A 115,343-nucleotide genomic window follows, 5' to 3' on the forward strand; every position below is an offset into this window, starting at 1 on the left:
TTCAAGCATTTGTTGTGCCAATCGTTGAATTTATTAGGTGTTAGACATGTTATAAATGCTTGTTTTTAGTCACTTTGGTTTGTTTTTTTGGTTATAGATTTCAATGGTTTGCTTGGTTGTATGGGCTTGGTTTTTTGTGCCGGATATCCAGGTGATATGTATTCGTATCACTTTTCTATTTATGTAAAAACAGCCACCTAGAATCATATTCTTGTCAATATGACAGTCAGAATGCTAAAAACATCAGCAAAAAGAGAAAATCAGATGAAATAGAATGAAAGAGGCGTACACTTATTCTCTCATTCGTCGTCAGCCTTTTATCTTGTCTCGTCGTAATGCATACGCAACTGTAGACAACGTTTCTATCGAACGAACACCAATTACTTGAAGGAATACCAAACATGGATTGCTCTTTTTCCGCAGATATTCAAACGCGCATTGATAACAAAACCAAACCCTTAGGTGCTCTAGGGTTGCTAGAAAAAGTCGCATTGCAGTTAGCGTTGATTCAAAGCCAAGATCAAGCACAAGCCGTTGAAGAGATTGTTATTCGCAAGCCAACGATGTTGGTGTTTGCTGGCGACCATGGTGTTGCGAAAGAAGGCATTAGCATCGCACCGAGTGAAGTTACCCAGCAAATGGTTGCAAACTTCCTTGCTGGAGGTGCGGCAATTAACTGCTTTTGCGATGTAAACCAAATCGAATTCAAAGTGATTGACTGCGGTATGCTTGCGCCAATCGAAGTCATGGTTCCTGAGTTTAAATCTCATCCGAATTTAATTGAGCAGCGTTTAGGAAATGGCACTGCCAATTTTTCAAAGCAAGCGGCGATGTCTTCTGAACAAGTAGCGCTTGGTTTGGAATATGGTGCAAGAGTGGCGCAAAGCACCATCTATTCAGGATCTAACTTACTGATGTTTGGCGAGATGGGCATTGGAAATACCAGCTCGGCTTCCGCATTATTGGCGGCACTCAGCCCGCTTGAGGTAAACCACTGTGTTGGTCTTGGTACGGGCATCAACTCAGAGCAGTTGAGCCGAAAGTTAAAGTTGGTTGCTCAAGGGGTAAGTCGTTGTCGAGGTCTAGACGCCAAAGCTGTATTATCGCAAGTTGGTGGATTTGAAATCGTACAGATGGTTGGGGCGTTCCTTGAGGCGAAGCGTTTGAAAACGCCAGTGCTTGTCGATGGTTTTATTGTCTCTGTCGCGGCGTATGTTGCCACGTTACTAGATGAAGAAACACGTGACTACATGCTGTTTGCACATCGTTCAGAAGAAAACGGACACAAGTTTGTGTTGGAGTCATTAAAAGCCGAACCTTTGCTGGATTTAGGGCTCCGCCTCGGTGAAGGAACAGGTGCTGCGTTGGCAATGCCGCTATTGAAGGCCGCTGCGCAGTTCTATAATAAAATGGCCAGTTTTGAGAGTGCAGGAGTAACGGTTTAGTGTCTGAGTCAAAAAGTTCAAGACAAGCAACGCTACGCTATCAAATGGAGCTATTCCTCTTGGCTGTGAGCTTTTTTAGCCGCTTGCCTGTACCGAGTGACTTACCTTACAGCGAAGAGCGTATGAATCAAGCCGGGCGATATTTTGCCTTGGTTGGTGTGATTCTTGGTGTGCTTTGCGCGCTTGTGTTCTACTTCACTCAACTTATTTTCCCTGATTCTGTTGCTATTGTATTAACCATGGCGTTCAGCCTGTTGCTCACCGGTGCTTTTCACGAAGATGGTTTGACTGATATGGCGGATGGCATTGGCGGCGGTATGACGGTTGAACGTCGTCTTTCTATCATGAAGGACAGCCGCATCGGGACTTATGGCGCCGCAACATTAGTGATGGCGTTGTTGGCTAAGTTTGTCCTTTGGAGCGAGTTGGTGCATTTGCCTGATTTTTGGCTCGTTATTGTTGTGGCCTACACCACGAGTCGTGCCCTCGCTGCAACGCTAATTTACGACATGCCTTATGTGAGTGACAGTGACACCTCGAAAAGCAAGCCGCTTGCGAGCAAACAGTCCTCGTCTGAAGTTGCCATTTTGCTGTTTACTGCGGGCGTGGCTTCGCTCTTTCTCGGGGTAATACAGGCATCATTTATCGTCATCGTTTTGTTTGCATTTCGATTTGCATTCAAACGTTGGCTGACTAAGCGCATTGGCGGTTTTACTGGCGATTGCTTAGGTGCAGCGCAGCAGCTTTCTGAACTCTTGGTTTACCTTACTCTAATCGCGTTTTATCAAAATATATGAAGCAGTTAATTCTCGGTGGTGCTCGTTCAGGAAAATCGAAACTTGCTGAACAAACCGCAAGACAGTTATCCGAAAAGCAGAACAAGTCATTACATTATGTCGCTACTGCGTTGCCATTTGATGATGAGATGCGAGAGCGGATTAAGCATCATCAAGCTCAACGTGGGGAAGGGTGGCATGAACACGAATGCCACCTTCGACTTCCTGATTTACTTGCTCATTTTGATGCTAATGACGTTGTATTGGTTGATTGCTTAACGTTGTGGCTGAACAACTGGATTTTTGAGCTAGGTGAAACCTGCAGTAACGAGTTATTAGAACAAGAGATAGAAAAGCTCACTCAAGCGGTTGAAAATTCTCGCGCGACACTGATTTTTGTCTCTAACGAGGTGGGAATGGGCATCGTGCCGCTGGGTGCTGTGAGCCGCTATTTTGTTGATAATGCAGGGCGCATGAATCAACAACTTGCTCAAGTATGCTCTCGAGTAACGTTTGTTGCGGCAGGGCTGCCATTGGTTCTTAAAGAATAGGATACGAAGGTAATGAAAACGCTCAATATCTATCTTATGCGTCATGGAAAAGTAGACGCCGCGCCTGGCTTACATGGTCAGACTGATCTCAAAGTGAAAGAGGCCGAGCAGCAGCGAATCGCCATGGCTTGGAAAACCAAAGGATACGACGTAGCGGGGATAATATCGTCGCCGCTTTCTCGTTGTCACGATTTGGCGCAAATATTAGCTGAGCAACAATTGTTGCCAATGACCACCGAAGACGATCTGCAAGAAATGGACTTTGGTGACTTCGACGGCATGCCATTTGATTTGCTTACTGAACATTGGAAAAAACTCGATGCCTTTTGGCAATCACCCGCTCACCATTCGTTGCCTAATGCCGAGAGCTTAAGCACATTTTCTCAGCGCGTTAGTCGCGCTTGGTCTCAAATCATTAACGATATCAATGACAACTTGTTAATTGTCACGCATGGTGGCGTAATTCGAATAATTCTCGCTCATGTTTTGGGCGTGGATTGGCGCAATCCTCAATGGTATTCGACATTGGCGATAGGAAATGCCTCAGTCACTCATATAACAATTACTATTGATGACCAAATTTACGCCTCAGTTCGTTCAATAGGCGTGCCTCTTGTAGAAGATTAAAATCAGGCGCTGTTGGCCTTCAACGTGAAACAAATCAAGGAAGAAAAGCAGCCCTAGTCATGGAAGAAATCGGCTTCCTAAATCCTATCTTGTTAGGAGGAAGAGGAAAGACCGATTCGATTACATCAAAAGGAACTCTAAAAAATGACCACTCCTAGTTGGGACTTATCCATCGTTTACAACGACCTTGCCGACCCTCGAATTCAAGACGATATCGCACTTGTTGAGCAATGTATTGACCTGCTGAATAAGCAATCGCAAGATTGTGAAAATGTTGAAGTGATGCAAAATGCCATTCTGACTAACGAAGCAGCAAGTCGCTTGGCGGGCACGGTCTACAACTTCGCAAATTGCTACTCATCAGTGAACGCTACTAACGCCGAAGCGAAAGCGCTTTCTGGTCGTATGATGCGTATTTTCTCTGAATTGTCTCAAGCGTTTAGTGCTTTCGAACTTACCTTAACGCATGCAGATGATGAGTTCATTGCTCGCGTTCTCGATCACGAAAATCCAGACATCAGCGGTCAAGCTTTCTCTATTATGGAGTCGAGAAAACTGGCAGATACACGCTTGAGTATGGAAGAAGAGAAGCTTTTAGCTGCGATGAGTGTCGATGGCAAATCTGCGTGGGGCAATTTGTACGACAACTTGACGGGCTCGTTAAAGGTTACGTTAGACCATGCTGATGGCACTACTGAAGAGCTCGGTTTCTCCCAAGCTGCAAGTATCCTTTACGGTTCAGAGTTTGACCGCCAAGAAGCGGCATGGCGTGGCGTCCAAAAAGCAATGGAAACGCACCAAGAGTCTTTCGCCGCGATTTTAAATGCACTTGCAGGCTGGCGTTTAACTGAAAACAAAAAGCGCTCGACTAAGCGAGAGGTACACTTTTTAGAACCAAGTTTGTACGGTAGCCGCATTCAATCTGAAACCTTGGCTGCCATGATGAAAGTGGCGAAGGACAGTCGTGATATTGGCCAAAAAGCCGGTAAACTGATGGCGCAAGTGCACGGTTTGGATGAGATGAAGCCGTGGAACCACCTTGCTGCAATGCCTGCATTAAGTGGTGATGCTAAAGTCTACGATTTCAATGAAGCAATCGATGTGATTTGCGAAGCGTTTGAAACCGTCAACCCAGAGATGTCTGAGTTTGTGCGTTTAATGGTTCAAAACGGTTGGATTGATGCCGCGCCAAATGCCAATAAACGTTTGGGGGCGTACTGCACTAAACTACCAGCTACGCGCACACCGTTGGTATTCATGACGTGGAGTGGTAGCCGTTCTGATTTGATGACATTGGCTCACGAACTTGGTCATGCCTTCCATAACTGGGTTATTCGAGATCTGCCGCTTTGCCAAACTTACTACCCAATGACACTTGCAGAAACCGCTTCTATTTTTGCAGAGAATATCGTACGCGATCATTTGATCTCGAAAGCAGAAAGTGTGGACGACAAACTCGAAATGCTGTGGGAAGAGTTGTCTTCTGCGCTGGCGTTAATGATCAATATTCCTGTTCGATACGAGTTTGAAAAAGCATTCTACGAACGTCGTCAGGAGGGAGAATTAACCGCTCAGGATTTCTGTAATCTGATGTCAGAAACGTGGGAAGATTGGTACGGAGACGTGATGAGTGAAGCTGACCCCTATTTTTGGGCAAGCAAGCTGCACTTCTCGATTGCCGATGTGAGTTTCTATAACTATCCGTATCTATTCGGCTTCTTGTTCAGTAAAGGCATTTATGCGCAACGTGAAGCTAAAGGTGAAAACTTCTACATTGATTACGTTAATTTACTGCGTGATACTGGCAACATGATGGCAGAAGAGGTGGTTGACAAACATCTATCGATGGACTTAACCAAACCAGACTTCTGGCAACAAAGCGTGGAGCTCGTGCGCGACAAAGTCGATGAGTTTGAACTCCTACTTGCGCAGCGTAGCCAATAAAACGTTGAGTTCTGTTGCCCCTAGTTGATGAATCTTGCTCGGATAGGGCTTCAGTTCGAACTATTTGGTGGTACTGGCGGTTTCTTTGGTTCGCATAGCCGCTTGCTCATAGAAGCAGTGACAAAGCAAATGACCATGTGTTGTATAAAGAACCCGCACACCGCCGAAAAAATCGGCTCAAAAGGTTAACAGACACTCAAACTTGATCAAATCATAATGATCTTACAGAAGGCTGTGGTAAAGTTCACAGCCCTAACACTTTGTAATTGTTTAAAAAATAAACGCCTCAATGCTTGATTTGAGTGCATGGCGCAAATGGGTATCGGATTTTTGATAAATTTAGCGGTTTCTACTCATAAGTGAGATCGCAGCAACAAAAATCCTTTGTACAATTTATTAACATACCCGCCGTGCTATTAAGGAGTAACGCATGACGAAGTCTCTCTTTCGCCAATCGTTTTTAACTGACACGTTAGATGTTCATATTGATGTAGCGCCAGCGGAGCAGGTGCTATCAAACGGCGTACAACTCAAACTCTATCAGCGTGGTGTGCTAGAAGTCATTCCTGAAAACCCGACTCAGGAAACGAAGAACATCATCATCTCTTGTGGTATTCACGGGGATGAAACCGCACCGATGGAGCTGGTGGATTCGATCATCAAAGACATCGAATCTGGATTCCAGAAAGTCGATGCACGTTGCCTATTCATTATTGCTCACCCTGAGTCAACTCTGGCGCATACACGATTCCTAGAAGAAAACCTCAATCGTCTATTCGATGAAAAAGAGCACGAACCAACGAAAGAACTGGCGATTGCTGATACGCTGAAACTGTTGGTGCGAGATTTCTATCAAGATACAGAACCAAAAACGCGTTGGCACCTGGATTTGCATTGTGCTATTCGTGGTTCGAAACATTACACGTTTGCGGTAAGCCCAAAAACGCGCCACCCAGTTCGCAGCAAAGCGTTGGTAGATTTTCTCGATAGTGCGCATATTGAAGCTGTGTTGTTATCCAATTCACCATCAAGTACGTTCAGTTGGTACAGTGCAGAGAATTACAGTGCACAAGCGCTAACGATGGAGCTTGGCCGCGTCGCTAGAATTGGTGAAAACGCTCTGGACAGATTAACGGCATTTGACTTGGCTCTGCGTAATTTGATTGCAGAAGCTCAGCCAGAGCACTTATCGAAACCGTGTATTAAATATCGCGTAAGTCGCACTATCGTCCGCTTGCATGATGATTTCGATTTCATGTTTGACGACAATGTGGAGAATTTTACTTCGTTTGTTCATGGTGAAGTCTTTGGTCATGATGGCGACAAGCCTCTGATGGCTAAAAATGACAACGAAGCGATTGTCTTCCCAAATCGTCATGTCGCTATTGGTCAACGTGCTGCGCTGATGGTTTGTGAAGTAAAAACACGTTTTGAAGAGGGTGAGTTGGTTTACGATTAATCCAACATTACTCTTAGAAGTTAATTGCAATCTACCGAGGCTTAACTGTAAGGTTAAGCCTCGTTTGTTTTTATCGGCCACTATGGATTTTCAACAACTTATCTTGAACAAGGAGCGACGCTGGCAGCGTAATCTCGTGATTATGTCAGTCGTACTCGTTTTACTCTCTACTATTCATTTGATGGTCGGGGAGGTTTTCCTTTCTCCTTTTCAATCCCTCTCTGTATTTGAGCAAAAGCTATTACTGGATTTGCGTCTGCCAAGATTGGTCGCAGCAGCAATGATAGGAGCTGCATTGGCCGTATCTGGTGCCACACTACAAGTTTTGTTGGGGAATGTGCTGGCAGAGCCGGGCGTGCTTGGCATTTCTGGGGGCGCAAGTTTGGCGATGGTTTTGGTGATGTTTGCATTGCCTGTGCTGCCAACGCCTATGATCTTTATGCTGGCGGCGATAGCTGGCTCGATGTTGTTCACGCTGATATTGGTTGGTATTGCTCGGGCGATGCATCTCACGACAGCGCGTTTACTGTTAGTCGGTGTCGCGTTGGGTATTTTATCCAGTGCCATCGTTACATGGGCTTTTTACTTCAGTGACGATTTAAGTCTACGCCAGCTAATGTACTGGCTTATGGGGAGCATTGGTGGCGCGAGTTGGTATCAGCACACGGTAACATTAGTCATGTTACCTGTTCTAGTTTGGCTATGTTGCCAAGGTAAACCACTCGATAAGTTAATGCTGGGAGAGATTCATGCCACTCAACTCGGTGTCGATGTCCATCAGATGCGCTGGAAGTTGATTTTAGCTATCTCAGTGTTGGTTGGTTGCTCCGTCGCATTAGGTGGCATCATTAGCTTTGTTGGTTTGGTGGTTCCGCATTTGCTGCGATTAGCGTTTGGCACAGAAAACCGTTACTTGTTGCCACTGTCGGCGATATCTGGCGCAGCTTTACTTGTTTTTGCGGATATTGGTGCGCGACTATTGCTGGATTCCGCAGAACTGCCTTTAGGTGTGATGACGACTTCTATCGGTGCGCCTATTTTCATTTGGATGTTGGTGAAGAGTCATGATGCGCGTTAAGCATATAGCGGTTGGAAGTCGTTTACTGCCACTTTCATTTGAATGCAAAGATGGCGAAGTCGTCCACGTTGTCGGACCAAACGGCTCTGGTAAGAGTACGTTACTCGCAGCGATTTCTGGCACATTAACTGGCAGGGATGGAGCGAGCGGTGAAGTTCATGTGGACGACAAAAACTTGCTAACGTTATCTCTGTCGGAACAAGCTCATGTTCGCGGTTACTTATGTCAGCAATCTAGACCTGCATTTAACGTCGATGTTTTTCAATATCTTGCGTTGTCGTTGCCAAGTGGCACTGCGATCACTGATGGTAAAGTTCGTGATGCCGTTAATATGGTGGTCGAGCTCGTCCAACTGCAAGATAAGTTGCACCGCAGTATTCAAACGCTATCAGGCGGCGAGTGGCAACGCGTACGCTTAGCGGGTGTATGCCTACAAGTGTGGAGAACGATAAATCCATACTCGCAGTTGTTGATTTTAGATGAGCCAGCCGCTCCGCTCGACATCGCTCAAGAAGGTTTGTTGTATCAGTTAATCAATGCTATCGCAGCGCAAGGTATTAGCGTGCTCGTGGCGAATCATGATTTGAATCGCACCCTTAAACATGCCGATAAAGTGTTATTGCTCAGTAATGGTGTGTTGCATGCGTCGGGCAGGGCGGATGAGGTGCTCTCCGAGACTGGTCTCGCTGAAGTGTTCAAAACTCAGGTCAGAAAAGTGATGATAGACGAGAGACCGTATTTGATCTTCGATTAGAGCCTAGGTTTGTGCTGATAAAATAAAAACGACCCGTATAAGGTCGTTTTTTGTTTCTTGAATACTTAACCAAGTATTTATTGAGTTAGTGGTTTTAAGTCCGCTGGACGGTAGTAAACCGACTTGAGCACTTTGCCTTTACGTACGGTTTTGCCTTCTGACACGAAGTCTTGTGCACATTTTGCGATGATGTATTCGCCTTTTTGTACAGCCATCAACTTGATACCTTGCTCTGCGTAGAAGGCTTCGGTCTCAGTATACTCTTGCTCGCTGCGGCATACTTTGCTCATGTTGCTTGAATGAACTTCGTCCCAGCAAGGAATAAAGTCGATTCCGCGGTTTACTGCAACGTTCAGTAAAAGATCAATAAGGTAGCTGATCGCTAGGTTATCTTCTACTTTGCTGTGACCAAGGTGAACTAGGCGACCCATTAGAACGTAAACGCTGTCTACAATCGCATCAGCTTGTTCAGTTTTACAATCTGCTTCTGCTAGCTCTGTTAGCTCTTCGATCGCCAAAGAGGTGTGTAGTGTGTCTGCTTGTGCATCTAGGCTTGCAGCGTCTGCGACTGGTAGGTCGAACGTACTACGGAACTCGGTGATGTCACGGTATAAGTGATCAAAAATCTCTTGGGTTAGCTTTGACAGTTGCATTCTAATGTCCATTGAATCGATTGAAGGGGCAATGATACCAAACCGCACTTTAATCCCCAAGAGATCAGAATCTAACTGATTAGAAATCGTCTCTTGAGGTTCTAAACTGTGGCTTAACGAAATAGATAAGGGAAGAGCTTTTTACGTTCTTCTTCTGAAAGAGCAGAAACTCGCGCGATGTTTGTGTCGGGAATAGATTCAGGGTCAGGGTAGTGCTTCAACACCTTTTCCATACTCTCTTCTCGAATAAGATGGAAGATTGGGTATGGTGATCGATTGGTTAAGTTCTCGTCATCTTCTGGCGCTGCACCACCGAAGCAATAGTCGGGATGGAAAGTCGCCACTTGGAATATTCCTTCCCAATCCTGTTGTTTTATAAGTCCTTCAACCCAATCGATGCAGAAGTTGTAGTCCCAGAAATCTTGCAGCATGTTAGGTACGACGACCAATGTTGTTTCCAGCTTTTCTGGTTCGGTGGTGCTGAGTTCAATAAGTTGCAGCAGAATATCCTCAAGCAGCGCTTCTTCTTGTGTTGCTTCGCTGACAAAAATCTTAATTTGTTTGTTACGCTGCGGCTTTGCAGCGAAAGGACACAAATTCAGACCAATCACGACATCATTAAGCCATTGTTCGACTTGTTGCGTGATCGCATTAATATCTGTATTCGGTGTTTCTTGTGTTGAGCTCGTTGGCATACGACTTTCTTGCTTTTATGAATTTGGCGCAAGCATAGCAGAGAAGTCGATTAACTTCTTCCCAAGCTTGCTACATCAGTGTTGCTGTCGGTATCTACGCTTTCACAAATGTGTTTTAAATAGGCAATGGCAGCAAACATCACGGCATACAAAACGCTTCCGCCAAGCAGTACGGTTGACCAACCGCCATGTTGCCAACAGTAGAGCAATAAAAAACCACCTAAACTTCCGCCAACATAGTAGTGCACCAAGTACAAAGCTGTTGCGGTTGCTTTTGCTTGTGTTGCGTTTTGGCCTACCCAGCCGTAAGCCAAAGTATGGGTAAAAAACGCGCCAAAACTAATCAGCAGAAGACCGATAAGCATAGCGGCGAGGCTCTCAAAAGCCGCAATCCACATGCCTGCCATGCTAACCACAGCGCCTATGAACATACCTAGAATAGAAGAGTAACGTTTGCTCCAATGCCCTGCGCATCGAGAAGAAAAAGTTCCTCCCAGATAACAGATGAATATCAACGATGCCAGACCGACCGGAACGTTGTGCGGCGCGCTAACCAAACGAAAGCCCATCACTGAGTAAAGATTGACGAACAACGCAAAGTTAAGCCCGCCGATGAGCATTGCAAACCAAACCCGCTGATTTCGGAAGTGGCCAATAATGGCACGATTTTGGTGTCTTAAGCTGCTGGATGACAGTGTGAAGTTGCGTTGTTTTGGCAACAAGTAGTGAACGCAGATTACGCCAATCAATGTTACAACCATCATGACTTCGATGGCGACATCGACACTAAAGTTATCCGCTAACAAACCGCCGCTAATACGTCCTGCGATACCACCTAATGAGTTTGCTGCAATGTAAGTACCAATGGCCATTGAAAATGCGTGCTTATCAAGTTCTTCTGCCATGTATGCGACGGCAACAGCGGCAAATGCGGCTAAAGCGATTCCGATTAGTGCTCGGCATGCCACCAAAAATATAAATGAGTCTCCGAGTAGCATCAACGCAGAAATGGCAGGAATAGAGAACAAGCCAACCATCATCACTGGCTTACGACCGATGGATTCGGACAAGACCGCCATTGGCACCAAACTGAATGAAAGCGCTAACGTTGAGGCGGCAAACAACCAGTTAACCTGCGTTTCTGAAATGGAAAACAGCGTTGCGAAGGTCGGCAGCATAGGTTGTAAAAGGTATAGGTTAGAAAAAACCAAAAAAGAGCCAAGCGCCAGAGATAGCGTAATGCGTTTGTATTCCGGAGTACCAAAGCTGACCATGTTTCCTGCCTGATAGGAGCAATAAAGGAGATTGTGATCAATCTATCAGTTGGATATGGATTAAAAAAATATATTAAAAATATGGATACGATATATTTTTGATCTTATGGAATCGAAACAACTGAAACATTTTCTGGCTGTCGCTGAGCATGGCAATATCACCCACGCAGCTAAGGCACTTCATATCGCGCAACCAGCGTTAAGCATTTCGATAAAAAAATTCGAACAGTCACTCGGCGTGACGTTGTTTCGTCGTGAAGATAAGAAAATCAGCCTAACGAAAGAGGGGGAAACCTTACTCATTCACGCGCAGCGAGTGATTCAACAACTGCACGACGCGCAATTAGCGATTGATGAACTAAAAGGTTTAGCAAAAGGAGAAGTGCGCCTTGGCACGCCTTCTATGATGGGGAGTTACTTCTTCCCGAGAATCGTGATGGCGTTTAAGAGCCAGTTTCCTGATCTGAAATTGACGCTCGTTGAGGCTGGCACGCAATCTATTCGTCGAATGTTGCTCAATGGACAACTCGATATCGGCGTGATCAGCTGTGACGATGTACCTGAAGATCTAGAAACGGACCATTTGTTCAGCAGCCAAATGGTGGCCGTTGTTGCTCCCGAGCATGAGCTAGCGCAGCGCGAAGCCATAACGTTTGATGAATTTTTCGAGCATGAATTGGTGATGTTTCAGCACGGATATTTTCATAGAGAATTCTTAGACCATGTCAGTGAAGAGCACGGTTTCAGCATGAAATCTTCCTTTGAAACCAACTTGCTGCCTCTGATATTGAGCATCGTCAGGCAGGAGTTTGCCATTACGGCCCTGCTTGAGCTTGTTACTCAAAACGAGAAGGAGGTTGTTGGCATTCCGTTTCATCCTCCAGTAACGCTCGATTTGGCACTAGCTTGGCGGAAAGAAGGGTATTTATCTATCGCAGATCGGACGTTTATTGATTTTGTGAAACGTTACGTCTGATACAAAAAGAGCTTCTTATTTCAGAAGCTCTTGTCACTATCCATTTATAGGCGATTAACTGCCACTGTACATCTTTTCGAAGTTCTTCGGATTCCAACCGATCATTACTCGGTCACCAATCTTCAATACAGGCACAGAGCGAGCACCAAGTGCATCAAGCTCTTTACGACCACGTTGCATTTTCGCGTTACAAAGGCGGTAATTAATGTTTTTCGAATCAAGATAACGTTGAGCATCTTTGCAGTGAGGGCATTTGTCTTTGACGTAAAGAACGACACGTTTCATTGAATTTCTCTCCATTATCATTGGGAGGCGAAGTCTACTATATGCTTCTTCAACTCTCCAGAACTTGATTTGTTGAGTAAAAGAATGAGGTTTGGAAAGTGAAAGTCATAAAAATGTAATGCCAATAAAGAACGTAAGGTTGGGAAAAAGTACCAAACGCTTTGATTGGTATCTGTAGCAATAGAACTTAAATATCCTTTTATCTACTATCTGAATGCTAATTGTTGCATTGATATGATGTTTTTATGAATTGTTGTAACTAATTCACTTAAACGTCGAGTTTTACTTTAAGTTCGGAAGAGAAAATGTCAGGGAAGCGGGTCGCGAAAAATACTCTTTTTCAGATCGTCAAAATGCTAATTACGACCGTAGTTAACCTGTATATGGTACGTGTTTTACTCCATCAACTTGGTGTTGAAGGCTATGGTATTTTCAATCTTATTGCCGGCATTTTGGCGTTAATGCTGTTTTTAAATGGAGCAATGACAACATCAAGTCAGCGTTATTTGTCTTTTTACAGTACCCAACAGTTAGAAAAAAGAACTAGCGTCTTTGCTACCACAAAATCGCTACATATTGTTGTTGCTATGATTATTTTTTTACTGTTATTTTCACTGCAAACTTTTATTTTTGAAGATTTAATTAACATACCAGTATCAGTTGTTTCTTCCGCTCAATCGTTATACCAGATTATGGCTGTCGGCGTATTAGCATCTGTAGTAACCGTGCCATTTAATGCGCAAATTAATGCCAATGAAGATTTAGGTATTGATGCTGTGTTTAGTGTTTTTGAATCACTGCTTAAGTTGATTTCGGCATTTTTGATTATCCTCTTTGAAAATCAACTAGTCGCTCTGGGAACGTTGTTTGTCTCAGTCTCTTGGATAATGCTTATTATGAAGGTGGCTTACTGTCGGATTAAATATAAAGAATGTAACCTTCTAAACTTCAAATTAGATATTGCCTTATTTAAAGAAATGATTGGCTTCACGAGTTGGAACTCATTTGGTGCCATTTGTGGCGTTGCTAGAGTTCAAGGCTTAGCTGTTGTGCTTAATAATTTCTTTGGCGTTTATATCAATGCTGTTTATGCCATTGCTGTTCAAGTAAATGGAAAGCTAAAGGAATTTAGCATTAACATTATGAAAGCATTCAATCCACGAATCGTAAAGGCAGAAAGCAAGGGTAATAGGGAGGAAATGCTCCACTTATCCATGTTAGCAAGCCGTTTTAGTTTGTTGCTTTACTCAGTCATCGCGCTGCCGATATTTTTTGAAACAGACTTTATGTTGTCGATATGGTTGGGTGACTATCCTGATGGTGTACTGACTTTTATCAAACTATTTTTAGTACTTGCGTTTGTAAACCTTACGACGGTTGGTCTTCAAACTGCTATACAAGCAACCGGAGACGTAAAGGCTTACCAGTCAACTATTGGGTCAGTGCTGCTGCTAACTGTGCCATTGGCCTATATTTTCCTATCGTTAGGTTATCCCCCTTACACCGTTATTGTTGTTTCCATTTTTATGGAGGTAGTTTCTTGTGGAATGAGGCTCGCTTTTCTCAAGCTCAAAGCCGGGTTATCCATTAAGAAATATATATTATTTGTCATCAACAAAGCGCTTCAAGTACTAATACCAACGATAGTCGTATTGTTTTCATTAACGATAAGTTTCGAGCAAAGTATTTTAAGGTTTATTTCTACCACTTTGGTTTCATTCGGGATGATTAGCTTTTTAACGTATTGGCTGGTTTTAGGTGTAGAAGAAAAGAAAATGATAAGACTAAAGGTATAAGAGCATGACAGCGAAAAAGTTGGTGATGGTTGGCTATACACATGACACAAACCTTGGTGATCAAGTGATAGCAGATAGTGCAGAATATCTTATAAAGAAGAATATTATAGATAATGAATTCTCTGTTGAAAGGTTTAACCTAAATTATTCAAATGAATTTAATAGTTTTAAAAGATTAAAAAGAAAAGTAATAAATAAAATTTTAAGCAGACTATCTTCTAGCTCATCGTTTGATTATAAAGTCGGCTGTTATAAACGAGATTACAAAAATAAATTTAATGATGCGTCTGCAATTGTATTTGCAGGCGGAGGAATGATTAAGTTTAAGTACCAAGATTGTTGGGCGCATATTTCTGCTTTAGTTGACACGGTTGCGGATAAGCCATGCCCGATTTTTTTCAACGCTGTGGGCGTCGAAGGTTATGACCAAAGCAACTACAAATGTCGATTGTTAAAAGAAAGTCTGAATCATAGTGCTATAAAAATGGTTACGACACGTGATGATTTGAGCTTACTCAATGATGGCTACATAGAAAACGGGTACATCAAAACCGCTCAAGTAGCAGATTCAGCAGTTTTCAGCTCAGAAGTTTATGGGGTACAGAAAAAATCGCGAGATGTTGTCGGGCTTGGATTGGTGCGTGCAAGGATCTTCAAAGATAACGGTATTGATCTGGATAGAACGCAAGTTATCGAACTATATGCCTCGCTTATTTCAGAACTGGAAGCTAGAGGGCAATCTTATCAGCTGTTTACTAATGGCTTGAAAAGCGACGTAGATATTCTCGAAGATCTGGAGACCTATCTAGGGAAGCAACTAAACGTTATTGAGCCACAAACGCCAAGAGAGCTGGTTGAGCTTATTTCAACATTTAAATGCACAATCGCCGCTCGACTTCATGCCTGCATTATTTCTTATTCGTTGACTGTTCCTGTTGTAGGGCTTGTTTGGAACAACAAAGTCAAAATGTTCGGTGAGTGTATAGGTTATCCAGAACGTTTCTTTTCTCATCAAGATTTTGATGCAAATGAGATCATTGATCGCTTAACCCTGTCTGTCGCGGAAGGTTACGAACCTAATCACTATGAGCGATATAGAGAGACTGTGAACACTAGCATTAACAAAATGATATCTATGATTTAGGAGTGAATTATGAATGTTGCCTTGATTTTTGCTGGTGGTGTCGGAACCCGAATGCAAAACAGCACTAAACCGAAGCAGTTTTTAGAGCTATATAACAAGCCAGTAATTATATACACACTTGAGAAGTTTGAAGAGAACAAAAACATTGATGCCATTGTTGTGGTTTGCGTTGAACCGTGGATCGATTATTTACGCAAACTGTTGTTCAAATTTGATATTCAGAAAGTGAAGTTTGTTATTCCCGGTGGTGAAACTGGCCAGGAGTCTATATTTAACGGCTTATGTAAGATAGAAGAAGAATTTGATCATAACTCTGTTGTTTTGATTCATGATGGCGTTCGACCTTTAATCAATGACGAAATTATCAACCGAAATATCGAAGCGGTCAAAAGTCACGGTAGTGCGATCACTACTTGTCCTCCAGTAGAGACCTTTGTCCTTGTCGACAATGAAGACGTCGTGAAAGACGTTCACGATCGTTCGTTATCTCGATTAGCGAAAGCGCCACAAAGCTTTTATTTGCGCGATATTCTTAAAGTACATCGTCAAGCGCGTGAGGACTGTTACACCGAAGCGATCGATTCATGTTCGTTGATGACAAAGTACGGATACGATGTTCGCCTAGTCTCTGGCATTTCTGAAAACATTAAAATCACGTCACCCATCGATTTCTTTATTTTTAAGGCAATAATCGATACGCAGGAAAATCTACAGGTTTTTGGTTAATTATATGAAAAATAATCGGATTAATATCATCAGTGATGATAACGAGCAATTGTACTTGAGCCAGAAGTCATGGGATTTGTTGCGAAATAAAACTGTACTTGTTACGGGTGCGACAGGAATGCTTGCAGCTTGTATGGTTCGCTTTTTTGTTTATCTCAATAGAAAAGATCAACTGAACATCAGAGTTTTGCTGTTAGCCCGTAGTGAACAGAAAGTTCAAAACTTATTTGGTGAGCTGACCGGTGAATTTGAATGTTTTTACCAAGATGTTTGCCAGCCGATTGAGTTTGATGACGAAGTCGATTTCGTTATTCATGCGGCGAGTAATGCAAGCCCACATCACATCAAACATGATCCTGTTGGGATTATTCAGGCCAACGTTGTTGGAACCATGAATTTGCTTGAGCTCGTTAAAAACAAACGAGTAAAAAACTTTTTGTTCATGTCCACTCGTGAAGTGTATGGAAACTTAGAGAGTCAAGAGCTGATCCGCGAAAGGGACTTTGGCAGCTTTGACCCATTGGACTCAAGATCTTGCTACCCAGAGAGTAAAAGAATGGCTGAGACATTGTTACAAAGCTACGCCATTCAGCATGACGTTCCTTTCACTGCAGTGAGAATCGCTCATTCTTACGGGCCAGGTATGTTCCTAAATGATGGACGCGTGATGTCAGATTTAGTTGGTTGCGTGATAGATAATCAACCAATAGTGCTGAAAAGCGATGGAAGTGCGCTGCGCTCATTTTGCTATGTCACAGATGCTGTATCAGCAATGCTTTTGGTGTTGTTAAAAGGTGAGGTAAATACTGCGTACAACATTGCCAATGAAACGGAAGAAGTTTCGATATTGCAACTGGCAAACCTTCTTTCGGACCTAGGTGGTGGCATTTCTTCTGTTAAGCATGAAATATCTAACGACAATGCGTATTGTCAATATAAAAGAACCAAGTTGTGTACGGAGAAAATTGAAGCTCTGAGCTGGAAGCCAAGGGTTGATCTGAAATCTGGTCTAGAGAAAACCATCGAGTTTATTAGGTAAGTTAAATTGAAAAAACTAACATTTGAGCAGCTCAGAAGCGTACAGATGTCTATTTTAGATAGAGTGCATCTGTTTTGTGAGCGTCACGATTTGGAGTACTCGCTGGCGGGTGGAACGCTGTTAGGGGCGATACGCCACAAAGGTTATATTCCTTGGGATGATGACATCGATATTATGATGCCAAGGGAAGATTACGAATACCTGTTGCAAAATTTTGCCAAAGAGTATCCTGATTTCACGTTTTTCAATTTGGACACCAAGCACAATCCTTATCCGTTTTTGTTCAGCAAGCTATCTCTGAATGATTCTGTTATTTCGAACGGGCGAATTAAAGGCGTCGGGATCAATATTGATATATTTCCTATTGATAGCCTTGGTAAAGAGAAGGGGGCAGCAAAGTTACGCTTCTCATTAATGAAAGCGATCAACTTTTTCGCTCGTATTCAACGTTCGAGACATGATAGGGCAAACCCAATAGTAAATATCGCATTCCGGTTGTTTCAAAAGTGTTTAAAGCTTTTGCCTAAAAAATGGTTTCTATCAGCAATCAAAGGGTTGTGTTCAACATGCTCAGTTAATGATGATGGTTATGCCGTGAGCATTGGCAGCAGTTACCTTGCTAAAGAGTTTACGGAGTCATCGCTTTATCATGATTATACTTCGTGCCCATTTGAAGATCGTCAATATAAATGCATCGCTAGATACGATGATTACCTATCCATGATTTATGGTGACTACATGCAGTTGCCAAAAGAACAGGATAGAGAAAACCACGATAACGTAGGTTTTATCAAAGAGCACTTGCTTCCTATGTAGTCTCGTTATGCCTAGCTTCTCTACAAGGTTAGGCAATAACACAACAATTTATCCTTGTTAAAGTTGCGTACGGTCGACTGTTATTGGTATTACAGATTGATAAAAGCTAGAATTGGCGCCTTTATTTTGTCATAGCAGACTTAACACTCATGCATCCGTCACTTCGATACATTCAAGGCTATCCTCAGAACATCGTTGAGCAGGTGAGCTCATTGGTCGACAATGGAAAACTGATCCCTTGGTTCGAAAAGCGCTATCCAGATAGACACCAAATCAAAAGCGAGAAGGCTCTCTACGAGTATGCAATAGCGATTAAAAACCGCTATATGAAGAAAGCCTCACCAATCAGTAAAGTAGTCTACGATAAGAAAATTCATGCGGTGAACAACGCGCTGGGGCTTCATAGTGTGATCAGCCGAAATCATGGCGGGAAGCTTAAGTCAAAAAACGAAATTCGCATTGCAAACGTTTTCAAAGACGCGCCGGAGGCATTATTGCGAATGTTAGTGGTGCATGAGCTGGCTCATACTCGCGAGAAGAATCACGATAAAGCGTTTTACCAACTGTGTTGTTACATGGAACCTGAGTATCACCAACTCGAATTTGATGCTCGTCTGTTTATGATTTACCTCGATTTAAAAGCGAACTCGAATGAAGAAAAATAGCCACAACGCGAAACAGGCTCCGTTTAAAACAGCTAAGCCAAAGCATGATAACGACGTTAACAAGGCCAAGCCGAAGCGTGTAAAAAAGAAAGCAGCAGTGAAAGCGAAACTATCGGCAGAAAAGATCGATGTGGATTTCGTCAAGATTGCTAAAAGTGGCTTGCATGAAAGTAATGCGCATCGTGGTCGTTATGATTTCAAAAAGCTAATCGCCAGTGAGCCAGCACTGGAGTCGTTTGTTATCAAGAATCCTAAAGGCGATGATTCAATCAACTTCTCTGACCCGAATGCAGTGAAAATACTTAACAAAGCACTTCTCACGGCGTATTACGACATTGATTTTTGGGATATTCCTGAGCACTATTTATGTCCACCAATTCCTGGTCGAGCGGACTACATTCACCGGCTGGCAGAACTGCTTGATGGTGAAGTCAAAGGAAAGTACCGCCATCAGAATGTACGCGCGCTGGATGTGGGTGTTGGAGCAAACTGTATTTATCCGATCGTCGGTGTTACTCAATACGGCTGGCACTATACGGGCAGCGATGTTGATCCGAAATCCATAGACTCCGCAGCCAATATCGTTGAGCGCAACGTCGCGTTAAACGGAAAAATTGAACTCGTACAACAAATGAGCGAGTCACACATCTATCGCGGTGTAATTCAGCCAAATGATCGCTTTGATGTGACGACCTGTAACCCGCCGTTTCATCGTTCAGCAGAAGATGCTGCGATGGGCAGTCAGCGTAAACTAGACAACCTAAAAGCAAACCAGCGAAAAAAAGGGGTCAAGTTGCAAAATAGCCCAGTGAAGCAGGGCAAGCCAACGTTGAACTTTGGTGGTCAAAACGCCGAGCTTTGGTGTGAAGGTGGAGAAGCGGCGTTTATTCGTCGAATGGCCAATGAAAGCCAAGCATTCAGCTCTCAAGTGCTGTGGTTTACGACGTTGATTTCGAAAAAAGACAACGTGCGTCCGATGCGTAAGCAGCTAGAAAAGCTGGGAGTTAAAGCGATTCGTGTGGTGGAAATGAGCCAAGGCCAAAAGATCAGCCGTTTTATGGCTTGGTCATTCATGGACAAGCAGCAAAGAAAGACTTGGATTGAGCTGAAATAATTTTATCTAGTTGTATTTGTTCAGCAGAATTGATAAGAAAAGCCCGCAGTTTTTAGCGGGCTTTTTGATCAACGTTTGGTGACTGGTTCACAATTCAGTGCTGTTAGTCGCACAAACTGGTCTGTTTTCGCGTGGAACAGCCCGCAGGTTGTACCGCGAATCTGCAATGTGTACTGGTCAGGAAAATCGGTATAGCTACCGTCTAGTAGCACGTTATCCTTGCCTTTAACTCTGCCTTTCTCAATCAACAAGTGCGGAGACGATTCAAATACGTTGCTTGCGATTCTTGGTGCTGGCGTACCTTGAATTTGTGCAATCGCAGCTTGTACTTCCTTTACGGCCTCCGGCGTGGTTTTAGTGCTTAAGGCTTCAACAGGTTCTCGTGACATTGCTTCACACCCCAAAATCGGTAGTGTTAGTCCAAGACAAGCACAAAGTCTTATAGCTGTTGCGCGCCTTGATCTAGTTGATCTCAACATGAATAGCCTCTGTTCTTAGTGGTGAACGGTGATCCTTAAGTGCTGGAGAGTCGCTGTTAAGTGGCATTGTGTTGAAACTCGCAGGCGACACTTGTGGACAAGTTCCTGTATCCATGTAGTTGAGTGCGGCAGATAGCATGCGCTCGGATGTATCGCCTAGTGGCTTCGTTAAGTCGTCATCTACCCAACAACCTTCAACTTGATTATCTAAACCAAGGTTGCTGCTAATTTGGCTCTTAGGTGTTGGAACAAAACCGTCGGCAAAGTCGCCAAATTGTTTTTCGTTCGCAGATTTAAACTGAATGGTGTAGTACATGGTGCCACAGTTCTGCTCGGGTGCGAATCCATAAGGTTTACCCATTGTGGTTGAGCCAATTTGGATAACATTAACATCAATACCGCGCAGTGCATTCATCAGTAATTCACTTGAAGAGGCAGTACCGCCAGAGGTCAGCACATAAACTTGCTGCTTGCCTAGAGTAGGCAACACTTGGTCTGAGAACTTGCCTGCTGCCCAGTCGATGGCTACGTTAGTAAATGGGTATATATTGTCGCCATTAGGTATGGTTTTCATGATCTTATCGTTGTGAATAAGCTCACTAAAGACACGATTTTTATTCGCGCCGCTGAGCATGTATCCCACTTGAGAAGATTGCAGCACTAAACCGCCGCCGTTGTATCGTAAATCGATAACAATTTCATCAACCTGAGTTTCTGCCAATTTATTAAAGGCGTTAATGAGCGGTGTTTGTGCACTTGGCTCGAACGAGTTGTATTGCAGGTAACCGACTTTTTTACCGTTGTGCTCAATGACTTTCGCATTACGAACCGGAGAAGTCGCAACATCTGCGGCTTTCAGTATTACTGACTTTCTGTATCCATCTACGGTTTCAAATGTAAACGAATACTCTTTATTTATTTCTGGACTAAATAGCGTGGTATTAATCGTGTTAATTTCTGCGTTGTTTGAAGTATTAACCACATCGATTGAGCCAATCTTTATTAACTTATCTCCACGAACAATACCGTTTAATGCGGCTGGAGAGTTGTCTTCCGTATAAGAAATACGAACGTCTCGAGGCTCTGTCGTTTGAATGAACGACCAATTAAATCCAAACCCAGCAACCAATCCCGATTGTGAGGATTTCATTTCATCTTCATAAGGAATAGCGAAGTGAAAGCGATCTTTCGTTTTTCCAGTTGCAGTTGTTTCAGAAGTCACGAGTGAGTGGAAATAAGCAATGACACTGCTGTAAAAGCTTGGGTTTCTATCCGGTACTTCATCGTACCAAAGGTAGGTTTCATTGGTAAAAGCACGCAAAAAGAGTTTTTCTTGCAACGCTGAACCTGCTTTGTCTGGGTATGGTTGGTAACCCGCGTACGGATCTAAGCCCGTTCTTGGCGTTTCACATCGGTTGGCAAATTCGTTAGAGGTTTTACTGTAATCGCCTTGCGTCCATGCCGAATTGGTTGACGTATTAATGGATGGAGAAGCGCCGTCGCCACCACCACAGCCTTGTAATAACGCTAGAGTAACTGCCGTTGCAATAGAATACTGAAATTTCATATTTGTATGTCCCTACAAGTGATGATTTTATAATTATTTAATCTGCTTATTTTTATTTCCTTAGCATTGATGAATGTATAAATTTCAACTGTTTATGCGCAAATTTATATTTAAATATTGTGATAGGTTTAACGGAAGGTAGGTTAGTGTTTTAGCAGTATATTTATATGTGGATATTTAAATGACGTGTTTTAACAGAATTTAATGTCAATTAAATGGGTTGGTTTGACCAAGTATACTGACTTGTTCAATTTATTTTAAGTCTGGAATTAATATTGGTATGTGCGATTTAATTTAAACACGTTGATTTAGCTGAGAAACATACTTTAATAAATCCCCATCAATATTGGGTAATCCGTCAGAGAAAAATATTTGTGTTCCTGGAGTGCAACGCATTAAAACGTTAGTCAACTCGCCATCTTGGTTGGAGGTATTGAGCGCATTGAATTTGACCAGCTTATTGTAAATATCATCTTCTAACTGCAATCGCTGTGCTTCGGTCAGACGAATACGACCAATACAAATACCGGGGCTGACTTCATGCGAAAGCGATTCTTTCTGAAAACGTTCACGAAATAGAGAGTCGAGATCTGAGCCTTCTTCCATCAAAAATCGGCGGCCGGAGCGATAAAACAAACCATCACCGAAATCTTCCACATAACCGAGAATCTCTGCAATGCGGAGATAAAAACGCAGGCTTGTCTCTGTTAGGTTGTACATTTCAGCAATCTTTTTCGGCTCAATATTTCGAGATGTCACCATATAGATGAAGTCGAGGAGGTAGGGGTGTTTGAGAAAGAGTGCACTTTGTTCATCCGTCAGCATTTGTTCGTTTTCATGCTGGAGTTGATTGGCTAAATTGGCTAGCTCGATGAGGTCAGTATTTAGGTAGTTTAGGTAGAGGAGAATTTTATCCAATCCGAGAGAGGGATTGTGAAGGTGTCGTTTAATACTCGAGAGAGGAATGCCACTTTTCTCTGATAAAGAGCTGTAACACAGCCCTTCATCTTTTATTTTTTGTCGCAGCGCCGCCAACAGAAATTTAGGTCCAACATTCATCCGTGATTCCCCTAAGTTATCTGTTTAGTTATTTGGGCTCTGTCTTTCTAACAGCAAGTTACGAATAGCTGTACCTGCTTCTAGAATGTGTTTTTTCAGCAGATATTTTGCGCCATCAATATCTCTGTTCTGGCACATTTCAAACAAGGTCAAATGTTCTTGTTCCGCTTTTTAATGCCTGTGGTGAATAACAACTGCATACGAATGTAGCGATCGCATTTGGTATTTAAGCTGTAAATCACATCCATGGTTTCTGGCATGTTGGCAGGTGCGTATAACGCTTTGTGGAATTCGTAGTTATAGTTACTCCATTCTTCCACTTCGTCGCCACTATTTACCACCGCTTCGAAGCGTTCACGAACTTCACGAGCGCGTTCTAGATCTTCATCCGTCATGTTTTGAATCGCACGTTCCAGAATGTGGCATTCCACAACCGCACGCAGTTCAAATAGCTCATCGATTTTATCTGGAGACAGTTCAGTCACTGTCGCGCCTTTATGTGGCTCGAAACTGACTAAACCCTGCGCTTCCAATTGTACTAGCGCTTCACGCACAGGAATTCGGCTGACATTGAACTCTTTTGCTAACGCATCCTGACGTAAAGGCTGACCAGTTTTTAACTCGCCCTTCAGGATCTGAGTTCGAATTGCTTCTTCAACGAGCTGAGTACGCGTCTTAAAAACAGGTTTTTGTGACATTGAAGGCTCCCCTCAAAAATAAATATTGTATCCAATCCATTTAACTCTAGTAGTTTATTGTTTTTCCGGCTTAAGCCAACTACGAAATAAGGTTTTGAGAAGTAGAGTGAATTTAAAGGCACCAACTGGTGCCTTTTTGAACCATTTGGCTAAGTGTATGTTGCCTGTTATGACGTTTTACCGTCGATAGTGCGTTGGATATTTAACGGGTTAGATGTTTTTAATGAATCGGGCAACAAGCTTTCTGGCAACGCTTGGTAAGCGACCGGGCGTAACCAACGGTGAATGGCCTCTGCTCCGACAGAGGTTGATGCCGCATGGGTCGACGCAGGATATGGCCCACCATGAACCATCGCATAACCAACCTCTACGCCAGTTGGCCAGCCATTGAACACCAGGCGTCCGGCAATTTCTTCCAGGCATGGAATCAACTGCTCAGCGAGTGATGAATCTTCTTCAGTCGCGTGGATGGTAGCGGTGAGGGTGCCGCTCAGTGTTTCACTTAGATCGAGTAAATCCTCGAAGTCCTTACAGATAACAATCACTGATTGAGGGCCGAAAATCTCTTCTTCCCATTCTGGGTTTGTGCGCCAGTTTTGGCTGTCGGTGACAAACAGCGCAGAGGCGACATTTGGAGAGTCAGCCTGAGAGTAAGTCACGTTAATACCCTGATCAGCGGCCCGCTTGACGACTTCGTTCTCATAGGTTTCTCGGATACCTTGAGTGAGAAGCGTAGAAGGGGACTGTTGACGAATCAAAGCCTGAGCGGTTTCGATAAAGGCTTGTGTTTCTGGAGTATTCAACGCGAACACTACTCCCGGTTTTGTACAAAACTGGCCGCAGCCCATGGTCATTGATGCGACAAACTGCTCTGCAAGTGAAGCGTTGTTCTTCATTGCTTCTGGGAGAATAAAGGTTGGGTTAATGGCGCCGAGTTCTCCATAAAAAGGGATCGGCTCAGGTCTCTGTTGAGCAAGGTTGAATAAGGCACGCCCTCCACTAACTGAGCCTGTGAACCCAACGGCTTTAATCTTTGGATGTGTCACTAACGCTTGGCCAAGTTCACGTTTGTTACCTTGAAGCAAAGTAAAAATAGCTGAAGGCAGGTCTTCTTTATTCAGTGCGTTTTCAATACATTCGGCGACGATTTGGCTCGTTCCCGGGTGCGCGGTATGACCTTTAACAATAACCGGACATCCAGCCGCAAGTGCAGATGCGGTATCGCCACCCGCGGCTGAGAATGCCAACGGAAAGTTCGAAGCGCCAAAGACGGCGACAGGGCCAATGGCAATTTGTTGGCGACGAATGTCAGGCTTTGGTAGAGGTTGGCGTTCAGGATTTGGCGTATCGAAGATGGCTTGATGATAACTGCCAGATTTTACAACATCTGCGAACAATCGTAGCTGGTTCGCCGTTCTACCGACTTCTCCCTCTAAACGTGCCTGTGGAAGCGCTGTTTCTAAATGCGCACACGCGACAATATCTTCACGTCTTGCTTCCAACTCTGACGCAATAGAGCAGAGTAGGTTGGCGCGCTTTTCGTTGCTGAGTCGGCGAAAACTGCGTGCAATTTTGGCTGCTGCTTCCGCTGCTTGGTTAACTTCCATCTCTCCATGAACGGGGAACGCCGTCGTTAATCGTTCACCGGTAAAGGCGTTGGTGGCGTAAAACACCTGTGAGTTTTGCGAATTCATTGTTCTTCCTTACTGTCCTATTTCACTTCAAATCCGTACGCGTACGGGTCTTCGTCATCGACCCAAATGGTGTTGTGGCCATACACTTGTGCCCAACCTTCAATGCTCGGCAAAATCGCCGTTTGCCCGTTTACTTCGGTGATACCCTCAATACGGCCGTTAAATAGGCTACCGATGATGCTTTCATGCACGAAATCTTCGCCTGATTTGAGTTTTCCTTTCGCGTGCCATTGCGCCATACGTGCGCTCGTGCCGGTTCCACATGGCGATCGGTCGAGCGCTTTATCGCCATAAAAAACGGCATTGCGAGCCGTTGCGCCGTCTTGCGTTGGTTTCCCTGTCCAAAGTACATGGGAAACGCCGCAAACCGTGGGATCATTTGGATGGATGCATTCCACTGCATTAGAAACGGCGGTGCGCACTTTGGGGGAGAGCATTAAAATCTCATCAGGGGAGTAGTTCTCGAGTCCCGCATAATTTTCTTGTGGATCAACAATGACGTAGTAGTTGCCGCCATAAGCGACATCTACCGTGATTTCTCCTAAACCTTCGATTTCAACCGTGACATCTTGATGCGCAAGATAAGCTGGAACATTAAAAATCTTTACTGACGTGACCTTGTCACCTTTGGTTTGGTAGTGGACTTCTATTTGGCCGGCTGGCACGTCGAGGATCAAACGTCCTTCCTCTTTCGGCGTAATCAAACGATTTTCGATGGCGGTGGTCACGGTACCAATGGTGCCGTGTCCACACATAGGCAGGCAGCCGCTGGTTTCAATAAAAAGGATGGAAGCATCTGCATTGTCGCTGCAAGGCGGTAAAACAACGGAGCCCGACATCATTGAATGGCCACGCGGTTCAAACATCAGTGCTTGTCGAATCCAATCATAATGCTCTAAGAAATACTGACGCTTTTCACTCATCGTGTTGCCCTCAAGTGGTGGAACACCACCAGCCACCAATCTCACTGGGTTTCCACAGGTATGGGCATCGATACAGAAAAAGGTTCCTTGTCTCATTTTTCTCTCCTTGCTGAAGAAATGGGTTGAATCGAACGAGCTTGATGTTATCGTAATGTAAAATATATTGTATACAATCTGCTTTTTCAAATGTGACTTGGAGCATATTCATGTTGGGTAAGGAAGAACTCAGAAATCAAAGCATCGCGGTTATAGGGGCGGGAATCATCGGTTTGTCGATTGGCTTAAAACTGCAACAGCAGGGGTATCGCGTCACCATTTTTGATCCGAATGGAGTGGGCAATGGGTGCTCGAAAGGTAATGCCGGGCACATCGCGACCGAGCAAGTTTTTCCTCTTGCCACGCCGGCCTTGATCCCTCAATTACCCAAGATGTTATTGAGTTCGACAAGTCCAGTTTCTATTCGTTGGCAAGACTTGCCCAATACCGTCGGTTGGATGATGCGCTTTTTATTGAAAGCCAAACCTTCAGCGGCAAAAGCTTCCACGCAGGCGATAACAAGCCTTAACACGCGAGCCGTTCAGAGTTGGAATCTGTTATTAGATTCGATCGGAAAAAGTGGGCTGATTAAGATGGATGGTTCACTGCTGACGTTTGAAAGCGAAAGCTTGTTTGAAGGTTATCAAAGTACGCTTGATGAGTTAGCGGAACAAGGTGTTCGGTACGAGCTTTGGACGCAAAACGAAATCCGACGTCGGCTTCCTGAACTCAGCAGAAAGGTACGGTTTGGCGTCTTTTTTCCAGAAACAGGACATACAATAAACCCTTATGCACTCTGCGTTGAGCTAAGTAATGCATTTGAAAAACTCGCAGGTTCACTTGTCCATGAAGAAGTAGACGCAGTAAGTAAAAACGGCGATGTCTTGGTCAATACTCAGCGAATGTCTTTTGACAAAATTGTGGTCGCAGCGGGTGTTCATTCTAAAGCTTTGGTTCGCCAGTTAACCGGTGTGAATGTCCCGATACAAGCTGAGCGAGGCTACCATCTCATGATGAATGACAAGCGTGAGTCATTGCCGTTTCCTATCAGTTCTGCCGACAGAAAGTTCATTATGACGCCCATGTCTGAAGGCTTACGTTTGGCGGGAACGGTCGAGTATGCCGATGTGAAATCGCCACCAAACATGAAGCGCGCAGAGATGTTGTATCAGCAGGGGAGCGCGATGTTTGAGTCCGGTTTAAATCCGTTAAAACAGCAGGAACAGTGGATGGGAAATCGACCTTCAACAATCGACTCGTTGCCGGTAATCGACCAGTGTTTTAATGGCAAGATATTGCTGGCATTTGGTCATCAGCACTTGGGATTGACTCAAGCGGCGATCACTGCAGACCTAATCTCTGAGCTCGTTGCAGACAAGCCAACATCGGTGAATATTGCGCCGTTCACACTACAGCGATTTGCCTAAAAAATTTTAAAATTAAATATTGTATAAAATATATTTAATGCTAATGTTAACGAAAATTTAACAAGTGTGGTATCCAACAGCAGTAACGGATACCTCCAGAAAAACAACCAAAGGAGTAAACCATGTCACGAATGACGAAAACACCACTGGTGATGTTGATTTCAGGAATGCTGTTGGGTACCTCGGCATACGCTGAAGATAAACTAACGGTCGTCTCATGGGGTGGCGCTTTCACCAAAAGCCAAGTAGAGGCTTACCACAAACCATTCATCCAAAAGACTGGTGTTGAGATCGTATCGGAGGATTTCAGTGGCGGTTTGGCGGAGATTAAAGCGCAAGTAGAAGCAAACAACGTGCGTTGGGATTTGGTCTCGCTGGATAAACCAGACATTGTTCGAGGCTGCGCGGAAGGGCTTTTGGAACCCGTCAACCCGAGTATTCTGCCTCCCGGCGCTGACGGGACACCAGCAAAAGAGGATTTCATCGATGGGGCGATCCACGAGTGTGCGATTAACACCATTGTCGTATCGACCGTCTTAGCGGTGAACGAGGATGCTTTCAAAGGTAAAGCGGCACCAACCAAGTTGACGGACCTTTTTGATTTAACAAACTTTCCCGGTCGACGAGCGCTACAAAAGCAACCTCAAGGTAACCTTGAATGGGCATTATTGGCCGATGGCGTTAAACCTGACGAAGTTTACCGCCTACTAGAAACTGAAGAGGGGCGAGCACGCGCCTTTGCCAAACTCGACACCATCAAACCGCAAGTGCTTTGGTGGACGACAGGTGCGCAGCCACCACAAATGTTGGCAGATAAAGAAGTGGTAATCGCGTCTGCTTTCAATGGCCGGATACACAACGCGCGTAAAGATGAAGGCCAACCATTTCGCATCATTTGGGATCATCAAATGGGTTATATGAACGGCTGGGCTATTCCTAAAGGAAGCGCGAATACCAAACTTGCCCTCGATTTCATTGCTTTTTCTTCGGGTACTAAGCCTTTGGCAGATCAAGCTAAATACGTCGCGTATGGCCCGACTCGTAAGTCTTCCTCCGCGGAAGTAAGCCCAGAGATTCTGGCGAACCTGCCGACCGCGCCTCAGAACTTTAAAACGGCGTTTTTGATTAACGACGAATGGTGGTCTGATTATGCCGATGAGTTGAATGAAGAGTTCAATACTTGGCTGCTTAATTAGGCGTTAACTGTAGGGGTTTATTTCTCGATTGATGAGTTAAACCCCACATTGGAACTCAACGTATCTATTTTGGAGAAGTGATGAAAGTCATCGATGCACAGCAAGTCGCGCAAAGTTTGAGTATGCACTCTTTGATTGAAACCATGCGAGACATCTATGCACAGCCTGCCACGATTCCGCAGCGCAGAGTGATGTCATTAGAAGAGGGGAAGTATGAAGCTTTTGCTTTACTGCCCGCATGGAACCAAGAACTGATTGCCGTTAAGGCATTTACTTACTTTCCTGAGAATCCTCTGCAAGGCAAAGATACTTTGGCATCTAAGTTGTTGGTCTTCAAACGCGGAGATGGTGAACCTATCGCGCTGGTGGACGGTAAAGTCTTAACTTTTTGGCGCACAGCTGCCGCATCTGCTTTAGCCGCCGATTACTTAGCGCGCAAAAACGCCTCCCGCTTGTTGATTTGTGGTACTGGCAACTTAGCCCCTTATTTTGCGTGGGCTTACGCAGCGATTCGACCACTCAAACAAGTTTATGTTTGGGGACGAAACCCAGAAAAGGCTGCCTCAACGGTGGATCAGATTCTGTCTTCCTCTGAATATCAATCACTGCCAGAAGCGCGCCAGTTCTCTGTGTCTGTGGTCGAAAACGTTGAGCAAGTGATTGATCAAGTCGACATCATAAGTTGCATTACTGCGTCTGCTCAGCCTTTGTTTAATGGCTCTGATGTGCAGCCGGGAACACACATTGATCTGGTCGGTAATCACGACTTAGACAAGCGTGAATGTGATTCTGTCTCGGTACAACGAGCGAATGTGTATGTCGACAGCCGCATTAATGTGTTGGCGGAAGCGGGAGATTTGCTGATCCCAATACAAGAGGGGGTATTCACACCTGAAGACATTTATGGGGAGTTGCCTGAGCTTTGCGCTCAGCAAGTGCAAGGGCGTCAAAGTGACGAGGTGATTACCTTATATAAATCGGTTGGCAGTGCCTTGGCTGATTTAGCCGCAGTAAAAGCGGTGTTGTTAAAACATGGCGTTGAAAGCCAAATTTGAGCATTTTCGCTCGTCTTTATAAATTGCATACAATATACATAAAGGAAAGGGAGTTAATGAAAGTAGATTGGAAAGGTGTTTATCCGGCGGTCAGTACGCAGTTTCGTCAAGATCAGTCCATTGACCTAGACGCAACACAAACCGTTATCGATAACCAAATTAAAGATGGTGTGAACGGCATTATTTGCCTTGGTACGGTAGGTGAGAACTGCGCGCTATATCCGGAAGAAAAGCGTCAGGTGCTACAAGCTGCCAAAGAAGTGGTTAATGGTCGTGTTCCTCTTATTGCTGGTACGGCAGAGTCAATTACCACAGCGGCTATCGATTACATGCAAGACGCGCACAAAATTGGTATCGACGGGTGTATGGTGATGCCTGCGATGGTCTACCGCACGTCTGAAAGCGAAACATATGATTACTACCGCACGCTGGCAGAAGCGACACCAGAGATGCCTATCATGATTTACAACAACCCTGTTGCGTACGGCGTCGATGTAAATCTCGATATCATGGCGAAGCTGGCTGAGTTTGACAGCATTGTTGCAATCAAAGAGTCGACTACCGACACGCGTCGTATCACTGAGCTTTACAACAAGTTCGATGATCGTTTTACCGTGTTCAGCGGTGTTGATGATATTGCGCTTGAGTCGCTGATGTTAGGAGCGACAGGCTGGATTTCTGGCTTAACCAATGCGTTCCCAGAAGAATCAGTTGCAATTTACAAGCTGGCGAGCCAAGGCCGTTATGCAGAAGCGTTAGAAATTTACCGTTGGTTCTTACCGCTGCTGCGTCTCGACACCATTCCTACGCTGGTTCAGTGCATTAAGCTTGCTGAACAAGTGTGTGGCCGTGGTTCAGAGCAAGTTCGTGCACCGCGCCAACTGCTTAAAGGTGAGGAGCGTCAACAAGTGATCCAGATGGTGGAGCACGCACTTGCTACCCGCTTAGACCTATCAAAATACAATCTGTAATTGAGCTAGTGAGTAGGGCGCTTTGTGGCGCTCTACTTATTTTCGCTATACAAAAATGAACGGAGGGATGCCATGAGCACAGCAAACAAGGATTATGTGAGCTTTCAACATGTTAAGAAAACCTACGACGGTGCAAACTTGGTGGTTAAAGACTTCAACTTAGACATAGCACCCGGAGAGTTTGTCACCATGTTGGGGCCTTCTGGATCAGGCAAAACAACGTGTCTGATGATGCTGGCGGGTTTTGAAACGGCAACAGGCGGAGAGATTTACATTGATGGCGTTCCGGTAAACAATCTCGCGCCACATAAACGCGACATCGGAATGGTATTTCAAAACTACGCGCTGTTTCCTCACATGACGATTGCGGAGAACCTCGCTTTTCCTCTAAAAGTGCGCAAGCTCGATAATCAAACCATTCAAAATAAAGTACAGAGCGCACTGGACATGGTCGAGTTGGGGCACGTTGCCAGCCGTTATCCAAAGCAGTTATCTGGCGGGCAGCAACAACGTGTCGCGTTGGCGAGAGCGCTTGTGTTTGAACCAAAACTCGTCCTGATGGATGAGCCTTTGGGCGCGTTGGACAAGCAACTTCGTGAGCAAATGCAGATGGAGATTAAACACCTGCACGAAAAGCTCGGCATTACGATTTTGTATGTCACGCATGACCAAGATGAAGCGCTCACTATGTCTGACCGAATCGCAGTTTTTAATCAAGGCGAAGTGCAGCAACTTGCCCCGCCAACGGAACTGTATGAATCTCCGAGTAACGCGTTCGTCGCTCAGTTTATTGGTGAAAATAATCAGCTTTCTGGTGTGGTAAAAGAGTGGCAATCAGAGCGATGCCAAGTCCAGGTCGGCCCCGCTCACTTCGTTGCCAAACCGGTTCGAGTGACCCAAAACGGCGAGCACACCACCTTGTCTATTCGACCAGAGAAAATTTCCATCCAACCTGATGACGAATCGTGTGATAACCAAATTGAAGGCGTGCTGCGTGAGCTAATTTATCACGGAGATCATTATCGTCTAGTGGTCGACGTTGAACTGGTTGGTCAGTTTGTTGTGAAAGTGCCGAACGACAACCGAACGCATCTGAACCTTATTCCGGGAACGGTTTGTCGAATTGGGTGGCAAAGTACAGATTGCCATGCGCTAGATGCGATTCAACCAGAAACCGAAGAGGTGGCGGCATGAGTCGAGAGCTAACCTCGTTAGATTCGGTGCTGGAAATCGAACGACATGTGAATCACCAAAAGAGCGATCTCAGAGCCCAACTACAAAAAGCGGAGCGCAATAAAAACCTACGCTCAATCATGCTGACGTTGCCGTTGGTATGCTTTATTTTGCTCACATTTGCGTTTCCTATTTTAGAAATGCTTTATCGCAGTGTCGACAACCGAGATATTCCGCAGGCCATGCCGAAAACAATCCAAGCGTTAGCGCATTGGGATTATCAAGGATTGCCAGATTCCGAAGTGGTAGAAGCATTTTCGGTTGAGCTGCTGGCACTGTATGAGACCAAAGCCCTGCCTAAAATCGCCAATCGCATGAACATAGAAGTCTCTGGCATGCGCAGTTTGATGATGAAAACGGGACGAAAATTGTCTCGTTTAGAAGTGCTTCCTACGTCAATAAAAGAACTGAGTAGGCTTGATAAACGCTGGGCGGATGCAAAACACTGGGTTGCTTTTAAGAACCTGAGCGGTGCGATAACCGTCAACCATTACCTTGCGGCATTGGATATGCAGGTGAACGAAATGGGCGAGATTGAAGCGCAACCAGAAAAACGGCAGATCTACGTTGACCTTTTCTTTAAAACCTTTTGGATGTCGATCTTAATTACCGTGATTTGTTTGTTGATGGCTTATCCCGTGGCGTATCTGTTAGCAAACTTGCCAGACAAACGCGCCAACTTGCTGTTGATTGTGGTGCTACTGCCTTTTTGGACATCACTATTGGTTCGTACGACCTCTTGGATTGTGTTGTTGCAAAATCAGGGGGTGATTAATGATTTACTGATGTGGTCTGGTTTAACGTCTGAGCGAATTCAGATGATACACAATACCTTTGGTACGGTTGTTTCTATGGTACACATCTTATTGCCTTTTATGATTCTGCCGCTCTACAGTGTAATGAAAGGCATCAGTCCAACGTATTTCCGCGCCGCTCGTTCCTTAGGGGCGTCCCCTCTTGTTGCATTCGTCAAAGTCTACATGCCGCTTACTTTACCGGGTATTGGCGCTGGAGCGTTGCTCACGTTCATTCTTTCGATTGGTTTTTACATTACGCCGGCACTCGTGGGAGGAAGGAGTGGGCAAATGATCTCCAATATGATTGCGTACCACATGCAAACCTCGCTCAACTGGGGAATGGCGGGGGCGTTAGGTGGGCTGCTTTTGTTTGTCGTGCTCGCGCTGTTTTATGTGTTTAACCGTGTGGTTGGCATAAATAACATTAAGGTAGGAGGATAACCATGGCACTACCAAACTACGCTTCAAAAAGTGAGAGAATGGCTTACGCAGGCTACTTGGTATTTTGTGGACTGGTGCTGTTCTTTCTCATTGCGCCTATTCTGACAATCATCCCCTTGTCGTTTAATGCCACCCCTTATTTTACGTTTACAGAAGGTATGCTGAACTTGGACGCAGACGCCTATTCTGTACGCTGGTATCAAGAAATGTTCACCAATGAGCAGTGGTTATTAGCACTCAAAAACAGCACGTTTATTGCGCTCATGGCTACTTTGCTCGCGACGGGTCTGGGTACGTTAGCCGCATTGGGACTAGCCAACAGCAATTTGCCGTTTAGAAATGCCATTATGGCGTTGCTGATCTCTCCAATGATTGTGCCTGTGATTATTTCTGCCGCTGCGATGTATTTTTTCTACACTCGGTTGGGTTTATCTCAGACTTATTTTGGCATTATCTTAGCGCATGCCGCGCTAGGTACGCCTTTTGTCGTGATCACAGTGAGCGCGACGCTGAGTGGTTTTGATCAAAGCCTCGTCAAAGCGGCGGCCAGTTTGGGCGCAAATCCGGTTTATACCTTTAGGCATGTGACTTTTCCGTTGATCCGTCCCGGCATGATTTCCGGTGGATTGTTTGCGTTTGGCACGTCGTTTGATGAAGTGGTCGTGGCGTTGTTTTTAACGGGCGCAGAACAAAAAACCGTCCCAAGGCAGATGTGGTCAGGGATCCGAGAACAAATCAGCCCGACAATTTTGGCTGTTGCGACCTTGCTGATTTTTATGTCCGTGTGTTTGCTCGTGACGTTGGAGATCTTACGCAGACGCAATGTCCGTATTCGTGGGATTCAAGAATAAATAAGCCTTTTTCGGTTGCTCAGAGCTTTTTCGTCCAGGAATTACTCACCCTTTGACCGAACGCGCCTCCTTGTGGGCGCTTTTTTACGTCTGCGGCTCGATAGGGGGGCTATTTGATTTGTTGAATTTCTATTCCCGCTTGCTCAAAACGGGCGAATACAGGCCTGTGATGCTGCTGATACCAGCTCGCTGGCATGTTAGGTTTAAGCTGTAGCTTCTCCTGTTTGCTGATCACCACATAGTGCAAAAACGCGTTAAGCGTAGCCGTCATTACATCACACGTCATCTCTCCATCTTTACTGATGGCTTTGAGCAAACCAACCACGGTTTCTTCAGGAACTAAAGGCTCAATAACCGCCTGTTTACGAGTTTTAAGGCTGATAGAGGCTGGCAATGCATCACGGGCTGTTTCCCAACAAACCTTGTTGTTTTTATTTACTAAATTGTTTTTATAGCAGTAGTAACTGAATAAAAAACGGGACACGTTTTGCCAGCGTTGCGTTTGGATTTCTAACCACAGGTGCTGAAGTTCGATATCGGCATCGGTCATAGATTTCATTCTAAATATGTTGGGAGAGCGATAGTGTAGCTTGGTTTTTTCATAACGCCAAAATCCTTCGTTGTGGCGTCTTTAAGTGCTAGTTCATCAAAGTCTATTGAGCAAATCGATTTTAATAAAGTTCGTAGTGTGGCGAATTGGGTACTAAAAAGTGATACCGCTAAATTTGTTTGTTAATGAATTGTTTATTTTAAAGCTCAATCAGATTTATATGAGGATGCTCTTTGTTGTGAAAAGAGCACGAAGTGATGTCACGTGGTATCGGCATTTAAGGAACACATTATATAGAAGAACAAAGATGGAACTGAAAACCCTCAGCGTCGCGATTGCGGCAACCTTGAGCAGCACTGCTGCGTTCGCAATGAGCGAGCCAGTAGCGCAAGTCACAGAGAAAGTTGAACATCATCAGCACGAACACGGTGTAGAAACGGCGCAGCCTGAGTATGCACCGACAGAATTGTTACCACAGCTACCGAAACAGACGTTACGTACCCGGGCTACCCAATCGGTTGAAGCGGCAAGCGTGGTTTGTGACGTAGAATCGTTCACAACCACCAACAGCAACGACTTGATCAGCGCGATAAAAACTCAAGGTGCAAGTTGCATCAACGAGCTGTTCTCTGCTCAAAGCCGAGTGCAAGAAGCGGCGTTTGATTCTGACCACATGTACAACGTGGCAAAGCATACGGTGACTTTGGCGAAGGCCTATACTGGCGGCGGTAGTGATGAGCTTGAAGCCTTGTACTTGTATTTGCGCGCTGGCTATTACGCCGAGTTTTACAACAACAATATCTCGTTTGTTTCTTGGGTCACGCCCGCAGTACAAGAGGCGGTAGACGCGTTTGTAAACAACGCTAATTTTTACGAAAACAGCGACCCGCACGGCAAGGTATTAAGTGAAGTGATCATCACGATGGACAGTGCGGGGCTGCAACACGCTTATTTACCGCAAGTGACGGAGTGGCTGACGCGCTGGAATGATCAATACGCTCAAAACTGGTACATGCGCAACGCGGTGAATGGGGTGTTTACCATCTTATTCGGCGGTCAGTGGAACGACCAATATTTGCAAACCATCGGTAACCAAACCGAACTTGCAAAAGCATTGGGTGACTTTGCGTTGAGAGAGTCCTCGATAGGAGCGAGTGACGAGTTCATGGTGGCAAATGCGGGTCGCGAATTGGGGCGTCTGACCAAATATTCGGGCAGTGCCGCCACAACGGTGAGTAACAAGTTAAAAGATATTTTTGCTCGCTACGAGATGTACGGAAAAGGCGATGCCGTTTGGCTTGCTGCTGCGGATACGGTCTCGTACTACGCCGAATGCAGCGAGTACGGAATTTGTGATTTCGAAACCAAGCTCAAAGGTTTGGTGTTATCGCAAACCTACACTTGTAGCTCAACCATCCGTATTCTGTCGCAAAACATGACGCAAGAGCAGCATGTGGCCGCTTGTAGCAAAATGGGTTACGAAGAAGGGTATTTTCATCAATCTTTGGAAACTGGCGAGCAGCCAGTCGCTGATGATCATAATACACAGCTTCAAGTGAATATTTTTGATTCCAGCGATGACTACGGCAAATATGCGGGACCAATCTTTGATATCAGTACCAACAACGGCGGCATGTACCTTGAGGGTGACCCGTCCAAGCCGGGCAATATTCCTAACTTTGTCGCTTATGAAGCGTCTTATGCGAACCCTGACCATTTTGTTTGGAACTTAGAACATGAATACGTGCATTACCTAGATGGCCGATTCGACCTTTATGGCGGTTTTGGTCATCCAACTGAAAAGGTAGTGTGGTGGAGTGAAGGCATTGCAGAATACATCGCAAACGAAAAAGACAATCAAGCGGCGTTAGATACGATTCGAGACGGCTCAACTTACACCTTGAGCGAGGTTTTTGAAACCACATACGATGGCTTTGATGTTGACCGAATTTATCGCTGGGGCTATCTGGCCGTTCGATTTATGTTCGAGCGACATAAAGATGATGTAAACCAAATGCTGGTGGAAACACGCCAAGGTAATTGGAGCAATTACAAGGCGACCATCAATCAATGGGCAAACCTATACCAGAGCGAGTTTGAACAGTGGCAACAGTCATTGGTTTCAGGTGGCGCTCCTAATGCAGTAATAACCGCAAACAATGAGGGAAAAGTCGGTGAAAGCATTACATTCAGCAGTGAAAACAGTACGGATACAGACGGGCAAATCGTCAGTGTGTTGTGGGACTTCGGTGATGGCACGACCAGCACACAAACCCAGCCGACGCACCAATATGGGAGTGAAGGTCAGTACACGGTCAGTTTAACAGTGACAGATAATGACGGTTTGACAGCTACCGCGACCCACAATGTGACGATTTCGGCGACTGGCGGCAGTAGTACGCTTCCGCAAGATTGCGCGGTACAAAGCAAAGCGAGTGGTGGTCGTTTAAATGTTGGCGAGCCTGTCTGTTTGTCAAATCAGCAAACCATTTGGCTGAGTGTGCCGGCAGTTAATGAACATGCGAACATTGCTATCTCAACTGGCAATGGCACGGGTGACCTCAAAATTGAATACAGCAACCTAGGCTGGCCAGATGGTTCAAACCTACATGGTTGGTCAGACAATGCTGGTAACAAAGAGTGCATAACCGTTTCAAACCAAGCCAATTATTGGGGCTATATCAAAGTCTCTGGCAGTTTTGAAAATGCTGCGATTGTGGTGGACTTTGATACCTCTGGCTGTCGTCAGTAAACGTTATTTCTGTTAATTAAGAACAACAAATCCGAGTAACGACAGAAAATGAAACGCCCAGCACGAGTTTACATTGTGCTGGGCGTTTTTTATTTATATTGAATATCGGTTAAGACTTAGAAGTGCCCCAAGTACTGCCAATCAGCGTTGTTTGGGTTCGAGCCCTGTGTTGGCCAAGGGAAGTACCCGTATTTGCTTTTAATGAGGCGGTAGTAATGATAACCACCACGGAAGGGATACACGTAAATATCGTTAATGGTTCCCGTTTTGTTGTTCTCGCCCCAAACCCCCATGCGATCTTGTTTGTGCCACGTTAAGATTTCAGCTTCAAACTTAGCTAGGTCACTGTTGAGCTCGGCAATGTACTGTTCAATATCTGTATCGCTACCAATAAAGCGCCAATCAGCATCAGAGGCGTTTTGAGCAGGCAGCGCGCTGTTCACTCCCGGACGTTTTTGCATAAAGTAACGGCGTTCACCGTTTTCATCGGTATCAATGAAAATAGCGTTCTCAGATTGACCCCATGTCGTTGAACTCGCTTGTTCCCAAGTTAGCAACTGAGGTTGATTGAAGTAGCTGGCAATGCGCTGTGCATTGTCGATGTTACTACGATCAATTTTCAGTGGATTAAAACCAAACTGAACATGGTTTTCCGCTGAGCCTAGGTACTTCCAGCCTTCATTGTCTGCTTGGTTGGTTGGGAAATCCGCCGCAGAGATGTCACGCATTAAAAAGTAATCGCGAGTGCCAGTGACTGGGTTAGGGTACACGTAAAGTGCACCAACGCGGCGTTCTGCGCTTGTCTCACCATTGTTCAGCACACCTGCTCCGTAGTTGTCTGCTACGAATTTGTCGAAGTCAGCCACAAAGCCAAAGTCGATGCGGTTTAACGCTGCGTTGTCGGCAAACATGACTTGTTCATCAATGTATTGTTTGTAACCGTGCTCCTGACCAACAAAGATAGGGCCAACAAGCTTATCGATCGCTGGGTTTTGATCAGGGATCAAGCTATCTAGTACTTGTTCACCATTCTCGTCAGTACAACTTAAGGTGACACGAGTCGGCAGTGGCTGCTGCTCTAGGTTAAAGTGGAACTTATTGCTTTGTGATCCGTTTAATCGGCTATTTGCAACCGCAATGTTTTGTACTGAGCCATCCTGGCGCTCCACCGTAACCGCGCAGCTACGTTGAGAGATCATACTTGGCTGATACATTCCACCTTGATGTTGCGCGTAACGCCAATCTGCACCGTTGTTGTGTTTCACGCCACTAAACTGCTGGCAATGGGAAGAGGTCAAGTAGCCCGCACCATCATGGCTCGATCCTGCTTTATCCAGCACGCAAAGTGGTACTTCGCCAATTTCGGTGTTTGGCGTGTAAGTCACAGCACCTTCACCGTATTTAGACAGCAATGAGTAGCTATGATCTTGAGATATCATGCGCTCACGCTTACCATTGATGTTCCAGTACATGTCTTCGCTACTTTCACAACGCGCCATATCCGCACTGACTGTACCGACGAAGTTTGCACTTTCGCCGTTGCTTGCCGTGTAGGTAAACTGACAAATGCGAGCCTGCTGATTGTTGACTTTCATCGTCTGCCACAAATCTTGTTGAATTTGCTCGTCAGACAACGAAGACACCGCTTGCCAACCTTCTGGATGATAAGTCACGTCTGGTACGGAAGGCAGATCAAACACGTTGCCGTAGTTGGAGTAAATCAGCGGGTAAACTTGGCTTGCAAGTTCGTTATGTGGATCGTAAATACCCAACATGGTGACAACGGGCACGCCTACCGCAGTAGGTACAGGCGCGTTGGTTTGTGCTTCTTCGTAACTTTGGTTTTCTTGATTCCAACGAACGTAACCAGTCGAGCTATTTAGGTCGATGTTAAAGCCGTTATTGAGCCAAGTTTGTACACGGCGAGACTGAGAAGGGTGCTCTAACGTGTAACGACTAATGGTGCCTAATCGTTCGGCTTCGCCACCGGCTTGTGCGTCACGCGTAAAGCGGAATTCACCCGCAAATGGTGGCACAACTTCACCACCCACATCGTTAGTTGCGGCTTTACCCGTCCAGTGTAAGTTACCGATAAAGCGGCGATGCAGAGCATCCCAACCCCAACCAGATTCCAAATCGTGTGTAGAAGCATGCCAAGGGTAATGACCCAGACCGTAGTTATGCCCCATCTCGTGCGACCATTCGTTACCTGTTGTGTCTGTTAACGTCACGATGCCACCTCCGCCACTGCCGCCATGGTCAATAATGCCGTTGGTGTAAACGCCTCGGTTGGTGTGCGCAGTAATGTGGTTGAAGCGTTTATTGTAAGCTTGTGAATAGCCAGCACTATCGGTAATGCCTACGTTCGCATTATTCACGCCTGTAGATACTAGTGCTTTACCAATGGCTTCACGCATGTCACCGCCGTGCCAGCCACCTGCATCGTCTGAGCTAGTGGTGTAAACCTTGCCGTTTGGCAGCGTCACTTTCGGGAAATAAGCGGCAGTATAATCCGCCATCACCAGTTTAGATGCTGGGATTTTCTGGAAGTAATCGGCGCTGAGTTTTGCCATGTTTTTGATCATGGCGTTGCCATTACGCGGCGCTGTAAGCATACCCATGTCGATGTTTTGAATGATTAGCTCCGGTGCGCCGCCAAAGACAAGCTCATTGGCAGCTAATTCGCCTTGGCGATCATTGTTATCGGTTAAGCGCAGCGACAATCCTGGCTTCATCCAATCCCATTGCAGCGGCAGTGACCACGCGTGATGGGAGAATACCACTTTAGAACGCCCATTGTCTGGCTGATCAGAAGCCGCAAGCGCGCTTGGTGGCAGCATTGGGACGCGAGTGATTACAGAGCCTTCAAAGCTCACTTCTACCCAAACATGTTGAACGGTTTTGTCTTCTGGCGTGAATAAAAGCAGAGCTTCACGGTCGATCACCAAGTCAGGGAACTGGTTCACATCGTTTTGATTCGGGGCGGTGGTAGTATGGGTTTGAGCAAAATGGATAGAACCAGTCAAATCGCCATTCAAGTGATTTTCTAGCTGCAATTCGTCTGCGTACCCAAGGCGTGCGGTATTTGTTGTGAATTCAATCTTTTGTGGCTCGATACAATCAATCGCATTGCATGAAGAAAGCTCTGCCGTGTACCGAGTATCTGGTTTCAGGTTACCAATGAACAAGCCAGATTGAACTTTGTCATAACGAACAGACTCTGAACCTGATTCGCTCAATGTCAGAACCACATTGTCATTAGTGTTTTGCGCAGCCCATTTTAGCTGAACACCTTGATCTGAAACACTGGCTACGTTCAATGTATTGATGTTTGGTGCAGATAGGTCGCCACAGTCAGAAGTTTCGATGTTTTGAATCATATCTGACTGCCAAATGTATTCGCCATTTGGACCCTTAGAACCTCGGGCAGCAGGGATATATTCTACGTAGCAACCTGTGCCGCCTGGGTTAATCACACCAAACTCTTTGTGGATCAGGTAGAAACCACCGTTATACCAAATAAATTCCCACTCCGGACCGACGAAGTCCACCACGTTGCGATAAGCCTGGTCTTGCTCTCCAAATATAAAAGGAAACTTAGGATAGTTATCGAAGTTGACCCCGTATTCATGTCCTTGGAAATTAATATAGGTTTTACCGTCACGTTGATAGGTGTCTTGACCTTTATCTGCTAACTGCTTGAGCATTTCAATGCGTTCAAAGGTTTGATTTCCGATTTCGACCAATGTTAGGTCGTGGTTCGCGTTTGCGAAAGCGGCTGCACTTCCTAGGAGTGAAGAGATCAGCCAAGCGAGCGTATTTTTCTTCATATGAGACTCTACTTTTGCCAATGGAATAAACATTAAACATGCCCCCAGAAGTTCGGCACTTAGGGGAGTTGCATCATCCATTTCAATATGAACGGATGATGAGTTTGATTATCTGCTGAGATTTGAATGTTAAATAGGTGGGACAAATTGGGCTTGTGATTCTGCTTCAAACTCTGATTTGATTACGAAATCGAATTGATATCTTATGTCCAAATTCGTATTTATCTATCTATATAAAATAGGATTCTTTATGCGGTGAATTGATAAAATTCCTTATTTTGTAAAAGGTTAGAGTTTATATAAAAAAGCCAGCCTTAGGGCTGGCAATCAAACAGGGAGTTTGAAATGAAAATGAAATCGGGAGATAGGGCAGTTTGTCTAAAGCTCTACAAACTGAGTTGCGCGCTGAAGCCAAGCTTTGTCGTGCTCATCAAGAAATGGGCTGAGTGCTTGGTAGACGCGAGAATGGTATTGATTTAGCCAGTTAATTTCATCATGGCTTAGCAAAGAGACATCAAGCATGTTCGTGGCGATTGGTGCCAGCGTAATGGTCTCGAAGCCATAAAAAATACCGAACTCATTTTGCTCGACTTCAACCACTTTCATGATGTTTTCGATCCGAACACCGTATTCACCTTCACGGTAAACACCGGGCTCATTGGTGATCACCATGCCAGGTTTTAGCTCAACTTCGCGGTGGCTTTGCGAGAAGTTTTGTGGCCCTTCATGGACATTCAAACAAATACCCACACCATGTCCTGTACCGCATTTGTAATCAATACCATGTTGCCACAGCACGCCTCGTGCCATGATGTCGAGATTGGCACCCGTAGAGCCTTTCATAAATCGAGTCTGAGTCAGTCGGATGACCGCTTTCAGCACTAACGTGTAGTCTTTGCGCTGTTTAATGGTCGGTGACCCGAAGTGGAAAGTACGGGTGATGTCTGTTGTGCCGCCAAGGTATTGACCGCCTGAATCCACAAGGAAGAAATTGCTTTCATTGACAACGGCATTGCTTTCTTCATCGGCGGCGTAGTGCATTTTCGCGCCATGTGCGGCGAAGCCTGCAATCGTGCGGAAACTGTCGCTCACATAATGGCGAGTTTGACGGCGATAGCTTTTCAATTGAGCCTCGGCTGACAGCTCAGTAACGAGCCCGCTTGGGACTTGGTCTTCTAACCAGCTCATGAACTTCACGACAGCCACACCATCGTCCGTCAATGACTGTTCGAGATTGGCTAACTCGGTCTGATTTTTGGTGGCTTTCATGTCGGTGACGGGGCAAGCCATTGGCTTTAATGAGAGGTTCTGCTCAATGGAGTTAACCAACAAACTGTCGGTATAAACCGGGCTAAAAGCAAGCGACAAGCCTTCACATTGCTGATTCAAATACTGGCTGACGTACTCGTAGTGACGAACGCTCACACCTTGCGCAGTCAGCTTCTTCTCTATCTCGGCTGGTAACTTTTGTTTATCGATGAACGCCGTCGCGCAGTCTCGCTCGACAATAAGGTAGGATTCTGAAACCGGGCAGTAAAGCGTGTCACCGCCACGAATATTCAGTGTCCACATCACATCGTCAAGGGTTGAAACCAATAAACAGTCCGCATGGTTTTCATTGAGCCATTTACGAATATCTGCGAGTTTTTGTTTGGTTTCTACACCAGAAAACGCAACCGGATGGTCAAAAATTTCTGCGCTCGGTCTGCTCGGGCGGTCAGTCCAGATTGGCGTTATCAGATCGAGGTCGAGAACAATCTCGATGTTCTTTGGCTCAAGCGCTTGTTTAAGTTCTTGGTAAAATGCGTAGCTGATCGAGCGCCCATCCACGGCAATCGCGCTGTTTTCGTCGAGCGTACTCGCAAGCCATTTAGGAATGGTGGGGGTTTCCGGCTGACGCGCTTTGAAAAGGTCTAACCCCGTTCCATGCAATTGTTCTTCTGCTTGAATGTAGTAGCGACCATCTGTCCACAATCCACCGCCTTGTTGAGTTATGACGACATTACCAGCCGAGCCAGTAAAGCCAGAAATCCACGTGCGTCCAGCCCAATGGTCAGCGGAATACTCACTATTGTGGGGATCATTGTTTGTGACGATGTAGGCCGAAACCTTGTAGTTTGCCATTGCGTCGCGTAGCGATGAAAGGCGTTGGTTAACCGAATTTGTTGTATTCATGAAAACGTCCTAAATCATGTTTGAACAGTAAATATGATGTTGCTCAGTGCCTGTTTTGACTGGGCTTTGCTGCCCACATAGTTCCGTAGCTTCTGGGCATCGGGTTCTAAAAACACAACCGCTGGGTGGGGTGAGCGGAGAAGGGAGGTCTCCGGGCAACAATTGGATGTCGCGGTTGCGTGCAAGTTGCGGATTGGCAATCGGTACCGCAGAAAGCAATGCTTTTGTGTAGGGATGCTGAGCATCGTCGAACACTTGGTCGTAGCGTCCCACTTCCATTGGTTTGCCAAGGTACATCACCATCACTCGGTCGCTGATATGGCGCACAACGCTTAGGTCATGAGCGATCATCACCAGTGTCAGTCCCATTTCTTGTTTAAGGTCGTCGAGCAAATTAATGACCTGCGCTTGAATCGAAACATCCAATGCGCTGACGGGTTCATCACACACCACCAAGTCCGGATTGAGGATTAAGGCTCGCGCGATGCCAACACGTTGGCACTGACCGCCAGAAAACTCATGCGGATATCGGTTACGTTGGCTTGCCAACAGACCCACTTTGTCCATCATCTCAATGACGCGTTTTTCGACTTCGGCGCGTTTAAGTTGAGGCTGGTGTGTGAGTAACGGCTCTGCGATACATTCTGAAATCGTCAATCTCGGATTGAGGCTCGCCGATGGGTCTTGGAATATCATCTGAAATTCTTGGCGACGACGTGTTAACTTGTTTTTGCTGAAGCCACGCATGTCTTCACCTTTCCAAGTGAGCTTGCCGTGCGTGGGTTCAACTAAGCGCAGCAGAGCACGTGCTAAGGTGGATTTTCCGCAGCCTGATTCGCCAACAATGCCGAGCGTTTCGCCTCGATAAACATCCAAATCGATGCCGTTGACGGCTTGTACGATCTTTCTTCGGCTCGGAATGAGGTGTCGCGAAACAGGAAAATGCACTTGCAGTTCGCGAGCGGACAATAACACTTCTTTCTGATTCATAACGTTTCCTTAAGCCGACTGGTGGATGAGTGAAATGCTGCTTTGGGCTTTGACATGGCAGGCGATGGATTGACGACCATTGAGCGGCATAAACTTCGGCGTTTCGGCTTGGCAGCGAGCGAGGCGGTAATCACAGCGATCTCTAAACGGGCAGCCTTGGTGGTTAATTAAGGCGCTCGGTGGATTGCCAGGGATAGTTGGCAAACGAGGCATGTCTTCGGTGATCGAAGGAATTGCTCTCAGTAAGCCTTGGGTATAAGGGTGTGCGGGCTGAGCAAAGAGGGTGTCCGTATCTGCTTGTTCCATTTTTTGTCCGCCGTACATTACCAACACGCGGTCACACATTTCGGCGACAACGCCCATGTCGTGCGTTATCAGCAATATCGCGGTATTAAACTCTTTTTGTAACTCACGTAATAACGTCAGGATTTGCGCTTGTACTGTCACATCGAGTGCGGTTGTGGGCTCATCGGCAATAAGCAGTTCCGGTTTACACAACAACGCCATGGCAATCATCACACGTTGGCGCATACCGCCAGAAAGCTCGTGTGGATATTGGTTCATGCGTGTTTCCGGAGAAGGAATCCGCACCGCATCCAACATCTGAATGGATTCCGCAATGGCTTGCTTGCGACTCATGCCTTTGTGCACCATCAACACTTCGCTCAGCTGCTTGCCTATCTTCATAAATGGATTCAGAGAGGTCATGGGATCTTGGAAGATCATGCCGATTTTCTCTGCGCGAATACGGTTGAGCTGTTTCTTGGACATTGAGAGTAAGTTCTCGCCATGAAATAAGGCTTCACCGGATACATTACCGTTGTCGGCGGTGAGCCCCATCAGCGCAAATACCGATTGGCTTTTACCAGAGCCTGATTCACCCACAATGCCGAGCGTTTCTCCTGCTTTAATCGAGTAGGAAAGGTTGCTGACCGCTTGCACTTGTCCGTCTGGCGTATCGAAGCGCACGTTCATGTTTTCAATAGATAGCATGGAGTTGTCCTTATCGATCTTTCGGGTCAAGAGCGTCGCGTAAGCCATCGCCGATGAAGTTGAAACAGAATAGGGTTGTGACCAAGAACAGGGATGGAAAAAGCAGCATCCACAAGGCAACATCAATGGTTTTTGCGCCTTCGGAAATCAGTATTCCCCAGCTGGTGTCTGGTGGTTGGACGCCTAAGCCTAAAAAGCTTAAGAACGATTCAAACATGATGAAACCGGGCACCATGAGCGATGAATAGACCATTACAATTCCCAATACGTTCGGCAGCACGTGACGACGAACGATGGTGAACTTTGAAACGCCAATGGAATGTGCCGCTTCGATGAACTCGCGCTTTTTAATTCCGAAGGTCACGCCGCGTACCACGCGAGCGATTCCCAACCATGACACCATGCCAATTACGATAAAAATCAGATAGATGTTGTTGCCAAAGAGGGTGACGAAAAGGATGACCATGAACATAAATGGTACTGAATCCAACACTTCGATGATGCGCATCATCACGCTATCTACGACGCCGCCTAGGTAGCCTGAAATGCTGCCCCAAATTGTTCCGATAACGACGGCGACTAACGCGCCCACAAAGCCAACTAAAATTGAAAGGCGACCACCTTGCATGGCGCGGGCAAAAAGGTCTTGGCCGAGATCGTCGGTACCAAAGTAATGGCCGCTGCTAAGTGATGGCTTTCCTAGTTCGTATGGGTCGGCGAGTACGTCCCAATCAATCTCATCGTGTCCAAAGGCCGCAATCGATGGGCCAAACGTGATGCACAAAGTGATGAACGTGAGCACATAAACCGATGTCATCGCGGCGCGGTTTTTTCGAAAACGAGCCCAGGCATCTTGCCACAAACTACGACCTTCCACCGCTTCGATATTGTCTACGACTTGGTCTTGTAAGGATTGAGTATCCAGTTTCTTAATCGATAACATGTTTGACTCCTAAACTCGGATACGTGGGTCGATCACCGTGTACAACAAATCGACCACAAGATTAAAGAAGATGGTGAGTGAGGCGACAATTAAGGTGATGCCCATTACTAAGCCGTAGTCGCGATTCAGTGCACCAGAGACAAAGTGCTGGCCCATACCACCAGTGCCGAAAAAGATGTCGATGATGACAGAGCCCGTCACGACAGAGACAAACGCTGGCCCGAGCATGGCGACGACGGGGATCAATGACGGACGCAGTGCATGGTGGAACAAGATGTAGGCGGTCGATAATCCCTTCGCTTTTGCGGTGCGAATGTAAGGCTGATTGAGGGTTTCAATCATCGCGCCGCGCATGACACGCGCGATGCTAGCGACTGATCCAATGGCCAGACTTAATACCGGCAAAACAAGAAAAGCTAATTGCCCACCTTCCCAGCCACCAGCGGGGAGCCAACTAAGCTGAATCGCAAAAATGGTGACAAGCACGGGAGCCAAAACAAAAGCAGGAACAACCACGCCCGTCATCGAGAGTGTCATTAATCCGTAATCCAAACGGCTATTGCGCTTTAATGCGGCAATAGTGCCGAGCAGCATCCCAAGTGGGACTGAGATGCTAAAAGAGAGCACCCCAAGCATTGCCGATACGGGCCAAGATTGGGCAACCAGTTGAGTGACAGAGAAGTCTTGGTAAACAAAGCTTGGGCCTAAATCGCCCTGCACAAAGTTTGTAATGTAAATCCAAAACTGAACCAGAAATGGTTCATCAAGGTGGAATTTTGCTTCGATGTTGGCGCGCACGATTTCCGGCATTGGGCGTTCCATATCAAACGGGCCACCCGGTGCGATGTGCATCAACCAGAAAGAAACCAGCGCAATAAACAGCAAGGTTGGAACGGCGATGGCTAGCCGTCTCAGAATGTACCAAATCATGATCCATCATCCTTTGGTAAAACGACGCCACATCCCGCCGCGTCGAATAAAAGGTGAAAAAAATTGGCCTGTGCTCATTACCGAGGAAAGAGAGGTTCGAGAAGGTATGCCATGTATTGGCAATGTCAGTGCTAGTTACCTTATCGATACAGGCCGAAACATGCCTTTAGTGGACTTTCACATAGACATTCTTGCGGTAGTACGAGGACTCGGGGTTAGTGCGCTCGTAGCCACCGACATAAGGCTTGATCAGGTATTGATCGTTGCCAGGGCGGTAAACTGGAATGATCGCCATATCGTCAATCAACATGCTTTCTGCTTGCAGATACAGCTCAGATGGGTCGCTCATGGTCTTAGATTGCGACATCAACTCATCGTATTTCGGGTTGTGGTAACGTGAATCGTTGTACTCGCCATTTGAGACGAAGATATCTAACCAAGTCGATGCCTCATTGTAGTCGGCTGTCCAGCCGCCGCGTGTAATTTCTGTGGGTTCTTTCAAGGCATAGAAGACTTTAGGTTCCAACTGCTTGATGGTGACTTGTGCGCCTAAACGGCTCTTCCACATGCCCGCCATGGCTGTCGCCATTTTTACATCCATCGAGAAAGTCGGGACGGTAAACGTCAACTTAAGTGGGTTACTTTGGTTGTAGCCTGCCTCTGCTAACAAACGCTTTGCTTCGTCAATTCGTTGGATTTGGTCCCACTTTGAATATTCCGGTGTGTGCGATTGAAACCCATCGGTTTGCGGTGGTACTAGCGTGAACATCGGAATGCCACCATTTCTTAAAATCGAATCAGTCAGTAGATTGCGATCAATGGCGTAGGAGAGGGCTTGGCGAACTCGACGATCTTTGGTCGGTCCTTCTTGCGTATTTAGGTAGTAAAAAGTCGAACCTAGCGAAGCACTCGTATCAGCCACATCTTGAGGCAGTTTGCTTATTAGTTTCCTTTTTTGTGCGGCAGGAATCGACATGACCTGATCGATTTCGCCTGCTAGGTAGCGATTTAGCACGACATTAGCATCACCGATCGGCAGCCAAGTGATTTTATCTAAGACGACGTTGTTTGCATCCCAATAGTGCGGGTTTTTCTTTATTACCATCTTCTCGTTTACCTTCCACTCCGAAACGGTAAACGCGCCGTTGGTTACGATGTTCTCAGGTTGTGTCCAGTTACTGCCGTGTTCCTCTACCGTTGTTTGATGAACCGGAGCAAGAACGGGGTGGCTCAGGAGTTTTATGAAGAACGGAATTGGCTGCTCCAAAGTGACTTGGAAGGTTTTTTCATCCAACGCTTTCACGCCCAATGAATCAGGTTTCGCTTCGCCTTTCATAATGGCTTGCGAGTTTAGGATATTCGGTATGGCGGCAAACCAAGCGTAAGGTGATGCCGTGTTAGGGTCGAGCAATCGTTGCCAACTGTAGACAAAATCTTGAGCGGTCACTGCGTCGCCGTTTGACCATTTCGCATCGCGCAAGTGGAAAGTGTAAACCGTATTGTTGTCATTCACCGTCCAAGATTCTGCAATCCCAGGAATCGTTTTGCCTTGTTTGTCCTGAATGGTTAAGCCTTCAAACAAGTCTCGACCAAGGTTGAACGCAGGCTCCGCGGCTTGTTTTGCAGGATCGATAGAGGTGACTTCCGCCCCGTTGTTAAGCGTAATTTCTTGCGTCTCTGCAAGCGTCACGCCAGCCGGATACGGCACTGCGTAGCTCGGTGTAGCCAGTATCGGACTCATTATCGATGCTAGCAAAAGTAGTTTAGGTAATTTCATCCTTGTCTCACTCTATTCATCCTGAAAGGTGCTCAAAATGTATATTGTATAAATTGTCTGTACAATCGAGTTTTAACATAGTTGTAACAAGGTGCTGAAAGTCGGGCTGTTCGGTCTCAAAAAGTGAGCTAGTAGAATTTTTATCGCGGCTGATTGCCAAGTTGGCATTAAGGAAAGAATATTTGTGGTGGGCAAAAATAAAAATCCCCTTCGCGCAGGGCGAGAAGGGGATGAAAGTCGGAAGTTAATCTAAATATTTGAGTGAGGCTACTTCACCAAAAAATGCTTAACGAACTCAGAGATTTTTACCATATCATCAACGGCGATGAACTCTTCAGTGGTGTGCACTTTAGCCATACCCGTAGATAGATTCACGGTTGTCAGACCTTTCTTGTTGAAGTTGTTCGCATCGCTGCCGCCGCCAGTGCCTTTCGTGAACGATTCGATACCCATATCTGCAAACGCCGCTTTGATTGCGGTTACGTGCGCGTTGTCTTCTTCGATAACAAAGGCGTCGTACGCGCGGCTAGATTCGATTTCGACTTCTGCGCCATGTTTTTCGCATACCGACTCAAATGTTGAAATCATGTGGTTGACTTGGGCTTCTAGCTTCTCTCCATTTAGAGAGCGAGCTTCAGCAACGATTTTAAGCTCTGGCATCACAATGTTGGTTGCCTGACCACCGTTGACCATACCGATGTTCGCTGTGGTTTCTTCGTCGATGCGAAGCAGTTTCATTTGGTTGATTGCGTCTGCCGCAACCATGATCGCGCTGATGCCTTCTTCCGGCGCAAGACCTGCATGTGCAGGGCGGCCTTTGATGGTTGCGACGATCTTTTGTTGGCCCGGAGCAGCCGTTACGATAGTTCCAATTGGGCCACCTGTGTCCAGTACGATCGCTTCTGTTGAGGTTACGTGAGACATATCGAAGTATTCAGAACCGAACAGGCCACCTTCTTCATGTACGGTGAACGCCAATTCGAGCGTTTTGTGTTCTAGGTTTTCAGCTTGAATGCAACGCACTGCTTCCATGATGGCAGCGATGCCAGATTTGTCGTCACCGCCAAGAATGGTGTAGCCTTTTGAGCGGATGATACCGTCTTCGATGATCGGCTCGATACCAATGCCCGGCGTTACCGTATCCATGTGACAGCTCATTAGGATTGAGCCTTCTTTTTTCCCTTCTAAACGTGCGTACACGTTGAAGCCATTAGAAATGTGTTCTGGTACAGGAAGCTTGTGAACCGTAAAGCCTAGTTCGCCCAGTTGCTCAGCCAGCGTTTCTGCAATTTGTTTTTCATTCATAGATTCGCTGTCGATGCGAACCAGTTGGCAGAAGTGTTCAACTAGACGTTCTTGATTAATTTGTGTCATTTGGGTGTCTCTTTCTTTTGGGGTCGAGGGCGATACCGAGAAACGATGTGAATTCGAAATCAATGGCACGGACTCGAAAGGGAACAGAACCTCACTTATTGCACAGCTTTATGTAGGTGAAGCTGCGTTGAATCAAAGAAAATCACTGCCTGACACGATTCTGACCGAGGATAATGCCAGAAGTGACGACGCAATCACGAAAGTGGTTTAGCAAGTGACAATTTGGTAATTGAGAGCGGAGACAGTAATGCACTATGGCTCGAAGCAAATATGTAACTGATGAAAGCAGTCAATAATTGCTGCAAGGTGCACTGTAAATAAGTAGGGTGTATTTGAAGCAAAATCACATTTGTGGATTAATGACGTCTCTGTTTACTCATATCCTCGCACTGCCAACTGGATAGGCCAAGTTCAATAAGAGCTTGGCCGCTTTTTAGGTGCGCTTTGTTGTCTTGAAACTCCCGCTTGTTTCACTCTTTCCAACCTCTCTTTAAATGAAACCAAAGACTTATCTAAAGTCGCTAGGTGCCAATAAAAATCACCATGGTAACAAGTTGTTTACATTTGGTGGTGTGGCGTAAATCGAAAAATATCAACCTAATTGATTGAAATTCAATTTAATTTTGGTTTCTTTTTAACCGGGTACATTGATGGCCTTGTGGTGTAACATTAATTTTACATTTCTCCGTAAGACCCATCGAAATAGAGATTTCGGCTTATGTATTCCAATTTCTCTCTACCTGCGCGAAGTTAGAAAAATCAGTTCAAACAGCTCAGTGAGGCTGTAAACAAATTAGTGACGCAAGGAGAAAGTCATGGTGGACACATACAACCCATTAGGTACAGACGGATTTGAGTTTGTTGAATACACAGCTGCTGACAGCAAAGGCATTGAACAACTAAAAGCGTTATTTACATCGCTAGGCTTTGCTGAAATAGCCAAACATCGTTCGAAAGAAGCATGGTTGTATCGACAAGGTGACATCAGCTTTATCGTGAACGCCCAGCCTCATAGCCAAGCGGAGGAGTTTGCTAAAGTTCACGGCCCATCTGTATGTGGTATGGCGTTTCGTGTGAAAGACGCGACGGTTGCGCTTGAACATGCTATTCAAAACGGCGGCACAGAATACAAAACTGAAATTGGTCCGATGGAACTGAGTATCCCTGCCATTTACGGTATTGGTGAAAGCTTGCTTTATTTTGTTGATCGTTATGGCAAGCAGAGCATCTACGACGTCGATTTCCGTTTTTATGACGATGCAGACGATCGCTTAGCTAAATCAGACGTTGGCTTGTACGAGATAGACCATCTCACGCACAATGTTAAGCAAGGTAATATGGAGGTATGGTCTGGTTTTTATGAGCGCATCGGGAACTTCCGAGAAATTCGATACTTCGATATCGAAGGTAAACTGACTGGCCTTGTCAGCCGCGCAATGACGGCACCGTGTGGCAAAATCCGCATTCCCATCAATGAATCCTCGGATGACAAATCGCAGATTGAAGAGTTTATCCGCGAATACAACGGGGAAGGTATTCAGCATATCGCTCTGACAACGGATGACATCTATCAAACGGTGCAAACGTTGCGTGACCGCGGTATGGACTTTATGCCAACGCCAGACACCTACTACGAGAAAGTCGATGAGCGCGTTGAAGGCCATACTGAAGATGTCAGTAAACTTCGTGATTTGCAGATCTTGATTGATGGCGCGCCAATGAAAGACGGTATCTTGCTGCAAATCTTTACTCAGACTGTTATTGGCCCTGTGTTCTTTGAAATCATTCAGCGCAAAGGCAATGAAGGCTTTGGTGAAGGTAACTTCAAAGCGCTATTTGAATCGATTGAAGAAGATCAAATTCGCCGAGGAGTACTAAGCGATGCATAAATGGATCACATTTCCGCATCGGGAGGGTGTGTGCTCAAAACAAGCACATGCGGATTTCCCGGATGAGGCAATTTATGAACGTGAAGCTGGCCGAAGTGGGTTCTTCGGCCCTGCGGCACATTTTCATCATCAACATGCGCCAACCGGTTGGTGTGAGTGGGAAGGTGACTTACGCCCACGCGCTTTTGACTTCACCTTAGTGGATAAAGCCAGTCAAATCTCTCCTTGGTCAGTACCGCACCTATTGCACAACGCTAACTGTAAAATACGTGTATGGCGCATGGATGAAAAGATGGATTTCTTGGTAAGAAATGCCGATGGCGACGAGCTGCTGTTCATCCACCAAGGCACGGCAGATCTTTACTGTGACTATGGTCATCTGAAAGTGAGCGAAGGGGATTACGTCATGATCCCGCGCTCAACGAGTTGGCGTTTAGATCCGAGTGAACCCATGTTCATTCTCATGATTGAAAACACCGATGCAGCGTACTCCTTACCTGAAAAGGGCATGGTAGGGAATCACGCGGTATTTGACCCTGCGGTGTTGGAAGTTCCGTCTATCAATGATGAGTTTCGTGCGCAATATTCTGAAAACCGCACTGAGGTTCAGGTAAAACGCCACGATAAAGTTAGCGTGATTACCTATCCGTTTAATCCTTTAGACGCGATTGGTTGGCATGGCGACTTAGCAGTAGTGAAAGTGAATTGGCGTGATATACGTCCACTTATGTCACATCGCTACCACTTACCACCGTCGGCGCATACTACATTTGTAGGAGCGGGATTTGTAGTGTGTACGTTTGTTCCTCGTCCAATTGAGAGCGACCCGGGAGCACTTAAAGTACCGTTCTACCACAACAATGATGACTATGACGAAGTGTTGTTCTACCACGCAGGTGACTTCTTTAGTCGCGATAACATTGAAGCGGGTATGGTGACGTTTCATCCGGCAGGCTTTACTCATGGCCCACATCCTAAAGCGTTTAAAGCGGGTCGAGAATATAAGAAGAAGTTTACGGATGAGGTCGCAGTCATGATCGATACCCGCCATGCACTCCAGTTCTCGGATGAACTGGATAAAGTAGAAAACAAAGAATACGTCTATAGCTGGCAAGAGAAATAAGGGGCAAGGATGAAATTAGCAACCAAGAAAAATGGGACTCGTGACGGTCTGTTGATGGTCGTGAGCAAAGACTTAACGCGCTGCGTACCCACAACAGAAGTTTTCCACCCGAGAAACCTAGCACCGACCATGCAAGTTGCACTTGATAATTGGGAAGCTGTTGCACCACAGTTGGAAGAAATTTACACCGCACTGAACAACGGCACGGTCGCAGGGTTTGAAGAGTTTGAGGCGCATTACTGTGAGTCTCCGTTACCTCGCGCTTATCAGTGGGCGGATGGCAGTGCTTATGTCAACCATGTCGAGTTGGTTCGTAAAGCGCGCGGCGCAGAAATGCCAGAGAGTTTTTGGACTGATCCTTTGATGTATCAAGGTGGTTCAGATGCGTTTATTGGCCCTTGCGACAATATTGAGTTTGCCAGCGACGAATGGGGTATCGATTTTGAAGGCGAAGTTGCCGTTGTAACTGGCGATGTTCCGATGGGCGCAAGTATTGCTGAGGCGCAAGAATCTATTCGTCTCATTATGTTAGTGAACGATGTCTCGCTACGTGGTTTGATTCCTGCGGAGCTCGCAAAAGGGTTTGGTTTCTTCCAATCTAAACCGTCTTCGGCGTTTTCTCCTGTAGCGGTTACCCCTGATGAATTGGGCGATGCATGGTATGAAAACAAAGTTCATTTACCATTGGTTTCCACTTACAACCACAAGCCGTTTGGTCGCCCTAATGCTGGCGTTGATATGACTTTTGACTTTGCAGACTTAATCGTTCATGCCACAAAAACGCGCCCACTATCGGCTGGCGCAATCATCGGTTCTGGTACGGTGTCTAACAAGCAAGGCACTGACCATGGCACTTCGATTGAGGAAGGTGGCGTTGGTTATTCATGTATCGCGGAAGTCCGTATGATCGAAACCATTCGTGATGGCAAGCCAGCGACAAACTTTATGTCGTTTGGTGATTCGATCAAACTTGAGATGTTTGATGTTGAAGGTAATACTATTTTTGGTGCTATTGATCAGCAAGTTAGTCAATACTTGAAACATTAAACAGCAAAATAGGGACAAGCCATGGGCGATGACATCATTCTTTATGGATATTGGCGATCTTCGGCGGCATATCGAGTGCGTATATGCTTGAATTTAAAGCAACTGGCGTATGATTCAGTGTCTGTTCACTTAGTTCGCAATGGCGGTGAACAGCACAATGAGCAATACCACGATCTTAACGCCTCAGAGCTGGTACCTGTGCTGGTGGATGGCGACTTACGCTTAAACCAGTCACTCGCGATCATTCAATATCTTGAAGAAAACTACCCAGATGTGTCGGTCATTCCTGAACAAATGCCATTACGTTATCAAGCGTTGGCGATGGCGCAGGACATCGCCATGGAAATTCATCCTTTAAACAATCTGCGTGTCTTGCAGTATCTGGAAGGAACACTAGGTTGTGAACAAGCGCAGAAAGAGGAGTGGATTCATCACTGGATCAAACAAGGCTTTGCTGCGTTAGAAGAGAAACTGGCCAAATATCGAGAAGAGCATGGAAACTGTAAATACAGTGTGACTGACTCACCATGCATCGTTGATATTTGCCTTGTGCCTCAAGTCTACAACGCGCAACGTTTTGGAGTTGATATGTCGCCTTATCCGGTTATCAACGCAATTGTAGATGCTTGCAACCAACTGCCAACTTTCATTGATGCCATGCCAGACAATCAACCAGATGCTAACACTTAATGATTGTTAATCAGGCACAACGTACAAGAGCCAATCCCTAGAAAGATTGGCTTGTTTTTGCTTATCCTCCGCGAACTTTTCTTCATTGCTTATGTCATCGCACCTCAAAATTGATAGGTTTTGTTGCTCTGTATAGCATTTCCATTTACGCTTTGAGCAACTAGTTGTTTTGGGCGCACTTTATCTATGACCAACATCTTTATCATTGTTGTTCTTCTGGTTGTATTCTTCTTTATTATTCAAAAGTACGTGATTAAGCACGACGACACGCGTGACTATCCATATCGTGCGAAAGGTCCGTTACTAAGAGGGCAAGAAGGTGCTTTTTTCAATGCGCTAAGAGCCGCAGTTGGAGAGCATGCTGTCGTGTTTGCCAAGGTGAACATGTCTACTTTGGTTGCTCCGAAAGACATCAAGAATAAAAAGCAGTTTTTCGTGGCCAATAATCGCATCGCGCGCAGTTATTTCGACTACGTAATTTGTGACCCAAGAACGTTAGAACCGCGCGTAATTATCGAGTTTGATAACGGGCAGCAATTGAATAAAGGTAAGGTGGAGCGTCAGAAGTTGCTGATGCACGTATGTAAATCTGCCAACTTGCCTCTGATCGGGACTTCAGTAAAACACAGTTATCAAGTGGGACGTTTACGTCGTTTGTTGGCGGCGCATATTGATTTGATCGAGCCTGAGAAAGAAGTGCGTTTTTGTAAGAAATGCGGCAGTCCGATGATCATCAAAACCGCCAGCCAAGGTGAATTTAAAGGACGACGATTTTTCACCTGTAGTCGTCAACCTAATTGTACTTACACTGAAAACTACAATGTGGTGTTTGAGTCTGACGACTAATACAACCAATCAAACGATAAACCTAAAGGCTTTGATTTGTGTAGATCGAAGCCTTTTTTGTATCGCCCAATACGCCAAGACCTATACTTTGAGAAAGAAAGCGGAATAGGGAAGTCGTATGCGATATGGATGGATATTTGCACTGTTGCTGCTAGCTCCACATGTGCAAGGAATGCAGAGCTTAAAGCCGCTGGAGTGCAAACTGACAGAAACGCCACAAGACCACTTTTTGTTTTATCATGAACAGATGGTTTATCACAGCGAGCAGTTTGTGATTTTCCAAAACTTTAAAGGCAGAGTAAGTACTCAAGTCGATGTCAAAACGGGTAAACTGATCCGCACTACCTACATTGGTGAGCCATTTGAGCCTAAATATCAAATTCTGTTTGGTTTTTGCCCTGATATTTCCCAGACATTACAAATTTGGATGTTAAGTGAAGTGCCTTACGACAATTGAACAAAATCGTAAAAGTTATATAGATCACACTTTTATCCCCGATAGACGAAGGGCTTGCCGATAAAATCATCTGAAAACGGGTGTTGAGTTTACATTTTCACCAAACGATTCAAAGTTGATGAATTTATGCTTGCACCCCTGATCGGATATAGCTAATATCCTTCTCGTTCCAGAGATATGCGTCCGTAGCTCAGCTGGTTAGAGTATCGCCTTGACATGGCGGGGGTCGGTGGTTCGAGTCCACTCGGACGCACCATTCTGAATTGAATGGTCAGGAATGAAAAATTTGGGTCCGTAGCTCAGTTGGTTAGAGTACTACCTTGACATGGTAGGGGTCGGCGATTCGAGTTCGCCCGGACCCACCAAATTTTAGAAGAAGCCCACCTTTCTGGTGGGCTTTTTTGTGTCTGTAACTTATTGATATTCGAGTGAAATTCCTTCTTTTGTCTTTTTTCTCTAAATTACTTCTCCGCCACATCTAGCGCTTTCATTTCTTGACCATCTTGTAACTCTGCATACTGCGCAATAACGGCGAACTGAGTATGTTCGATACGCTCTGACCAGATACGTTTTGGGATGTGGTTGAAAGTATCTGCGTAACTCGGCGCTACTTCAAGTACTAACTTGGCAATGTTATCTAGATCCAGCGACTCTACAGATGCTGGTATGGTGAGCACTATCGCGGGAGATTGCGCGAGATACTGTAAGTTCGAGTTCTCTTTTCCTAATAACTCCGGTGTTAGTCGGTGGGGCGTTTGTACATCTCCTAGGTCATAGTGACGTTGCAGAACCATGTATTTGTTTGGGATTGACTCGTGTGAGTTCCACCATTTACCGTCGACGGCGGCTAATACCAGTTTTGATTGAGATTTATCAACGACGCCAAGCTCTTGCAGACTTGCATTGAGAAGTAAACTTACATTTTGGTTGTATTCTCTTTCGCTCAGCATCTTATGTTGTTGAATGAGGTTAAGTACAATTTTAGATCCCAACATGTTGGAGTAGAGGTCTTCAAGCGAGTAGGCGGAAATGGTTTCTGGCCAACCTGAAAAACTTGCGTAGCCGTGCCACTGGGCGATCTCGTGGGATTCAGCCTTGAAGTAGGCTAAGCGCGCAGCTAAATGAGCGGCCACAGACCACCTTTGTTCATCGGTTAAAGAAGATGCGTCGAACGAGGCCATCTCGATGTATCTTGGTCCTAATTCAGCAGGTAAATCAATGCGATGGGCTTGGCCTAAGTTGGCGAGTATCTCGAAAAATAAGCCCATGGTGTCATCGGCGGTATCGCGCACATGGGCGAGGTCGATAAAGCCACCTTTTTGCGTGTATAAGATTCCGTTATTTTCGCTGCCGCCATGACCCAATGCCGATGAGGATGACGGTGTGTAGTGATATATCCCGCTGGCAAACTTGTGCGGGCCTATCTCCTCAAGTTCGACAACGTTGCTCAGTCTGAAGAAGGGCACTGGAACTGGTCCAATTTTGACTTTCTGCATATCCCCAAAGGCACAACACGGGCGTACGTTCTGCGGTACGGTCAATTGAGGGTAGCGAGACTCATCCAAATACCAATTTTGATTGGTCGTCAGATCACCTGCGAGCATATCAGCGGCCTGATTCGAACTTGGCATCGCATGAATTGCCCAATTGTCGGACGAGCATCCAGCCAAGAAGGTACAAAGGGTGGCAGTGTAAAGAGATATAAAAAGTATACGGTTCATTTCAGTTAAAACGCTTCATTAATTGCAAAATAAAATCCACTTTGATCGTTACCAAAGCCGATATCTAAGCGCAGGTTAACTCGCTGCTTGATTTCAAATCGGTAGCCAACGCCGACAGAGTAGAGCCATTCGTCTTGACCCAGTTGATCAAATTCTTCAGCCAGTGTGCCTGCTCCTAACCAGTACACCATGCCATGGCGCCCAGATAGCGGCTGCCGGTACTCTACTTGGGTAATCAGCATATTTCTGCCGCGATATTGGCCTTGTTCATAGCCACGAAGAGCCTCAGCGCCTCCGAGCATTGCCATTTGATCCCAGCTCACGTCGCCGAAGTTGGATTCGGAGCGTATTTGCCAGGCCAAAACACCAGGAATTGACGATAGGGCACGATAATCGCTGTAATTAAGCCTCACACGTTCAAAATCATTATCTGAGCCTAATTCAGTGCTGAAGTGCTGGTATTCAAGCTCAATCAGCCTGCCTTTTGAGGCATTTAGGGCGAAGTCCCGAGAGTCATAAGTGAGGTTGAGCATGCTGCCAATATTTCGCTGCGTGCTAGGAAACTCCGCCAAATCATCACCTATCCAGGGGATGTGTGTATTTTCTTGTTTGGCGTTGGATGCTTCATTGTGGAAAAAGGAGAGCCCTATGCCTAAGTAGGTAAATGGTAATACACGCGTCATACCAGTGATTGAGGCGGAATAACTGCGTCGGTCATAATTAACTCGTTCATTGTGCATTCCTGCATCAACGCTCATACCATGAAATACATCGGGAGAATCCGTTAGTTCAGCGTCAACAAACAAGCGGTATTTATCGTTGTTTAAGTAGTTGGCATTGTTGATAGATACCCCATAAGCACCATTTATTGACCCAAAACCGTTAACGGTAATAGAGCTTGGCTGGGAGTCGATATCATTGATATCTGGCTTATAGAGGCCGACCGCCGATACGCCAATACCAAACTTTTTCTCTGGAGTATAAAAGGGACCGGGCATGACACTCCAGTCGATGCCTTTTTTAGGATCGAACTGACCATCCGCGCCTAGTTCCAGCAATAAGTTCTCAAGCCACGCTTGATATTGCTGATAGCTTGTCAGTTCTTGCATTTCTGACTTTTGGTTAGCCGCTTCGGCGAGAATTGCTTCAGATAGAAATAGACAAACAATAGGAAGTAATCTTGTCATGCTTTCAACCCTAGAATCGACGACCTAATGAAAAGAATAAGGTCTCACGTTCCCCAAATCCGGCCTCCATCAATATCTCCCAGTCTTTGTTAAAGGCATATTGGAAACCAAGCACACTGTTCCAGTTCTCATCGGCACTTTGACTGACGTTGAAGCCCGCATCAGGGCTCAAGTTTTCAACTAAGCCAAGTAGTTGCGGTGGTAGGTTTAAGCTTTTGAGGTCACCAGACAATTCTTGTTGAACATTTTGATACATGGCGCCAACAAATACGCGCAGTTCGCGTCCACCATCGTATTGCCAGCGATATCCGACTCGAGGGGCAGCCACGAAGGTTTTAATATTGCCATCAATGGCGGCTATGCTGGTGTAGGTGTAGTTCATATCGAGTAGTGCGAACCAATTTCCCACACCGCCAGCTAATGTGGTGCCTGCTCCATAGGTTCCTCCGTCCATCTCTAACTCAAATGCGGCGCTATCCGGTAGTTCGTCACCCGCGGCATCGAGCAGCGAACACAGAACTTTGTTTCCGATACCTTGCACGGAGGAAGTATCGCAACTTAAAGCGTTAATTTTTGCTGTGCTCGTGCCTTGGGTATAACCAATAATTCCATAGATATTCATAAACGGGAAAATCCACACGTCTCCCCTTAGAGTAATATTGGAACCTTTAAAATCGGCGTGGTTAGCATCAATATCAAGTGCCTCAAGTACCGGATGTCCTGTTAAATCAATGCTGTTGACCGTGATTGGATTGCTCATATCCATGTATGAAAGGGAAAGACCATAAGGTTTTGGCAGTGAATAGCCACGCTTTTCTGCTTCATCTCCCCAAATAGGGAAAAATGAATCTTGAGCAAAACTTAACTGGGTAAATAAAGTGGTTAAAAATACCAGTCCTATTTTTAATTTCACAATGGTCTCTCTTTAATATTCTAAATACCCATTTTCTAAAAATGTGTATGTGTTATTTCAAAATTTATTTTGATAATTCATTACATGAATAGCATGGCTATTAATATCGAGTTTCTAAACTCTGCGCACATTTTGAGGTTTACAAAACAGGTCAGAAAACAATTTGCCGATCAGAAGAATTATTAAAATATTCGTCAGCATTAAAATTGGTGTTTCAATTCTATATATTGGAGTCAGGTTTAACGCGCCGGAGGTCAGTACAACCAATAGATTAATCCCTAGAACTCGATGAATCAGCATTTTGGGTGTTGAAAATACCTCCCAAATTACTATCGTGTTGATGAAGTAAAATAACGCTAACTGCCATAGCTCAGTCATGAGTGGCATCAAAAACACGTACTCCAGTAGAATTACGGTTCCTGTGCCTATAACACCAAAGAAAGCATCTTTAAGTACGCTCGGTGGCATTGTCGGTAAGATGCAAGAAAAAGCCGCTGCGATCATAGGAAAAATAGAACCACCGGGTATTGGGAGATAAATCCAAACGAGCAATGATGTTACGAACATCGACACCCCGTGAAACACTTTACGTTTATCCTCTTTGATATGTTGGAAAAATGTTCGTTTTCCTTGGCGAAGTGATGAGTTAACGCTTTCTATTTTATCGCTATCTTTGACACCAATGAGCGAAGTTTGAGGCTTATCTACATAAAAGTTTTCTAACTGTTCGGTAAGAGCTTTCCATTCTGCACTGTTTGAATTTGACTTATCCCCTCGGTTTAGTAGTTTTTCTTGAATGTGAGTCAGTTCGTTGACTCGCTCAAGCCAAGCACGTCGGTGCTGTCTGAGCCGATAGCTGCCTTTTAACGGTAGGTTAAGCAGTTGATAAAGCTTGTTGATATTTCCTGAATTGGCTTCTAGCGCTTCAAGGTTAAAGTCGTGCTTATTTTTAAGAGCTTCCAGTAGCAACGTTCGACAGTCTTCAAACTTCTGAATGAATTTCTGCTCTGTATTTACTGGCCAAATGACTCGATAAATAACAGAGAATGTTATTACACCTAGAACTGTTTCTTGAAGTCGCAATATCGCGAAATGAAATATAGTTTGATCATCAAATTGACCCATACAAGCAACTAACGCACAAACCGTAAAAGCCATCGAAAATATGTAGCCATATTTCTCGTCACTCGACATGAAAATACACAAGCCAAGAAACAGAGTTAAAAAGCTCAAAAACAAAAATGGATCTTGAGGAAACGTACCAATTAAGAAAAGTGCATAAGCGATTCCGATGAGCGTTCCCCAAACGCGGTTGTGTCCTTTATGAATTGAGTGGGCAAAGCTTTCATTTAGTGCCATAACAGCAACCGCAATGGCCGCCCAATAAGGTTTTTCCCACTGAAACCACAGTGCAAGGCAAATAGCGACAACAATTGAGAGCGCTGCTTTTATTGCTTCTTTAGTCGATGAACTCAGCATGACCTTCACCTAATTAGTGTTTGATGATTTTTATCGATGCCGTCATGCCTACGCGAAGCTGCAGATCTTTTGGCATTTCATTTAATGTCACTTTGACTGGGATACGTTGAGCTAAGCGAATCCATTGAAAGTTAGGGTTCACTGTTGGCAGAAGGTCATTGCCTGTTATGCCATCTTTTTTCGCAATGCCAAAACCAATGCTTTTGATTTTGCCTTCTAACGCGACGTCATCATGCATGAGTAATGTCACGGTTGCGCGGTCGTTAGGGGCAATGCCCGCGAGGTCTGTTTCTTTAAAGTAACCTTCAATCCAGAAGCTATTTTCATCAATAAGGGCGACAACAGGGGAGTTAGCGACCACTTGAGAGCCCACTCGAACGTTTAGATTGGTGATGTAACCATCGGTCGGCGCGTAAACTTTGGTGAAGTCCAAGTTAAGCTGCGCTTCTTCAATGTTTGCTTTCGCTAGTTCAACATTTGCCTGCGCTGTTTGTACGGCATTATGTAAATTGCTAAGAGTTAACGCAGGCACTGCACCGTGCGTACGTTTCTCTAATTTTCGTGCTCGCTGTTCTTCATTTTGTGCCTTTGCTAGCAATGCAGTCGCTTGTTTCTGGTTTGCCAGTGCTTTGTGGTAAGACGCAACGTATGTGCTTGGATCAATCTCAAACAGCAAATCTCCCTTTTTTACTTTTGAGTTATCAGCAACATACACCTGCGTAACCTGCCCAGTGACTCGAGGCGTAATGGAGATAACATAAGCACTCACTTGTCCGTCTCGCGTCCATGGATTGTTTGTGTATGTTTGGTAGTGGGTGTAAAGCACGGTACCCGCGGTACACAACAAAATAAGAGTAATGAGATAACGTTTAATCACAGTGCGCTTTCCTCAAAAGATCGAAATAAATTGGCCAATAACGCCTGTAAAAATGACAATCAGACTTAGCTCTGCCAGTGCAGGGAATGCAACGTACTTATGTAGTCCGCATCTCGTTGCTAGCGAAGTCACCATCGTGGTCAGAACGTAAGCCAATCCGATGACTAAAAGCAGCGGCGGGAAATAGATTTCACCCCATACCAGCTCGTGCGGCATTGTGTTCATGAAGTTGTCTCGTTTGTCTTGGATGAGGCAAAGATAAGGGAAGAGATGAAAAGCAGATAATCGCATTTGTAGGACGCCATCCTACAAATGGTGTAAGTAAAATCTGAGTCTTGTTCTGCACCGAAAACCGAAGAGTGATGCGCTTGATGTTCAAAGCCTGAACAGTAGAGCTATTGCCAGCTCATCAATGCCCGTTTTTGTTCATGTTAGACAATGAATCATTGAATCTTTGACTAAGCTTACTCAAGGGCAGTGTTCGTCGATTTGGCCGGAAACGATTAATGCCCTGACGATAGCAGTTTAGAGTTCGAGCTTCGACTTCACATCAACTCCATCGATGATCGTTTACCAACATTGCATTTGGTGAATAAGAAAATTAATCAACTCTTCAAAGAGAATCATGTTGAAACCTCTTACCCTCAAATTGATGTTCACATGAAGCATGCAGATCAGAAAAAGCGCCGACTTGTAACACTTCGGTGCATTCATATGTCACCAGTTCCCAAAGGTGATGAGCTCTGCGAGCGAAGCTTTTGATGGTTGTCTATTACGTCCTTATGCGATGAAACCGTTTGTAGGGTTAGGTCCTACATAAGCGATTGGTTGAGGTAACGCTTTTCGATAATACTGACCATATCAACGAGCACTAATCCAATTCACTTCCTATTGAAAAGGAAAATGGACATGACAAAACATTCAAAAATTTTCGCTGGCGTCGCTTCAGCAATTGCCCTTACTGCGGGCGTTGCAGCTTGGGCGGCAGGCGATCAAGACTTTAGCTCAATGCAGATGAAAGGCGTGGAGCAAATCGAAGTTAAGGTCGACTTAGATGGGGCAGCAAAACGCCTATCAAAAGCGGTGTAATTCCCAACAATTTCCAATCAAGATTGCAGTGATTTTGCGCCAGATGTTTACACGATTACGGCAATTCAGTTGGAGAATACAACAGAGTTTGAAGGGTTCCATGGTGTGAATGAGCGCATCCGTGTAGACGAGTACGGCCGTTCAATTGGTTTCTTCTACCAGCTTATGGATAACCTCGATTATTTGTGAGAACACTTGATAGCGAGGGATTCGAGCGTAATTGCTATGCCGAATACTCAATGAATAGATGTACAGAAAAGTAATGCAGGCATAGCGATGAAAGGTATCATTTCAATTAAAACTTACGGCGTAGTTAGGCATTTAAGTAGCAGCGTGACCGGGTTTCCTGTTCAACGAATGGGGTTGGACATATGGCCAATCCACGCTGTTCAAAATGCACAACAAATACAAGACCATGAGGTGTTTGTCGGTAGAAGCCTTGTCGATGAATTACTAGCGTTGACGGATGGAGTAGAAAGCTTCTGCCAGCTATCCGAATGTGGCGCTGTCATTGCGGGTTATCAAACGGACTTAAAGTTCTGCGATTCAGTTTGTGAGTTAGTTACGCGATTAAAGGAGGAAAGTCGCCAAGTACTTTATGTCTGTCACCCAGAGCTAGCTGAGCCTATCGCTGATAAAGAGTCTCACGCTCCATTGTTTGAGAGTCTGATGCCAATGGCCGACGTGATTGTATCGAGTAAGAACGTGCTGGAGCAGTTTACAGGAGTCAAGATTAGTAACGTTGAATCAGCGACGCAGGCTTGCCAAAAGGCCCTCGAAATGGGGCCGAAGCTCATCCTTGTGACAAATATTGAGCTTGAAGAACACTTCACGATGATGCTAGCAACACCGAAATCTATCTATATAAGTCAAAGGCCGATGCTAGATTTTGAAACGCCACCAGCTGGTGTTGGGGACTTAACAGCGGTGGTGTTTACGGCCTGTTTAGTCAAGCGTATGTCTCCGGTTGCAGCGTTACGTCATACCAACAATGCGGTGTATGGCGTACTTGAGTTGACTTATGACAATGGGAGTTCGGAGCTAGAAACGATCTCTGGCCAGTATGAGTTTGTTGAGCCTACGTTTGATTTCCCTGTCAAGAAACTCATGGCGCTCTCGATGGTATAGAAATCTGGAATAGTAAACCGCGAGGCAATAAACTGTTCGATTGTCACATCTCACTCATTTCTAATGACACGACGGTGAACGATAGTGATATTTTGAGTAAGTCACTGAACGTGGGGGAATAACATGACGTTTAACTTTGAGCAGCTGTTGGCATTTGTCACTGTGTATGAAGAATTATCATTTAGTAAAGCAGCCGTTAAGCTCAATAAGCACCGAACGACAACGGGGCAAGTCATCAGCAATCTTGAAGATCAGTTGGCTATCACTTTATTTGACCGAGTAGGCCGTTCTGTTGAGCCTACCGAAGATGGTCACTTGCTTTATCACTACGCCAAGAAAACAGTCGAACAGGCGAGGATATTTGAAAACATCGCACTGAGCCTTTCTTTCGGAGGTTTGGAGCGCGTGGTGATTGCCTATTCGAGCTTTATGCCGCCTTCTGCTTTGTTCATGATTCGCAAACAACTAGCGAAAGATTTTCCGACCATGCGCGTTGAGTTATTAGTGCGTGATCGCGCTGAAATCAAGCGCGGTATTGTTGATGGCTCAATCCACTTTGGATTAGTTAATGTGCACGAAAGTAGCGCGATGCACAGCATGGACTCGGTTTTTTTAGGCCACGTCGAGTTCGTTCCTTATGTTCAAGCTGGTGGACGGTTAGCGAAATTAGATCAGAACTCAGTTGTTGACGCGATGGTGACCGAGAGACAGTTCATTCTAAAATCGCTAGTTGATGAAGGCTTAAAAGAGAAATTCATATTTTCAGCCAATAATGAGCAAGTCGATCAGCTCTCTGTTGTCATCAATATGGTGCGAGAGGGGTTAGGGTGGTCGTGGCTACCCAAGGCATTAACCAAGCCTCAGTTTAAAGCAGAAGGTATCGAGCCTGTGAGTATCGACCTAATGCTAGAAGGGATGAAGCTGCCGCTTTCAATGTGGTGCCCACACGCGAAATATTTAAAGGATATTAAAGCGTCGATAATGCACGCAGTACATGAACATGTTGAGTCGTACAACCCGTGATGTATTGATAGGTCGATAGCGCTTTAACGTAAGGAATTATCAAGGATGAATATGAAAGCGAACTACCATGTCCACGAGGATATGTATGTTCAAGCCCGAAAAGAGGGCTGGGAAGGATGGGGAGGCAATGAGCGAATATCGCAAGCCATTCTTGTTCAGCGCTTTATTGAGCTAGAAGGAGCTCCGACTTTTGGCAAACTCTTGGAAGTTGGCTGTGGCGAAGGGCATCACTGTCGAGCATTTTTTAAATTAGGCTTTGAAGTAACAGGTATTGATATTTCACCGACTGCCATATCTTGGGCAAAAGAAAAAGCGAGAGATACTGGCAATCAAGGGGCGTTTTACGTCGCGGACTTGACCGAGAAAACGCTTGAGATTCCAGAGATCTATGATGTGGTGATCGACGGAAACTGTTTACACTGCATCATTGGTGAAGATCGGAATACTTTTCTAGGTCATATCTATAATTCTTTGGTTGAAAATGGCGTTTTCTTTGTGAGCAGCTTGTGTGCCAAAGACAGTAATAGCTACGAAATCATCAAAAATGACCATGTTTATCGACATGTATCTTCACAACAATCTTTGATTACGGAACTAGAACAGTCAGGCTTTCGTGTGGTTACTGCAAACGTCTACGAACGTGAAGAGATAAATCACATTACGATACATGCTGTAAAAGTTGTTTATTCGTGATGAAGTCGGTATTGTTTCCAGTCACGCCTTAGATAGCCATTATTAATTATTTATCAAACTCTTATCTAAGGTTTTTATTTCTATTTGCTTGCCGGAAATCAGAAAAATACTAATGAAAATAATATCCAAAGCGTTATGGGCAACGTGTTTTATTGCCTTTACTAGTGTTGCTTCACAGCTTGAAGAGCCTCAAACTGCGGTTTTAAACTACGGACAAACCTCGGTTTCAGCACCGATACAGGTTGATCGAGGATTTGACGCCGTTGAAGACAGTGATGAGGAAATCATCGAGCTCTCAGGCTCCGTGATTAAGGAATATTCGGATTACGTTGTTGATGTGCTTGTGGTTCGCAAAAGCAAATCTCGTCACTCAAGCCGTGAGTTAAAAACCACGCTCTTTGTCCAGCAAGATCAGCTTGGAAAACCAATGATGATTGGTGGCGTGAACAACGAGGTGTTTACCCTCACGTTAAAATAATTGGGTAACCTTTCAATCAGTATTAATGGTTTTAACGCATAACTTATCGGTTATGCGTTTTTTGTAGGTAGTAAAATAGCGATGGAGTCGTGATGCCCAAAGTCATATTAAAAGGATTTATATTGGTGCCTGAAGGGGAACTTGAAACGGTAAAAAGTGCGCTGCCTATTCATATGCGATTAACTAAAAGCGAGGCTGGGTGCCTTGTGTTTCAAGTGGTGGAAAACCCTGACAACCCGTTGCGCTTTGATGTGTACGAAGAGTTTACAAATCGAGATACGTTCGAGCACCATCAACTCCGAGTCAAAGATTCAGACTGGGGGCGGCTGACAGTGAATGTTGAGCGCCATTATGAAATTTTGGATGTTCAGGAATAATGAGGCGAGTCATTCTGTGTCAAATTTGACTCAAATAGTGTTTTTTGCCCAGTTGGCGACTTTACGTTAGCTTACCTATTAATTTAAACCGTTTAAGGTAAAGAAATGACGAGAAGAATATTCGTATTGCGCCATGGTGAAACAGAGTTTAACGCAGACAAAAAGTTACAAGGTCACTGTAACTCTTCACTGACATCGAAAGGTAGCGACCAAGCAAGACGCGTTGGCACGACGCTCAAACAGTATGTTGAAAACCGTCCTTTCCGTGTCTACTCAAGTACGCTTGGGAGAGCACTTCAAACATCGCAAATCGTATGTGAAGAGCTTAACTACTCGTATGAAAACCTCAACAAAGAGCCTAGGCTAAAAGAGTTTTCTCTTGGTGAGTGGGAGCAAAGAACGATTCCCAGCTTAGAGCAAGAAATTCCCAACTTATTGGCTCAAAATGACTGGTATCTTCAAGCGCCAAACTGTGAAACTTATGAGTCGGTAAGGGAGCGTTTGTCCTGCTGGCTGAGTGATGTAACGCATGACGAAGACATTGTCGTGGTGAGCCATGGGCTAACAGGCATCGTGCTAAGAGGATTGCTGTTGGGTATGGATTACACTCAAGTTTGGCAGCAAGATTTACCTCAAGATGCCTTTTTCATTATCGAAGACGGTCGAATCACTCGTGTCAACTGTGTGGATACTGTTGAGGTAGTCTAACTCGGTTTGTTTATGTTTGCGTCTGCTTGATTTTGGTCAGTAATCAAAATAACTTAGTACACAGGCTTATAGAAAATACGCTTGCAAGGCTGATCATGGACGATTGGTCTCAAATGTACATTTATAGAATGCAATTCAAGGATGGATGATGACGTACAAACAGTGGTTTTTTGCCGCAGCGCTGCTTTTAAGTGGCCCAACTTTACTGCCTTTTACTCTAGAGGCTATTGTGTTGATAGAAATCATCGGAATGGCGGGAGTGGTGGCACTTTATAGCGCTTATTCACAATGGCTTTTTAACCATCCGTTAACGGTTCGGGCTTGTGAGGTCGCGACGAGCCTAGATATCCAGCCTCAAAGAGTTATTACCAAACCAGATTTACGCTCTCTGCCTTATTTGTTTCCGCACTACTTGCCAATCAATACGTTGTTAGTGAGCGCGATTGTGACCACGTTTTTGTTTCGTCTGTCTGGAACATTGTAATGATGCTTTCAATACGCAGCTATCGCGCTGATGATGCGCCAACACTATGGACGCTCTTCTACCATACGGTTCGAGAAGTAAACTGCCGCGATTACCAAACAGATCAAGTGAAAGCTTGGGCTCCCGATGATTTTGAACCAAAAACTTGGCAAGCGAGGATGGACACCATCACCCCATTTATTGCCGAAATTGAAGGTGAGATAGTCGGTTATGCGGACTTACAGCCAGATGGTTTCATTGACCATTTCTTTTGCCATCATCAGCATCAAAGGACAGGTGTTGGCCGCGCATTGATGGCTCATATTTTCTCTCAAGCGGAGTCATTAGCGTTACCGTATTTGTACTCAGAGGTCAGTATCACTGCTCGTCCGTTCTTTGAACGGATGGGGTTTAAAGTGATTAAACATCAAGAAGTTGAAGTGAGAGGGCAACACTTAACTAATTATGTGATGAAGAAGTATCTATCGCGTAATTAGTGAGCTTGGACACAGATAAGAGATGTTTTCTGATGTGAATTCCAGTTCATTGATCTAAGACCAAAATTTCGTTTCAAAACAGTGTACATAATCTCTACTCAGAGTTATCAAACAGGTATGTTTCTATCTCACAACCGCAAAGTTGTTCATAAAAATCAGATTGATAGAAAGATGACTGAATGTGGCTCGAAATGCCTAATGTCATGGCCAACCAACTCAGGAAGAGTAGTAGTACTATGCGCCCATATCTCAAATACATCATCCCAACGGTGATTCCGTTACTTATTTGGCTGATGCCTTTGTCAGCGTTTCCTTTTGACGGCATCACCATCGTCCAACAGCGAGTTATCGCGATCTTTTTGCTGGCTGCGCTCTGTTGGGTGTTCGAGCCTATTCCAATTTATGCCACGTCGGTGGTGATCATCGTGCTTGAGTTATTGCTCATTTCGAACAAAGGCATTGTCTTGTTTCGAACACAAGAAGGGCAGCCTCATTTTGGCGAACTACTGCAATACCACGAAATCATGGCTACCTTTGCCAGCCCAATCATCATGCTGTTTTTAGGTGGCTTTTTCTTAGCAATGGCCGCAACCAAATATCGTTTGGATGTGAACCTCGCTAGGGTGTTGCTCAAGCCGTTTGGGCAAAACCCTAAGTTTGTCATGTTAGGCCTGATGCTGATCACCGCTATATTCTCGATGTTTATGTCGAATACCGCGACCACCGCGATGATGTTGTCGATCTTAACGCCAGTTATCGCCGTGTTTGGGCCTAAAGACCCGGGGCGAATTGCATTCGCGCTTTGTATTCCTGTTGCTGCGAACATCGGTGGTATTGGGACGCCAATCGGTACGCCACCAAACGCGATTGCTTTGAAATACCTCGTGGGTGATAACTTGATTACCTTTGGGGAGTGGATGGTATTCGGCGTACCATTTGTGGTGATTATGATGGCCCTTGCTTGGCTTCTGATAGGCTATTTATACAAAGCCGAGCAGACTAAGATTGATCTGAACATCAAAAGTAAGTTCCTAAAAACACCAAAAGCGATGATTGTTTACGTCACATTCGCTGGCACCATCATTCTTTGGTTGATGGGCTCTGCGCATGGCATGAACTCATACACCGTCGCTTTAATTCCGGTTGCCGTATTCTCGCTGACAGGGATCATCAACAAAGAAGACCTCAAAAAGATCTCTTGGGATGTGCTTTGGTTAGTCTCGGGTGGTATTGCTTTAGGTTTAGCGCTCGACAAAACAGGGCTTGCGAAGCTGGTGGTGCACAGTATTCCGTTTGATGAATTCTCGCCTTATGTGGTGCTATTCGGCGCGGCATTCCTCTGCTTACTAATGGCAAACTTTATGTCACACACGGCCACAGCCAACTTGCTGATGCCAATAATGGCTGCACTTGGTACGTCCATGGCTTCTTTGACGCCATTAGGTGGTGAAGTCACGCTTATTCTTGTTGTGACCTTCGCGGCTTCGCTTGGTATGTCACTGCCTATCAGTACACCGCCTAACGCGCTCGCGCATGCCACTGGCCATGTAGAAAGTAGCCAAATGGCGAGAGTGGGTGCGGTACTTGGTATTGTTGGTGTGCTGCTAAGCTTTGTGATGGTGTGGATTCTTCATACGGTTGGGCATATTGGGTAATACATGTACGAAACCAAGTTAGATGCGTTAGTAGAACGCTACTTTAATCATATCGAACGTCGGCTGACTGTGTTGGCCGGCTCCGTATTGATCGAACAGCAAGGCTACAACGACCGTCTATATTATGTGCTCTCTGGCGAGCTTGCTGGCTTCTATGCGGACGAAGACAGAAAGCCCATTCAGGTATTTTCTGCTTCTCAAGGGGCATTTATTGGAGTGCACAGTTTTTTTTCAGGAACATGGACTGCCTCATCTACGGTGATTGCACAAACCGATGTAGAACTTGCGTGGATAGAACGCGATACGCCAGCCGTTGAAGAAGAAACTTACGGGCCATTAACCACACAGTTTATGCCCGTTATGGTGAATGAGTTGTCTCGCCGTCAGCGCCGCGCGATGCAAGAAGCGATAGCCAAAGAGAAGGCGCTGCAAAAGCTCCACACCGCAGAGCAAATGACAACACTCGGTCAGTTAGCTGCAGGTATCGCACACGAACTTAACAATGCGATTGGTGTGGTCAGCAGTAAGTCGGAGCGTTTAGAGTCCGTCATTATGACGCTGCTTGAAGAAGTGCATCCAGAGGCGAGTCAGTTCTTTGATTTTGGTTTGATGCAAGGGCAAAAAGTATCGTCTAGTGAAGCGAGAAAGCGCGGTCGTCATTTCGAAAAATATTATGGGTTGCCTAAAGAGTTGGCGCGTGATTTAGCGCGAGCCGTGCCGAGTAACTACCTCTCGGAGCATTGGTTAAAAAGGCCAGAAGAGGCGATTCGTTACTGGCAAGTTGGGCGAGACCTGCACGACTTGCGTATCGCGTCTAAGCATACGGTTGGCATTGTTCGTTCCGTTAAGCAATTGGGCAGAACGGATATCGACCTTGATGAGGCCATCAACATTAACGATTCAATAAATCGGGCATTGGCGTTGCTGCAGAGTGATTTGAGGCGCGTTAGTGTGCGTTTCAGCCCTGCAGAACTGCCGGTTTTTATTGGATCGCAAACTGAGCTTGTTCAAATTTGGGTGAATATTTTAAAAAATGCGTGCGATGCGATGATTAACATTGAGTCGCCGACCATTGAAATTCATACACGCGTGAGCAAAGGAAAGATTTTAGTCACGATCGCCAACAACGGCCCTGAAATTGATGAGGCCACGCGCCGAAAAATATTTAGGCCTAACTTTACAACGAAGAAGGGCGGATTGTCTTTTGGGTTGGGGCTTGGGCTCTCGATCGTTAAACGAATTATTGCAGGTTACAACGGTTCCATTGTCGTAAAAAGTGACAGTGAAAAGACCATTTTTAGAATCAAATTACCGGTAGAGGGTGAACATGGAGAAGCTTAATTTAATTTGCGTTGATGACCAACGAGAGGTGTTAAGCGCGGTTCTACAAGATCTAGAACCGTTGAATAAATGGCTGAATATTGAGGATTGTGAGTCTGCTGATGAAGTGCTTGAGCTGATGGATGAACTTGATGCTGATGGTGAAATGATCGCGTTAATTATTTCGGATCACGTGATGCCAGGTAAAACGGGTGTTGAGCTGCTGACGGAAATTTCCAAAGACAGCCGCTTTGTTCGCACTCGCAAAGTCTTGTTGACTGGGCAGGCCACGCACACTGATACGATCAATGCGATTAACTCTGCGGGCATCGATCGCTATTTCGAAAAGCCTTGGCAAGCCAATCAGTTGATTGAGTGCGTAAGAAACCTCGTTACACAATACATCTTTGATATGGGGCTCGATTACACGCAATATCACGAGCACTTAGATCAAAACGTTGTGTTTGACCGCTTAAGATAGGTGGGTAAAGTTAACCTGAGTTTTCGCCACAGCCACGTTCTGTTTCGATGTAAAAACCGGTAACTAAACGGTGGCTGTGCGGAACAGGTGAGAATTCCAAAATTCGAACTATGAATTCAATGAATATCGGCTAGCACTTGCGACAGATAAGGGTTTTGAGAACCAGTAACCTTGTAAATAGTCGACGCCCATCTGAGTAAAGAAGTCGCACATCTTCGCATCCTCAATGCCTTCAATCACTACCTCAATATTGTTCTCGTGGCACATTGCAATCAAAAACTTTAGGTACTCTCGCGAAGAGTGGTTTGTCAGCGTTTTCCAAGCCATCGATTTATCGATTTTTATCTGCGTCATCGGTAAATCAAAGAAGCAGTTTAAAGAACTGTACCCGGAACCAAAGTCATCCAAAGACAACGCAAAACCCAACTCACGAAGCGTGTTTAAGGGGGCCATAGCCGTTTGGTTGTTATCCAAAATGAATGTTTCGGTGAGCTCTAGCACGATAGACTGAGGTGCGACGCCAGCCTCGTCAGCCATGGCTTTGATTCTTGAGGGAAACTCACCATTCATAAGCTGCAGAACGGAGACGTTTACGTTCACTCTTACTTCATTTTGGTAGCGTTCACGGTATTGTTTTATGAACTGACAAGCTTTCGCGAACACTTGATAGCCTAGCTCGACGATCAAGCCTTTGTTCTCGGCTACGGGAATAAACTCATCGGGATAAATTTCGCCAAACTCTTTGCTACGCCAACGAACGAGAGATTCAAAACTCACCACTTCGGAGCTTTTTGCATTAATGATTGGTTGAAACTTCACACTCAAGGTTTGCTTTTCTAGTGCGCTTTTCAAACCTTGTTCGATAAAAAAGTAACGATCTACCGCGTGTTGAGTGCGTTGGCTGTAAATGGCAATCCTATCTTTATTTTGTTCACTGGCGTATTGGCATGTTCTTGCAGCTTTACGCAAAATTTCATCAGCAGAGTGAGCAGGGTCGATACAAGGGTACAAGCCAATGCTGATGTTACTGCCAAGATACTGGCCTTCTTCTACAACGGCTTCGTGATAGGTTTGTTTTATCATCTCGGCATAAGCTTGAAGCGTGTCTATTGAGCAATCGTCCTGAATTAAAATTGCGAAATCGTCATCATGTACACGATACACTGAGCAGTTAGGGGATGGCAGATGACTGAGCGTTTGCAGCAGCTTTTCCACCAAACCATTGACCAGTTCATTGCCGTACTGGTTCAGATAGGATTTGATCTCATTGATTTGGATGTAGCAAATCGACGTTGGCGTGTCTGTCGAACAGACGTGTTCTTCAATATCAAGCAGCAAATGCGCGCGGTTTGCCATACCTGAGGCGTTATCATGGAACGCGACTTGATGAATATAGCTTTCCATTAATTTACGTTCAGAAATGTCGCGATGGCTACCCACCATATAATGGCCATGCTCAGTTTCTTTGGTCATCGCAACGCCTTCAATCCAAACGTATTGCCCGTTGGGTTTGCGCAGGCGGTAAGTGGTTGTGACGCGCTTATTGTCGGTATTAATGTGGGCATCGACGCGCTTGGACAATCTTTCCCTATCCAACGGATGCACCAAATCCAACCAACGATCTAGGTTGATGCGTCCAGCATTGATTCCAAGTTGCTCATAAAATCCCTGATTGTAGAAAACCATCGTCCCAAACTCGTCCATGTAGAAGAGGCCTTCGTTGAACACATCAAAGATATGAATAAAGCGTTCTTCGACGATCTTGAGAAACTCGCGATCATTGTCTGAGGCCTGTTGATCAAAAATGGTGGTCAAGACATGTTCTCCTCGTGCCTTACTGGCAACAGAGATGAGTGGGCGTTCCTGTAACAGGGAAATGAAGTAATCATGCGCATTATTAAGATACAAATGCTAATTTAAAATAGTAGACAGTCATGTTCTTGCGCTTTCAAATGAATAAAACTTCGTTCAGTTTAACTTGCTGATCATCGATATTTATAAAACTTAGTCAACAGTAAATCGTGTTTATATGAAATAGTTATTGATGCATTCCTCAAATTATTAAAATTAGTTAATAATGCTGTCATTTCTTGAGCTAAGTCCATAAAAATAAAATGGTTTTATGAAGTAAATCGCTCTATTAATTGATTGAATGCTCATTAATTGAAATGAATTGAGGATTCTTATAACAGCTATGCGCGATATCTTTTATAATGCACGCGTTACCTAATAGTATTTAATAAATGTCACCATATGCAGTACAACCCAGAAGACTCAATTAAAATTGCAATCGCAGATGTTGCTGTCGGCATGTTTGTTACCGCGATAGAGCATAACAAACGAGTCAATTTAGCCAATGCTGGTCGAGTTTCGAGCGCAGAGGGCATTAAAAAGCTTCGCGCAAGTGGCGTGAAATTCGTTTGGGTTGATCAATCACTTTCTGCTCAGCTGTGCGTATTCAAACCCGTCGAAGAACCTATCGATATCGAAGTAGGGGATAAAACGCTTTCCGTATCAAGCAAAGTCCAACGTGCGTATCGCTCGCGAGAGGTCCAACACAAGCGTGCTAAAAAGCTGATTGCGGAAGCCAAAGGCCTAGCGCAGAAACTTCTCAACCAAACTTTTGAAGGCAAAGTTATCCAAGTCGACGAGATTGAATCGTGGGCGGATGACATGATCGAAAGTGTATTTATTGATTCAGACGCTTTGCAGTGTGTTTCTGCATTGCGCCAGAAAGATTCTTATTTACTCGAGCACTCAGTAAATGTCGCCTGTCTGCTGGTTTCGTTCGGCAAACACTTAGGCTTAGACAAAGATACCCTCAAGCAATTGGCGATTGGTGGCATTATTCACGATGTGGGTAAAATCAAAGTGGACGATAAAATTCTTCACAAGCCAGCGCGTTTAACGCCAGAAGAGTTTGAGCACATGAAGTTGCACCAAGTCTTCGCGGGCGAGATCATCGTTGAAGTGAAAGGGTTGAGCGATGTCAGCCGAGACGTGTGTTTAATGCATCATGAAAAGCTTGATGGAACGGGGTATCCGCGCGGACTATCGGGCGACGAGATTCCGATTCATGGTCGCATGAGTTGTATCGTCGACATTTATGACGCGCTCACCGCTGATCGTTGCTACAAAAAAGGCATGAGCTCAGCAGAAGCATTTAAGATTTTGCTCAGTCTAACGCCTTTCCATCTCGACCCTGACCTGGTTTACAAGTTCATCAACTGCATTGGTGTGTATCCAGTAGGTTCTATCGTGGAACTCAGTGATGGCCGAGTGGGTATTGTGTGGTCTTCGAATCCATCTCAAGCGTTAAAGCCAGAAGTGAAATGTTTCTACTCCCGTAAGTACAAACGATACATTGATGTCGCGATGGTGGATTTAAAAACAAGTACGCACAAAATTGAAAGAGCGATAGCGCCTTCATCTTTAGAGATCGATCCAAAACCGTTCTATGACTAAATCGGTGCTTAGTTTTAATCATTACTGACTATTTTCTTTACACTATTGCATATAGCGAGTATTTTGGTTGCATAATTAATGCGCAATTTGGGTTGCGCATTTGCCTCAAAAATACGTTTCAAGGATAGAAGCGTCGCTGCTACATCACTTAACTTAAGGCTTAATCTGTGGCATCAAACCATGATTGGAAAGGAGCGCCAATGCAACTCGATACTTGGATTTACTACACTCTCGCGATACTCGTTCTCACTGCTTCTCCTGGGCCAAGTTCTCTACTTTGCTTAAGTAAAGGCGTCAGCAGCGGTTTTCGTCTCGCACTGACGACGGCTCTAGGCAGTTTAAGTGCGATTACCATCATTCTTACCCTTTCTTTTACCGGTTTAGGCGTTGTGATTGCGTCTTCTGAGTTCGTGTTTAACATCATCAAATGGTGTGGTGCGGCATATTTGATTTGGTTAGGCATTCAAGCATTTCGATCAAAACAAAACGATTTTGCGAAGTCCGACTCTGCACAGGTGTCAACCAGCCACGTCAGCGCCTATACCAGTGGTTTTATCGTTGGTTCCAGTAATCCGAAAGCCATTATTTTCTTTACGGCACTATTCCCACAATTCATTGACCCAACCGCTTCGCTGCTGACCCAATATGCGATTTTCGCGGGTACTTTCGTAGTATTCGAATTGAGCTGGTTAACCTTTTACGCCTTATTAGGGGTGAAAACATCCAATTGGTTATTTGAAGCAGGACGAGCTAAGTTGTTCAATCGCTTGACGGGTGGGGTGTTTATCAGTGCTGGTGTGATGCTATCTACGGCGAATCGCAGCTAGATTGTGAGGTAACCCCTAATTTAGGGATAGCTTATTTCCAATATGGAAATTAACGGTTTGTTTTTTTTCATTAGTGGCAAGGCTTAACTAGGCGTAAAATTCACTCTAGCCCTTTAGGGGTAATGATCTGTACCTACCCAGATCCAGATGTCGTGGTCTTTTTTGCAGGAACATCCTTGATGACAAGCCTATCTGAACTCCAACAGCGTTTTCTCAATATCGCAACTGACGGCCGTTTGTCTCCGAAACAGAAGTCTAACTTCCTCGTTCTAGAAGCCGAAGCATGTATTCCATACATGCCCATTTCTGAAGCACTTCGTGAAGCGATGAGCGATGGCGTAATTTGTGACATGTTTGAAGGTCATGCGCCTTTTAAACCGCGTTACGTTTTACCTGACTATGCTAAGTTTTTATCTAAAGGCTCTGAGTATTTGGAGTTGCCACCTGCAGAAGATTTTGATGATGCGCTAAATATGCTTACCATCATCTATCATCATGTGCCGTCAGTTACTAATATTCCCGTGTATTTAGGGCAGTTAGACGACGTCCTGATGCCTTATGTAGGCGACCAAACTGAAGCGCAGATTTACAAAAAACTTCGACATTTCTGGATCATGTTGGATCGCACGTTGCCGGATGCCTTCATGCACGTGAATATCGGGCCGACAGACAACATTATCTGTCGCACTATTTTGCGTGTGGACGCAGAGCTCAAGCAAATTGCACCAAATCTCACGTTTATGTACGACGAATCGATCACACCAGATGATTTGTTACGTCAGGCGACGAAAAATATTTGTGACTGTAGCAAGCCTCATATTGCGAATTACCCAATTCACGCAAATGCTTATGACGGAGCGCGGTTTGGTATCGTCAGTTGCTACAACTCACTCCCGCTAGCTGGTGGTTCAAACACGCTTGTACGCATGAATCTAAAAGAAGTGGCGAAACGTGCAGCAAGTCGCGACGATTTTTTCAGTAATGTATTACCGACGTATCATCAACTAATGACGGAGTTGATGGACGCAAGAAGCTCGCACTTGCATGAACAATCACAGTTCTTCCAAGGCTTCTTAACCCAAGAAGGCTTGATTGAAGAGTCACGCTTTGCGCCAATGTACGGCATTTATGGCATGGCTGAAGCGGTCAACTTACTTCTTGAAAAAGAAGGGCAAACCTCCCGCTACGGACAAGACGAACGTGCAAATGCATTAGGCCACGAAATTTCAGCGACATTAGCGACATTGGTTGATTCTACGCCTGTGAGATATGGCTTAGAGGGCAAAGCGTTGTTGCATGCTCAAGGTGGTATCAGTCTCGATCTGGATGTAACGCCAGGTGTGCGCCTGCCTTACGGTAGCGAGCCAGACCCTGTTACTTATGTACAAGCAACTGCGGCGCATCATCAATATTATCGAGCGGGTATCAGCGATATTCTAACGATTGATGAAACGGTGAAGTCAAACCCAGAAGCCATGTTCAATTTATGCAAGGGCGCGTTGAACGCGGGGTATCGAGAGTTCACCGCAAACGTCGCATCGAATGATTTAGTTCGAGTGACCGGTTATATGGTGAAGTTATCTGATATCGCGAAATACGATGCGGAAGGTTCCCGTACTAATACGACGTTTTTGGGCGCTGAAGCGGCGAAAAACACAGGAATTTTAGAGCGTTCACCACGAGTGGTGAGCCAAGAAATGTCACCAGTCTACAAGTAACTAGTGACGGAAAGAACAAGATGTCTAGACGAAGTGAAAGCCTTTTGGCGAAAGTAACTCGTATCCTTCCTTTCTCTTGTGTTGATGGGCCAGGAAATCGTCTAGTCATCTTTCTACAAGGTTGTAACTATCAGTGTTTGAACTGTCACAACCCTCACACTATCAACCATTGTAATCACTGTGGTGATTGTGTTGCAGAGTGTCCGGCAGGCGCATTGAAGTTCGACGAAAGCAACAACGTTGTTTGGCTTAAAGAGGAGTGCACCCACTGCGATCATTGTATAGAGATATGTCAGAACCAATCTAATCCAAAAATTACTGACTACTCTGTGCCGACAATGCTCGATTTGATACGAAAACAACGCTTTTTTATTAGCGGTGTGACGGTATCCGGTGGGGAATCTACCTTACAACTTCCTTTCATTATTGAGCTGTTTAAAGGGATCAAGCAGGATCCTGAACTACAGCACCTCACTTGTTTCATCGACAGCAATGGTTCATTGTCAGTCTCGGGATGGTTGCGTGTCTTACCTTTTATGGATGGCGCAATGATTGATTTAAAAGCGTGGCAAACCGACACACATCGTTGGTTAACTGGCCGAGAACATCACCGAGTTTTTCAGACGATTGAGTTTCTTGCAGAACAACAAAAGCTGCACGAAGTACGTCTTCTGCATATTCCCGGTAAAAGTGACTTAGATACGGAAATCGAATCGGTAGGGCGGTATCTTAATGCGCTACCAAGCTCGGTACACGTTCGCCTCAATGCCTTTCAACATCATGGCGTGGTGGGAGAGGCACGTAGCTGGGACAAGTGTTCAAAAGAAGAGATAGAGCAACTAAAGGAACAGCTTGGAAAGTTTGTTGATCGTCCTATCGCTGTTCCTTCCGTATTCGTTTAGAGCTGCCTCTTATCTTTACACACCTCAGCCTTCGAGCTCTATACAAGCATCAAGCAACTGTTGTTGCAGCCATCTCAGAGCAGGATCATTGAGACTCGCTTTGTTCCACACCAAGCTGTAAGCCACTTGCCCGTAATCAAACGGTAAAGAGCGCTGCACTAAACCTTTCGCTTGATGCGCGACTCCCGCCCAAAGTTTTGAACACGTAAATAGATAATCGGAATGATGGCACATGACGGCTGCCGAACCGAAATCTGCCACACGCATCGCCATATTACGTTTTGAATGCTGCTGAGTGAGGTTTTGCTCGAAGTAAGGCTGAGAAAGATCTTTATCGTGAATCCCGATGTGGCGAGCACAAAGATAACCTTCAATCGACAGGGGCGCTTTAGCTAACGGGTTTGATTCGCCCATTAAACACACCATTTCATCTTTCAAGATTGTTTGCCAAACCAAGTCTTTATTTTGAGTTGGCGGCTGGCTGATGTCATGCGGCAGCAACAAAAAGTCGACTTGTCCTCTCACTAGTGAATCAAAACTCATCTCTTCTTTTGCATGGACGCTTAAGTGAGCATTGTTCCCCAACTGTTGAGAAATGCGCGTTAACACGGGAGCAAACAGCTCAAAAGAACTGCCTCTCATCGACAAAGAAAACGTACCTTGATAATAAGCTGGGTTGAATGAACCTTGGTGCAATAGGCCGTTCATACTAGACAGAATACCGTGAATGGACGGGCCAATATTCAACGCAAATGGTGTGGGCACCAAACGCGTACCATCACGATAGAAAAGATCATCTTTGAGCGTTTCACGCAACTGGCTTAGCGTTTTACTGACACTGGAAGGCGTCACACAAAGTCGCTCTGCTGCCTGAGTGACACTGTGAGTTGTCAGCAACATGTGAAGGACGGTGAGGTGTTTTAAGCTAATGCGCGATAGAGCGATATAATCCATGAGAGCGATGATTTCTTGTGATTTCTGCCAGTATATCAGCATGAAACAAATTTTTACTATTGATCACTGAGTAAAAATAGCATCTTTTTCTTTGAGCTCAATGGAATAGCTTAAGGTCCATTGTTGGCTTTATTTGATAAAAGATGCTTGGCAGACTTGTCGTTTTATTTGCCGAATATCTGAATATGCTTGATATAGAAGCGTTCCGAACGGGGATGTTCCTTAAGCCTACACTATAAACTTTTCCGAGTGATAAACAGAGGAGGGTTGAGATGGAAAGAATCCTTTAGAGCACAAATAAAGACACTAGTTTTTGTGTTGAAAAGAGTATTGTGTTGCAAACCAAGAGGTGCTTAACTCTAGATCCCTAAGTAACAGAGGTATAAATAATTAATGGACGACCCCTTTAGTCGACTGAACCCTTCTCCGTATCGCTTCCACTCTCAGGAGGCATACTCATGTTAGAACTTTTCATGCAACCTGAAGCATGGGTGATATTTGCCACCTTATTTGCTCTCGAAGTTGTTTTAGGCGTAGATAATGTCGTTTTTATTTCCGTTTTATGTGAAAGATTGCCATCCCACCAGAGAAAGCTTGCACGAAACCTAGGTATTGGTCTTGCGGTGTTAGCGCGTATTGGATTGGTGTTTTCTATCACATGGATCATGCAACTTACACAACCACTATTTAGCGTTGCAGACCATGCGGTGACAGGTCGAGATATGATAATGATCTTGGGTGGTGCGTTTTTGTTAGCGAAAAGCTTAAAAGAGCTTTGGAGCTGGTTAACTCACAACGAAACCAATCACTCTAACCATGTGCGCACAGGATTGGCGGTGGTTTTGTTACAAATCGTTGCGGTTGATGCGGTATTCTCGATGGACTCTGTCATCACAGCAGTCGGTTTAACAAGTGAAGTACCACTTATGGTTGCTGCAATTATTGCTTCTGCATTGGTCATGGTTATGACTGCTGAGAAGATCAATAACCTAGTTACCCGTTACCCTGGTTTCAAAACCTTAGCGCTACTGTTCCTAGTATTGCTGGGTGGCTTGCTGATGGCCGAAGGCTTCGCAATCCATATCAATAAAGGGTATGTGTACTTTGCGATGGCGTTTGGTTTGGTGCTGGAACTGTGTCACATCCAACTAAAGAACAAGCAGCGCCGAACTATCCAGCGAATCAGACCAATGCATGACGTAGCTACCTAGAGCACTTGTTAAATACATGAAAAATAGATAAATTCTCATGGGTAAACAAATGAGTGCCGGAGTGCTTTAAGGTGAAAACTGAGTTGTAGAGAACTCGGTTTTTCAACTTTAACTTCAGGAGAAAGAAGTGCGTTTGTCTACAGTGGTTCCTTCAGCCAAGCTTGTACTCATTTAGCTCGGTACTCCGGAATTATGGTTCGGCTCATAGTAATTCTTTTATTAGCTCTGCTCGTTCTGTCTTTGCTGCTAGCATCATCTGTATGTTCAAAGACGGAGCCTGATGGCTTTTGATGTAACGAGCATAATCTACCGGAGCGCCATCTACGAAGAGCTCTAAATGAAGATGAGGCCCGGTTGTCCTTCCCGTATTACCTGAACGTCCTATTTCTTGTCCTTTGACTACGTTGTCACCTTTCCTGACGTTACTACGTGATAGGTGTAAGTAACGAGATATGGAACCGTTAGTGTGACGAATGTTAATGTAGTTGCCAGCAAAACGGTTGTATCGTGACTTAACAATAACACCATCGGCGATAGAGTATATCGGTGTTCCAACAGGTACTGCGTAGTCCGTGCCTAAATGTGGGGTATTCAAACCTGTGATAGGATGTTTTCGTTTTAAACTGAAACCAGAACTAATTTTGTACTCTTTTGCCAGTGGAAATGAATAATAAGGCTTTCGCGTTAACCTATTTCCATATTCATCGTAAGCATTATTTTTTCCATCGTTAATAATAAAAAATTCTTTTTTACTACCGGAATAGTAAAAGGAACTGATGTATTTTTCATTATAACTATTGGTTTGGGTCTTTAGTGAGAACTTATCTCCCTTTCGAACCGAACCTATAATGTCAAATTCGCTTTCAATCAATTTAATCAATGACTTTATCTCTTGTTGAGATAAGCCTGCATTAATCAAAGAAGTCACAAAAGCATAGTTAATAACGCCAGTAGTGATCTTTGTTCGTTGAAAGTGACTATCGTAGGTTTTTTCTATACTGTTGTTAGCTTCTTTATCGAAAAGAACACCTTGATAACTATGGGATATAACTTCTGATTGTTCCTCGGGAGTGAGCAGATAATGACTAAAAGATACGCTTACAATAATAGTGAGTGCGATGGTAGTAAGAGGCAGAGCAAGGTTATGATTACGAGAACTTAATATTAAACTTGTCATTAAATGAAAACTGTGCTTAGAAGCTGAAAATTGAGGGGAGTATAATATTTAAAATAAAATCTTACACGTCACTAACGACAATTCCTTTGTTTTTACTAACTAAATAATGATAGATATGAAATAGCACTAAGAATAGGGTTGAAAAGTGTCTGTTTTTTTAGTTTTTTTGCTTTATTTTATGGTTATTTCGTCGCGTTGAGAAAATTCCACACAATAATATAATCTCGGCAAAAATATACTCTGCCAGATTATTATGTTCACTAAAAATACGCTAAAATCAACGTTAGGTCTCATGGCTACTTCACTATTATTGAGTGCATGTGGCGGAGGGGACGGTGGCGATAATACGCCACCTGCGAGGAATACAGGAACCATCTCAGGTAATGTTTTTGACGCTCCAGTCAATGGTGCAAAAATTGAGGTGTTTGAGTTTAAAGATGGAAAGCTAGGAAGGAAGCTAGCGAGCACATCTTCCAATGCATTTGGTGATTACAAAGTCGAATTTGAATCGTCTTCGATGCCATTGTATGTCGTCGCACAACAAGGTAGTTACACCGATCCTTTAACAAAAGAGATTGTGTCCTCGAGTGTTGGTAAAACGTTGCGTTTAGAAGGCGTGGTGAACTTCAGTGAAGGTAGTAACCAAAAGTTGATGTTGACGCCTCTGACCAATATTGTTTCCGGTTTCGCAAAATATAAAATTGCAGGCGGCGTGTCTGGCTCGGACGCTGTCTCTCAAGCTCTTGATAGTATTAATGGCATGTACGGTTTTGATGTCAATGAAACCACACCAATTGATATTACTAAAGGTGGGCAGAGTAGTTTTGCAACGCCGGGGCATCAGTATGGTGCATTGCTTACTGCATACTCTTCTTACTCTTATGACATGATCCAAAGGTACGGTCAATCCGAAGACAATGTATATACATCAATGCATTTAGCTGATGTACAGTTTCGTGATGTCGTTGCAGACGGCCTTCTTGATGGCCTAGAAATAAGCGAAGCAACGGGAGCTGTCACACCACTTACATTTGGTCAGCAGAAAATCACCAGTGATGTGTACACTCAAGAACTCTCTCAGCAAGTTTTGATAGTTGTAAATGACCCTACACTCAACATTTCAGGAACAAACGCTGACGATTACGTTTCCTTTAGCCAACAAATAAATAGCCTTGGAACCGCTGGCGAAACAGATGGTGTCATTCCACCTCGTGATGACACAGATATTGATACCATTCCGCCAACTGCAACGCGAACAGACAATGATGTATTGGCAGGTAAAGACATCGTAGATATCAAAATCAATGACGATATTGGTGTTGAGTCAGTGTCTGCATTTGTTGAATACAAACTCAACGGTGCATGGCAAGGTGAGTTTCAATGTAATGATCAGCTGACGTCAGGCAGTAAGTTTTGTTCGGTGGATGCGCAAGGGTTTGAGATTGGTCTTCGTGAAACGAACATCAAAGTAAGCATTGATACAAAAGCGATCGATGCTGTTGATGTCGACCAAGAAACTGGCCTTTCCAAGGTTACTGCTGCACGTTTAGTCTTATACACTGCAGATGTACTCGGAAATAAATTGCTTCCTGGCGGTGGGAAAGGTCATTATGTCAATTTCTCTTGGGATAACGACGCGCCAGTTATCACCGTGACCTCGTCTAGCGCTATCAATAATGAGCTTCAAGAATATGTACTTAAAGGTCTTGTAAAAGAAGCGTCTCAGGACATTAAGTCCGTCAGTGTGTCATTTAAGGGTGGTTTGCCTGACGATGTTGCTTGTTCTCCCGTTACGTCAGAGTCGGGAAGTGCCTGCGAATTTAGCAAAGCGTATTTAACAGACCAGTTCTTATCAACTACCACGTTTGATATAAAAGCCACTGATACAAAAGACAATGTCGGTGAGTTTCAACATGCGGTGAGCCGAGATGATCAAGCACCAGCACAGATCATCACATACCCGGAAGGTACGCCCATGAGCTACGTCAACGTGAGCCTTAATGGAGAACGAACCACTTACGAAGGCGTATATTCACAAGATACTTATACAGCTGATAACGTGCAGTCCAGCCGAGATTACTTGAAAATAGATTATGTCTATGCAAGCGCAGGTCTTAAATCCATTAGTGGGATTGATTTCGCAAACTTCAATGTTAACTTATTGAAAGAAAAAAAAGATTCCTTACGTTCGTGTCAAAATATCTGATGCGAGTTCAGAGACTGTATTAGGTTCAAGTGCTGACAAACTTAAGCTCGTCGTGAAGTATTACGTAAGTCAAAACAATGACAACAACTATGCGTTCCAAAATACAACGCAGACGTTAGCTTCGACGGACGCCATAACCGCAAGCATTCCTCACGAAACCATTTTGGATAGTAGCGGGCGAGTTGATGAAGTTATTTACTATGTCCCTTTTGTAAAGGAGATCCTAGGTGATGGCTTCAAAAACGTCTCAGAAAACGCGAGCCAAAAACTGGTAATTCAAGCTATTGATGAGTCAGAGAATGAAAGCACGACTCAAGAAGTTTATTTCAGAAGCAGTTTCGACTTGCCGACGATGACTATCGTGACACCTTTCATTGGTGCACGTGTTCAATTGGAAGGTTTAAACCCTAACGGAGAGTTTACGTCATTAGCTAGTTGCTCCACGATTCAGCAACCGGAAAGTGATGAGTCTGCCGCGTTTGATGTTGCTTCATGTGAGACTACAACCGATGTTGTTAATTATGATTTTATGCGAGTTCGCTTAATTGGTGTTGATGGAACTGATCCGCATTACTATCAATGGAAGGATAATAAAAGCGCAAGAGCTAGCGTTAACTTAAACGATGCAAATATAGGCGCATACTTCGAACTGAACGGTTCGAATACTTATTATGTTACGGAGTTATCTACTTACCAAACAGGCCTATTTGACTATCGCTGGAATCAAGTTGAGGCCGGAGACAAAACCTCAGAGCGCGCGGCTCTCATTCTCACGGATGTGAAGTATGCATTGTCCGGTGGCAACGATTCATTTTTCGGTTTCGATCCAACAGTGACATCTTATGCGACTAACGAGATGTTAGAAAACCCAATTCCAGATGAACTGTCCAACGACTACTTGCATCGATTCCTCGTTGAAGCGATCGATGATTTAGCTCAAGACACGCCACGTAATAACTCTTCTGATTTTGCTTCTGCTATCTATGATGATCTGAGCTATGACGGTAAGGCAAACGGTATTGGATCTGGAGGTAATCTAATTAAATTAGATAGTTATGAGTTTAGTTCTGACACTTACCGTAAAGATCTCGCTCAGTCTTACTACAACATCATGACGGAAAAATACGGAATTCCAACCAATATTGCCCAGCTTTATGCTGACGATATATCGCAGGCAAATCCAAAGCTAGACGAAGACGCTATTTTTGATAGTGAGGGAGAAAGTATAGATAAAGAAGCGCCTAAACAAACGTTAACAATAGAGACTGGCCGAGAAACTATGGTCGGCAACAAACGTTACGTAGCAGGCGAAGTTGTTTCTAAAATTGTCTTGGAAGATCCATCAGGTATCGTTGAAAAAGCGGAAAATGCGCCTACATTCAAGAGCATGTGGTATGCACAGAGCACGCCTAATACCGCGATACCATTGGAACTGAGAATTGATGAGTCTGGCAACAGCAATAAATTCCGCATAGAGTATTTGTTTACACTCAATACGCAATCAACAGACCTAATAGACATCATCAAGTTTGCTCTGGAGACAACGGCGGTCGATACCCAAGGTAACGCTTATACCGATCTAAACCCATATATTGAAACTCTATATGTTGATAATGACTATCCCGCAGCGACTTACATTCCACCAAACGACTTGGAAGGGAACCCAATTGGCGAGGATATTTATTTAAATGCGAATTCAGTTCATGAGTTGACATTTAAACTTCAAGATCTTGTGGGGGACCAACTGGAGAAGCGGAGCTTATCGTTTGTCGATCTCTCAAATGGTACAACGGTCGATTACACAAGCGATCAGTTTTCCAGTAATACGCAAGATTCATTCAAGGTTAAATTATGTACAGGTACTCTTTGTGCGAGCCAAGGTAAAGTCGTTTATCCGGGAGATGGTAACTGGACTGTCAACGTAAATGCAGAAGACAATTTGGGGAACTTTGTTAATCGTCAAACTACAAATTCACCAAAATTCAATATCTTAATTGACTCTGAAGGGCCGATTGTTAATGGAGGAACAATCAATAAACGTTTGGGTGGAAACTCATCTTGGGTGCCGGATATTTCTTGGGGTAACTTGAGTCCAGGCAGTGTAGTTGAAGTTGATATGAAGACGGAGTTTGGTAAGCGTATTACTTTGCAACATTATGAGACTGAACCCACAGACAGTGTGGATCCTTATCTATTCGGAGAGCAACCAAACATTGAAGTTCGTTTAATAGCCGGGGCGTTTAAGTATGAAGAGACGAACTCGTTTTACGTAAAAGCGAAAGACAGTGCTTACCCTCAAGCAGAGTCGACAAGCGAATTTGTTTTTCAAGTAGACAACAAAGGCCCGGTAATTGAACTGTCTGAACCTTGGATCGTAGACAAAAACTCTGCTGGTAACTACGTCCTGGGACCTGATTTTCAAGTGAAGCTGAGTTCAGTCATTGATGATTCTAAAGTAAGTAACGTCGAGCTGTGGCAACAAGCTGGTGACTCTGCAATACGGTCAATTGTACCTAGAGATCCAACACAACCATTTGAAATGGAAATTGGTCGTATACAAAGTGACAGTATCACCATTGATGCAAATAAGAGGGCGAACCTGTTCATTAAGGCGATAGATGAGTATGGATTCGAATCTCAGACAGAGCCACGAACGATAATTATTGACCGAGATGGTCCTACGTTAACTCTGAATGGGTTTAACTCGGAAAGTTATTATCGTGGTAACTACGTGTTTTCACTTTCAGCTCAAGATCTGAGCGAAACGGGAACGCCTTCATCAAATGGTGTGAACAAGACTACATTGGAGTATTGGAGCTTTATCGATACACCTTCTGATACAGGCACACAAGTAGATGAAGATATGAAAGTGAGCTTAGAAGGACAGAATGATGGTGATAGTTCAACCCGTACAATCAAACTCAGGGGCAGCGATGTTCGCGGGAATGCGACTGAGGTAGATTACGCGATTAAAGTGCAAAACAAGTTGCCAACCATTCATAGTGTGTCTTTTTCCTATGAAGATGGAACGCCGATTACTGGTGGGTTAGTTACGCGCAACGATCCTGTTGTTATTATCCTTGATGCGGAAGATGCAAGTGGAATTCCTCAAATCGACGGCACTTATAGATACGGCGATCAAACCAATAATATACAGTTTAGTGAAGATGAAGCGGGTAAGTGGAAGGGAAGACTAACTTCTGCCGAATTATCTCTGGATGGAAGCTATGAACTAAAGTTCAAAGTTTATAACAATGTTTTGTATAACTCAGGGGAAACACGACCAGTAGCAGAACGGTCGGAAAGTATTAATGTTCAACGCGAAGGGGTCGTGTTATCTGTCGCGCAACCTGAAAATTTTCAGGCTCATATCTCGGGTAAGACGTTGAGTGTTGAGTTCAACCCTGTGGGTGATGTTAAGGCTCGGACTCTAGAATGTTGGGTAAGAGAAAATTACACCTCAAGCGAAGCTCCAAATGATGGATTGAGCAATGCTTACTCAGGCGTTATCACTAATCCACAGGAAAGTTATAAGTGTAGTGTGACGACAGATGTAAACATGTCTACTGCACCTGTCGTTCTAATTACTCGAACAGTGGGCCAGAACGATACAGAGACGGTGAGCAAATTCAGCTTTAATATGATGGATATTGAAGCGCCAGCAGCATTAGAGGACACCTATCTATTTACAGGTAACGAAGTTGAATTTGATGCCGATGGAAACAAAATGTTGAGCTTAACATTGAGCTTCAAAGATAATTTATCAGGGGTGAATACTGAGCCAACGAAACGACCGTTGTTAGTTAGAAACCGTTTTAATATAACGTTTGAACCAAAAAGTTGTAGCGTGAGTGCTGGGGTTACTACGTGTACTTACACCGAACGTTATTCGGATATCATCGCAACTGGGGTATCACAACATCTATATACCATTAAAAATTTATCTGATATGGCAGGTAATACATCCTCAGATCATTCTCTAGAACTATTGTTGCCACCTCCAGGTTCAGTAGATATTGGAATCACAAGCCCAACGGATGACAGTATCATTCGAGGCGCTCAGCTGGTGATGAACTTTAAAGTGAAGGTTGGGGCACAATCAATTTTAGAAAATGTGATTGCAACAGTGGATGGGGATTCATATAACCTCAATGATCATCCAGGGAACTTTTCACGATTTAACGATTGTGGAGAGGGCTATTCCTGTTCGACATTTGAAGCGCCTCTAAGTGCGACTTTGGATGGACAAGTGATCAAACCGAGCATCCAAGCTATTGATGTGTGGGGAGACTCAAGTAGCGATAACGTCAGTGTGATGGTCGATAACAGCAAACCAATAATTGATAGTGACGCTGTTGTCAGTGAATCCCCTACAGATTCAAACTTGGTTAGGTTCCAGTTTTCTATTAGGGATGAAGGAAGCGGTATTGCAAGCGTCAAATACACAACCGTTAACCCTAGCCATGTTTTTAATAAAGAGGAAAATGCAGATAACTCACATCTTTATTTCGAGCTGCCAAAAAGTGAGCTGCAAGGGCTGAATCAAATCCGAGTAAGCATTGAAGCAACGGATAAAGTGGGCTGGAGTGAAAGTAAGACTGTGGATATTGATGTGTCTGTACCTACTATTACGGTCTCATTTAATGGAATGACTAGCTTGCAAGGAGGCAAACTAGCTTTTACAAAAGAAAGTCAGTTATTCAATGTGACTTCAAAAGAAGGACATGATGTAAAGGCATCAAACTACTCTATCGATTTAGTTCCAAGTACAGGTGATACGCTAAATTTTTCGGGGAATATCGTCTCATCGACAGGGTCTGATACTATGGTTTTTGACGCTGAAGATCAGACCGAATATATGTATAAAGTGACGGTCACCGACTCAATAGGGCGTTCTATTACCGACTTTGAACTTTTTAGTACAACATATGGTGCCAAAGGCATCACATCTATCGTTGACTACGAGTTACCAACAATATCTGGTGTTTCTGCTGATCAAGTATCTATGACACCAACGGACGGCAAATATGATTTAGATGTAACAGCGTATGTTACAGATAAAAACTTGAGTTCAGTGACATCTACAGCAGATAACGGGAGTGGTGTAAAAGTGGGACCACAATCAGTTACAGAGCCTGTTAGTGTAGGTGATCCTTATGTGATGCACTACTCATTGACTCCTGGTACCTATACGATACAAGTAGCCGCGTTGGATTTGGCGAACCATAAGACTGAGAAATCAACAAGCGCTACCGTAAAGGCAGCAACCGTTCCAGAGTTAACAATATCAACTGCATCATCTAGCCCTTCGGCTGGTGGAGTTGAAATCCCGCTTACATTTACTTTTTCAGAAGAGGTTAAAGAATTTAGTTTCTCCGATGTGAAATTAGAAGCGAGTGATAAAAACGAAGCTGGAGAGCTTCAGCAAGTATCATGGAACACCAGTGACAATATAACTTGGACCGCTACCTACACAGCTCCAGAAAAACAAAATAAAGAAATAATCATACGGGTCGACGATGATAGTTATGAGAGCGTCAACTCTATCCCCGGAAAAGGGGATAGTTTGATTTTGGAGGTAGAAGGAGTGTTACCAACGCTGTCAAAAGTGACTTTTGATCCTAAGCATCAAGCGATAGGACAGTCGGTGAACATCACACTTGAGTTCGATAAGGAAGTGCAAGAAGCGACAGCAAAACTGGGAAATAATGATGTTACTTCACTCGTTGCTACGGCGAATAAGAAAATTTGGACGGGGAGGGCTGAAGTCCCCAATATTCCAGAACTCAGTGTCGGCCTATTTGTAAGTAAGTACAAAGACTTGATTGGTAATATGGGCGAAGATGATTCTTCCAACGCAATGCCAATCACACCAACCTTGGCGATCACGCCAGTAGGCAATGTGGATAGCAGCAATGCTGCCGCATTGCAGATCACCGGTACTTCAAGCCGCTTTGATGGCCAAACCGTGAGCGTAGAAATCAAAGCGCAAGGCAGTGAAACGGTTATCGCCAATGGCAATGCCACGGTACAAAGTGGTGGCGCTTGGACGAGCAACGCGATGGACATCAGTGGTGAGGCAAATGGCACCTACACCGTCGTTGTCACAGGCACCAATGCCTCAAACGTGGAAGCAACAGAAAGCACAAACTTCACGTTGGCACAGGCGTTGCCAACACTGACTAACGCAACATTCAATCCGACGCATCAAGCGGAAGGACAAAGTGTGGCGGTCAGACTGGAGTTTGATAAAGCGCTGCAAGCAGCAAGCGCAGAGCTGGGTGGTTCCGCCATCACGCTGACTAAGACAGCGGATGCGAAAGTCTGGACCGGTGACGTTGTCGTGCCAGTGTCGTCAGAGCTAACCGTAGGCTTGGTGGTGAAAGATTACCAAGACCTTTCGGGGAATACGGGTGCAGAAGACCGCAGCCACTCGATGCCGATCACACCAACCTTGGCGATCACGCCAGTAGGCAATGTGGATAGCAGTAACGCCGCCGCATTGCAAATCACCGGCACTTCAAGCCGCTTTGATGGCCAAACCGTGAGCGTAGAAATCAAAGCGCAAGGCAGTGAAACGGTTATCGCCAATGGCAATGCCACGGTACAAAGTGGTGGCGCTTGGACGAGCAACGCGATGGACATCAGTGGTGAGCCAAATGGCACCTACACCGTCGTTGTCACAGGCACCAATGCCTCAAACGTGGAAGCAACAGAAAGCACAAATTTCACGTTGGCACAGGCGTTGCCAACACTGAACAACGCAACATTCAATCCGACACACCAAGCGGAAGGACAAAGTGTGACGGTCAGACTGGAGTTCGATAAAGCGCTGCAAGCAGCAAGCGCAGAGCTGGGTGGTTCCGCCATCACGCTGACTAAGACAGCGGATGCGAAAGTCTGGACCGGTGATGTTGTCGTGCCAGTGTCGTCAGAGCTAACCGTAGGCTTGGTGGTGAAAGACTACCAAGATCTTTCGGGGAATACGGGGGCAGAAGACCGCAGCCACTCGATGCCGATCACACCAACCTTGGCGATCACGCCAGTAGGCAATGTGGATAGCAGTAACGCCGCCGCATTGCAGATCACCGGCACTTCAAGCCGCTTTGATGGCCAAACCGTGAGCGTAGAAATCAAAGCGCAAGGCAGTGAAACGGTTATCGCCAGCGGCAGTGCCACGGTACAAAGTGGTGGCGCTTGGACGAGCAACGCGATGGACATCAGTGGTGAGCCAAATGGCACCTACACCGTCGTTGTCACAGGCACCAATGCCTCAAACGTGGAAGCAACAGAAAGCACAAATTTCACGTTGGCACAGGCGTTGCCAACACTGAACAACGCAACATTCAATCCGACGCACCAAGCGGAAGGACAAAGTGTCGCGGTCAGACTGGAGTTCGATAAAGCGCTGCAAGCAGCAAGCGCAGAGCTGGGTGGTTCCGTCGTCACACTGACTAAGACAGTGGATGCGAAAGTCTGGACCGGTGATGTTGTGGTGCCAGTGTCGTCAGAGCTAACCGTAGGCTTGGTGGTGAAAGATTACCAAGACCTTTCGGGGAATACGGGCGCAGAAGACCGCAGCCACTCGATGCCGATCACACCAACCTTGGCGATCACGCCAGTAGGCAATGTGGATAGCAGTAACGCTGCCACATTGCAGATCACCGGTACTTCAAGCCGCTTTGATGGCCAAACCGTGAGCGTAGAAATCAAAGCGCAAGGCAGTGAAACGGTTATCGCCAGCGGCAGTGCCACGGTACAAAGTGGTGGCGCTTGGACGAGCAACGCGATGGACATCAGTGGTGAGCCAAATGGCACCTACACCGTGGTGGTGACGGGGACCAATGCCTCGAACGTGGAAGCAACAGAAAGCACAAACTTCACGTTGGCACAGGCGTTGCCAAAACTGACCAACGCAACCTTTAACCCAACGCACCAAGCGGAAGGACAAAGTGTGACGGTCAGACTGGAGTTCGATAAAGCGCTGCAAGCAGCAAGCGCAGAGCTGGGTGGTTCCGTCGTCACACTGACTAAGACAGTGGATGCGAAAGTCTGGACCGGTGATGTTGTGGTGCCAGTGTCGTCAGAGCTAACCGTAGGCTTGGTGGTGAAAGATTACCAAGACCTTTCGGGGAATACGGGCGCAGAAGACCGCAGCCACTCGATGCCGATCACACCAACCTTGGCGATCACGCCAGTAGGCAATGTGGATAGCAGTAACGCTGCCACATTGCAGATCACCGGTACTTCAAGCCGCTTTGATGGCCAAACCGTGAGCGTAGAAATCAAAGCGCAAGGCAGTGAAACGGTTATCGCCAGCGGCAGTGCCACAGTACAAAGTGGTGGCGCTTGGACGAGCAACGCGATGGACATCAGTGGTGAGCCAAATGGCACCTACACCGTCGTTGTCACAGGCACCAATGCCTCAAACGTGGAAGCAACAGAAAGCACAAATTTCACGTTGGCACAGGCGTTGCCAACACTGAACAACGCAACATTCAATCCGACACACCAAGCGGAAGGACAAAGTGTGACGGTCAGACTGGAGTTCGATAAAGCGCTGCAAGCAGCAAGCGCAGAGCTGGGTGGTTCCGCCATCACGCTGACTAAGGCAGCGGATGCGAAAGTCTGGACCGGTGATGTTGTCGTGCCAGTGTCGTCAGAGCTAACCGTAGGCTTGGTGGTGAAAGACTACCAAGATCTTTCGGGGAATACGGGGGCAGAAGACCGCAGCCACTCGATGCCGATCACACCAACCTTGGCGATCACGCCAGTAGGCAATGTGGATAGCAGTAACGCCGCCGCATTGCAGATCACCGGCACTTCAAGCCGCTTTGATGGCCAAACCGTGAGCGTAGAAATCAAAGTGCAAGGCAGTGCAACGGCTATCGCTAGCGGCAGTGCGACAGTACAAAGTGGTGGCGCTTGGACGAGCAACGCGATGGACATCAGTGGTGAGCCAAATGGCACCTACACCGTCGTTGTCACAGGCACCAATGCCTCAAACGTGGAAGCAACAGAAAGCACAAATTTCACGTTGGCACAGGCGTTGCCAACACTGAACAACGCAACATTCAATCCGACACACCAAGCGGATGCGAAAGTCTGGACCGGTGATGTTGTCGTGCCAGTGTCGTCAGAGCTAACCGTAGGCTTGGTGGTGAAAGACTACCAAGATCTTTCGGGGAATACGGGGGCAGAAGACCGCAGCCACTCGATGCCGATCACACCAACCTTGGCGATCACGCCAGTAGGCAATGTGGATAGCAGCAATGCCGCCGCATTGCAGATCACCGGCACTTCAAGCCGCTTTGATGGCCAAACCGTGGGTGTAGAAATCAAAGCGCAAGGCAGTGACACGGTTATCGCCAGCGGCAGTGCCACGGTACAAAGTGGTGGCGCTTGGACGAGCAACGCGATGGACATCAGTGGTGAGGCAAATGGCACGTACACCGTCGTTGTCACAGGCACCAATGCCTCAAACGTGGAAGCAACAGAAAGCACAAACTTCACGTTGGCACAGGCGTTGCCAACACTGACCAACGCAACATTCAATCCGACGCATCAAGCGGAAGGACAGAGCGTGACCGTCAGACTTGAGTTCGACAAAGAACTCCAAGCGGTAAGCTCGGCGTTGGGCGGTTCTGCTGTGGCATTAACCCAAACGGCTGACGCGAGTGTCTGGACCGGTGATGTTGTGGTGCCAGTGTCGTCAGAGCTGACCGTTGGATTGGTGGTGAAAGACTACCAAGATCTTTCGGGGAATACGGGTGCAGAAGATAGCACGTATTCGATGCCAATTACCCCAACGATCACGATCGGAACCATCAGTGATGTATCGGGTAATACAACAGTAACTATCAATGGCACAACTACTCGTTTTGAGGCGGGGGGCACAATAGCACTCAAAGCTGTTGATACCGATAGCTTGGTGGTTCTAGGCAGTGCAACAGTGTTAGTTGATGGTACATGGACCGTTGATCTTGATTTGTCTACTTTGAAAGACGGAGTAATAACCGTTTATGCAAATGGTGCCAATTCACTCTTTGCGACCGCTGATGAGGTGAATACAACATTCAATTACTCTAGTACTACAGCGCTTGTTGTTCCAAGCTATTGGGAAAGATATTCCGCGGAGTTACCTTCCCAGAAAGCAGCCTAAAGGAAAGCGAGCATTAAGCTCGCTTTCTTTTTGCTTGTATTTAAGTGATCTAGTTCAAATGATTATGCTTTTTCCATAAATGAATCAGATAACTTTATCGCCTTAATACAAGGTGAAACATCTAGAATGCCTAGACCATTTTTGTTTTTACGAGGCAATACTGTGATTGTGATGGTAATTGATGATCTTCAATGGTGAATATGCCATGTTGATAATATCTATTAATATTATATAGTTACATGCATGTCTATACCCTAGGTGTAGAGTTCTGCATTAGGTAGTGATTACTACCTGAGTTGTGTATCTATGATGAAGTGAAATTAGCCTAGCATCGCTTCATATTAGTTACACCTTTGTGGGTGTGACACGCACTCACCTTTTTATTCATACTTCCTCAGTCGCGATAGGCTATTTATTGCTACTGAGGAAGGCGTATCCCTCCAGAACCTCAACCTGCGGCTATCAGTGCTTAAATTGAATTTGTTAACTTCTGCCCAAAAGTAAAAAACTGTTTTTGCTTAAAGCCTACCTTTTGAGTTGGATTGAAGGGTAATAAGTTTGAATTGATAGTTAAAACAACCAAACAACCTGTGGTTTTATTGTTTTTCGGGCGTTTCGGTTTTCTGAAAGTTTTCTATGTGATTGAATGTTATGAATTAAATTAGTAGCATTAGCACACCAAATCGTACTTGTAAGCCTTATCAGCTTAAACGTCACCGCAACCATATTTACGATGTTGGTTGTGGAGAATTCAAATGCATTTAGTTTGCAAATTTATACCTAGCTCGAAGCTTTCCTCCAACGAGCTATCCTACGTCCTTACACCTGATGAGTGTATAGGGCAGCTTTCGCGTGTGCGAAATTCAGAAGAAATTCTCAGAAACCTTCCTAAAGAGCTTGCTCAGAAGATCTCAATCTCTGCCAAGAAGTCTAGCGCCGGGTTGCTAATGGCTATTCGAAACGAGCTAGGAAATGGAAACTGGGTTGCGTTGTCTTCTTTCTCTCGTAGAACGCCGTTAACAGATACCCAATTACAAAGTTTCCCAAGACTAAAAGCACAGCTTGAATCGGTCTCATCGACTGGTGAGAGCAAAGTTTATAAAGCGGGTTATAAGCAGGTAAAGGACGACGTGACTTTGGTTCGTAGCTACACGCATGTCCCTTCTGAGCCAAGTCCAGACCAAAAAATCGTTGTCGAGTTTGCAGGGCAGTGGTCTAGCAACGCGGCATGTTTGATGTTGGGAAAAACCGAAGCTCAAAAAGAAAAAGTTACTGTAGGCAAGGCTGATACAGAAAACAAACACCGCAGCCTCGCGACATTTAACGATCTCGAAGCTGAGGGCAAAACGCTCTATATCAAAATCCCTTGTTCCGACCAACCTCAGCCAATCTTGCTTAAACTCGCCGAAGACCTGCAACCCGTTGATAAAGAAACTCAAATGGATGAGTGGGATAACGTGTTGGTGCCTGTGGTTCCGCTGCACTTCCCTGGTAGCGATAAATCAGATGAAGCTGCAGAAGTGTTTAAGTCAGGCTACGTGTATGTTGTTTGGAACAATAAAATTTGGCGCGAAGTGGCAATTACGGAAAATGGTTACTTTTCAGATACGGACATTAATAGTGTTCGTGAAGGCTCTAGACCCAAAAGGCACGCAGATATCTATATGACCAATCCTGAAACAGGCGGTGTTTTCGCTTATGAGCCTTTCCAAATCGTGCAGAACGGCAAGGTGGTAAGTGAAGGCTCTTTGAATGGCTCTGGAGAGGCTCGAGTGTTCAACTTAGTTGAGGAAGAAGTTGAGATAGTCATGACCGGCTATGAGCCACAAATCAAAGAAAAGATTGAAACAAATTTGAGCCCTATTAATGCTTCTAGCCCAGTGGGGCGGAGCGCGCAAGGTTACCCTCTCCCGCATATATGGCTTCCTTACAAGATTAAAGGTGAGCCTCAAGAAGTATATTTGGCTTATAACAGTAAACGATTGAGCGAGAGTGAACTATCTGAACTAGAAAGTGATCCCGGAACCAAGGCCATAAAAGTCACTGATCTTAACCATTACAGCAGTGAGAAAAGCTTTAAAATGGGAGACGGTTCTGTTCGTCTGCTCTCAGTATTACCAAGTGCTGCGACCTCAAAACCTGAAAAATACGCAATGTTACGAAGCCAGATAAATAAAAATGTAGCGGTCGTGTATTTACTTAAATCTGTCGAGATAGTTTTCGAATATCCGGGCTATACGACGCTGGACGAGTCAGATGATTACTTTGAGTTAAGGCAAAGCGATGGTGATTGGTCGCAGCGAGTGTGCTTGCGCCAATGTATAAAAAAAGAGAATGGTTCTAGGTTGATTCGTTTTACTGGTTGGCCTGCAGAGGTTAAAGAAGTGGATCTTCTCCGTGGTTATCAGGGCAATAGTCATCACGGAAGAGATAATAAAACGGTCATTTTTGCTCAAACACCCATTGCGGATTTACTGGCTTATAAGAAAAAAGATCAGCCAAGTTAACAAAACAACTTATTCGAGTTGCGTTGTCACACTATTAAACGCGATCGAGAAAGATAACGAAGAGAATATAAGATGAATCTACGTCATACATTATGCTTGATTACTTTAGCGGTCTTATCTGGCTGTAATCAAGAATCGGCCAAGGAACCAGAACAACACGCGCCAAAACCTCAGACGGTTCAAGACCGAATCGCAGAAAAAAATGCTCAACAGTGGGAAGATGGTCGTGTTTATATCACAGAAAACAATTACGTTATTTATGACAAAGAGACGGGTAAACCTAAACACTTTATTTTTAAAGCTAAAGAATGGCCACGTGAAGATCTCACCAATGAAGGCTCTTATGATTTACCACGTGTAGTGTTTCGTTGGGATAACGCCCGAAATGAAGCAAAAGACCACTATGATCAAAGGGATAAAGTGTGGAGTATCAAAACGGATGGGACGGACTTACGTCTGGTCGCAGATGAGTTTGTTGGCAAAGTTCGTCTAATGCGTGTCTCTCCAAATAATCGCTACTTGGCTTTGGCCTATTCGGCCTCAGAAGGGATGTTTAAAGTAATTAAAGATCTTAAGACGGGTGAGTATATTGAACTAGGTCGTTCACGTGGCTACCCAGAGTTTCTATGGGCTGAAGACAGCAGCTATCTTTACTACGTAGACAAGTTTAAAGACTGGAAGTACACGTTAGCGACAGGCGACAAACAGCAAGTAGACACAGAGTTTAACGAGTATTCTGTGATTTATGATGGCAAGCGTTATATGGTCGATGAATATGGGGTTGGTGTCTTTGATGAGCGCACGGGAAAGGAGCTTTACTCGATAGTGCCGGATAGTTCACGTTCTGCAGATGAAGCCCGTTTTCGTAATAAATCAATTAGCCCAACCGGGCGCTATTCTTGGGCCGAAACCAGAACGCACCGTTATCTTATTGATACCCAAAGTAGAACCTTCCAATCCGAAGAAATCGTACCGCGAGCGGTAGGTAAACTGCGCTATTTTGAGGTTTTGAGTAAAGATGCGAATTATGCTCGGGATGGAGCGGCACGGGCCATCCTCAGTAAACTAAAAGAAAATAAAGAATTTGGTTCTTATTTAAAATGGGAGCAAATAGGGACGGGCCATAGTGCCAGTAATTCTTCTCTTTACAATGCCTTTGCCAACAATGGTGATTTTGTTAAAGGGGATGAACTGTGAGCACTCATGATACCTGTAACGCGATACCTTTGTGTGCCAATTACTATTTGTTTGGTGCTTATTTTCCTGCTACTCAGGAAGGTAGAAAAAACGTCTACCCGACTTGGCACGAAGAGCCTAGCTTGCTTACAAATAAAGACGTGACTAATCTTCGCCCTTTAGCAAAAGTGCCGATGCTTAACGTAACCGATGGCGATAGCCCTAAGCTTTGGGCTACCGACCATAAATTTAAGTTATGTTCACTGGGTAACGGAAAGCCCGATCAATATGGGGCTTTTGAGGTCCTGACACCAGAGCACACAATTCATGCTTTAGGTAGGGACCTACCCAAAGAGGGTGAGCAAACCTTCACTTTCCGCTTTCCGCCCTTGCCTTTAATAGCTTCACTTTCTGAGTTAAACCCCAAAGAGTTAGCTACAAAAGTTGCAGAGTTGAGTAGCCAGTTGGAAAACAGCGAAGCAAAACTGACCTTGACAGAGATCAGCATTGAACAATTGGCTAAGCCTTACGAACCAGCTGCGAACGGAGGACTCAGCGAAGAACAGGCAGAATATAACAAGTGGTATGAAGATGTAAGTGAATCGGGAGAGACACTAAAAGGCTTCGTTTTACCTGTTGTGGCGAGTTGCGCTGTGGTTTTTTCTGATCAAGGTTATGAAAGTGCGACGGTTACTTTGCAAAAATTTGACTCAACCAAAGAAGGTGGAGAATACAAAACGATAGGTTCTTCAGTACAAGCGGCATTACCTGAAGATGAGCATTCAGAAGAAAATGCTAAGCAATATCCATGCGCGATGTTTCACGTTGATCCTGCTGATTTTAAAGAAGGCTTATACAGTATCCGTGTCGAATTTATTCCAAGCCAGATGAAAAGTGGCGTTCCACAGTTTATTAAAGACGCTCATATTCAGCAATTTTCTGAAGGCTTAGATACAGTCTATACTTACGAGCTACGTGAACAGATTACCTTTTCTTCAAGCACTCCATTAGGGAAATTTGCTATTGTCAGTGGCGATATGATCTCCCTTGAGGAATCCTTGATTTATCAATACCCTCAGTACTTTGGAAATATGAAACATTACCTTCACGGTAATGTACAAGGTGCAACTGCCAATACGCCAGCTTCAAGAAGTATTGCGTTACTCAAGAATATCCGAGATGTGTCTGCTCAGCTAGGAGCAGGGCTGCTGAGCGGTAGCTTGCAAGACACTTTAGACCGTGATGGCCGCCAAGCGGTGTTTAATAACGTCTCGAAACTGTATTGGGATGCAGTTAAGTCCGAGATGCCGCCTGCGATGAAAGCGGCGGGCGAATTGTATTACGGTATTTACAGTACGAAAGAAGCGCTTGATAAGTTGCAGGAACTCCACACTCCAGCTATCGCGGGTATTGGTTGGAAGGCGTTATTTCACGATAAGGTTTTTAACACCAATGAAGCTCGGGCAAGCGCACTAGCTCTTTCTTTAGAATCAAGTCTGGGTAACCGACGTGTGGTTGCCGGGCGAGTTGCGGAAGCTTGGCTTTCTGGTGGTAAAACCGTTGGTTTTAATGGCTTCGGAACGGGATTGACAGCACTTAGTTTGTATAAAAAAGCTAAACAGCTGGTTAATCAAAATAAAAAGGTTGATAAAGCAGAGCAAGGAACAGAAGAAGTTACAAAAGACTACCTTGCTCAAATTCCAGTTTGGAAGACAGCTAACCATATTCAGGAAGAGAAACTCGAACAGGCTTTAAAAGATGCGCGTGATCAATCTGGCAATCAGATTGACGCCATTCTCGTAAATAGCTCTAGAGGCGCAGGAATAAAAATAGAATTTGCCTTTAATTCGCGTGAAAAAGAGTTAAAGGATCATGCATCTATATTTAAACAGCTTGCTGCTTCTCTTGCCAACGTTTTAGAGGATGAGCCAAACCTTAGAGTAGAGATTGAAGGGCATGCTTGCCAGGTCGGTACCGAGAAAGCAAACATGCAGGTCTCGGCAGAGCGCGCAGAATATGCGAAAAAACTGCTCATGAAGGAGTTCCCTGTTTTTGAAGGTCGTGTTTCGGTAGCCGCTTTTGGTGAAAGTAAACCTGTCTATGTTCCCAAACAAGGTGAAAAAGTCGACCGTAACAACCCTAATCTAAGACAAAACCGTCGAGTTGTGATTCGTATTTACTTACAGTCTCTGAACGTATTCTTTCATCCTAGTCGCTATGGTTCGCATGCAATGGAACGCTCTAGGCTTGCTCTAGAAGCTGAGATGGTTGCGCAAGATAAAGCAGAAGTCGCCCTGCGAATGGCGATTTTTGACAGTGTCGTTGACGTCGCTTCCTATATTCCTGCTATAGCTCCTGCGGCAAGAGGGTTTATGCTTGCCATAGAGGGTTCAAAGACAGCAATATCTGCGGTGAAAGTGATTGATAGTCTAATGTTGGACTCCTTCCTAGAAGAGTTAAAGCAAAGCCATGAGGTTGTCAGTGAGCTTGAAAGGCTGGCAAAAATACATATCGAGTTACTTAACGATTTGCGGCGCAGTAAGGTAGATGTAGGTATTGAATGTAGGTCTTATCAGGAACTCATTACTCACCTTGAGAGCGAAGAAGTTCGTAAGGAGGTGTTAAAGCGCTACCAACTACGAGCGCTTGCTATTAATGGCTTAGTGTTATTACTCGCCGACCTAGGAGCTCAAACCAAAAGGATTTCTAACATCTCGTTTAGGTTCTTGGTTGAGCGTTACAAGGTGAAGGAATATATTGAGAATTACATTTTGAGCGATGATTGGTCTGTACATACGATCAAAGGAAACACCTTAGCGGCTAACTGGAAGAACCGTTGTGATAACGAGTACTACACCGAATTGTCGACAATGATGCCACAAGGTGCGCAGCATTGGCCTGCTCCAATAACAACTAAAAGCAACGTTTCTCATCTCTCTATAACCGACAACAGGGATAGCTTTAAAGCGTCAGGTGCATTTAATCAAATCTTCCCGATACAAACTATGTTGTTTGAACACCCAAATGAAACGATGTTTGATAACTTTACCGAGTCATTCAACCCGCAGGGAAGTGAGTTAAAGAAAGATGAAATCGGCTATTGTCGAATACTTGTTCAGTCAGCTCGTTATACTGAAAGTGATGAACCAGAATGGATGTCATATGATAGTTGGATTCAGCAATCTAGCAACAGTCGCCTGGGTCCATACGATAAAGTGAAAGTGCAGTTGGTACTTAAAAAAGAACACAAGTATGCGAAGCCAGTTACTATTGGCTACGATCGCGTCGACGGGCTCGAAAATATTAAAGGTCCAGCTTTCAGTGACTGGATGCTGCCAATGAAAGTTAGTGACTTCAAAGCAGATCCTGATGGGCGAATAAGTGCTTTTTACAAGCAACAGGGGATTGATGACGGCGCTACGTTGATTGCTATTGAGCATATCCCATCATTCCGCTTTGGTGATGTGATGATCGACGGTATGAAACCTATGACCTCTAAAGCAAAGCTAATGTTCTCTGATGCAATGTTCAGTATGGCAGTTTCCGGAGCAGCGATATCGGGTCAGCCAAGTGACTATTTTGCAGAAGCGGATTCCTTTAAACGCTATGTAAAAGGCGGAGGCTTCCAAAATATGCGTTACTGCTTGGGAATTAGAACGAATCAAGGGCAACATAGTTTTTATTTACCACAAGAGTACAGTCTGGGGCAGAAGTTTGATGATGCTGAAGATGAGTTGCAAATTGGCGCTTTAAGTACGGAAACTAGACTGGTTTTACTTGATACCTATTTGGGAGAGCAGCAACTGCGTCTACGTGAACAGGACCTTATGGTAGAGAGCTTTACCTTAATGGCAAGTGAGGGAGACAAAAATACCATCCCTATACTTCATGGCATTAAACAGCAAGTGGTGGCTATAGACACCAAAGCGTCTGGTTTGAACTTTTTCAGTGAAAGAAAATGGTACCAATCGGCTGATAATATCTGGCGTGATGGTTTCTCATGGGGAAACAAAAAGAAAGACGATCCTGCCAGTATTTATGTGCTGATTTCGGGTGAAAGTCATGAAAAAGCACTTTATGAACGTTTGGGTATGCCGTGGGAAGCAGTGAATATGTGTATTCAACTGGCGCTCGACGGAAATGATGGCAAGCCAGTTAAAGGTCCTCTTTACTTCACCGATATGTATCATATTGGTGAGTTTGCCCATAAAAACGAAGAATGGATGTTTACTGAATCTATTTCAGAAAACCATCGAGAACAAGTTGATGCCATGAGTGAGTTTATAGGTGAAGCGGTAAGCAGTCTCACTAAAGAGAATGATCTATCTAAGAGCAAAAACTATACGATGTACTGCATGAGGTTTAACTTGGAATATGTCGCACCAACGGGAGTTAGGTTAAAAGGCCTAAGACCGTTTGGTGGTGTAATTGGTGGTAAAGCGAACTTGGAGCTTTCGGTTGCTCATCTAAAACAAGTCGGATTAAATGGAGTTGATGACTATGATATTGGTCGTGATGCTGTAATTTCTATTCCTTCTTTAAATGCGGATAGTGCTTTGGCAGGTAATTTCTTTAGTGATATGCCTTGGCTAATTGAGAAAGAGTCGACAGAGGAAGGCGTAGACAAGTCTGCGGCTGAAACTTGGAAGCAGTATAACGAATCTCAACGCAAGAAATGGCTGAAAGATTGGATTGAGAAACAACCTGCGGTAACTCAAGCACCCAAGCCCTTGGAAAAGTCACTTGATAACCCTTCCTAGATGCAAAGAAAAACCGCCTTCGGGCGGTTTTTCTTTTCTTATGACTTCATACTGAATTTAGAATTTTCTTTTTAAGCCCCATCAACCTGCCGCAGAAATGTCGTATTTCTTCATCTTATGGTTGAGAGTGCTCATTGGCAGCGCCAATTGCTCAGCGGCCTTCTTGGTGTGCCAATTACACGCATTTAAGCAATCGATGATCACTGTACGCTCGTATTGGCTGACAACATCCTTAAGGCTCTTTGAGGCGTCTTCTAAATCCGCTTGTGCTGGCTGCTCGTAAGCAGGTTGTTCTGGAGTAGGTGAGGCTGCTTTCACTTCGACAGTTGGTACATCTTCTGGGATTTGTTCGCCAAACTCAATGTGAGTAATGGTTTCAAAATCGGACAGTAGCACCGAGCGCTCGATGATGTTCTTAAGCTCACGCACGTTCCCTGGGTATTGGTAGGCAAGCAGCTGTTTACGTACATTGGCACTTAACCCTGGCGCTTGCGGCAAACCTAGCGTGTTGGTTGTGTGTTGCACGAAATGTTCAGCAAGGGGAATAATGTCCGACTTACGGGCTCTCAGGGGCGGCAATGTAATAGGGAAGACATTTAAGCGATAGAACAAGTCGGCACGGAATCCGCCATCTTTGATTTGCTGCATAAGATTACAGTGGGTTGCAGCGATAACGCGAACGTCGACTTCAATCTCTTTGCTGGTACCGATAGGGCGAACTTTACGCTCTTGCAGTACACGCAGTAACTTCGCTTGTAGTAGCATTGGCATATCGCCAATTTCATCTAGGAAAAGCGTGCCGCCGTTGGCTGCTTCAAACAAACCGACTTTGTCTTTGTCCGCGCCCGTGAATGAACCTTTCTTATGCCCAAACAGTTCAGACTCTAACAACTGTTCGGGAATTGCCGCACAGTTTTGTACGATCAAAGGCTGTTCTGAACGGTTGGAGTTTTCGTGAATGTATTTCGCGATCACCTCTTTACCAGCGCCCGTTTCACCACGCAACAGAACGTCTACAGGAAGAGATAGCACCTTATCAAGACGATTCAAGACATTGAGCATTTCTTCGCTCTCTGCAATAGGACCTTGATAGGCTTTCTGAGTACGTTTTTTGAGCTGAGTGTTCTCGCGCACTAGGGCTTGATTATCGGCACTGAGGCTTTTAATCACTTGCCCATATTGCTCTAACCAAACGGCTTGGCGAATATTACTCGCAGCCATACGACAAAACTCAGTCAAGGCTGCCTCGTTATCGATGACGTTCAAATCGAGTAAGACTAACAGCCCAATGGTTTTGCTTTCGCTATCAATCAAAGGCCAAGCCAGTAAGTTCTCGCTTTTTAGTCCCAATGTCTGCTCTGTTTGATAAATGCTTTCGCAGTCGTAGCCGTTGTATTTGTATAGCTCGTTAATCAAAACCACTTCACCATTACGAATGGCAAAGTTAAATGGGTCGTTCTCACTAGCGGAATCAATCTGCAATGCCTCCCAAGGGTGGGAAACAATCGTTTTATCGTTATGGTGAGCGGTACTTGGAATCAACGCCTGTCCTGTCTGGTCCAAAACATAAATGATGCCGTGCTTTGCTAAGGTCATTTGTCTCGCAGCGGTCAACACGGCATCCAATGTTTGGGTAAGCTGGCTGCGATCAGCCAAAGATTGGCTGATCGCAAGTAGGGCGTTGCTAAGTTCGCTATGGTTAGCTGAACGCATAGGTCAGTGTTCCTTGCTCATCGACAGAAACTGTGATTTGCGTATGTGAATCATCCTTGTCATGCACCAATAGCTGTGTCGATAGCTGAGGCAGTAACTGACGGTTGATGACCGCGTCAATGTTACGTGCGCCTGTTTCAGCAAGGCGACAGTTACCTAGTACGAACTCGACCAAGCTTTCTTCGTAGTTCAGAGACAACTTGTGATGGTTATGTAGGCGCTGAGAAACTTTGTTTAGTTTGTGGTGGATAATTTCTGTCATTGCTTCGTCAGACAGAGGCACAAACGGAAGTACGGACATACGTGCCAACAGCGCCGGCTTGAAGTGTTGGTTCAAAGTAGGGCGGATGGCTTCTGCGATGATGTTCGCATCAATGTCTTTAGACTGGTGAACCAGAGATTCAATTTCGTGCGTCGCAAGGTTGCTGGTCATGATGATCAGCGTGTTCTTGAAGTCAATAGTACGACCTTCACCGTCGTTCAGCGTACCTTTGTCGAACACTTGGTAGAACAGGTTCAACACTTCTGGATCGGCTTTTTCTACTTCATCGAGAAGTACAACAGAATATGGACGCTGACGTACCGCCTCTGTCAGCATGCCGCCTTCACCGTAACCTACGTAACCCGGAGGCGAACCGATTAGGCGAGATACCGTGTGCTTCTCTTGGAACTCAGACATGTTAATGGTCGTCATAAAGCGCTCACCACCAAACATTTGATCAGCGATCGCACGAGCAGTTTCGGTTTTACCCACGCCACTAGGACCAACTAGCAGGAATACGCCTGTCGGTGCGTCTGGATTACCCAAGCCAGCTTTTGCGGTTTGAATGCCTTCAGACAGTGCATCGATAGCGTATTCTTGGCCTTTGATGCTTTGTGTTAGGCTTTCTTTCAGTTTTAGCATGGTTTCTGCTTCGTCTTGAAGCATCTTACCCATTGGAATGCCAGTCCAGTCTGAGATAACGTGGCTGACTTCATCTGGCCCAACTTCAAAGTGAACTAATGGGTTGCCATTGCGGATTGCGTCTAACTGTTCTTGGCATGCTGAAATCGCAATGCGGACCGCTTCTTCATCCATTTCTGTATATGGAGAAACGTCTTGTTCTGAATCTTCGTCTACAACAAGCTCTTCTTCATTTACTTTGCCAAAGACCAGTTCATGTAAGCGAGAGCGTAGAGCAATCATCTCTTGGATCTGCTCTTTTTCTTTGTGCCATTGCACTTCTTGTTCTGCTAGCTCTTCTTTTGTCGTTTCCATTGCCAATTTTAGGTCTGGAATGTTAGCAAGGCTGTGCTTGTCGCCAGTTTGCTGTAGAGCATCACGCTCAAGCGCTTCAAGCTCGCGCTGTTGAGCTGCAAGTTCTTGCTGAAGAGTCTCAACAGAAGCAGGAATGGCATTAAGGCTGATGTTCACTCGTGCACATGCCGTATCTAGTACATCGATAGCTTTGTCTGGCAGTTGGCGACCAGAGATGTATCGAGCAGAAAGCGCTGCCGCTGCGGTGATAGCGTCGTCACGTACGTAAACATTGTGAGATTTCTCGTACGCCGGGCGCAGACCACGAATGATCAATGCTGCTTGCTCAGGAGACGGTTCGTCGAGTTTCACCAGTTGGAAACGACGCGCAAGAGCTGGATCTTTCTCAAAGTACTTTTTGTATTCCGACCATGTTGTTGCTGCGATTGTCTTTACTTCACCACGTGCTAGGGCAGGTTTTAATAAGTTAGCAGCATCGCTACCGCCCGCTTGGTTGCCGCCGCCAACAAGGGTGTGCGCTTCATCGATGAACAAGATGATCGGTGTTGGCGAGTTTTTCACTTCATCCAATACTGCATTTAGGCGTTTTTCGAATTCGCCTTTTACGCTTGCGCCAGCTTGCAGAAGACCCATGTCCAAGCCGTAAAGCTCAACACCTTTAAGGTTGTCTGGTACGTCACCTTGTACAATCTTAAGTGCCAAGCCTTCTACTACTGCGGTTTTACCAACGCCCGGCTCACCAACGGCAATAGGGTTGTTTTTACGGCGACGAGCAAGAATGTCTACAATTTGGCGGATTTCTTGGTCACGGCAGAAAACAGGATCGATTTCGCCTTTGCGTGCTTTACCAGTGAAGTCTGTCGTGAACTTGCTCAGTGCTGAACCATCTTCGCGTGCTTGAGTTTTCTCTGAAGTTGCGACTTGCGCCTCAATAGAGTGGCTTGTTAGTTCTGCAAAGTTACGTTTAAGGCTATCAGGGTTTACTGCTTCAAGGATAGACGCGTAACCATGTTGACCATAACGCAGAGGGTTGCTAACAAGAGTAAGGAGTAGGGCGCCAGAGCGGATTTGTGTTTCGGATAGATCTAAAGAAGAAACCAGCCAACTTTCTTGTAACCATTCGATTAATAAAGCAGAAAAAACAGGTTTGCTGCCATTTCCTTTGGCGTTGGTATCGAGTGTGGATCGAACCGATTGTCTCAATAAGTTCTCAGAACAATCAAAATGACTTAATAAGACGTCAAAATCACTATTTGGCCTTTCTAATAGACTCAGTAAATAATGCTCAATTTGAACTTCGTTTGCTTTTTCCGAGACTGCGAGTGCTGCGGCATCTTCTAATGCTACTTTAGCTATCGGGTGTAGACGCTGAATTAATGAAGAAAGGTTTATATTTATCATAGCCATTTTATTCTTTAGAGGAAAAGAGGTGAGAGCTATTATACTAAAAGTGGTTACGCCATTTTTTTATCAAGATATTTTAACTATCGTTTTCTGGTGATTTGAATGGCTATGTTAGTGGGAATATTTATTACAAGTAATTATGCTTTGCTATTGTGAATTAATTATTGGTTAATACGACTAAAATGCCAGTGTTATTAACTTTATTTTGTTCTTTATATATGGTCATTTTAACTTTTTAAAATTGAATCAATTTATTATTATCTGATTCCAATTTATTGGTTTTTTATCCAATAAATTGTAAGAAACAAATTAATCCATAATGGAGTTTTCTTGTAACTTGTTGTTTTTACTTTATTTTAAAAGTTGGCACGGAGTTTGATTATACCAAGTAGTCGCGGTGATAAGCGATTTGGTGATTTAAACAAAACAGATTTTAGAAAAGGAAATAGCGATGCCAACTCCAGCATATATGTCTATCAACGGTGAAACTCAAGGTCACATTACTAAAGATACATACTCTGCAGATTCAGTAGGTAACACATGGCAAGAAGCTCACGTTGATGAGTTCCTAGTACAAGAACTTGATCACGTGCTAACTGTTCCACGTGATCCACAAAGTGGTCAACCTACTGGTCAACGTGTACACCGTCCACTTGTTGTGACTAAAGTTCAAGACCGTTCTTCTCCACTACTATTTAACGCACTAGTGTCTGGTGAAAAACTTCCTGAGTGTTTGATTCGTTTCTACCGTACTTCAGTTCAAGGCAAGCAAGAGCACTACTACTCAATCAAGCTGATTGATGCGCTATTGGTAGATATCCAAACTCGTATGAACCACTGTCAAGATGCAGCAACAGCTGATCGCGTTACAGAAGAAGTTCTTAAGTTTACTTACCGTGCAATCGAAGTAACTCACGAAAACTGTGGTACAGCTGGTAACGACGACTGGCGTGCTCCACGCGAAGCATAATTGCTTTTTGCGTAAAGATTCAGGGCCAACAATTGTTGGCCCTAATTCGATTATTTGTATCAGGTAAAAGATATGGTGAATGACGTAGAATTTAAATTTGAAGTGCCAGGGTGTGGGCACGAGTTTCGAGTAGAAAGCTTTCAAGTAAATGAAGAGCTTTCGAAACCTTTTCACATCAGTCTCTCATTACTTTCACTTGATCCAGATATCTCTTTTGATTCGTTAATACGAAAAGCAGGTACACTGACTCTTTATGGACAAGGCTTAAGCGCGGCACGCATATTCAATGGTGTGGTGAACGAAGTTCGTTATTTGGGTACAGGCCGTCGCTTCTCTCGCTATCAGTTAGTTTTGGTTCCGCAGGCTTGGTTCTTATCACAACGCCAAGACTGTCGTATTTTCCAACAAAAATCAGCGAAAGATATAATTACAGAGGTGCTTGATGATGGTTCAGTGACCGACTATCGTTTTGAATTGTCTGGTATTTATCCACCAAAGGAGTACGCACTGCAATACCGTGAGTCAGACCTACACTTTGTTCAGCGTATGATGGCAGAACACGGTATGTGGTACTATTTCGACCACACCGATTCAAACCACACAATGGTCATTGTCGATAGTAACGATGCCATTGCTCCACTGGTTAGCTCTCCTCTCAATGCATCTTATATTGGGCCGATCGTATATCATGCCGATAGTGGGGGTGTTGCTGACCGTGAGCATATCTCCGATCTCGAGTTAGTTAACCGTGTCAGAACGGGTCAGGTTACTTACACTGACTACAATTACGAGCAGCCAAAGATCCCGCAAGAGATGACTCATGCAGGTGATCTGGACCAAGATTTAAAGCAGTTTGATTATCCTGGACGTTATGTTGATCCTGTAATGGGGCAGGTGAGAACCACTGAGTGGATGTTTGAGCACATTGTCGATAATCAGCAAGTAGAAGCGAGCAGTGATGTGATGCGTTTGGCGTCTGGTTACAGCTTTAACATCAGTGACCATCCTCGCTCTGAAATCAACCGTGATTACATCATGTTATCCGTCATGCACACAGGGCAAGACCCACAAGTGCACGAAGACGAAGCGAGTGGCATGCCAACTACTTACTACAACCAGTTCACGTGTATTCCACGTGATGTTGTATTCAAAGCGCCCAAGTTGGCGGCTCCAGTAGTGGATGGTCCGCAAACTGCGGTTGTAGTTGGTCCTGCAGGGGAGGAGATCTACACCGATAAACTAGGACGAATTAAGGTTCAGTTCCATTGGGATCGCTATGGTAACAACGATGAACATGCAAGTTGCTGGATTCGTGTGAGTCAATCAATGGCTGCTCCAACGTGGGGCGCGGTTTACTTGCCACGTATTGGTCATGAAGTCGTAGTCACCTTCCTTGAAGGCGACCCAGATCGCCCATTGGTGACTGGCGCAGTTTATAACGGTCTTCACTTCCCTCCGTACTCGTTGCCTGAGAATAAAACTCGTACTACGTTCCGTACGCAAACGCACAAAGGCACCGGCTACAACGAACTGAGTTTTGAAGACGAAGCGAACCAAGAAGAAGTCTACATTCATGCTCAAAAAGACATGTCGACCAAAGTTCTCAACAATCGTTACCGAGATATCGGTCAGGATGAGTTCTTAAAGGTTGCGCGTCATCAGACGAACGAAGTCCATGGTGATCATAAAGAAACCATTGATGGCCACAAAACAACCCAAGTAAACAGCACTTTTACCGAGACAGTAGAGCAAGACGTTACCGTTACATACAACGCCAACGAAACCCAATATGTGAAGAACAATTCTGATTTGGAAATTGGTGATAACCGCACAACAAAGATCGGCAAGAACGATGACTTGGATGTGGGTGAAAACAGTAACTTAACTGTTGGTGCATCAAAAAGCTCGGACATTGGTGCCGATGATAACCAAACAGTGGGTGGCAACTTAACCGTATCGGTAAAAGGCAATACATCTTACAAAGCCGATGGCGCGACACAGATCATCAGTGGTGACAAGATTGTACTGAAAACAGGCGGTTCTTCTTTAGTGATGAACAGTGATGGTTCAATCAAGCTCTCAGGGTCTTCAATCACCATTGAAGGCAGTGATAAAGTCGTCGTGAAAGGTGGTAACGTAGCGATTAACTAATGATGGAAAAACAAACTCTTATTAAAGAAACCATCACGAAACAGCAAGCCGAAACATCGGCTTGCTTTTCGCGTTTTGGAACCATAGTCGCCATTAACGAGTCAACGGGCAGTGTTCGCGTTGATTTTGATGGCAACCCATTTAACCAACCACTTACCGCAAGGTTAGGGCGTGGCTTTCGCCGCTCTGAATTGCAAATGGCTATCGACAATCGATTAAATTGTCGAATCGAATTTTTGAGCGACGACTTAAGCTTGCCCCTTGTGACGGACATTTTTTTCTCCATTCTGGATGACTCTGATGAGTTTGTATTGCGGGCGAAGAAGATGGTCATTGAGACGGAGCAAGAACTGATCGTCAAAAGTGGTGAGACAGAAACTCGCTACAGCGGGCGTGATGGCCGTATTACAACTAAAGCGAAGTACGTTACTTCTCAAGCAGAAAAAGCACAAAAAATTCAAGGCGGAACGATCGCAATTAACTGATGACTATCAGTGTTAACTAATTGCTATCGCGTTATCGCGCGCTAACAACGGATAAGTAGATGCGACAAAGAATTGGTGTCGAGCACCTAAAGGCACCCATAACCAATCAAGAAGTCGAAGGTGCGTTGGCCAAAGCTGAACGTGCTGTTAAAGACCTTTCCCAATTGCCAGATACATGGCTGGACTTCTGCAACGAAAAGCTGGCTATCACTTCTGAGAGCCTCGGTTTTTTGATCAGGCAGCGTGTTCAACTTCATAAACGTGGTTATCCGAGCCGTGAACTGGATTACCTGAAATTGATCGAACGCCAAATTGAAGAGCTCAAGCAAGTGTACTTGTCATTCTATCGATTAGCTCCAGGTCTGATTCATCAATTAAGAGGTCGAGAACCAGAAATCTATGCTTGGCTCACGCTACAAAAAGAGCTCGGTTCTGAGTTCGATAACCTCTTGTGTGGATTAAGTTTACTCGAAGAGTTAGACGCTCAAACCGCGATGGTCATTGTTACGCAATCGCCAGTTGAAAACATGGATAGCGTGATGTCGGAGCTCATTGAGGGCAAAGCGAAATCCAGTACGTTTTACTTTGAATACTTACGTGTCCGCCAGGCATTGAGTGTTGCGTTGATTAAACGTTGGCACAAGGCCGAAATTATTCGTTCTAATATCGCGCTACCTCTACTGGCATTGCAAGATGTGGAAGAGGGGATTGAATGGATTAATGATAATGTAAATACTGAACAATATCTGTTTGAACGTTTGATCACTAAACGTGACAGAGGCACATGGTTCCGTCAGTGTTTTGGTATCGAGCCGAGCGGTTTGCCTTCTGCACAAGTGTTGACCTTTGCAAAGCTATTGGAGATCAAAGAGTTTGAAGCGTTTGATATCTCCTCTTCATTAGCTCCCGTTGATTTTGCTCTGAGTGGCGATTGGAAGTTAGTGCCAGAAATCATCGAGCACTTGGAAACACTGGAAGAGGATGAGGGCGAAATTTGGATTCAAGCTTTGTATGTGGTTTACGGAAAGCTTCTTCCCCTGACTCCTCAAGGTGTTGGTGTCGAGTATGAATGGGAAGAGATCGTCGATCTGCTCAATGAGTGGGTGGAAGATGAAAAATATATCCAAAACCTACCGAGCCGCTTGGGCTACGCATTGAGCTTCGAATCTACTTTAGCAGCGATGCAAGATGCCAACGTCGATGTCTTGTTTCGAGATTGGCTATGGCGACAAATTTGCATTCAATCTCGCGCCTACGTGCCTTGGGACATGGCGATGCCAGTTTACCAACAAGATTGGAATTTCAATAATCTAAAGGCCGCACCTTCTGCGAGTGAACGATTCAATTTAAGGAATAGCAATGCAGTTATGGGATATTGAAGCGTACCCAGAGCTATCGATTAAAGGCCGTTTTCAACGTGACGAAAACGGTGATGAAGTTTGGGTTGTGGTTGCGAAACGCACATGGCAATTCGACGGTGAGGTTTGGCACGAATTGGGTGACAGCGAAATCTTCGACGATCCCCAGTATTTGGGCGAAGAAGGTTTCTCTGCGATGAAGGTCGACCAAGAGTTCGCTTATACCAAAAACAATACGGATGTGCTTGTCTACGGCAAAGCTCGCAGCTACGCGAAAAAGCCAGTGACATACCAAGAATGTCGTGTGCTGATTGATGGTCATATCGATAAAACTCTCGCCGTTCACGGTGAACGCGTATGGGTTGAGCATGGCGGCAGCGTCACATTGAGCAAACCTGTGCCTTTTATTGAAAAGGATATCGATTACACCTGCGCAATTGGTGGTGATTTACGTAACCGAATTGGTGGTGGTGTGGCGGATTCGAACAAAGAACTGCTTGAGCAGAAAGTGCCTTCTGTGTTCTATCCAAAAGAAGAATGGAGCTCTACATCGAAAAATCTAAGAGTGGCTGGCTTTGGACCTGTTCCTCCATTCTTTGAGGCTCGCCAAACATTGGCTGGTACGTTTGACGAAGAATGGATTGAGAACCGCAAGCCTATGCTTCCATTGGATTTTGATCGACGTTTCTTTCAAAGTGCGCCTGCTGATCAACAATGCAAAGGCTTTCTTAAAGGTGGGGAGCGCTTGATGATGAGTGGTTTCTGTCATGATGACACGATTTCATTCCGCATTCCCAAAGAAAAGTACCGCGCAATCGCGACGTTCAAAGACGGCAGTTATCCAGTTGACATGGCGATGTACACTTTATTTGTTGATGCTGAAAAGAAAACCATATCAATTAGTTACACAGCTGCATTTCCTTGCCAGAGCAAAGAGCATTTATTGGTGTCGACGTCTATTAAGAAAGTGGAAGAGGTAAGCGAACATGCATAATTCAGCAGGTCGTTACGTGCTGGGAATGGAAGTGATGACGCCTACTGGCATGAACTTGGATATTGCTACCAGTGTAGCAAATGCTGACTTAGCCAGATTCGACCAAGTAGTTGGCGAGGACGGAATTGAGCGTTTCACCTTTGCCAAAATTGAATACACAAAAGAAAGTGATTTGTTCGAAAAAACCTGTGAGTTAACGGCAAATTTATTGGATTCGCTTTTGACACAGCTGCCTCGTTCTTTGAAGCCGATTCCATTACTTATTGCTGTGCCTACGACAATTTCATTAGTGAAGATGCAAGAATGGCTCGGTGAAAGTGACTATTCTGACTTTCTTTCTGTGGTCGAAGCAGTTCACGCTAGTGGCCCTAGCTTCGTGCTACAAGCCATGAAGTCGTTGGATAAATACGATGCCATGATGTGTATTAGCGTCGATTCTATGGTCAACAGAATACAAGAACTCATCGACGATACTATGGTAATGAGTACCAATAATCCATGGGGTGTTATTCCAAGTGAGGGTGGCGCGGGCCTCATTCTTTGCCGAAGAAATACCGTAGAAACACTCAAACTTAAGCCTTTAGCGCAACTTGGTTATATCGATACAGAACTGAACACTTCAGACCGAAGAGGTATGTATCGTCTTGTACAGCGTGCGAGTAAAAAGCTTACTGCTTTCGGTGAAGTGTATTCTGACATGACGAACCTGCGCGCGCACAGTGAAGATTACGGTTTCGCGCTGGGTGCCAAAGCTGAGCGATTTATTAACCCAGAACAACCTTTGCTTATCAACGAGTTATGGGGGACGATGGGAAACTGTTCATCTCTTGCTCTTGGAGCATTTGCGGTTAAATATCATCACTTTAACCAGCCCGTAACGCTGCTGATGTTTGACTTCGGGGGGGATAAAGCGCTACTTCAATTACTAGCGTGCTAATCATTCTTTGTCGAAATATATAATGAAAATGAAGTCATATTACGTTGTTGAAATTTTAATTTCTAAAACAACGTAATTCAGGTAGTGAAAGCGTAAGTCAAAGAGTCTAATAACTTAGTAATTATAACTAAAATAATAGGCTTACTGTTCGTTTTAAATACTACCCTTGAAACAAGGATGTTTCAGCAAATATTATTTCGGTCTAATAATATTTGTTCCATAAAAGAGTGCAAAGTGTCTGATATTCAGGGTGCAGCCAAAGGATACATTGATCAGTTGGTTGTTAAAGCCATTGAGAAAAAGAAACTG

The 115,343-nt window shown here is 44.9% G+C and carries 88 protein-coding genes, 2 tRNA genes and 3 pseudogenes (1 of these 93 running past the window's edge); 63 read left to right on the forward strand and 30 right to left on the reverse strand.

Annotation, left to right across the window (positions count from 1 at the left end; all coding sequences use genetic code 11):
- The first annotated feature begins 401 nt into the window (after nt 1–401).
- From cobT to btuD, 8 genes are all read left to right on the forward strand, one after another.
- Nucleotides 402–1,445 (forward strand): nicotinate-nucleotide--dimethylbenzimidazole phosphoribosyltransferase, encoded by a 1,044-nt coding sequence (gene cobT / locus DYB02_RS07790; protein ID WP_029804701.1) that lies wholly within the window; start codon nt 402–404, stop codon nt 1,443–1,445.
- Between the two features lie 44 nt (nt 1,446–1,489).
- Nucleotides 1,490–2,242 carry an adenosylcobinamide-GDP ribazoletransferase gene (locus DYB02_RS07795; protein ID WP_031822847.1) on the forward strand — a complete coding sequence of 251 codons (753 nt, stop codon included), beginning with the start codon at nt 1,490–1,492 and terminating at the stop codon, nt 2,240–2,242.
- On the forward strand, nt 2,239–2,772 hold the full coding sequence (cobU, locus tag DYB02_RS07800; RefSeq protein WP_025636347.1) for a bifunctional adenosylcobinamide kinase/adenosylcobinamide-phosphate guanylyltransferase: 534 nt from the start codon (nt 2,239–2,241) through the stop codon (nt 2,770–2,772). The genes DYB02_RS07795 and cobU overlap by 4 nt, the downstream gene beginning before the upstream one ends.
- A 12-nt stretch (nt 2,773–2,784) precedes the next feature.
- Entirely contained in the window at nt 2,785–3,399 is a 615-nt protein-coding gene (gene cobC / locus DYB02_RS07805; RefSeq protein WP_021453329.1) for an alpha-ribazole phosphatase, read from the forward strand.
- A 144-nt stretch (nt 3,400–3,543) separates the two neighbouring features.
- The gene (locus DYB02_RS07810) at nt 3,544–5,343 is read left to right on the forward strand and encodes a M3 family oligoendopeptidase (protein WP_029804703.1); all 1,800 of its coding nucleotides are present in this window, start codon (nt 3,544–3,546) and stop codon (nt 5,341–5,343) included.
- Between the two features lie 430 nt (nt 5,344–5,773).
- Nucleotides 5,774–6,802 carry a succinylglutamate desuccinylase gene (locus DYB02_RS07820; protein WP_005480742.1) on the forward strand — a complete coding sequence of 343 codons (1,029 nt, stop codon included), beginning with the start codon at nt 5,774–5,776 and terminating at the stop codon, nt 6,800–6,802.
- An 82-nt stretch (nt 6,803–6,884) separates the two neighbouring features.
- Nucleotides 6,885–7,880, forward strand: coding sequence for a vitamin B12 ABC transporter permease BtuC (gene btuC, locus DYB02_RS07825; RefSeq protein ID WP_025524388.1), 996 nt, complete (start codon nt 6,885–6,887; stop codon nt 7,878–7,880).
- Nucleotides 7,867–8,634: a vitamin B12 ABC transporter ATP-binding protein BtuD gene (btuD, locus tag DYB02_RS07830; RefSeq protein ID WP_023584289.1), complete on the forward strand. Its 768-nt coding sequence runs from the start codon at nt 7,867–7,869 to the stop codon at nt 8,632–8,634. The genes btuC and btuD overlap by 14 nt, the downstream gene beginning before the upstream one ends.
- A 77-nt stretch (nt 8,635–8,711) precedes the next feature.
- On the opposite strand, the gene DYB02_RS07835 is transcribed toward btuD, so the two are convergent.
- The 3 genes from DYB02_RS07835 to DYB02_RS07845 all read right to left on the reverse strand — a co-directional run bounded on the left by DYB02_RS07835 (nt 8,712) and on the right by DYB02_RS07845 (nt 11,256).
- A complete protein-coding gene (locus tag DYB02_RS07835) occupies nt 8,712–9,287 on the reverse strand; it encodes a nucleoside triphosphate pyrophosphohydrolase family protein (RefSeq protein ID WP_029804017.1) in 576 nt (191 codons plus the stop codon).
- Nucleotides 9,288–9,400: 113 nt separating this feature from the next.
- Nucleotides 9,401–9,982: a DUF1415 domain-containing protein gene (locus DYB02_RS07840; protein WP_025556052.1), complete on the reverse strand. Its 582-nt coding sequence runs from the start codon at nt 9,980–9,982 to the stop codon at nt 9,401–9,403.
- A 50-nt stretch (nt 9,983–10,032) separates the two neighbouring features.
- Complete coding sequence (locus tag DYB02_RS07845; protein WP_029804016.1) at nt 10,033–11,256, reverse strand: MFS transporter; 1,224 nt, start codon at nt 11,254–11,256, stop codon at nt 10,033–10,035.
- Between the two features lie 106 nt (nt 11,257–11,362).
- Between DYB02_RS07845 and DYB02_RS07850 the strand changes: the two genes are divergently transcribed.
- Complete coding sequence (locus tag DYB02_RS07850; RefSeq protein ID WP_023584285.1) at nt 11,363–12,232, forward strand: LysR family transcriptional regulator; 870 nt, start codon at nt 11,363–11,365, stop codon at nt 12,230–12,232.
- Between the two features lie 54 nt (nt 12,233–12,286).
- Here DYB02_RS07850 and DYB02_RS07855 read toward each other — a convergent pair whose 3' ends face one another.
- Nucleotides 12,287–12,517: a glutaredoxin family protein gene (locus DYB02_RS07855; RefSeq protein WP_005454961.1), complete on the reverse strand. Its 231-nt coding sequence runs from the start codon at nt 12,515–12,517 to the stop codon at nt 12,287–12,289.
- A 305-nt stretch (nt 12,518–12,822) separates the two neighbouring features.
- Between DYB02_RS07855 and DYB02_RS07860 the strand changes: the two genes are divergently transcribed.
- From DYB02_RS07860 to rlmF, 7 genes are all read left to right on the forward strand, one after another.
- Complete coding sequence (locus tag DYB02_RS07860; protein ID WP_029804014.1) at nt 12,823–14,313, forward strand: MATE family efflux transporter; 1,491 nt, start codon at nt 12,823–12,825, stop codon at nt 14,311–14,313.
- A 4-nt stretch (nt 14,314–14,317) separates the two neighbouring features.
- Entirely contained in the window at nt 14,318–15,457 is a 1,140-nt protein-coding gene (locus DYB02_RS07865; RefSeq protein WP_029804012.1) for a polysaccharide pyruvyl transferase family protein, read from the forward strand.
- Between the two features lie 9 nt (nt 15,458–15,466).
- The gene (locus tag DYB02_RS07870) at nt 15,467–16,183 is read left to right on the forward strand and encodes an IspD/TarI family cytidylyltransferase (protein ID WP_005454982.1); all 717 of its coding nucleotides are present in this window, start codon (nt 15,467–15,469) and stop codon (nt 16,181–16,183) included.
- Nucleotides 16,176–17,222, forward strand: a complete 1,047-nt coding sequence (locus tag DYB02_RS07875; protein ID WP_075983934.1) for an NAD-dependent epimerase/dehydratase family protein — start codon at nt 16,176–16,178, stop codon at nt 17,220–17,222. Before DYB02_RS07870 ends, DYB02_RS07875 begins: the two co-directional genes overlap by 8 nt.
- Before the next feature lie 6 nt (nt 17,223–17,228).
- Entirely contained in the window at nt 17,229–18,038 is an 810-nt protein-coding gene (locus DYB02_RS07880) for a LicD family protein (RefSeq protein WP_005455037.1), read from the forward strand.
- A 149-nt stretch (nt 18,039–18,187) separates the two neighbouring features.
- Complete coding sequence (locus DYB02_RS07885) at nt 18,188–18,703, forward strand: M48 metallopeptidase family protein (protein WP_029804009.1); 516 nt, start codon at nt 18,188–18,190, stop codon at nt 18,701–18,703.
- Nucleotides 18,690–19,817: a 23S rRNA (adenine(1618)-N(6))-methyltransferase RlmF gene (gene rlmF, locus DYB02_RS07890; protein WP_029804007.1), complete on the forward strand. Its 1,128-nt coding sequence runs from the start codon at nt 18,690–18,692 to the stop codon at nt 19,815–19,817. Before DYB02_RS07885 ends, rlmF begins: the two co-directional genes overlap by 14 nt.
- 68 nt (nt 19,818–19,885) lie before the next feature.
- On the opposite strand, the gene DYB02_RS07895 is transcribed toward rlmF, so the two are convergent.
- From DYB02_RS07895 to DYB02_RS07920, 6 genes and pseudogenes are all read right to left on the reverse strand, one after another.
- Nucleotides 19,886–20,206: a hypothetical protein gene (locus tag DYB02_RS07895; protein WP_025556058.1), complete on the reverse strand. Its 321-nt coding sequence runs from the start codon at nt 20,204–20,206 to the stop codon at nt 19,886–19,888.
- Between the two features lie 73 nt (nt 20,207–20,279).
- Nucleotides 20,280–21,863: a S41 family peptidase gene (locus DYB02_RS07900; protein ID WP_029804005.1), complete on the reverse strand. Its 1,584-nt coding sequence runs from the start codon at nt 21,861–21,863 to the stop codon at nt 20,280–20,282.
- Between the two features lie 294 nt (nt 21,864–22,157).
- Nucleotides 22,158–22,922, reverse strand: coding sequence for a hypothetical protein (locus DYB02_RS07905; protein WP_029804003.1), 765 nt, complete (start codon nt 22,920–22,922; stop codon nt 22,158–22,160).
- 24 nt (nt 22,923–22,946) lie between these two features.
- Nucleotides 22,947–23,620 (reverse strand): annotated as a pseudogene (locus DYB02_RS07910) (GntR family transcriptional regulator).
- 167 nt (nt 23,621–23,787) lie between these two features.
- Complete coding sequence (locus DYB02_RS07915) at nt 23,788–25,314, reverse strand: aldehyde dehydrogenase (NADP(+)) (protein WP_029804002.1); 1,527 nt, start codon at nt 25,312–25,314, stop codon at nt 23,788–23,790.
- A gap of 17 nt (nt 25,315–25,331) precedes the next feature.
- Entirely contained in the window at nt 25,332–26,333 is a 1,002-nt protein-coding gene (locus tag DYB02_RS07920) for a 4-hydroxyproline epimerase (RefSeq protein ID WP_029804000.1), read from the reverse strand.
- Between the two features lie 110 nt (nt 26,334–26,443).
- Between DYB02_RS07920 and DYB02_RS07925 the strand changes: the two genes are divergently transcribed.
- The 7 genes from DYB02_RS07925 to DYB02_RS07960 all read left to right on the forward strand — a co-directional run bounded on the left by DYB02_RS07925 (nt 26,444) and on the right by DYB02_RS07960 (nt 34,244).
- Nucleotides 26,444–27,700 carry an NAD(P)/FAD-dependent oxidoreductase gene (locus DYB02_RS07925; protein ID WP_029803998.1) on the forward strand — a complete coding sequence of 419 codons (1,257 nt, stop codon included), beginning with the start codon at nt 26,444–26,446 and terminating at the stop codon, nt 27,698–27,700.
- Nucleotides 27,701–27,822: 122 nt separating this feature from the next.
- On the forward strand, nt 27,823–28,896 hold the full coding sequence (locus tag DYB02_RS07930) for a polyamine ABC transporter substrate-binding protein (RefSeq protein ID WP_005486727.1): 1,074 nt from the start codon (nt 27,823–27,825) through the stop codon (nt 28,894–28,896).
- A gap of 80 nt (nt 28,897–28,976) precedes the next feature.
- Nucleotides 28,977–29,951 (forward strand): bifunctional Delta(1)-pyrroline-2-carboxylate/Delta(1)-piperideine-2-carboxylate reductase, encoded by a 975-nt coding sequence (lhpI, locus tag DYB02_RS07940; RefSeq protein ID WP_025499613.1) that lies wholly within the window; start codon nt 28,977–28,979, stop codon nt 29,949–29,951.
- A 56-nt stretch (nt 29,952–30,007) separates the two neighbouring features.
- On the forward strand, nt 30,008–30,922 hold the full coding sequence (locus DYB02_RS07945) for a dihydrodipicolinate synthase family protein (protein WP_005454899.1): 915 nt from the start codon (nt 30,008–30,010) through the stop codon (nt 30,920–30,922).
- A 72-nt stretch (nt 30,923–30,994) separates the two neighbouring features.
- Nucleotides 30,995–32,116 carry an ABC transporter ATP-binding protein gene (locus DYB02_RS07950; RefSeq protein WP_025522365.1) on the forward strand — a complete coding sequence of 374 codons (1,122 nt, stop codon included), beginning with the start codon at nt 30,995–30,997 and terminating at the stop codon, nt 32,114–32,116.
- Complete coding sequence (locus tag DYB02_RS07955; RefSeq protein ID WP_025592047.1) at nt 32,113–33,393, forward strand: ABC transporter permease; 1,281 nt, start codon at nt 32,113–32,115, stop codon at nt 33,391–33,393. Before DYB02_RS07950 ends, DYB02_RS07955 begins: the two co-directional genes overlap by 4 nt.
- 2 nt (nt 33,394–33,395) lie before the next feature.
- Nucleotides 33,396–34,244: an ABC transporter permease gene (locus tag DYB02_RS07960; protein ID WP_029803996.1), complete on the forward strand. Its 849-nt coding sequence runs from the start codon at nt 33,396–33,398 to the stop codon at nt 34,242–34,244.
- A gap of 109 nt (nt 34,245–34,353) precedes the next feature.
- Here the strand turns inward: DYB02_RS07960 and DYB02_RS07965 are convergent, their stop codons facing one another.
- A complete protein-coding gene (locus DYB02_RS07965) occupies nt 34,354–34,794 on the reverse strand; it encodes a hypothetical protein (RefSeq protein ID WP_025525079.1) in 441 nt (146 codons plus the stop codon).
- Nucleotides 34,795–35,101: 307 nt separating this feature from the next.
- Between DYB02_RS07965 and DYB02_RS07975 the strand changes: the two genes are divergently transcribed.
- Nucleotides 35,102–37,546, forward strand: coding sequence for a collagenase (locus DYB02_RS07975; RefSeq protein WP_029853024.1), 2,445 nt, complete (start codon nt 35,102–35,104; stop codon nt 37,544–37,546).
- A 116-nt stretch (nt 37,547–37,662) separates the two neighbouring features.
- Here the strand turns inward: DYB02_RS07975 and DYB02_RS07980 are convergent, their stop codons facing one another.
- From DYB02_RS07980 to DYB02_RS08015, 8 genes are all read right to left on the reverse strand, one after another.
- Nucleotides 37,663–41,376: a M66 family metalloprotease gene (locus tag DYB02_RS07980; protein ID WP_029806594.1), complete on the reverse strand. Its 3,714-nt coding sequence runs from the start codon at nt 41,374–41,376 to the stop codon at nt 37,663–37,665.
- Between the two features lie 378 nt (nt 41,377–41,754).
- Nucleotides 41,755–43,551 (reverse strand): aminopeptidase P family protein, encoded by a 1,797-nt coding sequence (locus DYB02_RS07985; protein WP_029804923.1) that lies wholly within the window; start codon nt 43,549–43,551, stop codon nt 41,755–41,757.
- Between the two features lie 9 nt (nt 43,552–43,560).
- Entirely contained in the window at nt 43,561–44,541 is a 981-nt protein-coding gene (locus DYB02_RS07990; RefSeq protein WP_029804924.1) for an ABC transporter ATP-binding protein, read from the reverse strand.
- Nucleotides 44,542–44,550: 9 nt separating this feature from the next.
- Nucleotides 44,551–45,534 carry an ABC transporter ATP-binding protein gene (locus DYB02_RS07995; protein ID WP_025633654.1) on the reverse strand — a complete coding sequence of 328 codons (984 nt, stop codon included), beginning with the start codon at nt 45,532–45,534 and terminating at the stop codon, nt 44,551–44,553.
- A gap of 10 nt (nt 45,535–45,544) precedes the next feature.
- Entirely contained in the window at nt 45,545–46,477 is a 933-nt protein-coding gene (locus DYB02_RS08000; RefSeq protein ID WP_029804925.1) for an ABC transporter permease subunit, read from the reverse strand.
- Between the two features lie 9 nt (nt 46,478–46,486).
- Nucleotides 46,487–47,407 (reverse strand): oligopeptide ABC transporter permease OppB, encoded by a 921-nt coding sequence (oppB, locus tag DYB02_RS08005; RefSeq protein ID WP_029804926.1) that lies wholly within the window; start codon nt 47,405–47,407, stop codon nt 46,487–46,489.
- Between the two features lie 166 nt (nt 47,408–47,573).
- The gene (locus DYB02_RS08010; protein WP_029804927.1) at nt 47,574–49,184 is read right to left on the reverse strand and encodes a peptide ABC transporter substrate-binding protein; all 1,611 of its coding nucleotides are present in this window, start codon (nt 49,182–49,184) and stop codon (nt 47,574–47,576) included.
- Between the two features lie 267 nt (nt 49,185–49,451).
- Entirely contained in the window at nt 49,452–50,558 is a 1,107-nt protein-coding gene (locus tag DYB02_RS08015) for a M20/M25/M40 family metallo-hydrolase (protein ID WP_029804929.1), read from the reverse strand.
- A gap of 815 nt (nt 50,559–51,373) precedes the next feature.
- Between DYB02_RS08015 and hppD the strand changes: the two genes are divergently transcribed.
- The 8 genes from hppD (at nt 51,374) to DYB02_RS08060 (ending at nt 56,975) form a co-directional block, all read left to right on the forward strand.
- Nucleotides 51,374–52,447: a 4-hydroxyphenylpyruvate dioxygenase gene (gene hppD / locus DYB02_RS08025; protein ID WP_029804930.1), complete on the forward strand. Its 1,074-nt coding sequence runs from the start codon at nt 51,374–51,376 to the stop codon at nt 52,445–52,447.
- Nucleotides 52,440–53,570: a homogentisate 1,2-dioxygenase gene (locus DYB02_RS08030; RefSeq protein ID WP_024701103.1), complete on the forward strand. Its 1,131-nt coding sequence runs from the start codon at nt 52,440–52,442 to the stop codon at nt 53,568–53,570. The genes hppD and DYB02_RS08030 overlap by 8 nt, the downstream gene beginning before the upstream one ends.
- A gap of 9 nt (nt 53,571–53,579) precedes the next feature.
- On the forward strand, nt 53,580–54,617 hold the full coding sequence (locus DYB02_RS08035; protein WP_029804931.1) for a fumarylacetoacetate hydrolase family protein: 1,038 nt from the start codon (nt 53,580–53,582) through the stop codon (nt 54,615–54,617).
- Between the two features lie 21 nt (nt 54,618–54,638).
- On the forward strand, nt 54,639–55,307 hold the full coding sequence (gene maiA, locus DYB02_RS08040) for a maleylacetoacetate isomerase (protein WP_029804932.1): 669 nt from the start codon (nt 54,639–54,641) through the stop codon (nt 55,305–55,307).
- A gap of 186 nt (nt 55,308–55,493) precedes the next feature.
- Nucleotides 55,494–56,153 carry a DUF2726 domain-containing protein gene (locus DYB02_RS08045; RefSeq protein ID WP_015296638.1) on the forward strand — a complete coding sequence of 220 codons (660 nt, stop codon included), beginning with the start codon at nt 55,494–55,496 and terminating at the stop codon, nt 56,151–56,153.
- Nucleotides 56,154–56,271: 118 nt separating this feature from the next.
- Nucleotides 56,272–56,610 (forward strand): hypothetical protein, encoded by a 339-nt coding sequence (locus DYB02_RS08050; RefSeq protein ID WP_025538962.1) that lies wholly within the window; start codon nt 56,272–56,274, stop codon nt 56,608–56,610.
- A 179-nt stretch (nt 56,611–56,789) separates the two neighbouring features.
- Nucleotides 56,790–56,866 (forward strand) — tRNA-Val (locus tag DYB02_RS08055).
- A 32-nt stretch (nt 56,867–56,898) separates the two neighbouring features.
- Nucleotides 56,899–56,975: transfer RNA gene (locus tag DYB02_RS08060), tRNA-Val, on the forward strand.
- Between the two features lie 96 nt (nt 56,976–57,071).
- Here the strand turns inward: DYB02_RS08060 and DYB02_RS08065 are convergent.
- From DYB02_RS08065 to DYB02_RS08090, 6 genes are all read right to left on the reverse strand, one after another.
- Nucleotides 57,072–58,241 (reverse strand): DUF4056 domain-containing protein, encoded by a 1,170-nt coding sequence (locus DYB02_RS08065; protein ID WP_029804331.1) that lies wholly within the window; start codon nt 58,239–58,241, stop codon nt 57,072–57,074.
- Between the two features lie 95 nt (nt 58,242–58,336).
- Nucleotides 58,337–59,518, reverse strand: a complete 1,182-nt coding sequence (locus DYB02_RS08070; RefSeq protein WP_029804333.1) for a BamA/TamA family outer membrane protein — start codon at nt 59,516–59,518, stop codon at nt 58,337–58,339.
- 10 nt (nt 59,519–59,528) lie between these two features.
- On the reverse strand, nt 59,529–60,431 hold the full coding sequence (locus DYB02_RS08075; protein ID WP_005455036.1) for a hypothetical protein: 903 nt from the start codon (nt 60,429–60,431) through the stop codon (nt 59,529–59,531).
- A gap of 114 nt (nt 60,432–60,545) precedes the next feature.
- Nucleotides 60,546–61,910: an FUSC family protein gene (locus DYB02_RS08080; protein WP_029804334.1), complete on the reverse strand. Its 1,365-nt coding sequence runs from the start codon at nt 61,908–61,910 to the stop codon at nt 60,546–60,548.
- Between the two features lie 13 nt (nt 61,911–61,923).
- The gene (locus tag DYB02_RS08085) at nt 61,924–62,787 is read right to left on the reverse strand and encodes an HlyD family secretion protein (RefSeq protein ID WP_015296643.1); all 864 of its coding nucleotides are present in this window, start codon (nt 62,785–62,787) and stop codon (nt 61,924–61,926) included.
- A gap of 12 nt (nt 62,788–62,799) precedes the next feature.
- Complete coding sequence (locus DYB02_RS08090) at nt 62,800–63,012, reverse strand: DUF1656 domain-containing protein (RefSeq protein WP_005454886.1); 213 nt, start codon at nt 63,010–63,012, stop codon at nt 62,800–62,802.
- A gap of 300 nt (nt 63,013–63,312) precedes the next feature.
- Here DYB02_RS08090 and DYB02_RS26075 point away from each other — a divergent pair.
- The 14 genes and pseudogenes from DYB02_RS26075 to DYB02_RS08155 form a co-directional block, all read left to right on the forward strand.
- Nucleotides 63,313–63,549 (forward strand): annotated as a pseudogene (locus DYB02_RS26075) (hypothetical protein); the annotation flags it as partial.
- A gap of 147 nt (nt 63,550–63,696) precedes the next feature.
- The gene (locus tag DYB02_RS25885) at nt 63,697–63,876 is read left to right on the forward strand and encodes a hypothetical protein (protein WP_225868810.1); all 180 of its coding nucleotides are present in this window, start codon (nt 63,697–63,699) and stop codon (nt 63,874–63,876) included.
- A 30-nt stretch (nt 63,877–63,906) separates the two neighbouring features.
- Nucleotides 63,907–64,065, forward strand: a pseudogene (locus DYB02_RS26080) (M20 family peptidase); the annotation flags it as partial.
- An 87-nt stretch (nt 64,066–64,152) separates the two neighbouring features.
- Nucleotides 64,153–65,004: a pyridoxal kinase gene (pdxY, locus tag DYB02_RS08105; RefSeq protein WP_029804335.1), complete on the forward strand. Its 852-nt coding sequence runs from the start codon at nt 64,153–64,155 to the stop codon at nt 65,002–65,004.
- Between the two features lie 123 nt (nt 65,005–65,127).
- Nucleotides 65,128–66,027, forward strand: a complete 900-nt coding sequence (locus DYB02_RS08110) for a LysR family transcriptional regulator (protein ID WP_017448586.1) — start codon at nt 65,128–65,130, stop codon at nt 66,025–66,027.
- Nucleotides 66,028–66,072: 45 nt separating this feature from the next.
- Nucleotides 66,073–66,720, forward strand: a complete 648-nt coding sequence (locus tag DYB02_RS08115; RefSeq protein WP_029804337.1) for a class I SAM-dependent methyltransferase — start codon at nt 66,073–66,075, stop codon at nt 66,718–66,720.
- A gap of 112 nt (nt 66,721–66,832) precedes the next feature.
- Nucleotides 66,833–67,198 (forward strand): hypothetical protein, encoded by a 366-nt coding sequence (locus DYB02_RS08120; RefSeq protein WP_029804338.1) that lies wholly within the window; start codon nt 66,833–66,835, stop codon nt 67,196–67,198.
- A 92-nt stretch (nt 67,199–67,290) separates the two neighbouring features.
- Entirely contained in the window at nt 67,291–67,575 is a 285-nt protein-coding gene (locus DYB02_RS08125; RefSeq protein WP_029804339.1) for a putative quinol monooxygenase, read from the forward strand.
- Nucleotides 67,576–67,680: 105 nt separating this feature from the next.
- Nucleotides 67,681–68,283, forward strand: coding sequence for a histidine phosphatase family protein (locus DYB02_RS08130; protein WP_024701682.1), 603 nt, complete (start codon nt 67,681–67,683; stop codon nt 68,281–68,283).
- A 148-nt stretch (nt 68,284–68,431) separates the two neighbouring features.
- A complete protein-coding gene (locus DYB02_RS08135; RefSeq protein WP_029804341.1) occupies nt 68,432–68,767 on the forward strand; it encodes a hypothetical protein in 336 nt (111 codons plus the stop codon).
- A 2-nt stretch (nt 68,768–68,769) separates the two neighbouring features.
- Nucleotides 68,770–69,243 carry a GNAT family N-acetyltransferase gene (locus DYB02_RS08140; RefSeq protein WP_031822835.1) on the forward strand — a complete coding sequence of 158 codons (474 nt, stop codon included), beginning with the start codon at nt 68,770–68,772 and terminating at the stop codon, nt 69,241–69,243.
- Nucleotides 69,244–69,479: 236 nt separating this feature from the next.
- Nucleotides 69,480–70,898, forward strand: coding sequence for an SLC13 family permease (locus DYB02_RS08145; RefSeq protein ID WP_020903846.1), 1,419 nt, complete (start codon nt 69,480–69,482; stop codon nt 70,896–70,898).
- Nucleotides 70,899–70,901: 3 nt separating this feature from the next.
- Nucleotides 70,902–72,239 (forward strand): sensor histidine kinase, encoded by a 1,338-nt coding sequence (locus DYB02_RS08150; protein ID WP_005480639.1) that lies wholly within the window; start codon nt 70,902–70,904, stop codon nt 72,237–72,239.
- Nucleotides 72,226–72,699 (forward strand): response regulator, encoded by a 474-nt coding sequence (locus tag DYB02_RS08155; RefSeq protein WP_005454901.1) that lies wholly within the window; start codon nt 72,226–72,228, stop codon nt 72,697–72,699. Before DYB02_RS08150 ends, DYB02_RS08155 begins: the two co-directional genes overlap by 14 nt.
- A 108-nt stretch (nt 72,700–72,807) precedes the next feature.
- Here DYB02_RS08155 and scrG read toward each other — a convergent pair whose 3' ends face one another.
- Entirely contained in the window at nt 72,808–74,607 is a 1,800-nt protein-coding gene (gene scrG / locus DYB02_RS08160; protein ID WP_077345671.1) for a regulatory protein ScrG, read from the reverse strand.
- A gap of 345 nt (nt 74,608–74,952) precedes the next feature.
- Between scrG and DYB02_RS08165 the strand changes: the two genes are divergently transcribed.
- From DYB02_RS08165 to DYB02_RS08180, 4 genes are all read left to right on the forward strand, one after another.
- Nucleotides 74,953–76,164: a cyclic di-GMP phosphodiesterase gene (locus tag DYB02_RS08165; protein WP_029804345.1), complete on the forward strand. Its 1,212-nt coding sequence runs from the start codon at nt 74,953–74,955 to the stop codon at nt 76,162–76,164.
- Between the two features lie 200 nt (nt 76,165–76,364).
- Nucleotides 76,365–76,991, forward strand: a complete 627-nt coding sequence (locus DYB02_RS08170; RefSeq protein ID WP_005480654.1) for a LysE family translocator — start codon at nt 76,365–76,367, stop codon at nt 76,989–76,991.
- A 179-nt stretch (nt 76,992–77,170) separates the two neighbouring features.
- The gene (locus tag DYB02_RS08175; protein ID WP_029804347.1) at nt 77,171–78,709 is read left to right on the forward strand and encodes a YjjI family glycine radical enzyme; all 1,539 of its coding nucleotides are present in this window, start codon (nt 77,171–77,173) and stop codon (nt 78,707–78,709) included.
- 20 nt (nt 78,710–78,729) lie between these two features.
- A complete protein-coding gene (locus DYB02_RS08180; protein WP_029804348.1) occupies nt 78,730–79,611 on the forward strand; it encodes a YjjW family glycine radical enzyme activase in 882 nt (293 codons plus the stop codon).
- A gap of 24 nt (nt 79,612–79,635) precedes the next feature.
- On the opposite strand, the gene DYB02_RS08185 is transcribed toward DYB02_RS08180, so the two are convergent.
- Nucleotides 79,636–80,565 (reverse strand): LysR family transcriptional regulator, encoded by a 930-nt coding sequence (locus tag DYB02_RS08185; RefSeq protein WP_021486644.1) that lies wholly within the window; start codon nt 80,563–80,565, stop codon nt 79,636–79,638.
- A gap of 458 nt (nt 80,566–81,023) precedes the next feature.
- On the opposite strand from DYB02_RS08185, the gene DYB02_RS08190 reads away from it, so the two are divergent.
- Nucleotides 81,024–81,776 (forward strand): TerC family protein, encoded by a 753-nt coding sequence (locus DYB02_RS08190; RefSeq protein WP_020903840.1) that lies wholly within the window; start codon nt 81,024–81,026, stop codon nt 81,774–81,776.
- 202 nt (nt 81,777–81,978) lie between these two features.
- On the opposite strand, the gene DYB02_RS08195 is transcribed toward DYB02_RS08190, so the two are convergent.
- Nucleotides 81,979–82,953, reverse strand: a complete 975-nt coding sequence (locus DYB02_RS08195; RefSeq protein WP_025630402.1) for a peptidoglycan DD-metalloendopeptidase family protein — start codon at nt 82,951–82,953, stop codon at nt 81,979–81,981.
- Between the two features lie 292 nt (nt 82,954–83,245).
- Between DYB02_RS08195 and DYB02_RS25890 the strand changes: the two genes are divergently transcribed.
- The 5 genes from DYB02_RS25890 to DYB02_RS08215 all read left to right on the forward strand — a co-directional run bounded on the left by DYB02_RS25890 (nt 83,246) and on the right by DYB02_RS08215 (nt 103,764).
- Nucleotides 83,246–85,159, forward strand: a complete 1,914-nt coding sequence (locus DYB02_RS25890) for a hypothetical protein (RefSeq protein WP_225868809.1) — start codon at nt 83,246–83,248, stop codon at nt 85,157–85,159.
- Nucleotides 85,160–85,211: 52 nt separating this feature from the next.
- Entirely contained in the window at nt 85,212–95,321 is a 10,110-nt protein-coding gene (locus DYB02_RS08200; protein ID WP_225868808.1) for a tandem large repeat, read from the forward strand.
- A 755-nt stretch (nt 95,322–96,076) separates the two neighbouring features.
- A complete protein-coding gene (locus DYB02_RS08205) occupies nt 96,077–97,828 on the forward strand; it encodes a hypothetical protein (RefSeq protein WP_029805811.1) in 1,752 nt (583 codons plus the stop codon).
- Between the two features lie 72 nt (nt 97,829–97,900).
- Nucleotides 97,901–99,025: an SMP-30/gluconolactonase/LRE family protein gene (locus DYB02_RS08210; protein WP_029805813.1), complete on the forward strand. Its 1,125-nt coding sequence runs from the start codon at nt 97,901–97,903 to the stop codon at nt 99,023–99,025.
- Nucleotides 99,022–103,764, forward strand: a complete 4,743-nt coding sequence (locus tag DYB02_RS08215; protein ID WP_029862319.1) for an OmpA family protein — start codon at nt 99,022–99,024, stop codon at nt 103,762–103,764. Before DYB02_RS08210 ends, DYB02_RS08215 begins: the two co-directional genes overlap by 4 nt.
- A gap of 81 nt (nt 103,765–103,845) precedes the next feature.
- On the opposite strand, the gene DYB02_RS08220 is transcribed toward DYB02_RS08215, so the two are convergent.
- Complete coding sequence (locus tag DYB02_RS08220; protein ID WP_017448478.1) at nt 103,846–105,477, reverse strand: sigma-54-dependent Fis family transcriptional regulator; 1,632 nt, start codon at nt 105,475–105,477, stop codon at nt 103,846–103,848.
- Nucleotides 105,464–108,136, reverse strand: a complete 2,673-nt coding sequence (tssH, locus tag DYB02_RS08225; protein ID WP_029806646.1) for a type VI secretion system ATPase TssH — start codon at nt 108,134–108,136, stop codon at nt 105,464–105,466. The genes DYB02_RS08220 and tssH overlap by 14 nt, the downstream gene beginning before the upstream one ends.
- A gap of 454 nt (nt 108,137–108,590) precedes the next feature.
- Between tssH and DYB02_RS08230 the strand changes: the two genes are divergently transcribed.
- The 7 genes from DYB02_RS08230 to DYB02_RS08260 form a co-directional block, all read left to right on the forward strand.
- Nucleotides 108,591–109,109, forward strand: coding sequence for an Hcp family type VI secretion system effector (locus DYB02_RS08230; RefSeq protein ID WP_005480650.1), 519 nt, complete (start codon nt 108,591–108,593; stop codon nt 109,107–109,109).
- 72 nt (nt 109,110–109,181) lie between these two features.
- The gene (locus tag DYB02_RS08235; RefSeq protein ID WP_025543290.1) at nt 109,182–111,260 is read left to right on the forward strand and encodes a type VI secretion system Vgr family protein; all 2,079 of its coding nucleotides are present in this window, start codon (nt 109,182–109,184) and stop codon (nt 111,258–111,260) included.
- Nucleotides 111,260–111,745, forward strand: a complete 486-nt coding sequence (locus DYB02_RS08240; RefSeq protein ID WP_029845772.1) for a hypothetical protein — start codon at nt 111,260–111,262, stop codon at nt 111,743–111,745. The genes DYB02_RS08235 and DYB02_RS08240 overlap by 1 nt, the downstream gene beginning before the upstream one ends.
- Nucleotides 111,746–111,804: 59 nt before the next feature.
- Nucleotides 111,805–113,124 carry a hypothetical protein gene (locus DYB02_RS08245; RefSeq protein ID WP_021823341.1) on the forward strand — a complete coding sequence of 440 codons (1,320 nt, stop codon included), beginning with the start codon at nt 111,805–111,807 and terminating at the stop codon, nt 113,122–113,124.
- Nucleotides 113,105–114,097, forward strand: coding sequence for a DUF2169 family type VI secretion system accessory protein (locus DYB02_RS08250; protein WP_021823277.1), 993 nt, complete (start codon nt 113,105–113,107; stop codon nt 114,095–114,097). The genes DYB02_RS08245 and DYB02_RS08250 overlap by 20 nt, the downstream gene beginning before the upstream one ends.
- Nucleotides 114,090–115,034, forward strand: coding sequence for a hypothetical protein (locus DYB02_RS08255; protein WP_029805682.1), 945 nt, complete (start codon nt 114,090–114,092; stop codon nt 115,032–115,034). The genes DYB02_RS08250 and DYB02_RS08255 overlap by 8 nt, the downstream gene beginning before the upstream one ends.
- Before the next feature lie 234 nt (nt 115,035–115,268).
- A protein-coding gene (locus DYB02_RS08260) for a serine/threonine protein kinase (protein WP_029805683.1) crosses the window boundary here: on the forward strand, nt 115,269–115,343 show its 5' portion. 1,929 nt of this gene lie beyond the right edge of the window; 75 of the gene's 2,004 nt are visible here — the first part of the coding sequence; its start codon is at nt 115,269–115,271; its stop codon lies off the right edge, out of view.

The organism is Vibrio parahaemolyticus, assembly GCF_900460535.1.
In the GTDB taxonomy this organism is placed as follows: domain Bacteria; phylum Pseudomonadota; class Gammaproteobacteria; order Enterobacterales; family Vibrionaceae; genus Vibrio; species Vibrio parahaemolyticus.

What these genes read in the sequence shown, in the direction of transcription:
- oppB (WP_029804926.1), bottom strand. Translation starts at nt 47,407, where the DNA reads ATGATTTGGTACATTCTGAGACGGCTAGCCATCGCCGTTCCAACCTTG.
- DYB02_RS08205 (WP_029805811.1), top strand. Translation starts at nt 96,077, where the DNA reads ATGCATTTAGTTTGCAAATTTATACCTAGCTCGAAGCTTTCCTCCAAC.
- DYB02_RS07975 (WP_029853024.1), top strand. Translation starts at nt 35,102, where the DNA reads ATGGAACTGAAAACCCTCAGCGTCGCGATTGCGGCAACCTTGAGCAGC.
- DYB02_RS07870 (WP_005454982.1), top strand. Translation starts at nt 15,467, where the DNA reads ATGAATGTTGCCTTGATTTTTGCTGGTGGTGTCGGAACCCGAATGCAA.
- DYB02_RS07990 (WP_029804924.1), bottom strand. Translation starts at nt 44,541, where the DNA reads ATGAATCAGAAAGAAGTGTTATTGTCCGCTCGCGAACTGCAAGTGCAT.
- DYB02_RS08010 (WP_029804927.1), bottom strand. Translation starts at nt 49,184, where the DNA reads ATGAAATTACCTAAACTACTTTTGCTAGCATCGATAATGAGTCCGATA.
- DYB02_RS08050 (WP_025538962.1), top strand. Translation starts at nt 56,272, where the DNA reads ATGCGATATGGATGGATATTTGCACTGTTGCTGCTAGCTCCACATGTG.
- DYB02_RS08090 (WP_005454886.1), bottom strand. Translation starts at nt 63,012, where the DNA reads ATGAACACAATGCCGCACGAGCTGGTATGGGGTGAAATCTATTTCCCG.
- DYB02_RS08120 (WP_029804338.1), top strand. Translation starts at nt 66,833, where the DNA reads ATGAAAATAATATCCAAAGCGTTATGGGCAACGTGTTTTATTGCCTTT.
- DYB02_RS07920 (WP_029804000.1), bottom strand. Translation starts at nt 26,333, where the DNA reads ATGAGACAAGGAACCTTTTTCTGTATCGATGCCCATACCTGTGGAAAC.
- DYB02_RS08180 (WP_029804348.1), top strand. Translation starts at nt 78,730, where the DNA reads ATGTCTAGACGAAGTGAAAGCCTTTTGGCGAAAGTAACTCGTATCCTT.
- DYB02_RS25890 (WP_225868809.1), top strand. Translation starts at nt 83,246, where the DNA reads ATGGCTACTTCACTATTATTGAGTGCATGTGGCGGAGGGGACGGTGGC.
- DYB02_RS25885 (WP_225868810.1), top strand. Translation starts at nt 63,697, where the DNA reads ATGACAAAACATTCAAAAATTTTCGCTGGCGTCGCTTCAGCAATTGCC.
- DYB02_RS07985 (WP_029804923.1), bottom strand. Translation starts at nt 43,551, where the DNA reads ATGAATACAACAAATTCGGTTAACCAACGCCTTTCATCGCTACGCGAC.
- DYB02_RS07840 (WP_025556052.1), bottom strand. Translation starts at nt 9,982, where the DNA reads ATGCCAACGAGCTCAACACAAGAAACACCGAATACAGATATTAATGCG.
- DYB02_RS08045 (WP_015296638.1), top strand. Translation starts at nt 55,494, where the DNA reads ATGACCAACATCTTTATCATTGTTGTTCTTCTGGTTGTATTCTTCTTT.
- DYB02_RS08080 (WP_029804334.1), bottom strand. Translation starts at nt 61,910, where the DNA reads ATGCTGAGTTCATCGACTAAAGAAGCAATAAAAGCAGCGCTCTCAATT.
- btuD (WP_023584289.1), top strand. Translation starts at nt 7,867, where the DNA reads ATGATGCGCGTTAAGCATATAGCGGTTGGAAGTCGTTTACTGCCACTT.
- DYB02_RS07955 (WP_025592047.1), top strand. Translation starts at nt 32,113, where the DNA reads ATGAGTCGAGAGCTAACCTCGTTAGATTCGGTGCTGGAAATCGAACGA.
- DYB02_RS08245 (WP_021823341.1), top strand. Translation starts at nt 111,805, where the DNA reads ATGCGACAAAGAATTGGTGTCGAGCACCTAAAGGCACCCATAACCAAT.
- DYB02_RS08000 (WP_029804925.1), bottom strand. Translation starts at nt 46,477, where the DNA reads ATGTTATCGATTAAGAAACTGGATACTCAATCCTTACAAGACCAAGTC.
- DYB02_RS08030 (WP_024701103.1), top strand. Translation starts at nt 52,440, where the DNA reads ATGCATAAATGGATCACATTTCCGCATCGGGAGGGTGTGTGCTCAAAA.
- DYB02_RS08155 (WP_005454901.1), top strand. Translation starts at nt 72,226, where the DNA reads ATGGAGAAGCTTAATTTAATTTGCGTTGATGACCAACGAGAGGTGTTA.
- DYB02_RS07845 (WP_029804016.1), bottom strand. Translation starts at nt 11,256, where the DNA reads ATGGTCAGCTTTGGTACTCCGGAATACAAACGCATTACGCTATCTCTG.
- DYB02_RS07795 (WP_031822847.1), top strand. Translation starts at nt 1,490, where the DNA reads ATGGAGCTATTCCTCTTGGCTGTGAGCTTTTTTAGCCGCTTGCCTGTA.
- DYB02_RS08165 (WP_029804345.1), top strand. Translation starts at nt 74,953, where the DNA reads ATGCAGTACAACCCAGAAGACTCAATTAAAATTGCAATCGCAGATGTT.
- DYB02_RS07915 (WP_029804002.1), bottom strand. Translation starts at nt 25,314, where the DNA reads ATGAATTCGCAAAACTCACAGGTGTTTTACGCCACCAACGCCTTTACC.
- DYB02_RS08115 (WP_029804337.1), top strand. Translation starts at nt 66,073, where the DNA reads ATGAATATGAAAGCGAACTACCATGTCCACGAGGATATGTATGTTCAA.
- DYB02_RS07925 (WP_029803998.1), top strand. Translation starts at nt 26,444, where the DNA reads ATGTTGGGTAAGGAAGAACTCAGAAATCAAAGCATCGCGGTTATAGGG.
- DYB02_RS08235 (WP_025543290.1), top strand. Translation starts at nt 109,182, where the DNA reads ATGGTGAATGACGTAGAATTTAAATTTGAAGTGCCAGGGTGTGGGCAC.
- DYB02_RS07950 (WP_025522365.1), top strand. Translation starts at nt 30,995, where the DNA reads ATGAGCACAGCAAACAAGGATTATGTGAGCTTTCAACATGTTAAGAAA.
- DYB02_RS08150 (WP_005480639.1), top strand. Translation starts at nt 70,902, where the DNA reads ATGTACGAAACCAAGTTAGATGCGTTAGTAGAACGCTACTTTAATCAT.
- DYB02_RS07810 (WP_029804703.1), top strand. Translation starts at nt 3,544, where the DNA reads ATGACCACTCCTAGTTGGGACTTATCCATCGTTTACAACGACCTTGCC.
- DYB02_RS08170 (WP_005480654.1), top strand. Translation starts at nt 76,365, where the DNA reads ATGCAACTCGATACTTGGATTTACTACACTCTCGCGATACTCGTTCTC.
- DYB02_RS08190 (WP_020903840.1), top strand. Translation starts at nt 81,024, where the DNA reads ATGTTAGAACTTTTCATGCAACCTGAAGCATGGGTGATATTTGCCACC.
- DYB02_RS08250 (WP_021823277.1), top strand. Translation starts at nt 113,105, where the DNA reads ATGCAGTTATGGGATATTGAAGCGTACCCAGAGCTATCGATTAAAGGC.
- DYB02_RS08185 (WP_021486644.1), bottom strand. Translation starts at nt 80,565, where the DNA reads ATGGATTATATCGCTCTATCGCGCATTAGCTTAAAACACCTCACCGTC.
- DYB02_RS07945 (WP_005454899.1), top strand. Translation starts at nt 30,008, where the DNA reads ATGAAAGTAGATTGGAAAGGTGTTTATCCGGCGGTCAGTACGCAGTTT.
- DYB02_RS07895 (WP_025556058.1), bottom strand. Translation starts at nt 20,206, where the DNA reads ATGTCACGAGAACCTGTTGAAGCCTTAAGCACTAAAACCACGCCGGAG.
- DYB02_RS07885 (WP_029804009.1), top strand. Translation starts at nt 18,188, where the DNA reads ATGCATCCGTCACTTCGATACATTCAAGGCTATCCTCAGAACATCGTT.
- DYB02_RS08145 (WP_020903846.1), top strand. Translation starts at nt 69,480, where the DNA reads ATGCGCCCATATCTCAAATACATCATCCCAACGGTGATTCCGTTACTT.
- DYB02_RS07980 (WP_029806594.1), bottom strand. Translation starts at nt 41,376, where the DNA reads ATGAAGAAAAATACGCTCGCTTGGCTGATCTCTTCACTCCTAGGAAGT.
- DYB02_RS08210 (WP_029805813.1), top strand. Translation starts at nt 97,901, where the DNA reads ATGAATCTACGTCATACATTATGCTTGATTACTTTAGCGGTCTTATCT.
- DYB02_RS08130 (WP_024701682.1), top strand. Translation starts at nt 67,681, where the DNA reads ATGACGAGAAGAATATTCGTATTGCGCCATGGTGAAACAGAGTTTAAC.
- tssH (WP_029806646.1), bottom strand. Translation starts at nt 108,136, where the DNA reads ATGATAAATATAAACCTTTCTTCATTAATTCAGCGTCTACACCCGATA.
- DYB02_RS07960 (WP_029803996.1), top strand. Translation starts at nt 33,396, where the DNA reads ATGGCACTACCAAACTACGCTTCAAAAAGTGAGAGAATGGCTTACGCA.
- DYB02_RS08035 (WP_029804931.1), top strand. Translation starts at nt 53,580, where the DNA reads ATGAAATTAGCAACCAAGAAAAATGGGACTCGTGACGGTCTGTTGATG.
- hppD (WP_029804930.1), top strand. Translation starts at nt 51,374, where the DNA reads ATGGTGGACACATACAACCCATTAGGTACAGACGGATTTGAGTTTGTT.
- DYB02_RS07965 (WP_025525079.1), bottom strand. Translation starts at nt 34,794, where the DNA reads ATGACCGATGCCGATATCGAACTTCAGCACCTGTGGTTAGAAATCCAA.
- DYB02_RS07995 (WP_025633654.1), bottom strand. Translation starts at nt 45,534, where the DNA reads ATGCTATCTATTGAAAACATGAACGTGCGCTTCGATACGCCAGACGGA.
- DYB02_RS08065 (WP_029804331.1), bottom strand. Translation starts at nt 58,241, where the DNA reads ATGCCAAGTTCGAATCAGGCCGCTGATATGCTCGCAGGTGATCTGACG.
- btuC (WP_025524388.1), top strand. Translation starts at nt 6,885, where the DNA reads ATGGATTTTCAACAACTTATCTTGAACAAGGAGCGACGCTGGCAGCGT.
- cobT (WP_029804701.1), top strand. Translation starts at nt 402, where the DNA reads ATGGATTGCTCTTTTTCCGCAGATATTCAAACGCGCATTGATAACAAA.
- DYB02_RS08140 (WP_031822835.1), top strand. Translation starts at nt 68,770, where the DNA reads ATGCTTTCAATACGCAGCTATCGCGCTGATGATGCGCCAACACTATGG.
- rlmF (WP_029804007.1), top strand. Translation starts at nt 18,690, where the DNA reads ATGAAGAAAAATAGCCACAACGCGAAACAGGCTCCGTTTAAAACAGCT.
- DYB02_RS08015 (WP_029804929.1), bottom strand. Translation starts at nt 50,558, where the DNA reads ATGACACAAATTAATCAAGAACGTCTAGTTGAACACTTCTGCCAACTG.
- DYB02_RS07835 (WP_029804017.1), bottom strand. Translation starts at nt 9,287, where the DNA reads ATGCAACTGTCAAAGCTAACCCAAGAGATTTTTGATCACTTATACCGT.
- DYB02_RS08240 (WP_029845772.1), top strand. Translation starts at nt 111,260, where the DNA reads ATGATGGAAAAACAAACTCTTATTAAAGAAACCATCACGAAACAGCAA.
- cobU (WP_025636347.1), top strand. Translation starts at nt 2,239, where the DNA reads ATGAAGCAGTTAATTCTCGGTGGTGCTCGTTCAGGAAAATCGAAACTT.
- DYB02_RS08175 (WP_029804347.1), top strand. Translation starts at nt 77,171, where the DNA reads ATGACAAGCCTATCTGAACTCCAACAGCGTTTTCTCAATATCGCAACT.
- DYB02_RS07905 (WP_029804003.1), bottom strand. Translation starts at nt 22,922, where the DNA reads ATGAATGTTGGACCTAAATTTCTGTTGGCGGCGCTGCGACAAAAAATA.
- DYB02_RS08110 (WP_017448586.1), top strand. Translation starts at nt 65,128, where the DNA reads ATGACGTTTAACTTTGAGCAGCTGTTGGCATTTGTCACTGTGTATGAA.
- DYB02_RS08230 (WP_005480650.1), top strand. Translation starts at nt 108,591, where the DNA reads ATGCCAACTCCAGCATATATGTCTATCAACGGTGAAACTCAAGGTCAC.
- pdxY (WP_029804335.1), top strand. Translation starts at nt 64,153, where the DNA reads ATGAAAGGTATCATTTCAATTAAAACTTACGGCGTAGTTAGGCATTTA.
- DYB02_RS07930 (WP_005486727.1), top strand. Translation starts at nt 27,823, where the DNA reads ATGTCACGAATGACGAAAACACCACTGGTGATGTTGATTTCAGGAATG.
- DYB02_RS07865 (WP_029804012.1), top strand. Translation starts at nt 14,318, where the DNA reads ATGACAGCGAAAAAGTTGGTGATGGTTGGCTATACACATGACACAAAC.
- DYB02_RS08195 (WP_025630402.1), bottom strand. Translation starts at nt 82,953, where the DNA reads ATGACAAGTTTAATATTAAGTTCTCGTAATCATAACCTTGCTCTGCCT.
- DYB02_RS07860 (WP_029804014.1), top strand. Translation starts at nt 12,823, where the DNA reads ATGTCAGGGAAGCGGGTCGCGAAAAATACTCTTTTTCAGATCGTCAAA.
- DYB02_RS07855 (WP_005454961.1), bottom strand. Translation starts at nt 12,517, where the DNA reads ATGAAACGTGTCGTTCTTTACGTCAAAGACAAATGCCCTCACTGCAAA.
- DYB02_RS07850 (WP_023584285.1), top strand. Translation starts at nt 11,363, where the DNA reads ATGGAATCGAAACAACTGAAACATTTTCTGGCTGTCGCTGAGCATGGC.
- DYB02_RS08255 (WP_029805682.1), top strand. Translation starts at nt 114,090, where the DNA reads ATGCATAATTCAGCAGGTCGTTACGTGCTGGGAATGGAAGTGATGACG.
- cobC (WP_021453329.1), top strand. Translation starts at nt 2,785, where the DNA reads ATGAAAACGCTCAATATCTATCTTATGCGTCATGGAAAAGTAGACGCC.
- DYB02_RS08070 (WP_029804333.1), bottom strand. Translation starts at nt 59,518, where the DNA reads ATGACAAGATTACTTCCTATTGTTTGTCTATTTCTATCTGAAGCAATT.
- DYB02_RS08220 (WP_017448478.1), bottom strand. Translation starts at nt 105,477, where the DNA reads ATGCGTTCAGCTAACCATAGCGAACTTAGCAACGCCCTACTTGCGATC.
- lhpI (WP_025499613.1), top strand. Translation starts at nt 28,977, where the DNA reads ATGAAAGTCATCGATGCACAGCAAGTCGCGCAAAGTTTGAGTATGCAC.
- DYB02_RS08125 (WP_029804339.1), top strand. Translation starts at nt 67,291, where the DNA reads ATGCCCAAAGTCATATTAAAAGGATTTATATTGGTGCCTGAAGGGGAA.
- maiA (WP_029804932.1), top strand. Translation starts at nt 54,639, where the DNA reads ATGGGCGATGACATCATTCTTTATGGATATTGGCGATCTTCGGCGGCA.
- DYB02_RS07900 (WP_029804005.1), bottom strand. Translation starts at nt 21,863, where the DNA reads ATGAAATTTCAGTATTCTATTGCAACGGCAGTTACTCTAGCGTTATTA.
- DYB02_RS07820 (WP_005480742.1), top strand. Translation starts at nt 5,774, where the DNA reads ATGACGAAGTCTCTCTTTCGCCAATCGTTTTTAACTGACACGTTAGAT.
- DYB02_RS08135 (WP_029804341.1), top strand. Translation starts at nt 68,432, where the DNA reads ATGACGTACAAACAGTGGTTTTTTGCCGCAGCGCTGCTTTTAAGTGGC.